The 110,202-nt window shown below is 70.7% G+C and carries 117 protein-coding genes and 3 tRNA genes (1 of these 120 only partly in view); 56 read left to right on the top strand and 64 right to left on the bottom strand.

What is annotated here, in order from left to right:
- From ACIPEP_RS08180 to ACIPEP_RS08170, 3 genes are all read right to left on the bottom strand, one after another.
- A protein-coding gene (locus tag ACIPEP_RS08180; RefSeq protein ID WP_402716963.1) for an SDR family oxidoreductase crosses the window boundary here: on the bottom strand, positions 1 to 716 show its 5' portion. Its footprint begins 103 nt before the window's first position; only the first 716 of its 819 coding nucleotides appear in the window; it begins with the start codon at positions 714 to 716; its stop codon lies beyond the left edge, outside the window.
- Positions 717 to 815: 99 nt separating this feature from the next.
- A complete protein-coding gene (locus ACIPEP_RS08175; protein WP_402716962.1) occupies positions 816 to 1,169 on the bottom strand; it encodes a hypothetical protein in 354 nt (117 codons plus the stop codon).
- A gap of 180 nt (positions 1,170 to 1,349) precedes the next feature.
- Entirely contained in the window at positions 1,350 to 1,790 is a 441-nt protein-coding gene (locus ACIPEP_RS08170) for a VOC family protein (RefSeq protein ID WP_402716961.1), read from the bottom strand.
- Between the two features lie 60 nt (positions 1,791 to 1,850).
- On the opposite strand from ACIPEP_RS08170, the gene ACIPEP_RS08165 reads away from it, so the two are divergent.
- Positions 1,851 to 2,885: a nitrilase-related carbon-nitrogen hydrolase gene (locus tag ACIPEP_RS08165; protein ID WP_402716960.1), complete on the top strand. Its 1,035-nt coding sequence runs from the start codon at positions 1,851 to 1,853 to the stop codon at positions 2,883 to 2,885.
- Positions 2,882 to 3,901 (top strand): agmatine/peptidylarginine deiminase, encoded by a 1,020-nt coding sequence (locus ACIPEP_RS08160; protein ID WP_402716959.1) that lies wholly within the window; start codon positions 2,882 to 2,884, stop codon positions 3,899 to 3,901. Before ACIPEP_RS08165 ends, ACIPEP_RS08160 begins: the two co-directional genes overlap by 4 nt.
- A gap of 3 nt (positions 3,902 to 3,904) precedes the next feature.
- Here the strand turns inward: ACIPEP_RS08160 and ACIPEP_RS08155 are convergent, their stop codons facing one another.
- A complete protein-coding gene (locus ACIPEP_RS08155; protein ID WP_402716958.1) occupies positions 3,905 to 5,032 on the bottom strand; it encodes an alpha/beta hydrolase in 1,128 nt (375 codons plus the stop codon).
- 303 nt (positions 5,033 to 5,335) lie between these two features.
- Between ACIPEP_RS08155 and ACIPEP_RS08150 the strand changes: the two genes are divergently transcribed.
- Both ACIPEP_RS08150 and ACIPEP_RS08145 read left to right on the top strand, forming a co-directional pair.
- On the top strand, positions 5,336 to 6,748 hold the full coding sequence (locus tag ACIPEP_RS08150) for an APC family permease (protein WP_229084682.1): 1,413 nt from the start codon (positions 5,336 to 5,338) through the stop codon (positions 6,746 to 6,748).
- A 17-nt stretch (positions 6,749 to 6,765) separates the two neighbouring features.
- On the top strand, positions 6,766 to 8,151 hold the full coding sequence (locus ACIPEP_RS08145) for an NAD-dependent succinate-semialdehyde dehydrogenase (protein ID WP_336696760.1): 1,386 nt from the start codon (positions 6,766 to 6,768) through the stop codon (positions 8,149 to 8,151).
- Positions 8,152 to 8,354: 203 nt separating this feature from the next.
- Here ACIPEP_RS08145 and glgX read toward each other — a convergent pair whose 3' ends face one another.
- Entirely contained in the window at positions 8,355 to 10,373 is a 2,019-nt protein-coding gene (gene glgX, locus ACIPEP_RS08140; protein ID WP_402716957.1) for a glycogen debranching protein GlgX, read from the bottom strand.
- A gap of 98 nt (positions 10,374 to 10,471) precedes the next feature.
- Here glgX and ACIPEP_RS08135 point away from each other — a divergent pair, with 98 nt between their 5' ends.
- On the top strand, positions 10,472 to 10,924 hold the full coding sequence (locus tag ACIPEP_RS08135; protein ID WP_402716956.1) for a hypothetical protein: 453 nt from the start codon (positions 10,472 to 10,474) through the stop codon (positions 10,922 to 10,924).
- Between the two features lie 22 nt (positions 10,925 to 10,946).
- Here ACIPEP_RS08135 and ACIPEP_RS08130 read toward each other — a convergent pair whose 3' ends face one another.
- Both ACIPEP_RS08130 and ACIPEP_RS08125 read right to left on the bottom strand, forming a co-directional pair.
- Positions 10,947 to 11,099 (bottom strand): hypothetical protein, encoded by a 153-nt coding sequence (locus ACIPEP_RS08130; RefSeq protein ID WP_175473650.1) that lies wholly within the window; start codon positions 11,097 to 11,099, stop codon positions 10,947 to 10,949.
- Positions 11,100 to 11,151: 52 nt separating this feature from the next.
- Positions 11,152 to 11,646: a GNAT family N-acetyltransferase gene (locus ACIPEP_RS08125; protein WP_070417443.1), complete on the bottom strand. Its 495-nt coding sequence runs from the start codon at positions 11,644 to 11,646 to the stop codon at positions 11,152 to 11,154.
- A 54-nt stretch (positions 11,647 to 11,700) separates the two neighbouring features.
- On the opposite strand from ACIPEP_RS08125, the gene ACIPEP_RS08120 reads away from it, so the two are divergent.
- Positions 11,701 to 12,231 carry a GNAT family N-acetyltransferase gene (locus tag ACIPEP_RS08120; RefSeq protein ID WP_336696755.1) on the top strand — a complete coding sequence of 177 codons (531 nt, stop codon included), beginning with the start codon at positions 11,701 to 11,703 and terminating at the stop codon, positions 12,229 to 12,231.
- 57 nt (positions 12,232 to 12,288) lie between these two features.
- Here the strand turns inward: ACIPEP_RS08120 and ACIPEP_RS08115 are convergent, their stop codons facing one another.
- The 3 genes from ACIPEP_RS08115 to gabT are packed head-to-tail and all read right to left on the bottom strand — an operon-like array spanning position 12,289 to position 16,558.
- Positions 12,289 to 13,659 (bottom strand): flavin monoamine oxidase family protein, encoded by a 1,371-nt coding sequence (locus ACIPEP_RS08115; protein ID WP_402716955.1) that lies wholly within the window; start codon positions 13,657 to 13,659, stop codon positions 12,289 to 12,291.
- Positions 13,656 to 15,197, bottom strand: coding sequence for an NAD-dependent succinate-semialdehyde dehydrogenase (locus tag ACIPEP_RS08110; RefSeq protein WP_402716954.1), 1,542 nt, complete (start codon positions 15,195 to 15,197; stop codon positions 13,656 to 13,658). Before ACIPEP_RS08110 ends, ACIPEP_RS08115 begins: the two co-directional genes overlap by 4 nt.
- Entirely contained in the window at positions 15,194 to 16,558 is a 1,365-nt protein-coding gene (gabT, locus tag ACIPEP_RS08105; RefSeq protein ID WP_402716953.1) for a 4-aminobutyrate--2-oxoglutarate transaminase, read from the bottom strand. The genes ACIPEP_RS08110 and gabT overlap by 4 nt, the downstream gene beginning before the upstream one ends.
- 92 nt (positions 16,559 to 16,650) lie before the next feature.
- On the opposite strand from gabT, the gene ACIPEP_RS08100 reads away from it, so the two are divergent.
- Together ACIPEP_RS08100 and ACIPEP_RS08095 are read left to right on the top strand one after the other, a co-directional pair.
- Positions 16,651 to 18,183 carry a PucR family transcriptional regulator gene (locus ACIPEP_RS08100; RefSeq protein ID WP_402716952.1) on the top strand — a complete coding sequence of 511 codons (1,533 nt, stop codon included), beginning with the start codon at positions 16,651 to 16,653 and terminating at the stop codon, positions 18,181 to 18,183.
- A 20-nt stretch (positions 18,184 to 18,203) separates the two neighbouring features.
- The gene (locus ACIPEP_RS08095) at positions 18,204 to 18,845 is read left to right on the top strand and encodes a TetR/AcrR family transcriptional regulator (protein ID WP_402716951.1); all 642 of its coding nucleotides are present in this window, start codon (positions 18,204 to 18,206) and stop codon (positions 18,843 to 18,845) included.
- Here the strand turns inward: ACIPEP_RS08095 and ACIPEP_RS08090 are convergent.
- Positions 18,811 to 19,479 carry an NUDIX domain-containing protein gene (locus ACIPEP_RS08090; protein WP_402716950.1) on the bottom strand — a complete coding sequence of 223 codons (669 nt, stop codon included), beginning with the start codon at positions 19,477 to 19,479 and terminating at the stop codon, positions 18,811 to 18,813. The two genes, ACIPEP_RS08095 and ACIPEP_RS08090, sit on opposite strands and share 35 nt — an antisense overlap.
- An 86-nt stretch (positions 19,480 to 19,565) precedes the next feature.
- Between ACIPEP_RS08090 and ACIPEP_RS08085 the strand changes: the two genes are divergently transcribed.
- Complete coding sequence (locus ACIPEP_RS08085) at positions 19,566 to 20,006, top strand: hypothetical protein (RefSeq protein WP_402716949.1); 441 nt, start codon at positions 19,566 to 19,568, stop codon at positions 20,004 to 20,006.
- 57 nt (positions 20,007 to 20,063) lie between these two features.
- Here the strand turns inward: ACIPEP_RS08085 and ACIPEP_RS08080 are convergent.
- A tRNA-Leu gene (locus tag ACIPEP_RS08080) sits at positions 20,064 to 20,150 on the bottom strand.
- An 86-nt stretch (positions 20,151 to 20,236) separates the two neighbouring features.
- On the opposite strand from ACIPEP_RS08080, the gene ACIPEP_RS08075 reads away from it, so the two are divergent.
- From ACIPEP_RS08075 to pknB, 7 genes are all read left to right on the top strand, one after another.
- Positions 20,237 to 20,917 (top strand): DUF3662 and FHA domain-containing protein, encoded by a 681-nt coding sequence (locus ACIPEP_RS08075; protein WP_070417451.1) that lies wholly within the window; start codon positions 20,237 to 20,239, stop codon positions 20,915 to 20,917.
- The gene (locus tag ACIPEP_RS08070) at positions 20,914 to 21,465 is read left to right on the top strand and encodes an FHA domain-containing protein (protein ID WP_070417452.1); all 552 of its coding nucleotides are present in this window, start codon (positions 20,914 to 20,916) and stop codon (positions 21,463 to 21,465) included. The genes ACIPEP_RS08075 and ACIPEP_RS08070 overlap by 4 nt, the downstream gene beginning before the upstream one ends.
- Before the next feature lie 6 nt (positions 21,466 to 21,471).
- On the top strand, positions 21,472 to 22,830 hold the full coding sequence (locus ACIPEP_RS08065) for a Stp1/IreP family PP2C-type Ser/Thr phosphatase (RefSeq protein ID WP_402716948.1): 1,359 nt from the start codon (positions 21,472 to 21,474) through the stop codon (positions 22,828 to 22,830).
- A complete protein-coding gene (locus ACIPEP_RS08060; RefSeq protein WP_402716947.1) occupies positions 22,827 to 24,263 on the top strand; it encodes an FtsW/RodA/SpoVE family cell cycle protein in 1,437 nt (478 codons plus the stop codon). Before ACIPEP_RS08065 ends, ACIPEP_RS08060 begins: the two co-directional genes overlap by 4 nt.
- Positions 24,260 to 25,717: a peptidoglycan D,D-transpeptidase FtsI family protein gene (locus ACIPEP_RS08055; protein ID WP_402716946.1), complete on the top strand. Its 1,458-nt coding sequence runs from the start codon at positions 24,260 to 24,262 to the stop codon at positions 25,715 to 25,717. The genes ACIPEP_RS08060 and ACIPEP_RS08055 overlap by 4 nt, the downstream gene beginning before the upstream one ends.
- On the top strand, positions 25,714 to 27,471 hold the full coding sequence (locus tag ACIPEP_RS08050; protein ID WP_402716945.1) for a protein kinase: 1,758 nt from the start codon (positions 25,714 to 25,716) through the stop codon (positions 27,469 to 27,471). Before ACIPEP_RS08055 ends, ACIPEP_RS08050 begins: the two co-directional genes overlap by 4 nt.
- Before the next feature lie 121 nt (positions 27,472 to 27,592).
- A complete protein-coding gene (gene pknB, locus ACIPEP_RS08045) occupies positions 27,593 to 29,389 on the top strand; it encodes a Stk1 family PASTA domain-containing Ser/Thr kinase (RefSeq protein WP_302847769.1) in 1,797 nt (598 codons plus the stop codon).
- Between the two features lie 148 nt (positions 29,390 to 29,537).
- Here the strand turns inward: pknB and ACIPEP_RS08040 are convergent, their stop codons facing one another.
- Positions 29,538 to 30,182 carry an aminodeoxychorismate/anthranilate synthase component II gene (locus tag ACIPEP_RS08040; protein ID WP_070417458.1) on the bottom strand — a complete coding sequence of 215 codons (645 nt, stop codon included), beginning with the start codon at positions 30,180 to 30,182 and terminating at the stop codon, positions 29,538 to 29,540.
- Between the two features lie 82 nt (positions 30,183 to 30,264).
- Here ACIPEP_RS08040 and ACIPEP_RS08035 point away from each other — a divergent pair, with 82 nt between their 5' ends.
- Entirely contained in the window at positions 30,265 to 30,519 is a 255-nt protein-coding gene (locus ACIPEP_RS08035) for a cell division protein CrgA (protein WP_070417459.1), read from the top strand.
- 340 nt (positions 30,520 to 30,859) lie between these two features.
- Here the strand turns inward: ACIPEP_RS08035 and ACIPEP_RS08030 are convergent, their stop codons facing one another.
- Together ACIPEP_RS08030 and ACIPEP_RS08025 are read right to left on the bottom strand one after the other, a co-directional pair.
- Positions 30,860 to 31,714 (bottom strand): rhomboid family intramembrane serine protease, encoded by an 855-nt coding sequence (locus ACIPEP_RS08030; RefSeq protein ID WP_402716944.1) that lies wholly within the window; start codon positions 31,712 to 31,714, stop codon positions 30,860 to 30,862.
- Positions 31,715 to 31,722: 8 nt separating this feature from the next.
- Positions 31,723 to 32,262 carry a peptidylprolyl isomerase gene (locus tag ACIPEP_RS08025; RefSeq protein WP_070417461.1) on the bottom strand — a complete coding sequence of 180 codons (540 nt, stop codon included), beginning with the start codon at positions 32,260 to 32,262 and terminating at the stop codon, positions 31,723 to 31,725.
- Positions 32,263 to 32,379: 117 nt separating this feature from the next.
- Here ACIPEP_RS08025 and ACIPEP_RS08020 point away from each other — a divergent pair, with 117 nt between their 5' ends.
- The gene (locus ACIPEP_RS08020; protein WP_083295136.1) at positions 32,380 to 32,952 is read left to right on the top strand and encodes a hypothetical protein; all 573 of its coding nucleotides are present in this window, start codon (positions 32,380 to 32,382) and stop codon (positions 32,950 to 32,952) included.
- Positions 32,953 to 33,446: 494 nt separating this feature from the next.
- Here ACIPEP_RS08020 and ACIPEP_RS08015 read toward each other — a convergent pair.
- The 10 genes from ACIPEP_RS08015 to dnaA form a co-directional block, all read right to left on the bottom strand.
- Positions 33,447 to 33,519, bottom strand: a tRNA-Ala gene (locus ACIPEP_RS08015).
- 32 nt (positions 33,520 to 33,551) lie between these two features.
- Positions 33,552 to 33,628: transfer RNA gene (locus ACIPEP_RS08010), tRNA-Ile, on the bottom strand.
- Positions 33,629 to 33,704: 76 nt separating this feature from the next.
- Positions 33,705 to 34,112 carry a DUF3566 domain-containing protein gene (locus ACIPEP_RS08005; RefSeq protein ID WP_070417462.1) on the bottom strand — a complete coding sequence of 136 codons (408 nt, stop codon included), beginning with the start codon at positions 34,110 to 34,112 and terminating at the stop codon, positions 33,705 to 33,707.
- Complete coding sequence (gyrA, locus tag ACIPEP_RS08000; protein WP_070417463.1) at positions 34,105 to 36,753, bottom strand: DNA gyrase subunit A; 2,649 nt, start codon at positions 36,751 to 36,753, stop codon at positions 34,105 to 34,107. The genes ACIPEP_RS08005 and gyrA overlap by 8 nt, the downstream gene beginning before the upstream one ends.
- Before the next feature lie 117 nt (positions 36,754 to 36,870).
- On the bottom strand, positions 36,871 to 38,874 hold the full coding sequence (gene gyrB, locus ACIPEP_RS07995; protein WP_070417464.1) for a DNA topoisomerase (ATP-hydrolyzing) subunit B: 2,004 nt from the start codon (positions 38,872 to 38,874) through the stop codon (positions 36,871 to 36,873).
- A gap of 132 nt (positions 38,875 to 39,006) precedes the next feature.
- Complete coding sequence (locus tag ACIPEP_RS07990; protein ID WP_071294231.1) at positions 39,007 to 39,507, bottom strand: DUF721 domain-containing protein; 501 nt, start codon at positions 39,505 to 39,507, stop codon at positions 39,007 to 39,009.
- A complete protein-coding gene (gene recF / locus ACIPEP_RS07985; RefSeq protein ID WP_402716943.1) occupies positions 39,507 to 40,757 on the bottom strand; it encodes a DNA replication/repair protein RecF in 1,251 nt (416 codons plus the stop codon). Before recF ends, ACIPEP_RS07990 begins: the two co-directional genes overlap by 1 nt.
- 30 nt (positions 40,758 to 40,787) lie before the next feature.
- Positions 40,788 to 41,675, bottom strand: coding sequence for a phosphogluconate dehydrogenase (NAD(+)-dependent, decarboxylating) (gene gnd / locus ACIPEP_RS07980; RefSeq protein ID WP_092385584.1), 888 nt, complete (start codon positions 41,673 to 41,675; stop codon positions 40,788 to 40,790).
- Between the two features lie 70 nt (positions 41,676 to 41,745).
- A complete protein-coding gene (gene dnaN, locus ACIPEP_RS07975; RefSeq protein ID WP_070417468.1) occupies positions 41,746 to 42,891 on the bottom strand; it encodes a DNA polymerase III subunit beta in 1,146 nt (381 codons plus the stop codon).
- 473 nt (positions 42,892 to 43,364) lie between these two features.
- On the bottom strand, positions 43,365 to 44,831 hold the full coding sequence (gene dnaA / locus ACIPEP_RS07970; RefSeq protein ID WP_070419317.1) for a chromosomal replication initiator protein DnaA: 1,467 nt from the start codon (positions 44,829 to 44,831) through the stop codon (positions 43,365 to 43,367).
- A gap of 504 nt (positions 44,832 to 45,335) precedes the next feature.
- Between dnaA and rpmH the strand changes: the two genes are divergently transcribed.
- The 8 genes from rpmH (at position 45,336) to ACIPEP_RS07930 (ending at position 50,347) form a co-directional block, all read left to right on the top strand.
- Complete coding sequence (gene rpmH, locus ACIPEP_RS07965; RefSeq protein WP_058724833.1) at positions 45,336 to 45,473, top strand: 50S ribosomal protein L34; 138 nt, start codon at positions 45,336 to 45,338, stop codon at positions 45,471 to 45,473.
- A 39-nt stretch (positions 45,474 to 45,512) separates the two neighbouring features.
- Positions 45,513 to 45,875 (top strand): ribonuclease P protein component, encoded by a 363-nt coding sequence (gene rnpA, locus ACIPEP_RS07960; RefSeq protein WP_229084721.1) that lies wholly within the window; start codon positions 45,513 to 45,515, stop codon positions 45,873 to 45,875.
- Positions 45,872 to 46,252, top strand: a complete 381-nt coding sequence (gene yidD / locus ACIPEP_RS07955; RefSeq protein ID WP_071294227.1) for a membrane protein insertion efficiency factor YidD — start codon at positions 45,872 to 45,874, stop codon at positions 46,250 to 46,252. The genes rnpA and yidD overlap by 4 nt, the downstream gene beginning before the upstream one ends.
- Before the next feature lie 8 nt (positions 46,253 to 46,260).
- Positions 46,261 to 47,235: a membrane protein insertase YidC gene (yidC, locus tag ACIPEP_RS07950; protein ID WP_070417471.1), complete on the top strand. Its 975-nt coding sequence runs from the start codon at positions 46,261 to 46,263 to the stop codon at positions 47,233 to 47,235.
- On the top strand, positions 47,236 to 47,751 hold the full coding sequence (locus tag ACIPEP_RS07945) for a R3H domain-containing nucleic acid-binding protein (RefSeq protein ID WP_175473651.1): 516 nt from the start codon (positions 47,236 to 47,238) through the stop codon (positions 47,749 to 47,751).
- Positions 47,748 to 48,392 carry a 16S rRNA (guanine(527)-N(7))-methyltransferase RsmG gene (gene rsmG / locus ACIPEP_RS07940; RefSeq protein WP_402716942.1) on the top strand — a complete coding sequence of 215 codons (645 nt, stop codon included), beginning with the start codon at positions 47,748 to 47,750 and terminating at the stop codon, positions 48,390 to 48,392. Before ACIPEP_RS07945 ends, rsmG begins: the two co-directional genes overlap by 4 nt.
- An 81-nt stretch (positions 48,393 to 48,473) precedes the next feature.
- Complete coding sequence (locus ACIPEP_RS07935; protein ID WP_071294225.1) at positions 48,474 to 49,367, top strand: ParA family protein; 894 nt, start codon at positions 48,474 to 48,476, stop codon at positions 49,365 to 49,367.
- Positions 49,367 to 50,347: a ParB/RepB/Spo0J family partition protein gene (locus ACIPEP_RS07930; RefSeq protein WP_092385578.1), complete on the top strand. Its 981-nt coding sequence runs from the start codon at positions 49,367 to 49,369 to the stop codon at positions 50,345 to 50,347. The genes ACIPEP_RS07935 and ACIPEP_RS07930 overlap by 1 nt, the downstream gene beginning before the upstream one ends.
- An 883-nt stretch (positions 50,348 to 51,230) precedes the next feature.
- Here the strand turns inward: ACIPEP_RS07930 and ACIPEP_RS07925 are convergent.
- The 6 genes from ACIPEP_RS07925 to ACIPEP_RS07900 all read right to left on the bottom strand — a co-directional run bounded on the left by ACIPEP_RS07925 (position 51,231) and on the right by ACIPEP_RS07900 (position 59,825).
- The gene (locus tag ACIPEP_RS07925) at positions 51,231 to 51,779 is read right to left on the bottom strand and encodes an ElyC/SanA/YdcF family protein (RefSeq protein WP_402717070.1); all 549 of its coding nucleotides are present in this window, start codon (positions 51,777 to 51,779) and stop codon (positions 51,231 to 51,233) included.
- 97 nt (positions 51,780 to 51,876) lie between these two features.
- Positions 51,877 to 52,839: a D-alanine--D-alanine ligase gene (locus tag ACIPEP_RS07920; protein WP_071294223.1), complete on the bottom strand. Its 963-nt coding sequence runs from the start codon at positions 52,837 to 52,839 to the stop codon at positions 51,877 to 51,879.
- A 46-nt stretch (positions 52,840 to 52,885) separates the two neighbouring features.
- Positions 52,886 to 54,190, bottom strand: a complete 1,305-nt coding sequence (locus ACIPEP_RS07915) for a PLP-dependent aminotransferase family protein (protein WP_071294222.1) — start codon at positions 54,188 to 54,190, stop codon at positions 52,886 to 52,888.
- Positions 54,191 to 54,358: 168 nt separating this feature from the next.
- Positions 54,359 to 54,685, bottom strand: coding sequence for a thioredoxin (trxA, locus tag ACIPEP_RS07910; RefSeq protein ID WP_017887828.1), 327 nt, complete (start codon positions 54,683 to 54,685; stop codon positions 54,359 to 54,361).
- 63 nt (positions 54,686 to 54,748) lie between these two features.
- Positions 54,749 to 55,747: a thioredoxin-disulfide reductase gene (gene trxB, locus ACIPEP_RS07905; RefSeq protein WP_070417477.1), complete on the bottom strand. Its 999-nt coding sequence runs from the start codon at positions 55,745 to 55,747 to the stop codon at positions 54,749 to 54,751.
- Between the two features lie 79 nt (positions 55,748 to 55,826).
- A complete protein-coding gene (locus ACIPEP_RS07900; protein WP_402716941.1) occupies positions 55,827 to 59,825 on the bottom strand; it encodes a DUF6049 family protein in 3,999 nt (1,332 codons plus the stop codon).
- Between the two features lie 124 nt (positions 59,826 to 59,949).
- Between ACIPEP_RS07900 and ACIPEP_RS07895 the strand changes: the two genes are divergently transcribed.
- The 7 genes from ACIPEP_RS07895 to ACIPEP_RS07865 all read left to right on the top strand — a co-directional run bounded on the left by ACIPEP_RS07895 (position 59,950) and on the right by ACIPEP_RS07865 (position 65,974).
- Positions 59,950 to 61,386, top strand: coding sequence for a CCA tRNA nucleotidyltransferase (locus ACIPEP_RS07895; protein WP_402716940.1), 1,437 nt, complete (start codon positions 59,950 to 59,952; stop codon positions 61,384 to 61,386).
- A gap of 159 nt (positions 61,387 to 61,545) precedes the next feature.
- Positions 61,546 to 61,923 carry a 30S ribosomal protein S6 gene (gene rpsF / locus ACIPEP_RS07890; protein ID WP_070417479.1) on the top strand — a complete coding sequence of 126 codons (378 nt, stop codon included), beginning with the start codon at positions 61,546 to 61,548 and terminating at the stop codon, positions 61,921 to 61,923.
- A gap of 3 nt (positions 61,924 to 61,926) precedes the next feature.
- Positions 61,927 to 62,496 carry a single-stranded DNA-binding protein gene (locus ACIPEP_RS07885; RefSeq protein ID WP_070417480.1) on the top strand — a complete coding sequence of 190 codons (570 nt, stop codon included), beginning with the start codon at positions 61,927 to 61,929 and terminating at the stop codon, positions 62,494 to 62,496.
- A gap of 47 nt (positions 62,497 to 62,543) precedes the next feature.
- A complete protein-coding gene (gene rpsR, locus ACIPEP_RS07880; protein WP_017887834.1) occupies positions 62,544 to 62,801 on the top strand; it encodes a 30S ribosomal protein S18 in 258 nt (85 codons plus the stop codon).
- A 14-nt stretch (positions 62,802 to 62,815) separates the two neighbouring features.
- Positions 62,816 to 63,268 (top strand): 50S ribosomal protein L9, encoded by a 453-nt coding sequence (gene rplI / locus ACIPEP_RS07875; protein WP_069712629.1) that lies wholly within the window; start codon positions 62,816 to 62,818, stop codon positions 63,266 to 63,268.
- Positions 63,269 to 63,826: 558 nt separating this feature from the next.
- Positions 63,827 to 65,194, top strand: coding sequence for a replicative DNA helicase (gene dnaB / locus ACIPEP_RS07870; protein WP_070417481.1), 1,368 nt, complete (start codon positions 63,827 to 63,829; stop codon positions 65,192 to 65,194).
- 336 nt (positions 65,195 to 65,530) lie between these two features.
- The gene (locus ACIPEP_RS07865; protein WP_261645874.1) at positions 65,531 to 65,974 is read left to right on the top strand and encodes a barstar family protein; all 444 of its coding nucleotides are present in this window, start codon (positions 65,531 to 65,533) and stop codon (positions 65,972 to 65,974) included.
- Positions 65,975 to 66,031: 57 nt separating this feature from the next.
- Here the strand turns inward: ACIPEP_RS07865 and ACIPEP_RS07860 are convergent, their stop codons facing one another.
- Positions 66,032 to 66,427, bottom strand: a complete 396-nt coding sequence (locus ACIPEP_RS07860; protein ID WP_402716939.1) for a hypothetical protein — start codon at positions 66,425 to 66,427, stop codon at positions 66,032 to 66,034.
- A 109-nt stretch (positions 66,428 to 66,536) separates the two neighbouring features.
- Here ACIPEP_RS07860 and ACIPEP_RS07855 point away from each other — a divergent pair, with 109 nt between their 5' ends.
- Both ACIPEP_RS07855 and ACIPEP_RS07850 read left to right on the top strand, forming a co-directional pair.
- On the top strand, positions 66,537 to 67,073 hold the full coding sequence (locus ACIPEP_RS07855) for a VOC family protein (protein WP_402716938.1): 537 nt from the start codon (positions 66,537 to 66,539) through the stop codon (positions 67,071 to 67,073).
- Complete coding sequence (locus tag ACIPEP_RS07850) at positions 67,066 to 67,869, top strand: MerR family transcriptional regulator (protein ID WP_336696739.1); 804 nt, start codon at positions 67,066 to 67,068, stop codon at positions 67,867 to 67,869. The genes ACIPEP_RS07855 and ACIPEP_RS07850 overlap by 8 nt, the downstream gene beginning before the upstream one ends.
- A gap of 272 nt (positions 67,870 to 68,141) precedes the next feature.
- Here ACIPEP_RS07850 and ACIPEP_RS07845 read toward each other — a convergent pair whose 3' ends face one another.
- On the bottom strand, positions 68,142 to 68,561 hold the full coding sequence (locus tag ACIPEP_RS07845; protein WP_092385542.1) for an NUDIX domain-containing protein: 420 nt from the start codon (positions 68,559 to 68,561) through the stop codon (positions 68,142 to 68,144).
- 82 nt (positions 68,562 to 68,643) lie between these two features.
- Between ACIPEP_RS07845 and ACIPEP_RS07840 the strand changes: the two genes are divergently transcribed.
- Positions 68,644 to 69,546 carry an alpha/beta hydrolase family protein gene (locus ACIPEP_RS07840; protein ID WP_402716937.1) on the top strand — a complete coding sequence of 301 codons (903 nt, stop codon included), beginning with the start codon at positions 68,644 to 68,646 and terminating at the stop codon, positions 69,544 to 69,546.
- Positions 69,547 to 69,585: 39 nt separating this feature from the next.
- Here ACIPEP_RS07840 and ACIPEP_RS07835 read toward each other — a convergent pair whose 3' ends face one another.
- Positions 69,586 to 70,041, bottom strand: a complete 456-nt coding sequence (locus ACIPEP_RS07835) for an anthrone oxygenase family protein (RefSeq protein WP_402716936.1) — start codon at positions 70,039 to 70,041, stop codon at positions 69,586 to 69,588.
- 166 nt (positions 70,042 to 70,207) lie between these two features.
- Entirely contained in the window at positions 70,208 to 70,588 is a 381-nt protein-coding gene (locus ACIPEP_RS07830; RefSeq protein WP_402716935.1) for a hypothetical protein, read from the bottom strand.
- Positions 70,589 to 70,763: 175 nt separating this feature from the next.
- Here ACIPEP_RS07830 and ACIPEP_RS07825 point away from each other — a divergent pair, with 175 nt between their 5' ends.
- Positions 70,764 to 70,898, top strand: a complete 135-nt coding sequence (locus ACIPEP_RS07825; protein ID WP_402716934.1) for a hypothetical protein — start codon at positions 70,764 to 70,766, stop codon at positions 70,896 to 70,898.
- Between the two features lie 15 nt (positions 70,899 to 70,913).
- Here the strand turns inward: ACIPEP_RS07825 and ACIPEP_RS07820 are convergent, their stop codons facing one another.
- The 4 genes from ACIPEP_RS07820 to ACIPEP_RS07805 form a co-directional block, all read right to left on the bottom strand.
- A complete protein-coding gene (locus ACIPEP_RS07820; protein WP_402716933.1) occupies positions 70,914 to 71,873 on the bottom strand; it encodes an NAD-dependent epimerase/dehydratase family protein in 960 nt (319 codons plus the stop codon).
- A gap of 8 nt (positions 71,874 to 71,881) precedes the next feature.
- The gene (locus tag ACIPEP_RS07815; RefSeq protein ID WP_402716932.1) at positions 71,882 to 72,859 is read right to left on the bottom strand and encodes an alpha/beta hydrolase fold domain-containing protein; all 978 of its coding nucleotides are present in this window, start codon (positions 72,857 to 72,859) and stop codon (positions 71,882 to 71,884) included.
- A gap of 133 nt (positions 72,860 to 72,992) precedes the next feature.
- A complete protein-coding gene (locus ACIPEP_RS07810) occupies positions 72,993 to 73,961 on the bottom strand; it encodes a hypothetical protein (RefSeq protein ID WP_402716931.1) in 969 nt (322 codons plus the stop codon).
- The gene (locus ACIPEP_RS07805) at positions 73,958 to 75,508 is read right to left on the bottom strand and encodes an MFS transporter (RefSeq protein ID WP_402716930.1); all 1,551 of its coding nucleotides are present in this window, start codon (positions 75,506 to 75,508) and stop codon (positions 73,958 to 73,960) included. Before ACIPEP_RS07805 ends, ACIPEP_RS07810 begins: the two co-directional genes overlap by 4 nt.
- Positions 75,509 to 75,620: 112 nt before the next feature.
- Here ACIPEP_RS07805 and ACIPEP_RS07800 point away from each other — a divergent pair, with 112 nt between their 5' ends.
- Positions 75,621 to 76,052, top strand: coding sequence for a bleomycin resistance protein (locus tag ACIPEP_RS07800; RefSeq protein ID WP_402716929.1), 432 nt, complete (start codon positions 75,621 to 75,623; stop codon positions 76,050 to 76,052).
- Between the two features lie 6 nt (positions 76,053 to 76,058).
- Here the strand turns inward: ACIPEP_RS07800 and ACIPEP_RS07795 are convergent, their stop codons facing one another.
- A complete protein-coding gene (locus ACIPEP_RS07795) occupies positions 76,059 to 76,508 on the bottom strand; it encodes a MarR family winged helix-turn-helix transcriptional regulator (protein ID WP_402716928.1) in 450 nt (149 codons plus the stop codon).
- 60 nt (positions 76,509 to 76,568) lie between these two features.
- On the opposite strand from ACIPEP_RS07795, the gene ACIPEP_RS07790 reads away from it, so the two are divergent.
- A complete protein-coding gene (locus tag ACIPEP_RS07790) occupies positions 76,569 to 76,937 on the top strand; it encodes a VOC family protein (protein WP_070417517.1) in 369 nt (122 codons plus the stop codon).
- Between the two features lie 40 nt (positions 76,938 to 76,977).
- Positions 76,978 to 77,217, top strand: coding sequence for a hypothetical protein (locus ACIPEP_RS07785; protein ID WP_092385528.1), 240 nt, complete (start codon positions 76,978 to 76,980; stop codon positions 77,215 to 77,217).
- Positions 77,218 to 77,236: 19 nt separating this feature from the next.
- Here the strand turns inward: ACIPEP_RS07785 and ACIPEP_RS07780 are convergent, their stop codons facing one another.
- A complete protein-coding gene (locus ACIPEP_RS07780; protein ID WP_402716927.1) occupies positions 77,237 to 77,857 on the bottom strand; it encodes a copper resistance protein CopC in 621 nt (206 codons plus the stop codon).
- Positions 77,858 to 77,923: 66 nt separating this feature from the next.
- Positions 77,924 to 78,445 carry a MarR family winged helix-turn-helix transcriptional regulator gene (locus ACIPEP_RS07775; RefSeq protein ID WP_402716926.1) on the bottom strand — a complete coding sequence of 174 codons (522 nt, stop codon included), beginning with the start codon at positions 78,443 to 78,445 and terminating at the stop codon, positions 77,924 to 77,926.
- 60 nt (positions 78,446 to 78,505) lie between these two features.
- Here ACIPEP_RS07775 and ACIPEP_RS07770 point away from each other — a divergent pair, with 60 nt between their 5' ends.
- From ACIPEP_RS07770 to ACIPEP_RS07760, 3 genes are all read left to right on the top strand, one after another.
- Complete coding sequence (locus ACIPEP_RS07770; protein WP_402716925.1) at positions 78,506 to 79,723, top strand: FAD-dependent monooxygenase; 1,218 nt, start codon at positions 78,506 to 78,508, stop codon at positions 79,721 to 79,723.
- A gap of 95 nt (positions 79,724 to 79,818) precedes the next feature.
- Complete coding sequence (locus tag ACIPEP_RS07765; RefSeq protein WP_402716924.1) at positions 79,819 to 80,349, top strand: AAA family ATPase; 531 nt, start codon at positions 79,819 to 79,821, stop codon at positions 80,347 to 80,349.
- Positions 80,346 to 81,293 carry a helix-turn-helix domain-containing protein gene (locus ACIPEP_RS07760; protein ID WP_071302324.1) on the top strand — a complete coding sequence of 316 codons (948 nt, stop codon included), beginning with the start codon at positions 80,346 to 80,348 and terminating at the stop codon, positions 81,291 to 81,293. The genes ACIPEP_RS07765 and ACIPEP_RS07760 overlap by 4 nt, the downstream gene beginning before the upstream one ends.
- Before the next feature lie 16 nt (positions 81,294 to 81,309).
- On the opposite strand, the gene ACIPEP_RS07755 is transcribed toward ACIPEP_RS07760, so the two are convergent.
- Complete coding sequence (locus ACIPEP_RS07755) at positions 81,310 to 81,696, bottom strand: MerR family transcriptional regulator (protein WP_070417522.1); 387 nt, start codon at positions 81,694 to 81,696, stop codon at positions 81,310 to 81,312.
- 86 nt (positions 81,697 to 81,782) lie between these two features.
- Between ACIPEP_RS07755 and ACIPEP_RS07750 the strand changes: the two genes are divergently transcribed.
- The 3 genes from ACIPEP_RS07750 (at position 81,783) to ACIPEP_RS07740 (ending at position 83,779) form a co-directional block, all read left to right on the top strand.
- Positions 81,783 to 82,484 (top strand): SDR family oxidoreductase, encoded by a 702-nt coding sequence (locus tag ACIPEP_RS07750; protein ID WP_071302325.1) that lies wholly within the window; start codon positions 81,783 to 81,785, stop codon positions 82,482 to 82,484.
- 204 nt (positions 82,485 to 82,688) lie between these two features.
- Positions 82,689 to 83,219, top strand: coding sequence for a hypothetical protein (locus ACIPEP_RS07745; protein ID WP_402716923.1), 531 nt, complete (start codon positions 82,689 to 82,691; stop codon positions 83,217 to 83,219).
- Entirely contained in the window at positions 83,216 to 83,779 is a 564-nt protein-coding gene (locus ACIPEP_RS07740) for a DUF6611 family protein (RefSeq protein ID WP_229084773.1), read from the top strand. The genes ACIPEP_RS07745 and ACIPEP_RS07740 overlap by 4 nt, the downstream gene beginning before the upstream one ends.
- Here ACIPEP_RS07740 and ACIPEP_RS07735 read toward each other — a convergent pair.
- The 7 genes from ACIPEP_RS07735 to ACIPEP_RS07705 form a co-directional block, all read right to left on the bottom strand.
- Positions 83,727 to 84,431, bottom strand: a complete 705-nt coding sequence (locus ACIPEP_RS07735; RefSeq protein ID WP_402716922.1) for an alpha/beta fold hydrolase — start codon at positions 84,429 to 84,431, stop codon at positions 83,727 to 83,729. The two genes, ACIPEP_RS07740 and ACIPEP_RS07735, sit on opposite strands and share 53 nt — an antisense overlap.
- Positions 84,428 to 85,213, bottom strand: coding sequence for an SDR family oxidoreductase (locus ACIPEP_RS07730; protein WP_175473654.1), 786 nt, complete (start codon positions 85,211 to 85,213; stop codon positions 84,428 to 84,430). The genes ACIPEP_RS07735 and ACIPEP_RS07730 overlap by 4 nt, the downstream gene beginning before the upstream one ends.
- A 3-nt stretch (positions 85,214 to 85,216) precedes the next feature.
- Complete coding sequence (locus tag ACIPEP_RS07725; RefSeq protein WP_070417526.1) at positions 85,217 to 85,864, bottom strand: SDR family oxidoreductase; 648 nt, start codon at positions 85,862 to 85,864, stop codon at positions 85,217 to 85,219.
- A gap of 158 nt (positions 85,865 to 86,022) precedes the next feature.
- The gene (locus tag ACIPEP_RS07720) at positions 86,023 to 86,784 is read right to left on the bottom strand and encodes an ABC transporter permease (protein WP_092385512.1); all 762 of its coding nucleotides are present in this window, start codon (positions 86,782 to 86,784) and stop codon (positions 86,023 to 86,025) included.
- Complete coding sequence (locus tag ACIPEP_RS07715; RefSeq protein ID WP_402716921.1) at positions 86,784 to 87,578, bottom strand: ABC transporter ATP-binding protein; 795 nt, start codon at positions 87,576 to 87,578, stop codon at positions 86,784 to 86,786. The genes ACIPEP_RS07720 and ACIPEP_RS07715 overlap by 1 nt, the downstream gene beginning before the upstream one ends.
- On the bottom strand, positions 87,575 to 87,943 hold the full coding sequence (locus tag ACIPEP_RS07710) for a DUF1048 domain-containing protein (protein WP_071294194.1): 369 nt from the start codon (positions 87,941 to 87,943) through the stop codon (positions 87,575 to 87,577). The genes ACIPEP_RS07715 and ACIPEP_RS07710 overlap by 4 nt, the downstream gene beginning before the upstream one ends.
- A gap of 2 nt (positions 87,944 to 87,945) precedes the next feature.
- Positions 87,946 to 88,293 (bottom strand): PadR family transcriptional regulator, encoded by a 348-nt coding sequence (locus ACIPEP_RS07705; protein WP_402716920.1) that lies wholly within the window; start codon positions 88,291 to 88,293, stop codon positions 87,946 to 87,948.
- 129 nt (positions 88,294 to 88,422) lie between these two features.
- Here ACIPEP_RS07705 and ACIPEP_RS07700 point away from each other — a divergent pair, with 129 nt between their 5' ends.
- From ACIPEP_RS07700 to ACIPEP_RS07675, 6 genes are all read left to right on the top strand, one after another.
- Positions 88,423 to 88,911 (top strand): DUF4126 family protein, encoded by a 489-nt coding sequence (locus tag ACIPEP_RS07700; protein WP_070417531.1) that lies wholly within the window; start codon positions 88,423 to 88,425, stop codon positions 88,909 to 88,911.
- Positions 88,908 to 90,080 carry an FAD-dependent monooxygenase gene (locus ACIPEP_RS07695; protein ID WP_402716919.1) on the top strand — a complete coding sequence of 391 codons (1,173 nt, stop codon included), beginning with the start codon at positions 88,908 to 88,910 and terminating at the stop codon, positions 90,078 to 90,080. The genes ACIPEP_RS07700 and ACIPEP_RS07695 overlap by 4 nt, the downstream gene beginning before the upstream one ends.
- A 102-nt stretch (positions 90,081 to 90,182) precedes the next feature.
- On the top strand, positions 90,183 to 90,950 hold the full coding sequence (locus ACIPEP_RS07690) for an NAD-dependent epimerase/dehydratase family protein (RefSeq protein WP_402716918.1): 768 nt from the start codon (positions 90,183 to 90,185) through the stop codon (positions 90,948 to 90,950).
- 69 nt (positions 90,951 to 91,019) lie between these two features.
- Positions 91,020 to 91,154, top strand: coding sequence for a hypothetical protein (locus ACIPEP_RS07685; RefSeq protein ID WP_402716917.1), 135 nt, complete (start codon positions 91,020 to 91,022; stop codon positions 91,152 to 91,154).
- Between the two features lie 60 nt (positions 91,155 to 91,214).
- Positions 91,215 to 91,598, top strand: coding sequence for a hypothetical protein (locus ACIPEP_RS07680; RefSeq protein WP_402716916.1), 384 nt, complete (start codon positions 91,215 to 91,217; stop codon positions 91,596 to 91,598).
- Positions 91,595 to 91,930 carry a sigma factor-like helix-turn-helix DNA-binding protein gene (locus ACIPEP_RS07675; protein WP_402716915.1) on the top strand — a complete coding sequence of 112 codons (336 nt, stop codon included), beginning with the start codon at positions 91,595 to 91,597 and terminating at the stop codon, positions 91,928 to 91,930. The genes ACIPEP_RS07680 and ACIPEP_RS07675 overlap by 4 nt, the downstream gene beginning before the upstream one ends.
- Before the next feature lie 2 nt (positions 91,931 to 91,932).
- Here ACIPEP_RS07675 and ACIPEP_RS07670 read toward each other — a convergent pair whose 3' ends face one another.
- Genes ACIPEP_RS07670 through ACIPEP_RS07660 form a run of 3 tightly spaced genes read right to left on the bottom strand, consistent with a single transcriptional unit; the run spans position 91,933 to position 94,195 of the window.
- Complete coding sequence (locus ACIPEP_RS07670; protein ID WP_402716914.1) at positions 91,933 to 93,105, bottom strand: MFS transporter; 1,173 nt, start codon at positions 93,103 to 93,105, stop codon at positions 91,933 to 91,935.
- Positions 93,106 to 93,119: 14 nt separating this feature from the next.
- Positions 93,120 to 93,326 carry a hypothetical protein gene (locus ACIPEP_RS07665; protein WP_071294192.1) on the bottom strand — a complete coding sequence of 69 codons (207 nt, stop codon included), beginning with the start codon at positions 93,324 to 93,326 and terminating at the stop codon, positions 93,120 to 93,122.
- Positions 93,323 to 94,195 carry a helix-turn-helix domain-containing protein gene (locus ACIPEP_RS07660; RefSeq protein WP_402716913.1) on the bottom strand — a complete coding sequence of 291 codons (873 nt, stop codon included), beginning with the start codon at positions 94,193 to 94,195 and terminating at the stop codon, positions 93,323 to 93,325. Before ACIPEP_RS07660 ends, ACIPEP_RS07665 begins: the two co-directional genes overlap by 4 nt.
- A gap of 87 nt (positions 94,196 to 94,282) precedes the next feature.
- Between ACIPEP_RS07660 and ACIPEP_RS07655 the strand changes: the two genes are divergently transcribed.
- The gene (locus ACIPEP_RS07655; RefSeq protein WP_070419328.1) at positions 94,283 to 95,167 is read left to right on the top strand and encodes an aldo/keto reductase; all 885 of its coding nucleotides are present in this window, start codon (positions 94,283 to 94,285) and stop codon (positions 95,165 to 95,167) included.
- 25 nt (positions 95,168 to 95,192) lie between these two features.
- On the opposite strand, the gene ACIPEP_RS07650 is transcribed toward ACIPEP_RS07655, so the two are convergent.
- Positions 95,193 to 96,344 carry a PQQ-dependent sugar dehydrogenase gene (locus ACIPEP_RS07650; RefSeq protein ID WP_402716912.1) on the bottom strand — a complete coding sequence of 384 codons (1,152 nt, stop codon included), beginning with the start codon at positions 96,342 to 96,344 and terminating at the stop codon, positions 95,193 to 95,195.
- Between the two features lie 132 nt (positions 96,345 to 96,476).
- On the opposite strand from ACIPEP_RS07650, the gene ACIPEP_RS07645 reads away from it, so the two are divergent.
- Positions 96,477 to 97,142, top strand: a complete 666-nt coding sequence (locus tag ACIPEP_RS07645) for an SDR family oxidoreductase (protein ID WP_070417539.1) — start codon at positions 96,477 to 96,479, stop codon at positions 97,140 to 97,142.
- Between the two features lie 126 nt (positions 97,143 to 97,268).
- Here ACIPEP_RS07645 and ACIPEP_RS07640 read toward each other — a convergent pair whose 3' ends face one another.
- The 5 genes from ACIPEP_RS07640 to ACIPEP_RS07620 all read right to left on the bottom strand — a co-directional run bounded on the left by ACIPEP_RS07640 (position 97,269) and on the right by ACIPEP_RS07620 (position 103,354).
- The gene (locus ACIPEP_RS07640; RefSeq protein WP_070417540.1) at positions 97,269 to 98,066 is read right to left on the bottom strand and encodes an SGNH/GDSL hydrolase family protein; all 798 of its coding nucleotides are present in this window, start codon (positions 98,064 to 98,066) and stop codon (positions 97,269 to 97,271) included.
- A 131-nt stretch (positions 98,067 to 98,197) separates the two neighbouring features.
- The gene (locus ACIPEP_RS07635; RefSeq protein WP_402716911.1) at positions 98,198 to 101,035 is read right to left on the bottom strand and encodes an ABC transporter permease; all 2,838 of its coding nucleotides are present in this window, start codon (positions 101,033 to 101,035) and stop codon (positions 98,198 to 98,200) included.
- Positions 101,032 to 101,763 carry an ABC transporter ATP-binding protein gene (locus ACIPEP_RS07630; protein ID WP_402716910.1) on the bottom strand — a complete coding sequence of 244 codons (732 nt, stop codon included), beginning with the start codon at positions 101,761 to 101,763 and terminating at the stop codon, positions 101,032 to 101,034. The genes ACIPEP_RS07635 and ACIPEP_RS07630 overlap by 4 nt, the downstream gene beginning before the upstream one ends.
- Positions 101,760 to 102,338, bottom strand: a complete 579-nt coding sequence (locus ACIPEP_RS07625; RefSeq protein WP_309777544.1) for a PadR family transcriptional regulator — start codon at positions 102,336 to 102,338, stop codon at positions 101,760 to 101,762. The genes ACIPEP_RS07630 and ACIPEP_RS07625 overlap by 4 nt, the downstream gene beginning before the upstream one ends.
- Before the next feature lie 134 nt (positions 102,339 to 102,472).
- Positions 102,473 to 103,354: an aldo/keto reductase gene (locus ACIPEP_RS07620; protein ID WP_402716909.1), complete on the bottom strand. Its 882-nt coding sequence runs from the start codon at positions 103,352 to 103,354 to the stop codon at positions 102,473 to 102,475.
- Between the two features lie 86 nt (positions 103,355 to 103,440).
- Between ACIPEP_RS07620 and ACIPEP_RS07615 the strand changes: the two genes are divergently transcribed.
- Positions 103,441 to 104,361, top strand: coding sequence for an endonuclease/exonuclease/phosphatase family protein (locus ACIPEP_RS07615; RefSeq protein ID WP_175475650.1), 921 nt, complete (start codon positions 103,441 to 103,443; stop codon positions 104,359 to 104,361).
- Positions 104,362 to 104,479: 118 nt separating this feature from the next.
- Here ACIPEP_RS07615 and ACIPEP_RS07610 read toward each other — a convergent pair whose 3' ends face one another.
- The 5 genes from ACIPEP_RS07610 to ACIPEP_RS07590 are packed head-to-tail and all read right to left on the bottom strand — an operon-like array spanning position 104,480 to position 108,943.
- Complete coding sequence (locus ACIPEP_RS07610) at positions 104,480 to 105,061, bottom strand: YdeI family protein (RefSeq protein ID WP_402716908.1); 582 nt, start codon at positions 105,059 to 105,061, stop codon at positions 104,480 to 104,482.
- 4 nt (positions 105,062 to 105,065) lie between these two features.
- Positions 105,066 to 106,523, bottom strand: a complete 1,458-nt coding sequence (locus tag ACIPEP_RS07605) for a hypothetical protein (RefSeq protein ID WP_402716907.1) — start codon at positions 106,521 to 106,523, stop codon at positions 105,066 to 105,068.
- A gap of 58 nt (positions 106,524 to 106,581) precedes the next feature.
- Positions 106,582 to 108,126: an FAD-binding oxidoreductase gene (locus tag ACIPEP_RS07600; RefSeq protein ID WP_402716906.1), complete on the bottom strand. Its 1,545-nt coding sequence runs from the start codon at positions 108,124 to 108,126 to the stop codon at positions 106,582 to 106,584.
- A complete protein-coding gene (locus ACIPEP_RS07595; protein WP_070417548.1) occupies positions 108,123 to 108,359 on the bottom strand; it encodes a hypothetical protein in 237 nt (78 codons plus the stop codon). Before ACIPEP_RS07595 ends, ACIPEP_RS07600 begins: the two co-directional genes overlap by 4 nt.
- Positions 108,356 to 108,943: an acyl-CoA thioesterase gene (locus ACIPEP_RS07590; RefSeq protein ID WP_402716905.1), complete on the bottom strand. Its 588-nt coding sequence runs from the start codon at positions 108,941 to 108,943 to the stop codon at positions 108,356 to 108,358. Before ACIPEP_RS07590 ends, ACIPEP_RS07595 begins: the two co-directional genes overlap by 4 nt.
- A gap of 130 nt (positions 108,944 to 109,073) precedes the next feature.
- Here ACIPEP_RS07590 and ACIPEP_RS07585 point away from each other — a divergent pair, with 130 nt between their 5' ends.
- Positions 109,074 to 110,060, top strand: a complete 987-nt coding sequence (locus tag ACIPEP_RS07585) for an aldo/keto reductase (RefSeq protein ID WP_071294180.1) — start codon at positions 109,074 to 109,076, stop codon at positions 110,058 to 110,060.
- Positions 110,061 to 110,202: the final 142 nt, after the last annotated feature.

Raw genomic sequence — 110,202 nt, 5'->3', positions numbered from 1 at the left:
AACACCCGCAGCGGCGGCTCGTCCGCGTCGACGACCTTCAGGATCGCGGACCGGGTCGCCTCTGGCTTGCCGGGATCGGCAGCGGACGGGCGCTTGGACGCGGCCTCGCGCACGTCGGCGTAGGCGGCGATCTCCTCGCTGTGCTTCGAGGACGGACCGGACCAGTCCGTCGAGAACCCGCCGGGCTCGACGAGGGTGACGTGGATGCCGAAGCCCGCGACCTCCTGGGCCAGCGACTGCGAGATCCCCTCGAGCGCCCACTTCGACGCGTGGTACGCCCCGACCGTCGGGAACGCGCTGATCCCGCCGATGCTCGACACCTGGATGATGTGTCCGGACCCCTGCTCGCGCATGATCGGCAGCGCCGCCTGGGTGACCCAGAGCGCACCGAACAGGTTCGTCTCGAGCTGCGCGCGCACCTCGTCCTCGGCGAGCTCCTCGACCATGCCGAAGTGGCCGTAGCCGGCGTTGTTGACGACGACGTCGAGGGAGCCGAAGTGCTCGGCGGCACGCTGGACCGCGGCGATGTCGGCTGCACGGTCGGTGACGTCGAGCTGCAGTGCGAGGAACGTGTCCGGGTACTGGTCGACGAGGTCGTGCACGTCGTCGGGGTTGCGGGCGGTCCCGGCGACGGAGTCCCCGCGCTCGAGTGCCGCTTCCGTCCACTCGCGGCCGAAGCCCTTGGACGCGCCGGTGATGAACCAGGTCTTGCTCATGTGTCCTCCTGTTGTCTGACCGGATCAGTCAACGCCCGGGGCACGGTTGTCACCTCGACGCCCGGGGGACGCGCGCGCCGACCGGACAGCCGCCGCCGGTCAGCCGATGGAGCGGTCGATCGCGAGGAGCCCGAGCAGGAAGACGGCGATGATCGACCCGAGACCGATCGTCGGCGTCCACACCCGCCGCCGCAGTGTCGGAGCCCCCGCGGCGCCGAGGGTCCACGTGGTGATCGAGATCGCGAGCGACACGAGGGGCACGACGATCAGCGCGGTCTCCCCGACCCCGTACGAGCACCGCATCGCGTCGACCGAGGCGCACGGCGCGTACAGCGTCTGGGCGACCAGCATCCCGAAGAACGTCGAGAAGGACGCGAACACCTCGACGAACACGAGGAAGACGAACGCGACCCCCAGTGCCCGTCCACCGCGGCGGCGGAGGCCCTGGGTCACGACCGGGTCCAGCTCCGCGTCGCGTACCAGGCGATGACGCCGAGGAACGGTGCGACGAGCAGGGCGACGAGGGAGAGGGAGGCTCCGGTCCCCATCAGGTTGTCGAGCATCCCGTGATGCTCCCAGGACGGCGACGGCGCGGACAGCCCCTCTTGGCGTGACACACCCGCCGAACGACCGTCAGGGTCTGGGCGCCGCGAACTCCAGGTTGACGTCGTCCGGGTCCTGCACGGACAGGATCACGAGCCCGAACGGCGGCAGGTCGGTCACCTCGCCGTGCTCGATCCCCACCGCGTCGAGCCGGCCCACCGCGGCGTGCAGCTCGTCGACCGAGGCGACCCGGAACGACACGTGGTCGAGGCCGACCCGGTCGGCGTCGAACCGGTCCCCCGCCGGCGCGACCGGCCGCAGGCCCAGCGTCTGCCCGCCGAACGTGAAGGAGCACCCGCCGTAGGTCCGCCACGGGTCGTCGTGGATCGTCGGGTCGTCGATCTGGTCGCTGAAGTCGCTCCCCGGAGGCATCCCGAACAACTGCTCGTAGAAGGCCTTGCTGCGTCGGATGTCGGTGACCGTCAACCGGACGTGCGAGAAGCCGAGCGGCGTGACGATGGGTTCGCTCATGCGTCCACACAACACCTCGAGGGGGTTGCGCTCGTTGATCGTGCGATCAACAATGGCGTCATGGACGTCATCACCGGCACACCGCAGCGGTCTCCCCTGCACGAGGACACCGGCCGACCCCGACGCCGCGTGCGCGCCGGCCTCGTGCAGTCCCGGTGGCTCGAGGATCCCGCTGCCCACCGTGCCCAGCTCGCGGACGGCATCGCGACGGCAGCGGCGAACGGCGCCACCGCGGTGTTCCTCCCCGAGCTGACGCTCTCGCGCTACCCGGGCGACACCCCCGCGACCGGCGCACCGAAGGAGTCGGCCGAGTCGCTCGAGGACGGCCCGACGGTCGCGTTCGCTCGCGCCCAGGCGGCGGAGCACGGGGTGTTCGTGCACGCCTCGCTGTACGAGCGTCCGGCCGCCGACGACCGGCCCGAGGACCCACGCGGCTACAACACGGCCGTCCTCGTCGCGCCGGACGGCACGCTGGTCGGTCGGACGCGCAAGACGCACATCCCGATCAGCGCCGGCTACTACGAGGACACCTACTTCCGCCCGGGCACCGACGCCGACGCCTTCCCGGTGTACGAGCCGGCCGGACTCGGCGCCCGTGTGGGCCTGCCGACCTGCTGGGACGAGTGGTTCCCCGAGGTCGCGCGGTCGTACGGTCTCGCCGGCAGCGAGGTCCTCGCGTACCCGACGGCGATCGGGTCCGAGCCGTCGTTCCCCGCGTTCGACACCGCCCCGATCTGGCGGCAGGTCATCGTGGCGAACGGCATCACCTCGGGGCAGTTCATGGTGGTCCCGAACCGCTGGGGCGACGAGGGCGACATCACCTTCTACGGCTCGTCGTTCATCTCCGACCCGTTCGGCCGCGTCCTCGTCGAGGCACCGCGGGACGCGAGTGTCGTGCTCGTCGCGGACCTCGACCTCGACGCCCGCACGGAGTGGCTCCGGCTCTTCCCCTTCTACGTCACGCGCCGTCCGGACCTGTACGGCACGCTCGTCGCCCCCGTCGACGAGGAACGCCACGCGTACGGCGCACGCGACGCGATCGACGCGGCCATCGCCGTGGCGGCGACCCCCACCGGACGCGAGGTGCGCGCATGACGTGGGCCATGCCTCCCGAGACCGCCCCGCAGGAACGCACCTGGATGGCGTTCCCGCGGCCCGGACTGACGCTCGGCGACGACCTGGCAAGCGCCGAGGCGGCGCGTACCGTCTGGGCGGCGACCGCGAACGCGATCAGCGAGTACCAGGCCGTCACCGTGGTCGTCGACCCGGTCGCGCGCGACGACGCCCGACGCCTCCTGTCCGGCGCCGTGGACGTGCTCGAGGCGCCCCTCGACGACTTCTGGATGCGCGACATCGGTCCGACGTTCGTGGTCGACGACGTGACCGGGGCCCGTGGCGCGGTGGACTGGGTCTTCAACGGCTGGGGCGCGAACCCGTGGTCGACGTGGACGCGCGACGCCGAGGTCGCCGCCACCGTCGCCGCGGCCGCCGGGGTGGAACGGATCCCGTCACTGCTCGTGAACGAGGGCGGGGCGATCCACGTCGACGGGACCGGACGCGTCCTCGTCACCGAGACGGTCCAGCTCGATCCCCGACGAAACCCCTACGCCGACCGCGCGCGGGTGGAGCAGGAGCTGGCGCGGACGATCGGCGCGACCGACGTGGTCTGGCTGCCCCGCGGTCTTACCCGCGACTACGACGGCTTCGGCACCCGGGGGCACGTCGACATGGTGGCGACCTTCGCCGGCGCCGCGATGGACACCGTGCTGCTGCACGCCCAGCCGGACCCGGGCCACCCGGACCACCTCGTGATGCCGATCGTCCGGCGGGCGATCGAGGACGCGACGGACGCCACCATCGTCGAGCTGCCCGCACCCGCAACGCTCGCCGACGCCGACGGACCCGTCGACTGGAACTACGTGAACCACGTGGTGGTGAACGGCGCGGTGATCGCGTGCGGGTTCGGGGAGCCGGTGGCGGACGAGCGGGCGCGGGGGATCCTCGCGGACGTGTACCCGGGGCGGGAGGTGCGGACGATCGACGCGCGCGAGGTGTTCGCGCGGGGCGGTGGGCTGCACTGCATCACGCAGCAGGAGCCCTCGGCGCAGTAGACGTCAGGCCGCCGGCGCCCCGAGCCCCACCCGCGGCTGCAACCAGTCGAGCCCCGCGGCGAGCGCCGCCCGCGCCGTCACCCAGCTGTGCCGCCCACCCGGCACCACCCACGTGGCGACGTGCATCCCCGCTGCCCGCGCCCGCTCGGCCATCACGGGCATCACCGGCCCGTAGGTGGTGTCGAGGGCCCCGGCTGCGAAGAACGCGTTCGAGTCCCGGAACGGCGCACCGGCACGCAGCAGCGCCGCCGGCTGCGCAGCCGCCCACGCCGCCCGGTTCCCGGCGAACCCCTCGTCGACGGTCTTCGTCTCGCTGCCGAGCGTGGGCCCGTCCTCGCCGGAGACGTCGATGAGGTTGCCGAACCGCGAGGGGTCCCCCGCCCCGAGCTGGATCGCGCACGTCCCGCCCTGCGAGAACCCGCCGATGGTCCACGCGGAGGCCGCGGTCTGCACCCGCAGGTGGCTCGTCACCCACGCCGGGACGTCCTCGGTGAGGTAGGTCCGGCTGTTGCCGAGCGCCCCGTCGACGCACATCGGGTTCGCCGACCGCGGGCCGAGCTGGTCGGGGACGACGACGATCGGTGCGAGGCCGCGGTCGACGGTCGCGAGCGCGTCCATCGTCTGCTCGATCGCCCCGCCGGTCTGCACGTCCTCGGGACCGGCTCCGCGGGACTGGCCGGACAGGAGCACGTCGACGGGCAGCGCCGGCGGGTCGGCGGTGAGCGCGGCCGGGGGCAGGTACAGCAGGGCCTGGCGTGCGACGAAGTGCGATCGCGTGGCCGGGATGGTCACCCGGAGCAGCCGCCCCTGCGTCGGCAGGTCGGCCGGTGCGGTCCACGTCCTCGCCAGGTCGACGCTCGCCGGAGCGGGAGTGGACCCGGGTGCCTCGGCAGCGGGGATCCCGCCGGCCGTGGTCGCGATCGGGGCGTGCGCGGAGGAGCGTGCGCTCGGCACGGTCGTCGCGCGGGCCGTGGAGGCGCGGCTCGGCTCCGCGACGACGACGGCCCGCCCGCCAGCGGCGGAGCCCGTCCCACCCGCACCGGTCGCGTGGGCGACGCCCCACCCACCGGCCGCGCCGAGCGCGAGGCCGACCACCAGCCCCGCGGCGACCAGTCCTCGTGTCCGTGTCATCGGTCGTCCTCGTCCGTCGGCGTCCGGCCCGGTGCCGGTCGTGCCGAGCCGATCGTAGGGAGCCGTGCCGGGAGTGCGCCCGCGGTTCCGGCACCGTGGCTGAGCATCTTCCCGGCCGGTCCCAGGCTCCGGTCGGCAAGCGACACCGCGTACATCCCTGCCTCGCATCGTGTACTCCGTGGCGGGTCCGACGCTGCCCACGGCGTCGGTATCGTCAGCGGATCGGTCCACCCGATCAGGTCCGCGCACCGCCGCGCGGACCCCGGCCCCCGCAGCTCCGGCTGCGAGCAGGAGGAACTCCCCATGGCGTCACCGACCATCGTCACCGCCCCGCCCGGCACCGCGCGCGGTGGGTCCCTGAAGCGGAGTCTCGGGCTGTGGGCGATCGTCGGACTCGGCCTCGGGTACATGACGCCGACCGTGGTGTTCGACACCTTCGGCATCGTCTCCGGTGAGACGAACGGCGCCGTGCCGAGTGCGTACCTCATCGCCCTCGTGATCATGCTCCTGACGGCGATCAGCTACGGGAAGATGGTCCGCGTCTACCCGGCGGCGGGTTCGGCCTACACCTACGTGCGGGAGTCGATCCACCCGAACGCCGGCTTCATGGTCGGCTGGGCGTCCCTGCTCGACTACCTGCTGCTGCCGATGGTGAACGCGCTCATCATCCGTCTGTACCTCGAGCAGGTCTTCCCGGCACTGCCCGCGTGGGTGACGGTGGTCGTCTACACGCTGTTCGTCACGACGGTGATCTGCCTGTCGATGCGCGGGACGTCGAACCTCAACATGGTCCTGCTCATCGGGGCGATCCTCGCGATGATCGCGTTCGTCGTCTTCGCCGTGATCGAGCTCGTCGAGGGTGCCGGTGCCGGCACGGTGGTCAGCGCCGAGCCCTTCGTGCACGACGGCGTGACGATGTCGGCGCTCCTCACCGGGGCGACCGTCGTGTGCTTCTCGTTCATCGGGTTCGACGCGGTGACGATGTACACGGAGGAGGCGAAGAGCATCCGCATCATGCCGAAGGCGATCCTGCTGACCGTCCTCATCGGCGGGCTCATCTTCCTCGTCTCGGCGTACTTCGCCCAGCTCCGCTTCCCGACCAACGCCCCGTTCGGCGAGTTCACCGACGACCCGCTGCCCCAGATCGGGCTGCTCGTCGGCGGCAGGGTGTTCCAGGCGATCCTCGTCGCCGCCGGGTTCGTCGCCGCGCTCGCCTCGGGCCTCGCCTCGCACGCCAGCGTCGCCCGCATGCTGCTCGTGATGGGCCGCAACAACGTCCTGCCGAAGAAGGTCTTCGGGTACGTGAGCCCGAGGACCCGCACACCCATCCCGAACGTCGTCATCGTCGGGGCGGTCACGCTCCTCGCGATGACGTTCTCGCTCGACACCATCTCGGCGTACATCAACTTCGGCGCCCTCATCGCGTTCACGTTCGTCAACCTGACGGTCATCGTGCACTTCGCCTGGCGCGAGGGCCGCCGGCACACCGCCCGTGACCGGTTCGCCTTCATCGTCCTCCCCGGGGTCGCGATGCTGCTGACCGGTGTTCTCTGGTCTCAGCTGCACGCCGACGCCCTCATCGCCGGCGGCGTCTGGGCCGCGATCGGCTTCGTGTACCTGCTGGTGATCACGAAGGGGTTCCGGATCCAGCCGAAGGGCTTCGACGAGAACCAGCCCGTCACCGGCGTCAACAAGCAGCTGACCGACCAGGTCTGAACCACACAGGAGACACGATGAACGACACGGCCACCGTCTACGCGGTCACCGACCCGGCCACCGGCCAGACCCTCGCCACGTTCCCGACGATCACCGACGACGAGCTCCGCGCGGCGATCGACACCGCCGACCGCACGCACGCCCAGTGGTCGCGCACGAGCACCGTCGCCGACCGCGCCGCGCTGCTGCACCGCGTCGCCGAGCTGTACCGGGAGCGTCGGGACGACCTCGCCGCCACGATCGTCCGCGAGATGGCGAAGCCGATCGACCAGGCCGTGGGCGAGGTCGACTTCTGCGCCGACATCTACGACTACTACGCGGACCACGCCGAGGAGTTCCTCGCCGACCAGCCGATCACCCTGGCGGACGGCAGCGAGGGCAGCGCGTTCATCCGGAAGTCCTCGATCGGCGTCCTGCTCGGCATCATGCCGTGGAACTTCCCCGCGTACCAGATCGCCCGGTTCGCCGGTCCGAACCTCGTCATCGGCAACACCGTCCTGCTCAAGCACGCCCCGCAGTGCCCGGAGTCCGCACTCGCGATCGAGCAGGTCTTCCACGACGCGGGCTTCCCCGAGGGCGCGTACACGAACGTCTTCGCCACGAACGACCAGGCGGCCGACGTCATCGCCGACCCGCGCGTCCAGGGCGTCTCCCTCACCGGCTCCGCACGCGCCGGTGCCGCCGTCGCCGAGATCGCCGGCCGCAACCTCACCAAGGTCGTCCTCGAGCTCGGCGGCTCGGACCCGTTCGTCCTGCTGTCGACCGACGACCTCGACGCCGTGGTCGAATCAGCCGTCGCCACCCGCCTCGAGGGCAACGGCCAGGTCTGCAACGCCGCGAAGCGCTTCCTCGTCGCCGACCACCTGTACGACGACTTCCTGGCGAAGTTCACCGACGCGATGGCCGCGGTCTCGCCGACCGACCCGACCACGCCCGGTGCCGAGCTCGGTCCGCTGTCCTCCCCCGCCGCTGCCGACCGGTTGCAGGAGCAGCTCGCGGCGGCCACCGCCCAGGGCGCCACCGTCGTCACCGGCGGCCAGCGTCAGGGCAACGCCTTCACGCCGACGATCCTGACCGGCGTCACGCCCGACAACGACGCCTACCGCGAGGAGTTCTTCGGCCCCGTCGCCGCCGTCTACCGGGTCGAGGACGAGGACGCCGCGATCACGATCGCGAACGACACCCCGTACGGCCTCGGCTCGTACCTCTTCACGACCGACGCCGAGCAGGCGCTGCGCGTCGCCGACCGCATCGAGGCCGGGATGGTCTACGTGAACATCGTCGGCGCGGACAGCCCGGAGCTCCCCTTCGGCGGCGTCAAGGCGAGCGGCTTCGGCCGCGAGCTCGGCCCGCTCGGGGCCGACGAGTTCGTCAACAAGAAGCTGATCCGCATCGGCGGCTGACGCCCTGGACCCGGCCCACGGGCGGACGGGAGGGGGGGGGGGCCCCCCCCCCCCCCCCCCCCCCCCCCCCCCGGGGGCCCCCCCCCCCCCGGGGGGGGCGGGGGGGGGGGGCGCGCCCCCCCCCCCCCCCGCGGCCCCCCCCCCGGGGGGGGGGGGGGGGGGGGGGCCCCCCCCCCCCCCCCCCCCCCCGCCCGCCCCCTGGTCTAGACCAAGGCCGTGAACGACGCGTCGCGCACCAGCACCGTCGCCGCGTCGTCGCCGACGGCCTGGTCCGGGTCGCTCGACAGCCCGAGGGACCAGCGCCCGCCACCCGGCTTCTCCGGCAGGGTGAACTCGACGGTGGTCTCCGACGCGTTGAGCAGCACCGCCACGGTGTCGTCGCCCTGCTGCAGGACGAGCATGACCGCCCGGTTGCCGCCGTCCGCCCAGTCGGCGTCGTCGAACCCCTTCGCGTCGGCACGGAGCACGTCCACCGTGGACGCCGAGTCGCCCGGGGCCGTGCGGTACCACTCGGGACGCAGGGACACGTGGTCGCGGCGGAATGCGATCGCCTCGGTCGTGAAGGCCAGCAGGTCCCGGTCGGCCGCGGCCCAGTCGAACCACGAGATCTCGTCGTCCTGGCAGTAGGCGTTGTTGTTGCCGCCCTGCGACCGGGCGATCTCGTCGCCGCCGAGGATCATCGGCACGCCCGCCGACAGCAGCAGCGTGCCGAGGAAGTTCCGGCGCTGCCGGTTCCGGTAGTCGTTCACCACGCCGTCCTCGGTCGGACCCTCGACACCGCCGTTGAACGAGGTGTTGTCGCTCTCGCCGTCGTTGTTGTCCTCGCCGTTCGCCTCGTTGTGCTTCTCGGCGTACATCGTCAGGTCCGCCAGGGTGAAACCGTCGTGGGCGGTGACGAAGTCGACCGAGCACAGCGGGGAGCGCCGGGAGCCCTCGTAGACGTCCGGGCTGCCGAGCACCCGCTGCACGGCGTCGCCGAGGGTGCCCGCATCGCCGCGCCAGAACGCGCGCAGGTCGTCGCGGTACTTGCCGTTCCACTCCGACCAGTCCGCCGGGAAGCCGCCGACCTGGTAGCCGGCGGTGTCCCACGGCTCGGCGATCATCTTCACCTCGCGGAGCACCGGGTCCTGGTGGATGATGTCGAGGAACGCTGAGTGCTTCTCCGCCTCGCCGCCCTGACGGGTCAGCGTCGTCGCGAGGTCGAAGCGGAAGCCGTCGACGTGCATCTCCTCGACCCAGTACCGGAGCGAGTCCATGACGAGGCCGAGCGCCGCGGGGTGCGACACGTTGAGGCTGTTGCCCGTGCCGGTCGTGTCGAAGTAGTTCGCCTCGTCGCCCTCGACCAGGCGGTAGTACGACTCGTTGTCGATGCCCTTGACCGAGAGCGTCGGGCCCATGTGGTTGCCCTCGGCCGTGTGGTTGTAGACGACGTCCATGATGACCTCGAGGCCGGCGGCGTGCAGGGCCTGCACCATCGCCTTGAACTCGGCGACCTGCTGGCCGGCGGTGCCGGACGACGAGTACTCGTCGTGCGGGGCGAAGAACCCGATGCTGTTGTAGCCCCAGTAGTTGCGGAGGCCCTTGTCGGCGAGGGTCGAGTCCTGCACGAACTGGTGCGTCGGCAGCAGCTCGACGGCCGTCACGCCGAGGTCGGTGAGGTGCTTGATCGCCGCCGGGTGCGCGAGTCCGGCGTACGTGCCGCGGATCTCCTCGGGCACGTCCGGGTGCTGCTTCGTGAAGCCCTTGACGTGGACCTCGTACACGACCGTGTCGGCGAGGACCGTGCGGGGTCGCGCGTCGTCGCCCCAGTCGAAGTCGCGGTCGGCGACGACGGACTTCGGCATCGCCGCGGCCGAGTCGGTCTCGTCGATCTGGTCGGGGTGCTGCATGTCGTGGCCGAACAGCGCCTGGCCCCACTCGTACGTGCCGTCGACGGCGGTGGCGTACGGGTCGAGCAGCAGCTTCGCCGGGTTGTGGCGGAGGCCCTTCGCCGGGTCCCATGCGCCGTGGACGCGGAAGCCGTAGCGGGTCCCCACGGTTACGTCCGGGACGACGTCGTGGAAGGTGTAGCCGGTGCGGTTCGTGAGCTCGGTGCGGTGTTCGGTGCCGTCCTCGTCGAACCGGCAGAACTCGACGCGCTCGGCGGTGCTGGAGAAGAGAGCGACGTTCGCGCCGCCGTCGACGAGTGTCACGCCGAGCGGGGTGCGGGAAGAAGTGGTCATGCCGTCGTTCTACCGGTCGGCGACTGTGTCCCCGGCTCGCCGACGTACCCCGTCGCCGAGCGTGGTGCGCAGCGCAACTCCGGTCCTAGGATCACCACGTGACCACCGGTGTCCCGCGCTCCCGCCCCGTCCTCGTGACCGCTGCCGTCGTGCTGTGGCTCGTGCTGTTCGCGTGCGACCTGGTCACACGGCTCGTGGACCTGCCCGGAACGGTGTCGTCCGGTGACCCCTGGGCCCTCGTGCCGGTCGCCATCGGCCTGGCGATCCTCGGCTGGTTCGTGTTCGGTGCACTGCGCGTCGGCCGCGGCTCCGGACGCGCGCGGTTCTGGATGGCGGTGCTCGGTGTGGTCGGAGCCATCGGCGCCCTCCTGCCGCCGTACGGACTCACCACCGCGAACGGCGTACTGGGTGCCGTCGCCGCGTTCCTGCCGTACCTGCCCGCTGCTCGCGGGTACTTCCCGCCACGCCAACGCCCTGCTGCCCGGGTCGCGCAGCCGCGGGTGGTCGGTTGGGACCCGGACACCGGCGAGCCCATCCGCGCCGCCGACTGACGAGGGCGCGGACCAGACCGCGCTACTGCGGGTCGACCGGCTCGCCGCCCGAGTCGTGGTCGCTGTCCTGCTCCGGGTCCTTCGTGGCGTCGCCCGAGGGCGAGCCGTCCGGCAGGTCCTCGGTGTACTGCCGCTCGGCGTCGGTGGGGTCGCTGGTTCCGCTGGTGTCGCTCATGTCCCGGACCGTACGCGCGCGGCGTCCGGTGTCCGTCCAGGACGGGCGTCGCTCAGCGGACGAGCCGCACGGTGGAGCCGATCGGGCCGAAGCTCGACGTCGCGCCGTCCGGAGCGAATCCGTTCCGTCGGTAGAAGGCGTGCGCACGCGGGTTGTCCTCGGCGACCCACAGCGATGCCGGACGGTCACCGAGGACCGCGTCGAGGAGCGCTTGACCGCTGCCGTCACCGTGGGCGCGCCCGAGCACGTACAGCATCGTGAGTTCCTCGGGTCGGACGGCGTCGGGCTCGGGCGTCGCCTCCACCGCGGCGAAGCCGACGATCCCGTCAGCGCCGTCGGCCACCACGGCCGCGAACGTCCCCTGGGCGAGGTTCGCGCGCCACATGTCGAGTCGCCGTCCCAGGTCGAACCACGGGTCGGTCTCCGGATCGTCCACGAACCGGCCGTAGGTCTCGCGCCACGACGTGGTGTGCACGCGCGCGATCCCCTCGGCGTCGGCGGTCGTCGCCGGGCGGATCACCACGGCCTCGTCGTGCGGGTCTCCCATGGGACGACCGTACCGGCCGCGCAGGGAGGCCGACCCGGACCGTAGGCTCGCCTCGTGCACCGACGCATCCGCTTCGCCCGGCCCGAGGACGCTCCCGCGGTCGAGCAGATCGAGAACGAGGCCGACCGGCTGTTCGACGACCGCTTCCGTCCGGAGACGTGGCCTCCGGCACCGACCGGCACCGAGCGGCTCGCCGAGCCGGGCTTCCTGCTGGTCGTCGAGGGCGACGACGGCGGGCCGGCGGGCTTCGTCCACGTGCTCGAGCGGGACGGCGTCTGCCACCTGGAGCAGCTCTCGGTGGCGCCCGGGCACGCGCGGCAGGGTCTCGGTCGAGCGCTGGTCGAGGCGGCGAAGGACGAGGCCCGAGCGCGCGGTCACGAGGCCATCACACTCCGGACCTACGCGGACGTGCCTTGGAACGCTCCCTTCTACGCGACCGCCGGGTTCGTCGAGCAAGCACCGTCGACGCCGTTCGACGACGGGCTGGTGGTGACCGAGGCACGGCTCGGGCTCGACCGGTACGGTCGCCGCGTCCAGATGGTCGCCTCCCTGACGGAGGCGGACGCCCTGGACCCACACCGATGACGGACGGGAGGCGCGGTGCCAGCCCGCACCGCGCCTCCCGTCCGTCTCGGCGTGGGTCTACTGCACCGCCGGCTGCGGCAACGAGGCGAGGATCTCCGCCGCCGCTTCGCGGCCCATCCGCACCGCCCCGTCCACGTGCTGGTACCCGTGCCCGGCGAGGTCGCTCGACGCGAACCGGATCGGGCCGACGGCAGCGCGCTGGTCGGCGCCGTACCGGACGAGGCCGCCCAGGTCGAAGCTCGCCGCGTAGGCGCCACGGGTCCACTCCTCGGTGCCCCAGTCGCTCTCGTAGTAGACGACCGGTCGGCGCGCCTCGTCGCCGTAGTAGTGCGCGAGCGAGTCGAGCACCCGGGCCTTGCGCTCCTCGGCCGAGAGGGCGAAGACGTCGTCGGCGTGCTGGTCGGACACGAACCCGACGAGCGTGCCCTGCTCCTGCCCGTACGAGGTGTTGTCGTACGCCTCGTGCACGAGTTCGTACGGGCTGAACGCGGTGCCGGACAGCCCGGCGCCGCGCCAGAACGGCCGGTCGTAGACGGCGTGCACCTTGATGACGAACCCCATCGACAGGTGCTGGTGCAGCTGGTGCTGGCGACGCGGCAGCGGCGGCTCGTACGAGATGCGGGAGTACAGGGGCGGCGGGACGGCCACGAGTGCCTGGCGGGCGCGGACCTCGATGCCGCCGTCGGCGAGCGCTGTGACGCCCTCGTCGTCCCAGCGCAGGGTGCGCACCGGGGCGTTCAGGTGGACGTCCGCACCGAGCCGGGCGGCGAGCCGCTCGGACACCTGCTGCATGCCGCCGACGACGCGCTTGTCGAGGATGAAGTCGGCGTCGACGAGGTTCGAGAAGCTCCCGGCCGAGGCGGCCATGAGCAGGGCCTGCAACGCCGAGAAGGCGTGTGCGGGTTTGGTCAGCATGGCGCCGGCGATGAAGAGCTCGACGTTGTCGGTCGCGACCCGGTCGTCGCTCAGCGTGTGCAGCCAGGCGCGGAACGAGGTTTCGTCGAGCGCGGCGGCGTGGGGCGCTTCCCAGGGGCGCGCCGGGTCGACCGTCGCCACGTACTCGTCGACGACGGCGACGAGCCGCTCGATCTCGGCGGCGGTGGCCTCCGGCAGCGGGAAGATGTCGCCGGTGTACTCGGTGCGGGTGCCGTGCTCGTCGATGTAGACGCTGGAGCCCTCGCGGTAGCGGTCGTACGTCCCGAGTCCGAGCTCGTCGAGGGTCTCGAGCAGGGCGGTCTGGTCCGGGGAGACCCACTGACCGCCGATCTCGAGGGTGACGCCTTCGATGTCGTTCGTCCACGTGCGGCCACCGACGCGGTCGCGGGCCTCGAGCACGGCCACGCGCTTCCCCTCGGCGACGAGGCGGTTCGCGGCGATGAGGCCGGTGACCCCGGCGCCGATGACGACGACGTCCTTCTCGATGGTCATCGCTGCGCTCCCTTCGTGCGCCCGAACGGGTCGGGCGTCAGCGTGTACATGGTCTCGAGGTACTCGGCGATGCCCTCGCCGCCGCCCTCGCGTCCGAGGCCGGACTGCTTGACCCCGCCGAACGGTGCCGAGGCGTTCGAGACGACACCGGTGTTGAGCCCCAGCATGCCCGTCTCGAGCCGTTCCGTGAGGCGCTGTCCGCGTGCGGGGTCCTCGGTGAACGCGTAGCCGACGAGCCCGTACTCGGTGTCGTTCGCCGCCGCGACGGCCTCGTCCTCGGTCGAGAACGTCCGGATGGCCAGGACCGGTCCGAAGATCTCGTCGCGGAGCAGGTCGCTGCCGGGCTGCACGTCGGTGATGACGGTGGGCGCGTAGAACGTGCCGGGGCCGTCGACGGGGTGGCCGCCGGTCCGGAGGGTCGCACCGCGGTCGAGGGCGTCGGTGACGAGCCGGTGCGCCTTGTCCACGGCGCGCTGGTCGATGAGCGGGCCGATGGCGACGCCGTCCTCGGTCCCGCGGCCGACGGACATGGCCGCGACGCGGTCGGTGAGCCGGCTGGCGAACTCCTCGGCGACGTCCTCGTGCACGAGGAACCGATTGGCCGCGGTGCACGCCTGCCCGGTGTTCCGGAACTTCGCGGCGAGCGCCCCCTCGACGGCGAGGTCGAGGTCCGCGTCGGCGAACACGAGGAACGGGGCGTTGCCGCCGAGCTCCATGCTCGTCCGCAGCACGTTCTGCGCCGCCTGGGCGAGGAGGGTCCGGCCCACCGGCGTCGATCCCGTGAACGAGAGCTTCCGGAGTCGCGGGTCGGCGATGATCGGCTCGGACAGCGCACCGGCGTGCGTGGTCGGCACGACGTTGACGACCCCGGCTGGCACGCCCGCCTCGACCAGCAGGTCGGCGAACAGCAGGGTGGTGAGCGGGGTGAGCTCGGCGGGCTTCACGACGACCGTGCACCCGGCGGCGAGCGCGGGGGCGACCTTGCGGGTGGCCATCGCGAGGGGGAAGTTCCACGGGGTGATGAGGAACGCCGGGCCGACGGGCTTGTGGCTGACGATCGCACGGCCGGTGCCCTCGGGGTTGGTGCCGTAGGAGCCGCCGATGCGGACGGCCTCCTCGGAGAACCAGCGGAGGAACTCACCGCCGTAGGTGACCTCGCCGTTCGCCTCGGCGAGCGGCTTCCCCATCTCCAGCGTCATGAGGAGGGCGAAGTCGGCGCGGCGCTCCTGGAGCAGGTCGAAGGCGCGGCGCAGGACCTCGGCTCGCTCGCGCGGCGGGGTCGTCGCCCAGCCGTGCTTCGCCGCTTCGGCGGCGTCGAGGGCCGCGACACCGTCTTCGGGGGTTGCGTCGGCGATCTCGAGGAGCGTCTCGCCGGTGGCGGGGTCGACGACGCCGAACGTGCCGCCGTCGGCCGCCGGTCGCCAGGTGCCGTCGACCAGGAGGCCCGTGGGGACCTTCGCGAGCAGCTCGCGCTCGGCGTCGGTGCGCTGGGTGGCCTGCTGGGTGGTCTGCTGGCTGGTCTGCTGGGTGTCGGTCATGCTGCTGCGAGTCCTTCCAGGACGATGTCGAGCCCCTCGTGGAGCAGGTCGTCGTCGATCGCGAGCGGGGGGAGGAAGCGGAGGACGTTGCCGTACGTCCCCGCGGTGAGGGCGATCACGCCGTGCTCGTACGCGTACCGTACGACCCGTCCGGTGAGCGCGGCGTCGGGTTCCCCGGTCGCCGGGTCGACGAGTTCGATCGCGATCATGGCGCCGCGGCCGCGGACGTCGCCGATGCGGGGGTCGGTCGCCTGTGCGGCGCGGAGTCGTCCGAGCAGCACGTCGCCGATCTCGGCAGCGCGTTCGACCAGGCCGTCGTGCTCGAAGGCGTGGATCGCGGCGAGTGCTGCGGCGCACGCGACGGGGTTGCCGCCGTACGTGCCGCCGAGGCCGCCGACGTGGGCGGAGTCCACGATCTCGGCGCGCCCGGTGACGGCGGAGAGCGGCATCCCGCCGGCCATGCCCTTGGCGGTGGTGACGATGTCGGGGACGATGCCCTCGTGCTCGCTCGCGAACATGGCGCCGGTGCGGGCGAACCCGGTCTGCACCTCGTCGGCGATGAACACGACGTCGTTCGCGGTGGTCCACTCCGAGAGCGCGGCGAGGAACCCGGGTGCCGGGACGACGAAGCCGCCCTCGCCCTGGATCGGCTCGACGAGCACCGCGGCGGTGTTCTCCGCGCCGACCTGCTTCTCGATCTGGCTGATCGCGCGCTTCGCCGCCTCGGCACCGGACAGTCCGCCGTCGCGGAACGGGTACGACATCGGGACGCGGTAGACCTCGGGCGCGAAGGGACCGAAGCCGTTCTTGTACGGCTGGTTCTTCGCGGTGAGCGCCATCGTGAGGTTCGTCCGCCCGTGGTAGGCGTGGTCGAACACCACGATCGCCTGCCGACCGGTGTGCTTGCGGGCGATCTTCACCGCGTTCTCGACCGCCTCGGCGCCGGAGTTGAAGAGCGCGCTCCGCTTCTCGTGGTCGCCGGGGGTGAGCCGGTTGAGCGCCTCGGCGACCTCGACGTACCCGTCGTAGGCGGCGATGGTGAAGCAGGTGTGCGTGAACGCCTGGACCTGCTGCTGCACGGCGTCGACCACTCCCGGGTGGGCGTTGCCGACGCTCGTCACGGCGATCCCGGAGCCGAGGTCGACGAACGAGTTGCCGTCCGCGTCGACGACCACGCCGCCACCGGCCGCGACGACGGCGATCGGCACCGCGACCCCGACGCCGGACGCGACGGCGGCGGCCTTGCGTTCGAAGAGCGCTCGGGAGCGGGGGCCCGGCACCTCCGTGACGAGCCGCCGTTCCTGGGGCAGCGAGGGGCCGCCCGCGGCGGCGCTGGTCGAGGGTGCGACGGTGGAGGACATGCCGCGATCGTAGGAGCCACTCCCCTGCGGCACCGCTGTCCACCGTGTACACCGGCGGCCACCTCGATCGACGCAGCGGATAGGGTGCACCCATGCCCGCGACCCTGCGCTCCCTGCTCCACCGCGCCGACCTGCGGCTCCGGCTCCTGACGGCCACCGACGCAGCCCTCGATGCGCCGCTGTCCTGGTTGCACAGCTCCGACCTCGAGGACCCGACGCCGTTCCTCGCCGACGGGCAGGGGCTGCTCACCACCGGCACGCAGTTCGGCGACGACACCGAGGTCACGGCGGCGGTCGCGGACGCCTACGTCGCCCGACTGCTGCGCCGGGGCGTCGTCGCGCTCGGCTTCGGGGACGAGGTCGTGCGCACCGGTACCCCGCCGCAGCTCGTCGACGCCTGCACGGAACAGGGACTCGCACTCTTCGAGGTCCCGTACGAGACCTCCTTCATCGCCGTCGCGCAGGCGAACGCGGACGCCGTCGCCCGTGACGCCAACGCCCGCAACGCGTGGGCCCTCGCCGCGCAGCGGGCCATCTCGCTCGCGGCCATGCGCCCCGACGGCCTCGGGGCGACCATCGCCGAGCTGTCCCGGCAGCTCGACGGGTGGGTCGGCCTCTTCGACGTCTCCGGACGGCTCGACCGCGGTCACCCGGCCGACGATGTCCCCGTCGAGGACCTCGAGGTGCTCCGGACCGAGGCGCTCCGGCTCCTCCGAGCCGGCCAGCGGGCGAGCCTGCCCGTGACGACCGAGCACCGCACCGGGTTCTCGCTGCAGACCCTCGGCAGCGGCGGCCACCTCAGCGGCGTGCTCGCCATCGCGAACGGCGGCGCGCTCGACCGGGCCGGCCGCGAGGTCGTCACCGCCGTGATCGCCCTGGCCGGACTCGCACTGCAGCAGAACCGCGAACTCGCCCGTGCGCGCGGGCTCCTCCGCACCGGGCTCCTCACCATGCTGTCGGTGGGTGACCCCGCCGTCGTGGACACGACCTCGCGCGAGGTGTGGGGACCGCTGCCGGCCGAACCCGTCCGGATCGCCGCCGTCGACGTCCCCGACCAGGACCTCGACACCGTGGTCGACTGGCTCGAGCTGTGGGTGCAGGACCGCCCCGGCCGGCTCTTCTTCGCGGCGGACGACGAGCTGTTCCTCTGCGTCGGCGCGGAGGACACCGCGATCGTCGAGGAACTCGTGGACCGCTTCGACCTGCACGCCGGGCTCTCCGACGGCGCCTCGTACCGGTACTTCGGCCGTGCGCGGACCGAGGCGGTGCAGGCACTGGATCGTCGGCGCGAGGGGCGACCCGGCACCACCGAGTTCGGCGACCTCGCCCGCGAGGGGGTGCTCGCCCACCTCGCCCACGTGGACGTCGACGCCGGTGCCGTCGCCCGCGCGTTCCTCGCACCCCTGCTCGACCACGACCGGACGGCCGGCACCGAGCTGACCCGCACCGTGCGGACCTGGCTCGAGCAGAACTGCGAGTACGACCGCACCGCCCAGGCACTCGGCATCCACCGGCACACCGCCCGCGCGCGGGTCGAGCACGCGGGACGGCTGCTCGAACGGGACCTGTCGGCGTTCCCCACCCGCGCCGACCTCTGGGCGGCGTTCGTCGTCGAGGGCGCGTGAGGCGCGCCTAGGCTGGCGTCGTGCCGACCACTCCGACCCGCCGGCGCCTGAGCCCGGCCGAGCGGGAGGCCCAGATCGCCGACGCGGCCGTCGCCGTCGCCCGCGCCGAGGGCCTCGCCGCCGTGACCCTGCGCGGTGTGGCCGCTGCGATCGGCGTGGCACCCTCGCTCGTGGCGCACTACCGCCCGGTGATGGAGGACCTCGTCGGCGACACCTTCCGCACCGTCGCGAGCGCCGAGGTGACCGAGGTCCGCCGGATCGTGCACGAACGGTCCGACCCGACCGCGCGCCTGGGGACCCTGCTGGCCTGCATCGCCGACCCCACCCGGGACGACGTCGCCGCGCTCTGGGCCGACGCGTGGAGCCTCGGCCGGACCAACGGTGCGCTCGCCACCGCTGCGCGTGACGTCATGGACGACTGGCAGGCGCTCGCGACCGGGGTGGTCCGCGACGGCGTCCGCGACGGGGTCATGCGCACCGACGACCCGGACGCGGTCGGCCGGCTGCTGTTCGCGCTCGTGGACGCCACGAACGGGTACGCCCTCGTGGACTACCTCGACCGGCCGACGCGCGAGGGCCTCGTCCGCACGACGATCGCGCACGCCGTCGGACTGGACGCCGCTGCCCTCAGCGCTGCAGGGCCACCCACTGCAGGAGCATGATCGTCTTGCCGTCGGCGATGCGCCCGTCCGCGACCATCGCCAGGGCCTCGTCCAACGGGAGCTCGAGCACCTCGATGTCCTCGCCCTCGTCCTCCAGCCCGCCGCCGGCGTGCACGAGGTCGGCGGGCGTGTAGGCACCGACGTACCCGTGCACGCGCTCGGTCACGGACCCGGGGCTCATGAACGCGTCGAACACCTTCGTGACGGTGCCGAGCCGGATGCCGAGCTCCTCCGCCGCCTCGCGCCGCACGGCCGTCTCCGGGTCGTCCTCGTCGAGGAGCCCCGCCGCCGCCTCGACGAGCATCCCGTCCGGGTGGCCGTTGACGTAGGCGGGCCAGCGGAACTGCCGGGTGAGCAGCACGGTGTCGCGCTCGGGGTCGTGGGGCAGCACGGCAGCGCCGTTGCCACGGTCGTAGGTCTCGCGCTGCTGCCGGTCCCAACGACCGTCACGGCGCCGCACGTCGAGCGTCGTCCGGCGGAGCACGTGCCAACCGTCCGAGACGACCTCGACGTCACGGACGACCACGTCCGGGTTGCGGTCGAGGTCGCGGCCGACGGCGTCGAGCCCGGTGCGACCACGGGCGTCCGGGACGGTGGTGCCGGGTCGAGGGTCGGTCGTGCGCGCGTCGTCCACGTCGTCACGCTAGCGTCCCGCCGGCGCGGGCAGGCCGCCGGTACGATCGTCACGCCGCACCAGGGAGCGGCGGGGACGGGGAGCACATGACGACGACGGACGACCTGCGACGTTCCCGACCGACCCCGCCTCCGGTCGTCCGGACGGCGGTCGTCCTCTGGGCCGTCTGGCTGGTCGTCGGCGTCGTCTCCACCGTCGTCGTCTCGGCGTCCGGGTCGGGACTGACCGGGGTCGGCGGCGTCCTCGCACTCGTGCTGTCGTTCGTCGTGTGGGCCGCCGTCGCCGCTGCGATGATCCTGGTGCTCCGCGGCTCCGCAGTGGCCCGGATCGTGCTCGTGGCGATCGCCGCGCTCCGTGCCGTCCTGAGCATCACCGACGGGGGCCTGTCCACCGCGCTGATCCTGGTGTCGGTCGTCGCCGCGGTGCTGCTCTTCCTGCCCAGCGCACGCCCGTTCTTCCGCCGCGCCGACGGTGCCGAGCCGAGCCGCGCCTCCAGGCCGACGGATCCCGACCGCCCTCGGAACTGACGCCGCTGCGGAACGCGAAGAGGCCCCCGGATCTCTCCGGGGGCCTCTTGCGTTGTCTGGTGCGCGAGGGGGGACTTGAACCCCCACGCCGTTTCCAGCACACGGACCTGAACCGTGCGCGTCTACCAATTCCGCCACTCGCGCCAGCCCGAGAATACTACCACGCACAGACGCTGCCAGACGCCAACCACTACCATGCAGAGGTCGACGACCGAGAACACTGGAGACCCATGGGCCTGTTGGACAGCTTCGAGCGAGGGCTGGAGCGCGCCGTGAACGGCGCGTTCGCGAAGACCTTCCGCTCCGGCGTGCAGCCCGTCGAGATCTCGAGCGCCCTCCGCCGCGAGCTCGACACCAAGGCAGCCGTCGTCTCCCGCGAACGCATCCTCGTGCCGAACGAGTTCACGGTGCGACTCGCGCCGCCGGACTACACGCGCATGAACGACATCGGTCGGCCGCTCGTCGACGAGCTCTCGCAGATGGTGCAGCAGCACGCGGTCGCGCAGAACTACTCCTTCTCCGGACCGGTCACGATCCGCCTGCAGCAGGACGGCACCCTCTCCACCGGGATCCTGCAGATCGACTCGACGACGGTGCAGCGCGACGTCGCCTGGGTCGCGGTGCTCGACATCGGTTCGCAGCGGCACAAGCTGCAGCGCGGTCGCACCGTGATCGGTCGCGGGACGGACGCCGACATCACCGTCGCCGACACCGGCACGAGCCGCAAGCACGTCGAGGTCATCTGGGACGGCAAGCACGCCCAGGCCAACGACCTCGGGTCGACGAACGGCTCGAAACTGAACGGTGAGCGCTTCCAGCAGGCCATCGTGGAGCCGGATTCCACGATCGAGATCGGTCGTACCCGTATGGTGTTCCGGGTGATACCCGAGAACGACGGAGGTACCAGGTGACCACAGGGCTGACCCTGCTCGTCCTGCGCTTCGCGTTCCTCGCGGTGCTCTGGCTGTTCGTGTTCGTGATCGTCTTCGCCCTGCGGAGCGATCTGTTCGGCCAACGCGTGCGCACGATCCCCACCGATCCGAAGGCCGGTGCGTCGGGTCCGACGACCCCCGCGGTGCCGGCAGCAGCGGCCCCGGCGGCCGCGTCAGCCGGTGCCTTCACGGACCTCATCGGTCAGGCGACGGGGGCGCAGCAGTCCGCCACGCCGGCTGCGACCCGCCTCGTGATCACCGAGGGCTCGCGCGAGGGCATGGAGATGCCGCTCGGTGGCGGCCCGATCACGATCGGCCGGTCGAGCGAGTCCAACGTCGTCATCCGCGACGACTACACGTCCACCAACCACGCCCGCCTCGACCTCCGGGCCGACGGCTGGCTCCTCACCGACCTCGAGTCCACGAACGGCACGTTCGTCAACGGTCAGAAGGTGACCGTTCCCGTGATCATCGCGGAGCGGACGCCGATCACGATCGGGACGACGACGTTCGAGCTGCGGCGGTAACCCGGGATGACCGCTCGCACGCTGAGCGCCGCTGTGTCCCACGTCGGACGCATCCGCGCGAACAACCAGGACTCCGGCTACGCCGGACAGCACCTGTTCGCGGTGGCCGACGGCATGGGCGGACACGCGGGCGGTGACGTCGCCTCGGCGATCGCGATCCGCCGCATCCGGGAGGTCGACCGCGAGTTCCCGTCGGCGCACGACGCCGAGTTCGCACTGCAGTCGGCGCTGATCGCGGCGAACCAGCTCATCACCGAGACGGTGTTCGAGCACCAGGAGCTCACCGGCATGGGCACCACGGTGTCCGCGATGATCCGGGTCGGCGAACAGATCGCCATCGCGCACATCGGCGACTCGCGCATCTACCGGCACCGCGACGGCGAGCTCCAGCAGATCACGTCCGACCACACCTTCGTGCAGCGCCTCGTGGACAGCGGCCGGATCACCCCGGAAGAGGCCGCGGTGCACCCGCGGCGCTCCGTCCTCATGCGGGTGCTCGGCGACGTCGACGCCGCGCCGGAGGTCGACACCGCCATCATGGACATCCAGCCGGGCGACCGCTGGCTGCTCTGCTCCGACGGACTCTCGTCGTACCTGGCCGAAGAGCGCATCCGGCACGCGCTCGCGTCGAACATGGACGCGAACCAGGTCACGCAGCGCCTCGTGAAGGAGACGCTCGACCACGGCGCGCCCGACAACGTGACGGTCGTCGTGATGGACGTCACCGACACCGAGCCCGACGACGACGACGATGCGGCCACCACGGTCGGCTCCGCGGCGGCACCGCTCACGTTCGAGGCGTCGACCGGCCGCAAGCCGATCCGCCTCCCCACGATCCTGCTCCACCCGCTCAAGGTCACGACCGCCCCCGAGGACTCGCACTTCGAGCCCGAGTCCGACCAGTTCTTCGCCGAGCTCATCGCCGAGGACCGCCGTCGCCGGATCCGCCGTCGTGTCTCGTGGACCATCGCGCTCGTCGTGGCCGTCGCCGCACTCGTCGGCGCCGTCTTCCTCGGCTGGCGGATCATCCAGGACCACTACTACGTGGGGACCGACCGCGGCACCGTCGCGATCTACAAGGGCGTGCAGCAGTCGATCGGGCCGATCGCGCTGTCCGACGTGTACGAGGACACCGACATCTCGGTGTCCGGGCTGCCGGAGTACACCCGCGAGAACGTCCGCTCGACGATCAACGCGCAGTCGCTCGACGACGCCCGTGACATCGTCGACCGGCTGCGGAAGGCCGCCGAGACCGGGCAGGACCAGGCGGGCACCGGCGGAGACGGCGGATCACCGTCCCCGACGCCCTCCTCGTCCCCGACGAAGTCGCCGTCGCCGTCGCCGTCACCAGGGGCGAAGCGATGAGCAGCGCCACCGCCCAGTCCTTCACGCAGGCGATCACGATCAAGCTGCGGGAGCCCGCCCGCGCCCGCAACCTCGAGCTCGTGCTGCTCGTCATCGCGTGCGGCATCTGCGCCGGCGCGATGGTCCTCGTGCAGCTCGGCACGAAGGGCAAGCTGTTCGACACCTCGGTGCTCTGGGTCGGCGCCGGCATCCTCGGGCTCGCGCTCGTGATGCACGTCGTGCTGCGCATCGTCGCGAAGAACGCCGACCCGTTCATCCTGCCGGTCGCACTCGTGCTGAACGGCATCGGGATCGCCGAGATCTACCGCATCGACGTCCACAACGGCCTGACCGGCTGGGGCGCGATCGGCGTGAAGCAGATCGTCTGGACGATGCTCGCGATGGTCCTGGCGATCATCACGGTCTCCGTCGTCCGGAACCACCGGTTCCTGCAGCGGTACCGCTACATCTTCATGTTCCTGACGATCCTGCTGCTGCTGCTGCCGATGCTGCCGGGCATCGGACTCAACGTGAACGGCGCGCGGGTCTGGATCAAGCTCGGCTCGTTCACCTTCCAGCCGGGCGAGCTCGCCAAGATCACGATGGCGCTGTTCTTCGCCGGCTACCTCGTCACCGCGCGGGACTCGCTGTCGATCGTCGGCCGGAAGTTCCTCGGCATGACGTTCCCGCGGGCGCGTGACCTCGGGCCGATCCTCGTGATGTGGGCCGCGGCCATGGGCGTCCTGGTCTTCCAGCGCGACCTCGGCACCGCACTGCTCTACTTCGGCCTGTTCCTCGTGATGATCTACGTCGCGACGGCACGGCTGAGCTGGGTCCTCATCGGGCTGGTGCTGTTCGTCGGCGGCGCGCTCGTCGCCCAGTCCGTGCTCGTCTACGTGCACGGCCGGTTCGAGCAGTGGCTCGACCCGTTCAACCAGGAGATCTTCACCAGGCAGACCCAGGGCAGCTACCAGCTCGTGCAGGGCCTGTTCGGCTTCGCGAACGGCGGGATCACGGGCACCGGTCTCGGCCAGGGGCGTCCGTACATCACCCCGGTCGCCAACGCGGACTACATCATCGCGTCCCTGGGTGAGGAACTCGGCCTGATCGGCGTCTTCGCGATCCTCGCCCTGTTCATCATCCTGGCGTCCCGCGGCCTGCGCGTCGGGTTCATGGCGCAGGACGACTTCGGCAAGCTGCTCGGCGTGGGCTTCGGCTTCATCATCGCGCTGCAGGTGTTCGTCGTCGTCGGCGGCATCACCCGGGTCATCCCGGTCACCGGCCTCACGACGCCGTTCATGGCGGCCGGTGGTTCGTCCCTCGTCGCCAACTGGATCATCGCCGCGATGCTGCTGCGCCTGACCGATGCAATCCCCGCCGAACAGCGCGTGCAGCAGGGTGCGATCCCGGCTGCTCGTGGTCGCGGGACGACCAGGAAGGAGCGCAGCCGGTGAACCGACAGCTCCGCGGTGTCTCGACCGTCATCGTGCTCATGTTCGTCGCACTCTTCGTGTCGACGACCTCCATCCAGTTCTTCTCGGCCGACTCCCTCCGCGCGGACTCGCGGAACTCCCGGACGATCCTCGCCAGCTACTCCACGAAGCGCGGCGCGATCCTCGTCAACGGCAGTCCCATCGCCGAGTCGACCCCGGTGGACGACCAGTACCAGTACCAGCGGAAGTACACGAACGGCGACCTGTACTCGGCCGTCACCGGGTACTTCACGATCGGCCAGGGCAACTCCGGCATCGAGGGCGCCGAGAACACCGTGCTCTCCGGCAACTCCGACGCTTCGTTCTTCCAGAACCTCAACGCGATCCTGACCGGCCAGGACGTCCAGGGCGACAACGTCAACCTGACGATCGACCCCGACGTCCAGAAGGCCGCCTACGACGCACTGGGCGACAACACCGGTGCCGTCGTCGCGATCCAGCCGAAGACCGGCAAGATCCTCGCGATGGTGTCGAAGCAGAGCTACGACCCGAACACGCTGACGTCGCACGACACGCAGAACGTCATCGACCAGTACAAGGCGCTCGAGTCGAACACCGCGAAGCCCCTGCAGAACCGGGCCATCGGCGGCGACCTGTACACGCCCGGGTCGGTCTTCAAGCTCGTCGTGGCGTCCGCGGCGCTCGAGGGCGGCAAGTACAACCTCGACTCCGAGTTCCCGAACCCGTCGCGGCTGCAGCTGCCCGGCACGAGCACGTACATCAACAACGCCGAGGGCGGCTCGTGCGGCGGCGGCGACAAGGTCAAGCTGCGCACGGCGATCCAGTACTCGTGCAACATCCCCTTCGCGGAGCTCGGCCAGAAGCTCGGCTACGACGCGATCAAGAGCATGGCCGACAAGTACGGCTTCGGCGACGCGATCGAGGTCCCGATGCGCGCCACCGCCAGCCAGTACCCCGACGTCAGCGACGACACCGCGCAGCTCATGCTGAGCTCGTTCGGCCAGGCCAGCGTCCGGGTGTCCCCGCTGCAGATGGCCATGGTCTCCGCCGGCATCGCGAACGGCGGCAAGGTCATGCAGCCCTCGCTCGTCGACTCGATCACGACGAGCGACCTGAAGACCGTCGAGTCCTTCTCCCCGAAGCAGTACAGCGACCCGCTCTCGGCCTCCGAATCGAGTGACCTCACCGAGGCCATGCAGAGCGTCGTCAGCTCGGGGACCGGCACCAATGCCAAGATCGACGGTGTCGACGTCGCAGGGAAGACGGGCACGGCCGAAGGCGGCACGGGCGATCCCTACACACTCTGGTTCACGGGCTTCGCCCCGGCGAAGGACCCGGAGGTGGCCGTCGCGGTCGTCGTCGGGAACGGCGGCGGACTCGGGCAGTCCGGAGTCGGCAACACGGTCGCGGCCCCGGTCGCGAAGAAAGTCATGGAGGCGGTGCTGAACAAATGAGACCCACCAGCGGACTCACCTTCGGTGGGCGGTACCAACTCTCGTCCCGCGTCGCCATCGGCGGCATGGGAGAGGTGTGGCAGGCCACCGACCTCGTCATCGGCCGGACCGTCGCACTCAAGATCCTCAAGGACGAGTACCTCGGCGACCCGGGCTTCCTCGAGCGCTTCCGCGCCGAGGCCCGTCACGCTGCGCTCGTCAACCACGAGGGCATCGCCAACGTGTTCGACTACGGCGAGGAGGACGGCAGCGCCTACCTCGTGATGGAGCTCGTCCCCGGCGAGGCGCTCTCGACCATGATCGAGCGGGAGCACACGCTGCCGGTCGACAAGGTCCTCGACATCGTCGCGCAGACCGCGAACGCCCTGCAGGCCGCGCACGCCGTCGGGCTCGTGCACCGCGACATCAAGCCGGGCAACCTGCTCATCACGCCGGACGGCCGCGTCAAGATCACCGACTTCGGCATCGCGCGCATCGCCGACCAGGTGCCGCTCACCGCGACCGGACAGGTCATGGGCACCGTCCAGTACCTCTCGCCGGAGCAGGCGAGCGGGCACCCGGCGTCGCCGTCGACCGACATCTACTCGCTCGGCATCGTCGCGTACGAGTGCCTGGCGGGCCGTCGTCCGTTCACGGGCGAGTCGCAGGTCGCGATCGCCATGGCGCACATCAACGAGCAGCCGCCGGCGCTCCCGGGGGACATCCCGGAGCCGGTCTCCGCCCTCGTGATGTCGTGCATCGCCAAGAAGCCCGCCGACCGTCCGGCGACGGCGGCGAACCTGGCCCGTGCGGCGCAGGCGCTCCGCCGTGGGGACGTCGCGGCCGCCACCGTCGCCGTCCCGGCCATCGCCGCCGGCGGAACCGTGGCGTTCAACCCGCCGCAGACGCCGGGGAACGACGCCGCGACGGCGCTCATCGGCACCCAGGCCGGTGCGGTCACGGGCGGTCCGGGCACCCCGGGCTCGCCGGTCGACGGCGAGGACGAGGAACCGAAGAAGAAGCGCGCCTGGATCTGGTGGGTCGTGGGCATCGTCGCGGTGCTCATCATCGCCGGTGTGGGGATCGCCTTCGCGGTGACGAGCAACGGGAACGGCGGCGCCGACCCCTCACCGTCGCAGTCGTCCGCGAAGCCGACACGCTCCCAGACGCCGACGCCGAGCGCGACCCCGACCGAGACCCGCGTGACCGTGAACTCGGCGGACTTCGTCGGGCTGTCGGTCGCCGACGCGCAGGCCAAGCTCGAGGCGCTGAACCTCACCTCCCGCGTCGAGGACGGCGACCCCGCCCCGAAGCCCGAGCAGGCGAACACCGTCCAGTCGATCAGCCCCACCGGCAGCCTGGCGCCCGGCTCGCTCGTCGTGCTGCAGCAGTACACGGCGCAGCCGACGGTCAACCAGCCGAACTCGGCGTCCCCGGGTGCGGTGTCCGCCGACGGCGTGGTGACCTTCAGCTGGGCGGCGGCGACGTGCCCGACCGGGTACACCGTGGAGTCCTACGCGTACACGATCACCGGCGGCAAGGACGGGTCCAAGCAGACCTCGGGCACGCTCGACCAGGATCACCGCTCGGTAGCCGTCCAGATCGACAAGATCGACACCTCGGCCTCGCTGAGCTACACCGTGACGTGCGGCAACCTCGCGGCCTCGGCGGCCTCCGAGGCCGCATCGAGCGACGTTTGGCAGGCCACGGACGAGCCGACCACGGACCCGACCGAGGGCAACAACCCGAGCCAAGGAACGCAAGACCCGCTGTGATCCACCCCCGGACGGGGGCTCGCGACACCGTTGCGTAACGGTTCGGTCGAGCCCCCCGTCACCAGCGTCTCACCAGCGAAGCCTGCCGTACACTTGCCCGGACGGACATTCGGAGGAGTACGTGCCAGAAGGTGTGACCGCGGGGATCACCCTCCTCGCCAACCGCTACGAGATCGGTGACGTCATCGGTCGGGGCGGCATGGCCACTGTGCATCTGGGCAACGACACCCGGCTCGGACGCAAGGTGGCGGTGAAGCTGCTGAAGCCCAGCCTCGCCAACGACCCGGCGTTCCGCACGCGCTTCCGGCAGGAAGCCCAGGCGGCCGCCCGCATGGCCCACCCCACCATCGTCCGCGTCTACGACGCCGGCGAAGAGACGGTCACCGAGACCTCCGGTGCCGAGGTGCAGGTGCCCTTCATCGTCATGGAGTACGTCGAGGGCCGTCCGCTCTCCGACATCATCGGCGAGGGCCCGGTCGCCCCGGACGAAGCCGTGCGCATCACCGAGGGCATCCTCACCGCGCTCGAGTACTCGCACCGTGCCGGCGTCGTGCACCGCGACATCAAGCCCGCGAACGTCATGGTGACGCACTCCGGCCAGGTCAAGGTCATGGACTTCGGCATCGCCCGCGCCATCACCGACACCTCCGCGACGGTCGCCCAGACGACCTCGATCCTCGGCACCGCGTCGTACTTCTCCCCGGAACAGGCCCGCGGCGAGACCGTCGACGCCCGTACCGACGTCTACTCCACCGGTGTCGTGTTCTTCGAGCTGCTCACCGGCCGCCCGCCGTTCCTCGGTGACACCCCCGTCGCCGTCGCATACCAGCACGTCAGCGAACAGCCCGTCGCGCCGTCGTCCCTCACGCCCGAGGTTTCGCCGGCGCTCGATGCGGTCACGCTGCACGCCCTGGTGAAGGACCGCACGCGCCGCTACCAGAACGCGGCGGAGTTCCGGACGGAACTGCAGCAGGCCGCGGCGGGCAAGGTCCCCGCGTCGACCCGCAAGCTGCAGCAGCAGGCCGCCCACGACGCCTCGACGGTGCTGTTCGGTGTGAACCCCCGGACGACCTCGAACCCCGCGGTGGCCTTCCGCGAGCTCGACGACGACACCGCCGAACACCGCCCGCAGCGCACCCAAAACCGCCCGCCCGTGGCCTGGATCTGGGTCGGCATCATCCTGACCGCGGCGGTCATCGTGGCGGTCGTGTTCTTCGTCGCGAACCTCGGTCCGGGCAAGCCTCCCGTCACGTCCTCGGTCAGCGTGCCGAACGTCGTCGGTGCGACCTACGACTCCGCGGCCTCCGCGCTCGGCAAGAAGGACCTCGTCCCCGTCAAGGTCGAGGAGAACTCCGACGACGTCGACCGGGGATCGGTCATCCGCACCGAGCCCGGCTCCGGCACGAACGTCGCGCGCAAGCAGAACGTCCGCGTGATCGTCTCGCTCGGCCCCGAACAGGTCGCCGTCCCGGACCTCGCGGGGCAGGCGCAGGACGCGGCGCAGAAGACCCTCGAGCAGGCGGGCTTCGCCGTCGGTGCGATCAACTCCGACTACTCGCCCGACGTGCCCGAGGGGACGGTCATGAGCACCGACCCCGCCGCCTCGTCGCAGCACACCAAGGGCACGGTGGTGAACCTGACGGTGTCGAACGGCAAGGTCGAGTTGCCGAACGTCACCCAGCAGCCGTTCTCCACGGCGAACGCGACCCTCGCCCAGCTGGGGCTGAAGGTCACGCCGGCGCCGTCGTACTCATGCATCGGTGGCACCGTGACGCAGCAGAGCGCCCCCGCCGGCGACATCGCGCAGGGCAGCACCGTGACGCTCACGTACTGCGCCGGCTCGGCGCAGCCCTCGCAGCCGCCGGCGACGGATGCACCCGCCGATGGTGGCAAGGACGGCGGCGACGACGGTCAGTGACCTGACCGCGTCCTGACGGATGCTCCGCGGCGGGGCTGCGCCGCGCCTCCTGTCCGGCGTCGTGTCGGCCTGCCTTCCCGGAGGCGCGGCTCGACCCCGCCACGTCCCGACCGTCCCGCAGCGCGGTCGCGTCAGTGGCGCGCCGCTGTCAGGCCCGGTGGGCCGCGATGAGCGGGTTCAGGCCCGCAGCGCGTTCCGCTGCACCGGCGAGGCCGGTCGTCTCGAGCCAGTTGCCGACCATCCGGTAGCCGCCCTCGGTGAGGACCGACTCCGGGTGGAACTGCACGCCGTACACGGGGTGCTCGCGGTGCTGCACGCCCATGATGACGCCGCCACCGGTCCGGGCGGTCACCGTAAGCTCGTCGGGGACCGTGCCGTCGACGATCGCGAGCGAGTGGTACCGCGTCGCCGTGAACGGGTGCGGGACGCCCGCGAAGAGGGGGCTGTCGTCGTGGTCGACCTGCGAGGTCTTGCCGTGCATGAGTTCCTCGGCGTGGGTGACCGTCGCACCGAGTGCCTCGGCGATGGCCTGGTGCCCGAGGCACACACCGAGCAGGGGCTTGTCCGCGGCGATGGCGGCGTGCACGGTCTCGACGGAGACGCCGGCGTCCGCGGGCGTCCCGGGGCCGGGAGACAGGAGCACACCGTCGTACTCGGCGATGCGGTCGGCGATCTCGGACGCGGGGAAGGCGTCGTTCCGGACCACGTCGGTCTCCGCCCCGAGCTGCTGCACGTAGCCGTTCAGCGTGTAGACGAAGCTGTCGTAGTTGTCGACGACGAGGATCTTGGTCATGGTCGGTTCACCGTACTCGTGGGGGATGTGTGCGGCGGGCTGAGAGGCTTCCCACACCCGCGGTCACGGTAGGATACCGGCCATGGCCAAGGACAAGGACCGCACCAAGCCCGCCCGGACGACCCGAGCCGACTCGGTCGACACCGCGGGGGACCAGCCGAACCCCGTGTGGTTCAAGCCGGTCATGTTCGGTTTCATGCTCATCGGCCTCGCCTGGGTGATCGTCTTCTACATCTCGAACACGACGCTGCCGGTGCCGTCCCTCGGTTCGTGGAACATCCTGATCGGCTTCGGCATCATGTTCGTCGGCTTCCTGATGACCACGCGCTGGCGGTAGCACCCCGGCCACACACCTCTCGACGCCCGTCGCACCTGCTGGTGCGGCGGGCGTCGTCGTTCGTGCCGTTGTCCACAGTGCACTCGCCCCGCCGTGGCCCTTGTCCCCACCTCCGCGTACGTTCTCCACAGTTCTCCACACTCTCCACACACCCATCCACACCCCCGTCCCGGAGTTATCCACAGCGGACTCCACAGTGGGGATAATCACATGCGTGTAACTCACCGCGTTCTCCACAGCTGTGGACAACTCAGTCGTGCACGTGTGGAAAAGCCCCCGTGGACGCACGAACGCCCCGCCGCTGAGCGACGGGGCGATCGGTGGAGCTGCTGTGCGGCTGTCAGCCGATCGTCACCGCGTACCCGACGGCGGTCAGGGCGATGCACACGACCGCGGCGGCAACGAGCAGCGCGATCTGCAGCGGACGCTGGCGGATGTTGCGGGTCCGTGCGAACACGAACCCGACCACGAAGCCGCCGATGATCCCGCCGACGTGCGCCTGCCACGAGATGTTCGTGCCGGGCAGGAACCCCACGACGAGGTTGAGTCCCATGATGACCAGCAGCTGCACGGCGTTGTTGCCGAGACTGCGCTGCAGGACGAAGAACGCCGCGAACAGCCCGAAGATCGCGCCGGACGCTCCGACCACCCACGTGCCGGGGGCCAGGAACGTCACGAGCATCGACCCGAAGATCCCGGTGATGAAGTAGAGCGCCAGGAACCGCCACGCCCCGAGCATGTTCTCGAGCATCCGGCCGAAGATCCACAGCGCCCACATGTTGAACAGGATGTGGAAGAGGCCCGAGTGCACGAAGAGCACCGTGACCGCTCGCCACGGCTGCGAGGGCAGGAGCAGCGAGTTGTAGGCGAACAGGTTCGTGAAGAACCCGCCCGAGACCTGGTCGAGCAACCAGATCGCGACCGAGACGGCGACGATCACGACCGTCGCCTTCTGGTCGAGCATGGCGAAGCGCCGCCGGGCGACCGTCAGCCCGCTGGGGCCTCCGGACGCCCGACGGTTCGCCTGGAACTGCGCACGCTGCTCACGCACGCACTCAGGGCAGTGCACCCCGACCGCCGCCGGCGTCTGGCACTCCGGGCAGATCGTCCGCCCGCAGCGCTGGCAGAGCACGAAGCTCTGCCGGCCCGGATGCCGGTAGCAGGTGTTGTTCGGGTTGTACGCCTGATCGGTCACGTGGTGGCTCAGACGTCCTCGACGTCGATGCTCTGGATGACGACGTCCTCGAGCGGCTTGTCACGGCCGTCGGTCGCCACACCCTCGATCGCGTCGACGACCGCGCGGGACTCGTCGTCCGCGACCTCGCCGAAGATGGTGTGCTTGCCCTGCAGCCACGGCGTCGCCACCGTGGTGATGAAGAACTGCGAGCCGTTGGTGCCGCGGCCGCCCTGGATGCCGGCGTTCGCCATGGCGAAGATGTACGGGTTCTGGAAGGTGAGCTCCGGGTGGATCTCGTCGTCGAAGCGGTAGCCCGGTCCGCCGATGCCCTGACCGAGCGGGTCGCCGCCCTGGATCATGAAGTCCTTGATGATGCGGTGGAAGACGACACCGTCGTACAGCTTGTCGGTCGAGACCTTGCCGGTGCCGGGGTGGGTCCACTCCTGCTTGCCCGTCGCGAGGTCGACGAAGTTCTTGACGGTCTTCGGAGCGTGGTTGCCGAACAGGTTGACGCGGATGTCGCCCTTGTTCGTGTGGATCGTTGCGACAGCGGTGTGCAGAGACATGTTCCGATTCTCGCATGTACTGCTGACGGTCAGACGGATCACACAGGTGAGGCTCCGTGACCTGTCAGGCACTGCGGTGGCAGGATGGGGGTCACGCCGTTCCGATGGAGGTACCAGATGACGACGATCGAGATCCCGCGCAAGCGCCGGAAGCAGATCAAGAAGCTCAAGGGCCAGACCGCCTCGCTCCTCGGCGAGCAGCGCAAGGTCCTCGAGCACGCGAACGCGATCCTTGCGGAGGCGCGGTCCCACGCCGTGGACACCGCTCGCAAGGACATCGCTCCGCGAGTGCAGAACGCGATCGACAACGGCATCCGTCCGGCTGTCGCCACGGGGGTGCACGCTGCCACGAGCGCAGCGCAGAGTGCTTCACACCGCTTCCAGTCCGAGGTCGTCCCCGGACTCGTCGCGACGGCGGGCTCGGTCCTCAGCGTGGGTGACCTCGCGAAGGACCCCCGCGTCAAGAAGATCGTGAAGAACGCCCAGAAGAAGGGCAAGAAGGCCAAGAAGGCTGCGGAGAAGTACGTGCCGCACCAGAAGAAGGGCATCGGCTTCGGCGGTGTCGCGCTGATCGTGGTCGGTGTCGTCGCCGTGGCGGGTGCCGCCTACGCCGCGTACCAGACGCTCCGCGCGGACGACGACCTGTGGGTCGCCGACGACGCTGACACGGCGGAGAAGCCTGCCGCCTGACCTCCCGGTTCGCACGAAGGGCCCCGGCACGCGCCGGGGCCCTTCGTCGTCCGTGGGCGGAGCGGCGAGCAGGCAGAATACGTCCCGTTCACCGCGCAGAAGCGGCCGTTCGTGCCCACTCGGCGCCCGACGCACGGCATGTCGTGCCCGCTCACCGGCCCGGCGACGGACTGGAGGCGCGGGTCGGCCCCGCCACGCGCCTCCCGTCCGTCGTCGCGTTCGGCCCACCCCGCCACGCGGCGAGGTCGCACGACCCAGCACGCACGTCCGCCGGGGTCCACCCGGAGCCGTGTCGCGGTCGCACGACGCACCGCTCACGTCCGCCGAGGTCTCAGGAACGGCCGTTCAGCCCGCGCGAGATGCCACAATCGGCAAACCTCGAGCCCCAGACCAACGGAACCGATCGCGGAGCGGCGCGCCGAAGGCGCCGACGAACACGACGACCGAGCGAGGCGAAGCGAGGAACGAGCGGAGCATCGCTCACGCCGAGAGAGTGGAGCCTGGGAGAATCGAACTCCCGACATCCTGCTTGCAAAGCAGGCGCTCTACCAACTGAGCTAAGGCCCCGTGACACCCATCGTACGGAGTGTCAGAGGAAGTGGTGGGGCTACAAGGACTTGAACCTTGGACCTCTTCGTTATCAGCGAAGCGCTCTAACCGCCTGAGCTATAGCCCCTCAGACCGGATGAAAGCCTACCGTACGGATCTCGCAGAACGAAATCGAGGCGGTCGGCCCATCCGGCCCGGGAGTGTCAGTTGTTCGTGAAGCCGACGAGCAAGCCGCCGGTGATCCGCACACTGAGGTTGTAGAGGACACTCACGATGGCGCCGAGCACGGTGCCGACGACCACGTTGAGGATGCCCACGACGATGGAGAACCCGAGCACCTGGCCCAGTGAGAACTGGTCCATGATCGAGTAGTTGTTCTGCCCGGTGACGTCCTTCAGCAGGGCGTCGATCTGGGTGAAGACACCGGTCTGGTTCAGGATGACCCACACCAGCGCGGTGGCGACGACGATCACGATCGAGCCGGCCAGGGCGATGAGGAAGCTGAGCTTCACCATCGACCAGAAGTCGACGTACACGAGCCGCAGTCGCACCTGACGGGTGCCGACGGGCCGCTTCGCCTTCTTCTGGAGCTTCTCGGCGACACTACTCATTGCTTGACTGGTCCTCTCCGGCCACGGTGTCCGTGGGCACTGTGTCGGCGGGGTCGGCGGCCGCTTCGTCCGGGCTGACCGTCTCCACCGGGCCCGCAGGCTCGATCTCGGCGTCGTCCTGGTCGTCCAGGTTCCGCTCTGTGTTCCGGGCCACCGCGATGATCCGGTCGTTCTCCGCGAACCTCGCGAAGACCACACCCATCGTGTCGCGACCCTTGGCGGGCACCTCGGCCACGGCAGACCTTACCACCTTGCCCGATTGCAGCACGACGAGCACCTCGTCGTCCTCGCCCACGATGAGAGCACCCACAAGGTCGCCTCGGTCAGCGGCCAGCTTGGCCACCTTGATGCCGAGACCACCACGGCCCTGTACGCGGTACTGGTCGACCGACGTGCGCTTGGCGTAGCCGCCCTCGGTCATGACCCAGACGTAGCCGTCGTCCGAGACGACCCGGGCTGCGAGCAGCGAGTCATCGTCGCGGAAGGACATGCCCTTCACGCCGGAGGTCGATCGACCCATCGGGCGCAGGGTGTCGTTCGTCGCGGTGAAGCGCAGCGACATGCCGTGCTTCGACACGAGCAGGAGGTCGTCGTGCTCGTCGACGAGGAGCGCCTGCACCAGGGTGTCGCCGTCGCGCAGGTTGATCGCGATGATGCCGCCGGTGCGGTTCGTGTCGTACTCGGTGAGCGGGGTCTTCTTCACGAGACCGTGCGCCGTCGCGAGCACGAGGTACTGCGCCGCCTCGTAGTCGCGGATGTCGAGCACCTGCTGGATCTGCTCGTCCGGCTGCATGGCGAGCAGGTTCGCCACGTGCTGACCCTTGGCGTCGCGGCTGGCCTCCTGCAGCTCGTAGGCCTTGGCACGGTAGACCCGCCCCTTGTCCGTGAGGAAGAGGAGCCAGTGGTGCGTCGTCGTCACGAAGAAGTGCTCGACGATGTCGTCGGCGCGCAGCTGCGCACCCTTGACCCCGCGGCCGCCGCGGTGCTGCGAGCGGTAGTTGTCGCTGCGCGTCCGCTTGACGTACCCGCCGCGGGTGATGGTGACGACCATCTCCTCTTCGGGGATGAGGTCCTCGATGGACATGTCGCCGTCGAAGCCGAGCAGGATCTCGCTGCGGCGGTCGTCGCCGAACCGCTCGACGATCTCCTCGAGCTCGTCGCCGATGATCGTGCGCTGACGGGTCTCCGACGCGAGGATGTCCTGGAAGTCGGCGATCTTGCGCTCGAGCTCCTCGGCCTCGTCGTGGATCTTCTGCCGCTCGAGGGCGGCGAGACGACGGAGCTGGAGCTCGAGGATCGCGCGCGCCTGGATCTCGTCGACGGACAGCAGGTCCATCAGACCGGTGCGGGCCTCTTCGACGTCGGGCGACCGGCGGATGAGCGCGATGACCTCGTCGAGGGCGTCGAGCGCGGCCAGGTAGCCACGGAGGATGTGGGCGCGCTTCTCGGCCTCGCGCAGCCGGAACTGGGTTCGGCGGACGATGACGTCGATCTGGTGGTCGACCCACGCCGAGATGAACCCGTCGAGCGCGAGGGTGCGGGGCACGCCGTCGACGATCGCGAGCATGTTCGCGCCGAAGTTCTCCTGCAGCTGCGTGTGCTTGTACAGGTTGTTGAGGACGACCTTGGCGACGGCGTCGCGCTTGAGCACGATGACGAGGCGCTGACCGGTACGACCCGAGGTCTCGTCGCGGATGTCCGCGATGCCGGCGAGCTTGCCGTCCTTCACACCCTCGGCGATGCGGATCGCGAGGTTGTCGGGGTTCACCTGGTACGGGAGTTCGGTGACGACGAGGCAGGTGCGACCCTGGATCTCCTCGACGTTGACGACCGCGCGCATCGTGATCGAGCCACGACCGGTGCGGTAGGCGTCCTGGATGCCCTTCGTGCCGAGGATCTGCGCCCCGGTCGGGAAGTCCGGGCCCTTGATCCGCTGCATGAGCGCGCCGAGGAGCTCTTCACGCGTGGCGTCGGGGTGCTCGAGCGCCCACTTGGCGCCCGCAGCGACCTCGCGCAGGTTGTGCGGCGGGATGTTCGTCGCCATGCCGACCGCGATGCCGACGGACCCGTTGACCAGCAGGTTCGGGAAGCGTGCCGGCAGGATCGCGGGCTCCTGCGTGCGACCGTCGTAGTTGTCCTGGAAGTCGACGGTGTCCTCGTCGATGTCCCGGACCATCTCCATGGCGAGCGGCGCCATCTTGGTCTCGGTGTACCGCGGGGCAGCGGCGCCGTCGTTGCCCGGGGAACCGAAGTTGCCCTGGCCGAGCGCGAGCGGGTACCGGAGCGACCACGGCTGCACCAGGCGGACGAGGGCGTCGTAGATCGCGCTGTCACCATGCGGGTGGAACTGCCCCATCACGTCGCCGACGACGCGCGAGCACTTCGAGAAGGCCCGGTCGGGACGGTAGCCGCCGTCGAACATCGCGTAGATCACGCGGCGGTGCACCGGCTTCAGTCCGTCACGGACCTCGGGCAGGGCACGACCGACGATGACGCTCATCGCGTAGTCGAGGTACGAGCGCTGCATCTCGAGCTGCAGGTCGACCTGCGAGATGCGGTCACCGGAGACGACGATGTCCCCGCTGTCGCCGTGGACGATCTCGGGCTGCTCGTCGGCGCCGTTCTCGTTGTCGTCAGCCATGTGGCTTCGTTCCCTTTCTGGACAGCCTGGAGGCTGTGGTTCCGTCAGTCGCGCCGGGCGCGACCACAGGTGGTCAGGACTGGTCCGCGCGACTCACGCCGCGCCTCCAGGCCAGGATCAGATGTCCAAGAACCGGACGTCCTTCGCGTTCTGCTGGATGAACTGACGACGGGACTCGACGTCCTCACCCATCAGCGTCGCGAAGACGCTGTCCACCGCGGCGGCGTCCTCGAGCGTGACCTGCAGGAGCGTCCGGGTGTCCGGGTTCATCGTGGTGTCCCACAGCTCCTTGTAGTCCATCTCGCCGAGACCCTTGTAGCGCTGGATCCCGTTGTCCTTCGGGATGCGCTTGCCGGCGGCGAGGCCGGCCTGCATCAGGGCGTCGCGCTCCCGGTCGCTGAACACGTACTCGTGCGCCGAGTTCGACCACTTCAGGCGGTAGAGCGGCGGCTGCGCGAGGTACACGTAGCCGCGCTCGATGAGCGGCCGCATGTAGCGGAACAGCAGGGTGAGGAGCAGGGTCGTGATGTGCTGACCGTCGACGTCGGCATCGGCCATCAGCACGATCTTGTGGTACCGGGCCTTGTCCGGGTCGAAGTCCTCGCCGATGCCGGCGCCGAACGCCGTGATCATCGACTGGATCTCCTGGTTGGCCAGGGCACGGTCGAGGCGGGCCTTCTCGACGTTGAGGATCTTGCCGCGCAGCGGCAGGATCGCCTGCGTCATCGGGTTGCGACCCTGCACGGCGGAACCACCGGCGGAGTCACCCTCGACCATGAAGATCTCGGAGACCGTCGGGTCCTTCGACTGGCAGTCCTTGAGCTTGCCGGGCATGCCGCCCGACTCGAGGAGGCCCTTGCGACGGGTGGTCTCGCGCGCCTTGCGTGCGGCGAGACGGGCCTGCGAGGCCTGGATCGCCTTGCGCACGACGTCGCGGGCCTGCGTCGGGTTGCTCTCGAACCAGTGGGTGAGCTCGGTGCCGACGACGCGCTGGACGAAGCCCTTCGCCTCGGTGTTGCCGAGCTTGGTCTTCGTCTGCCCCTCGAACTGCGGCTCGCCGAGCTTCACGGAGATGACGGCCGTCAGCCCTTCACGGATGTCGTCACCCGTGAGGTTGTCGTCCTTCTCCTTGATGATCTTCGCCTCGCGCGCGTACTTGTTGACCAGGTACGTCAGCGCTGCGCGGAAGCCCTCTTCGTGGGTGCCGCCCTCGTGCGTGTTGATCGTGTTCGCGAAGGTGTGGACGCTCTCCTGGTAGGAGGTGTTCCACTGCATCGCGACCTCGAGCGCGATCTTGCGCTCCGGGTCCTCGGCCTCGAAGCCGATGACGTCCGGGTGCACCAGGTCTGCCTTCTTCTGGGCGTTGAGGTACTCGACGTAGTCGGCGAGCCCGCGCTCGTAGAGGAAGGAGTCGTGCCGTGCCTCTTCACCCTCGGCCGGGGTGCGCTCGTCGGTCAGGGTGATCCGCAGGCCCTTGTTGAGGAAGGCCATCTGCTGGAAACGCGTGCGCAGGGTCTCGTAGTCGAAGACGACGGTCTCGAAGATGTCGGCGTTCGGCCAGAAGGTGATCGTGGTGCCGTGGCCGTCGTCTTCCTCGTCCTTCGACAGGGGCGCGACCGGGACGCCGTCGGTGTAGCTCTGGCGCCAGACGTGGCCCTGCTGGCGGACCTCGACGTCGAGCTCGGAGCTCAGCGCGTTGACGACCGACGAACCGACGCCGTGCAGGCCGCCGGACACCGCGTACGCGCCGCCGCCGAACTTGCCGCCGGCGTGCAGGACGGTGAGCACGACCTGGACGGTCGAGACGCCCTCGGCAGCGTGGATCCCGACGGGGATGCCACGGCCGTTGTCGACCACGCGGACGCCGCCGTCTTCGCGGATGGTGACGTTGATCGTGTCGCAGTAGCCCGCGAGTGCTTCGTCGACGGAGTTGTCGACGATCTCCTGCACGAGGTGGTGCAGACCGCGGGGACCGGTCGACCCGATGTACATGCCCGGACGCTTCCGGACGGCTTCGAGTCCCTCGAGCACCTGGATCTGGTCTGCGCCGTACGCTGGATCGCTCTGCGGGGTCGCCTCGCCGGACGAGTTCTGTCGGTCGTCGTCAGATCCGGATGTCATTCGAAGGTGCTCCTGCCTGCGCGCGGAACACCCGCGCACTGCACCTCTCAGTCTACCGCAGGACCCCCTCCTCCGAGGGCGGATTCCGGCCGTGGACGGCCTTTTTTCGTCCTCCCGGACGATTTCGTCGCCCTACCCGTAAGTGTCGCGGGGACCGCGCCCCTGAACCGTCCTGGGACCGCGTTTCCAGGTGGGGGCGTCGGGGCCCGAAACCCGGATCGACTGCACCCCCGCCTCGGGGTGCCGCTCGGCGATGGTCGTCGTGACGGTGCTGCGCATCAGTCGGAGCTGGGTCGCCCAGGCCGTCGAGTCGCACCGGATGACGAGTGCACCGTCGTCGATGGTCACGGGTCGGGAGTGCTTCGCGAGTTCCTCCCCCACCACGGCGGGCCAGTCCACGAACAGCTCGGACCGGGCGAGGGGCTCGGTCCAGCCCAGTTCCTGCGCGAGCGAACCGACGACGTCGCCGAGTCCGGCGGGCTCGCGACCGCGACCGTAGGGCACGGAATCGGGGTCGAGTCCCTTCATGCGGCGCCGGCGTGCGTCGACGCCGCGCTTCGAGGGGTCGCCGAAGACGGCGCGGAGGTGCCGGTAGACCCGCGAGGGTTCGGTCGGCTTCGACGGCTTCGGCATCAGACGCCCGCTCCGGTCGGGTCGGCTTCCGCCCGGTGGTCTTCCGGTTCTCCGGTCGGACTGGAGGCGCGGCTCGGCTCCGCCTCGTCGGTCACGATCGTGCCCGCTTCGATCCGGACCGTGTGCGCGGCCAGCTGCTCGGGCACGTCACCGAACACCGCCGCGGTGATGAGCACCTGCTCGTAGTCGGCGACCGCCCCGGCCAGGCGTTCCCGGCGGGACTCGTCGAGCTCGGCGAACACGTCGTCGAGGATGATGATCGGATCGCCCAGGCTCGACTCCGCGCGGAGGATCGACGCACTGGCCAGCTGCACGGCGAGCGCGAACGACCACGACTCCCCGTGACTGGCGTAGCCGCGCGCCGGTAACCCGTTCAGCTGGAAGAGGACGTCGTCGCGGTGCGGACCGACGAGCGTCAGGCCGCGGTCGAGCTCGTCGCGTCGACGCCGTTCGAGTGCTGCTCGGAAGGCATCGGCAGCTGCGGTGACGGTGACCGGCTCGTCGGGTGTCCCGAGGACGGGATCCGTCGCGGCCGCGTCCTCCGGGTCGCCGCCGCGGACGCTCAGGACGCCGGTGATCGACGCCTCGTGCCGTTCGCCGGCGACGGTCGCGTAGGCCTCGGCCACGACCGGGGCGAGCCGCCGGGTGAGGTGGTCACGAGCAGCGATGATCTCGGCGCCGAAGGCCACGAGACGCTCGTCCCAGACGTCGAGCGTCGCGAGCGAACCCGCCTTCGCACCGGTCGCCCGGGCCGACTTCAACAGGGTGTTCCGCTGCCGGAGCGTCCGGTCGTAGTCGGCGAGGACGCCCTGCATGCGCGGGGCGATCTGCCCGAGGAGCTCGTCGAGCATCCGGCGTCGGCCGGCCGGTTCGCCGCGGACCAGCGCGAGGTCCTCGGGAGCGAAGAGGACGCTCGTGCAGTAGCGCGGGAGCTCGCGGGGCTTGATGGCCGAGCGGTTCACCTGCGCCCGGTTCGAGCCGGTGCGGTTGATCTGGACCTCGGCGAGGATGCTGCGGTCCTCGTGGGCGAGCCGAGCGCGGACGATCGCCGCGTCGCAGCCCTGCCGCACGAGTGCCGCGTCCGTCGGGACCCGGTGCGATCCCAGGGTGGAGAGGTAGCCGATCGCCTCGACGAGGTTGGTCTTGCCCTGTCCGTTCCGGCCGACGAACAGGTTCGGCCCGCGTGCGAGGTCGACCTCGGCCTCCCGGTAGTTCCGGAAGTCCGTGAGTTGCAGGTGGTCGACGTGCACGCGGGCCGTGGCCGGGTTGCCCCGGTTGGACTACGCCTTCTTGACGGCGTGGCCGCCGAACTGGTTGCGGAGCGCCGCGACGGCCTTCATCGTCGGGGACTCGCTGCCCTGACGCGAGACGAAGCGGGCGAACATCGCCGCGGAGAGCGCGGGCATCGGCACCGCGAGCTCGATCGCCTCTTCGAGGGTCCAGCGACCCTCGCCCGAGTCGTCGACGTAGCCCTCGAGCTCGTCGAGCTTCGGGTCCTCGTTGATCGCGAGGACGAGGAGGTCGAGCAGCCAGGAGCGGACGACCGTGCCGCGCTGCCATCCGGCGAAGACCGCCGGGACGTCGTGGACGATGTCCTTCGCCTCGAGGAGCTCGTAGCCCTCGCCGTAGGCCTGCATGATCGCGTACTCGATGCCGTTGTGGACCATCTTCGCGTAGTGGCCCGCGCCGACGCCGCCGGCGTGCGAGAAGCCCTCTTCGCGCGGGCCCTCGGGACGGAGCGCGTCGAAGACGGGCATGGCGAACTCGACGTCCTCGGGGGCGCCGCCCACCATGAGGCCGTAGCCGTTCTCCTTGCCCCAGACGCCACCGGAGACGCCGGCGTCCATGTAGCGGATGCCCTTCGCGTCGAGCTGCTTGGCGTGCACCTCGTCGTCGAGCCACTTCGAGTTGCCGCCGTCGATCACGAGGTCGCCCTCGCTCAGGACGTTCGACAGGTCGGTGATCACGTCGTCGGTGATCTTGCCGTGCGGGACCATGACCCACACGAGCTTCTTGCCCTCGGGGAGCGCCGCGGCGAGTGCGCCGAGGTCGGCGACGTCCGAGACGGCGGGGTTCGCGTCGTAGCCGGTGACCTCGATGCCTGCGTTGCGGAGACGGGCACGCATGTTGTTGCCCATGCGACCGAGGCCGACAAGACCGATGTGCATGATTTCCTCTTCTGTTCGTCGTCGCGCTGATGCAGGGATGGCGCGTCAGCGCAGTGTTCGGCTGTTGCGCTTACCGCAGCAGGAGATTGGGCTGCAGCAGGTACCGGTATCCGTCCGCGGCCGGGGCCTCTTGCGAGGTCTGGCCGGTGATGAGCACCGGGCCCGGCTTGTTGGGGTTCTCCGTCTTGGTGAAGGAGATCCGGACGAACTCGGAGTGCACCGCGTTCAACCCGTCCAGGAGGAAGGCGGGCTTCAGCGAGACCACCGTTTCCTCACCGGTCAGCAACGCACTGATCGACTCTGACGCCTGCGCTTGTTCGGAACCGATCGCTTCGAGCGTGAGCCCGTCGACCGTGAAGGAGAACCGGAGGGCGGCTTCGCGCTCCAGGACGAGGGAGACCCGTCGGACCGCCTCGACCAGTTCCGCGGTGTTGATCACCGCGTGGTCCTGGACGGTCTCGGGGAAGAGCCGGCGGACCGGCGGGTAGTTGCCCTTGATGAGCAGCGACGTGACGGTCTTGTCGTCCGCGTGGAACGCGATGAGCTCGCGGTCGGACGAGCCGCTGATCGACACCGAGACGGTGGACGCCGAGCCGAACGTGCGGCCCACCTCTTGCAGGGTGCGGGCCGGGACGAGCGCGTGCAGCGGGTCCGACCCGACGCGGCCGGAGTCCCACGCGATGGTGCGGACGGCGACGCGGTAGCGGTCTGTCGCGATGAGCGAGAGGTCGTTGTCGCCGACCTCGAGCTGGACGCCGGTGATCACCGGGGTGACGTCGTCGCGGCTGGCGGCGACGGCGACCTGGGACACGGCTTCGGAGAAGGCGTCGCCGGGGATGACGCCGGTCTGCTCGCCGATCTCCGGGAGCGTCGGGTACTCCTCGACCGGCATGGACAGCAGCGTGAAGTGCGCCGAACCGCAGGTGACCGAGATCTTCGAGTCCTCGGTGGTGAAGGTGACCGGGGCGTTCGGCAGGCGGCTCGCGATGTCGTTGAGGAGCCTGCCGGAGACGAGCACCGTGCCGGGGTCGTCGATCTGCGCGGCGATGGACGTCTGCGCCGAGACCTCGTAGTCGAACGACGAGAGCGTGAGTCGATCGCCGTCGGCGTGGATGAGGACGCCCGAGAGGATCGGGAGGGTCGTGCGCTGTGGGAGGAGCTTCACCGCGAAGGAGACGGCTTCGGAGAAGACGTCCCGGTTGACCTCGAACTTCACAGCTGGAACCCCTGTCGATCGGTTGGACTGTCCGGCCGCCCCATTGTGGCACAGCCCGGCGAGGCCCGGATTTCTTGTCATCCCGCCGTCCACAAGGTTGGCCCGCTGAGATCAATCGTTAACCAGGAGTAATGGTGTTAACGCCTGTGCACACTGTGGATAACCCTGTTAACACCGCTTGTCCACAGGGAACTACACACGTGTGAGTTGTGAGCGGTGTGTGGGCGGCGTCTGGATGAATGAATCTCATCTATCCACTTCCATCCCCAGTCTCCACAGGTGGCCCCTCCGCTGTGAACAACCGACCGGCGTGTCCTCCACAGTTATCCACAGGCTTTCCACACTGTGTGAAGTCCGGCGCATGGAACCGTCTCAGATGGTGGATGCGCGCGGAAGCAGGCCGATCTGACAGTCGTCAGCCGCGCCTCCAGGGCCGTACCAGATGTGCGCAGCGCGACGCAACGCGACGTGCGTCAGCGGTAGCGGCGGTCCTGCTTGATGCGGCTGGTCAGCTCCGTGACCTGGTTGTAGATCGAGCGACGCTCCTTCATGAGCTCCGCGATCTTCTTGTTGGCGTACATCACCGTGGTGTGGTCCCGGTTGCCGAAGAGCTGTCCGATCTTCGGCAGCGACAGGCTCGTCATCTCACGGCAGAGGTACATCGCGATCTGCCGTGCCGTGGCGATCGCCTGCGAGCGGGAGGACCCGTAGAGGTCGTCGACGGAGAGCTTGAAGTACTCCGCGGTGTGGTTGATGATGTCCGTCGGCGCGATCACGTTGTCGTCGTCGAGCGTGATGAGGTCCTTGAGGACCGTCTGCACCAGGGCCATGTCGACGGCCGTCCGGTTCAGGCTCGCGAACGCCGTCACGCGGATCAGGGTGCCCTCGAGCTCGCGGATGTTGCTCGACACCTTCGACGCGATGAACTCGAGGATGTCGTCGGGCACCTGCAGGTGGTCGGACTGCGCCTTCTTGCGGAGGATCGCGATGCGGGTCTCGAGGTCCGGCGCCTGGACGTCGGTGATGAGGCCCCACTCGAAGCGGGAGCGCATCCGGTCCTCGAACCCGGTCAGGTGCTTCGGTGCGACGTCCGACGTGATGACGACCTGCTTGTTGTGGTCGTGCAGCGTGTTGAAGGTGTGGAAGAACGCCTCTTGCGTGGAGTCCTTGCCCTGCAGGAACTGGATGTCGTCGATCAGCAGGATGTCGATGTCGCGGTACCGCTGCTGGAACTGGTTCGACCGGTTGTTCGCGATCGAGTTGATGAAGTCGTTCGTGAACTCCTCGCTGGACACGTACCGCACCCGGATCCCCGGGTAGAGGCTCTCGGCGTAGTGGCCGATCGCGTGCAGGAGGTGGGTCTTGCCGAGACCCGAGTCGCCGTAGATGAAGAGCGGGTTGTAGGCCTTCGCCGGCGCCTCAGCCACCGCGACCGCCGCCGCGTGGGCGAAGCGGTTCGACGAGCCGATGACGAAGTTGTCGAAGTTGTACTTGGGGTTGAGCCGGGACTCGGGGCGACCGCTGGTCCCCGGGGAGTCGATCTGGCTCGGGACGAACGGTGCCTCGATGTACTGACGGGGGGCCGCACTCTGCTCGACGGCTTCCTGCACCGGCTCTGCGTACTCGGGGACGTTGCTCGTGACCTGCGTGTCGACCCGCGGCTCGGACGCCATGTCCGGGTTCACCGTGATGGCGAAGTTCGCGACCGTGTCGTCACCGATGCGGGAGACGGCCTCGGTGATCGGGATGCGGATCCGCTGCTCGAGCATGCCGCGGGTGAGGTCGTTCGGCACCTCGAGGTAGAGGGTGCCGGCGAGCACGCCCTTCGGCTCGACCAGGTTGAGGAAGCCGTGCAGCTGCGGGGTGATGCGGTCGTCCTCCGAGAGGAGTCCGAGGACGGATGACCAGAGGTCCTCGACGGGGTCGGCCGGCATCGTCATGTCGCGCTCGTCTCCTGATGTCGTGTCGTGCTCGTCGCTGGTGCTCGTCTGCACTGGGTGTCCACCGCCGCCGGACGGACCGGCGCAGCGTCGACCGCCGGATCGTTCCTGGCGGGTCGTCGTGAGTCCGGGTGGCATCGTCGACGTCCCGGACGCGTGTCGTCCCGCATGGTGGTCCACAGGGTTGTCCACAGTCTTGTCCACGACCGGCGCGAGCCGCACGACGAGGGGAATCCCCCGTCGTACCGGGCCGCTGGCCGGTCAATCACCCCACTGTAAAGGACTCGAGCGCGTCGTACCGAACGCACGTTTTCCCCAATGTGGATAATGAACGTGCGCACCGCTCTGGAGGCCGGGTCGACGACGGCGTTTGACCTGCTCGCCCCTGTCACGTACCGTTAACCAGTTGACTGCGGCCGTTCGGTCGCGCCCATCTGCGTCGTTCGGCACCGAGCGACTACACATACGTGACGGCTCGCCGCGAGCAGCCGTGTGGAGAACATCATGAGCAAGCGCACCTTCCAGCCGAACAACCGCCGCCGCGCCAAGAAGCACGGCTTCCGCGCCCGCATGCGCACCCGTGCCGGCCGCGCCATCCTGGCCGCACGTCGCGCCAAGGGCCGCACCGAGCTCAGCGCCTGATCAGGCTCCCCGCCTGATCTCGTCCTCCGGTACCGACTCGTGTTGGCCCGCGCCAACCGGATCGTCCGAGGTGACGACTACCGGTCCGTCGTGCGTCGTGGTCGCAGAAGCGCCACGGCGCACGCCGTCGTATCGGTGGTCCGTCGCACCTCGGGCGACCCGTCGAGCGGTACCGGTCCGACACGGTTCGGGTTCATCGTCGCGAAGACGGTGGGCAACGCCGTGACCCGGAACCTGGTCAGGCGTCGCCTCAAGGCGATCGCGCACGGGCTGCTCGCCGACATCCCCGTCGGCTACGACGTGGTGGTCCGCGCACTGCCAGCCGCTGCGCAGGCCGGATGGCCTACCCTGCTCGAAGACGTCTCGCGCTCCTGTGCGCGTGGTGTGGAGAAGGCAGCATGAACCGCAACCTGTGGACCCGGCTCGCCTGGGCCGTCGCGTTGCTCCCGCGCAACGTGTGCGTCATCGTGCTGCGCGCCTACCGTGCCGTGATCTCACCGCTCTACGGCAACGTCTGTCGGTACCACCCCTCGTGCTCCCGGTACGCGCTCGAGGCGATCCAGCAGTACGGCGTCGTCCGCGGGTCCGCAATGGGTGCATGGCGCATCGCACGGTGCAACCCCTGGGCAGCCGGGGGCATCGACGACGTCCGTGCACGGCGTCGCCCCTACGACGTCAACCGGTTCGGGTTCGTGCTCGCACCGACCCAGCCGCAGCCGCAGCCCACGGGTGGTTCCACCCTGCCGGTCCTGCTCCCCCAGCGCACTCGAAAGGCGTGACAGTCCCCATGGACCTCGGATTCATCGGAACGATCCTCTGGCCGCTCAAGTGGGTGGTCTCGGCCATCCTCGTGGGCTTCCACTGGATCTTCGAGAGCATCGGCATGGACCCCGGAGCCGGCATCACCTGGGTGCTCTCCATCATCTTCCTGACCTTCGTGGTGCGCGCCGCGCTCATCCCGATCTTCGTGCGCCAGATCAAGTCGCAGCGCCGCATGCTCGAGGTGGCGCCGCAGCTCAAGAAGATCCAAGAGAAGTACAAGGGCAAGAAGGACCAGTTCTCGCGTGAGGCCATGAGCCGCGAGACCATGGCGCTGTACAAGGAGACCGGGACGAACCCGCTGAGCTCCTGCCTGCCGCTGCTGATCCAGATGCCGATCTTCTTCTCGCTGTACTCGGTGCTGCACGAGGCGCAGATCAACAAGACGGGCATCGGCCTGCTCACGAACGACCTCGCCGCGTCGTTCGGCAACGCATCGCTCTTCGGCGCTCCCCTGCACGAGACGTTCACGAACGCCTCCGGCTGGGAGGTCCGGGTCATCGCCGGCGTCATGATCGTCGTGATGACCGCCTCGCAGTTCATCACCCAGCTGCAGCTCGTCGCGAAGAACATGTCGCCGGAGACCAAGGAGTCTCCGATGTACCGCCAGCAGAAGATGATGCTGTACATCCTCCCGCTGGTCTTCGTCATCTCCGGTCTGTCGTTCCCCCTCGGCGTCATGTTCTACTGGCTCGCCTCGAACGTCTGGACGATGGCGCAGCAGTACTTCGTCATCCGCAGCATGCCGACCCCCGGTTCCGAGGCCGCCCTCGCTCGTGAGGCACGTCTCGCGAAGAAGGCGCAGCGTCGCGGTGCCGCCACCCCGGTCCTCGCCGAGGCCGGCGCAGGGGCCGGTGCCGCCGAGATCGAGGCCGTCCGCGTGACGACCCAGCGGCAGCAGCCGGTCGGCAAGAACCGTGCCAAGAAGAACGGGAAGAAGTAAGTGACCGAGCAGGACACCGCGGACGCCGTGGACACCACCGTCGACACCTCGACCGCGACCGTCGACGACGACGCCCGCGACGAAGCCGACATCGCGGCGGACTACATCGAGGAACTCCTCGACATCTGCGACCTCGACGGCGACATCGAGATCGAGGAGCGTGCGGGCCGCGTGTACCTGTCCGTCACGGACGAGGGCGACGCGCTCCGCGTGCTGTCGAAGCCGGACACCGTCTCGGCCCTGCAGGAGCTCACGCGCATCGCCGTCCAGGCCGAGACCGGCGAGTTCAGCAGGCTGATCCTCGACGTCGGCGGCTCGCGCGATGCTCGTGCGTCCGAACTGCAGCGGCTCGTCGATACCGCCATCGAGCGCATCGAGGCAGGTTCGACCACGGCTGCACTCCCCGCGATGTCGTCGTACGAGCGCAAGCTGGTCCACGACCTGGTTGCCGAGAAGGGCTTCCACTCGGAGTCCGAGGGTGAGGGTCGGGACCGCCACACGGTCGTCACCCGATGACCGAGACCGCACCTCCCGTCCTCGAGACGGAGCCGGTGGCTGCTGCGACGCTCTTCGGCGATCGCCTCGACCTGGCGCGTTCCTTCACGAACGAGCTTGCTCGACGCGGCGAGGAGCTCGGCCTGATCGGCCCGCTCGAGCTGCCGCGCTTGTGGACGCGACACATCCTCAATTCTGCGGTGCTCGCTCCACTCCTGGAGGAACGGGGTCGGGTCGCGGACGTCGGTTCCGGTGCTGGACTCCCCGGCTTGGTGCTCGCGATCGCCCGGCCGGACGTGCACCTCACGCTCATCGAACCGATGGAACGGCGAGTGGATTGGCTGACGTCGGAGGCCTCGCGCCTCGGTCTCGACAACGTCGAGGTCGTCCGTGCCCGTGCTGAGGACGTCGCCGACGACATCGTGGTCGACCAGGTGACTGCGCGCGCCGTGAGCGCGTTGTCGAAGCTGATCCCCCTGACCGTGCCCTTGGTTCGGTCCGGTGGCCAGCTCATCCTCATGAAGGGCGCCCGCGTCGAGGACGAGATGGAGAAGGCCCGAAAGGTCATCCTCCGGAAGCGTCTCGCCGATGTCGAGGTGCTCGAGCTCGGAGTCGGTGTGGTCGAGGAGACCACGCGCGTCTTCCGGGCTACAGTTGACTGACGCTGCGGCTCGGGCCGGTTCGACCGGCCACCAGTGGCTCCGCGTTCCACGTGAAACACCGAACCGGGGAAGAGGCACTCGTTGAGTTCATCGACCGATTACGACGCGTCGACACCGCTCGCCCGTGAGATCGCTGATCTGAACCGTCGTCGCCGTGCGATCGCGACGCAGCAGTTCCCGCTGCCGCCGAAGACGCGCGTCTTCACGGTGTCGAACCAGAAGGGTGGCGTCGGCAAGACCACCACCACGGTCAACCTCGCCGCTGCGTTGGCGCACGGCGGAGCGCGCGTGCTGGTGATCGACCTCGACCCGCAGGGCAACGCCTCCACGGCGCTCGGTGTCAACCACCAGGCCGAGGTCCCGAGCATCTACGACGTGATCGTCGACGAGGCACCGATCGCGGACACGGTCCAGCGCTCCCCCGAGTCGGACACACTCTGGTGCGTACCGGCCACGATCCACCTCGCCGGCGCCGAGATCGAACTGGTGTCGCTCGTCGCCCGCGAACAGCGCCTGCGGACCGCGCTGGACCAGTACCTCGAGTCGCTGGACGAGCCGTACCACTACGTGTTCATCGACTGCCCGCCGTCGCTCGGGCTGCTCACGATCAATGCCTTCGTCGCAGCGCGCGAGGTCCTCATCCCGATCCAGTGCGAGTACTACGCGCTCGAAGGGTTGAGCCAGCTGCTCCGGAACATCGAGCTCATCGAGCGGCACCTGAACCCGAACCTCGCCGTGTCGACCATCCTCTTGACGATGTACGACAGCCGGACGAACCTCTCCAACCAGGTAGCAGCAGACGTGCGGGAGCACTTCGGCGAGCAGGTGCTCGAGGCCGTGATCCCCCGATCCGTCCGCGTCAGCGAAGCCCCGAGCTACGGGCAGAGCGTCGTTGCGTACGACGTCAACTCAACCGGCTCGCTTTCCTACCTGGAGGCGGCAGCCGAGATCGCAGCACGAGGAGCGCAGCACTGATGGCACCGAAGCGAACTGGACTCGGACGGGGCATCGGCGCCCTCATCCCGACGGCGTCGGAGCAGCAGGACCGTCCCGTCGACGTGTTCTTCCCGACCGGCGGATCGCCGGCGTCCGCGCCGCTCGTCGACGGTGCGACCGCGGAGGAGCTCGTCGCGGTTCCCGGCGCGCGTCTGGCGAACCTGAATCCCCTCGACGTCGTGCCGAACGCGCAGCAGCCGCGCAAGGAGTTCCGCGAAGAGGAACTGCAGGAACTCGTCCACTCGATCCGTGAGATCGGTGTCCTGCAGCCCATCGTCGTGCGCCCGATCGCCGGCGCCGCTGGGACGGAGCCGCAGTACGAGCTGATCATGGGTGAGCGCCGACTCCGCGCCACCAAGGAGCTCGGGCTGAGTACCATCCCCGCCATCGTCAAGGACACTCCCGACGATGCGATGCTCCGCGACGCGCTGCTCGAGAACCTCCACCGCGCGAACCTCAACCCGCTCGAAGAGGCTTCGGCGTACCAGCAACTCCTGGCGGACTTCGGGATCACGCAGGAGCAGCTCGCCCAGCGGATCGGCCGTTCGCGTCCGCAGATCACCAACACGATCCGACTGCTGCGCCTCCCCTCCCCCGTTCAGCGGCGTGTGGCAGCGGGCGTGCTCTCGGCTGGACACGCACGTGCGATCCTCGCTGCGCCCGACGCCGAGGCCATGGAGTACCTCGCAGAGAAGATCGTCAACGAGGACCTGTCCGTCCGGGCCGCCGAGTCGATCGCGCAGCAGCTCGCGGCGAAGACGCCGGTGAAGCCCAAGGCGGAGCCGTCCAAGCGGCAGGTGCACTTCAACGACCTGGCGGAGCGGCTCGGGGATCGGTTGAACACGCGGGTCAAGATCGCTGTCGGGGCGCGGAAGAGCTCGGTGACGATCGACTTCGCGAACGGGGATGACCTCAACCGGATCCTCGGGGAGCTCGGCATCGAGGACGTCGCGGGCTGACGTTCGGCCGCCTCCTGCCGCGGAGGTCTCTGTACGGCGCTGTGCGGCCGCCTGCCGGCTCGACGGCGTCGTCGGGTCCGTGGGTCTGACGGCGGGTCTACTGGGCCCTGAGTGAGCCTGCTGTGGCGTCTCGGGTACCCCGTTGTTCGGGCCCTGATCGTGCAGGCAGCGTTTTACGTGGAACATCGAGTCGAAGCGCCGAGGGTGGTTCGTGTCGTCCAGCAGACGCCATTCTGGCCGATCGCGGCGCCGTGCTTGCGCCCACCGGAGTCGTCAGACCGAGCGATCTCGCCCCTGCACGGAGCGGCCAGGCGTCGAAACCAGCGGCTCGCGTGTCCCCGCCGTGGCGGTCATCCGGGCCATGTACTCGCGGTGGGGCAGTCGAGCGGCTGCGGCGCGTCTCGAATCCGGTCTCGAGCCGAGCTGCACGTTCGCACGCGTATGGGTGGCGGAACATGGGGCGGGATGTCGGACGACCCGCACGATACGAGGAGGAGTTGGCCCCCGGGGTTCCTTCGCGGCAACGGCGCGATCCGTGATGGGCGGGGCGCTCGGGACGGGCCGCTCCCCCGTTCGTCGATGAGCTGCGAACGATCTCCTCGGCGCTTGGCATGGATCCCTCGGTCTGCGAGCCGCTGCGAAGAGCTCCTGCTCGAGTGCGATGAGATGGGCGCGGGCCAACTGATGGCTCCGTCGAGATCCTGCGTCACGGCCGCACGCAGGGATCCCGCACCCATCCCGGGATGCATGGAAGTGAGGGCTGTGGCTCCGGGCCGGCTCGCTCTGTGTGCGGCCCTCCGGCGGCGAGTGGGGGATCGCGGAGAGATCGAGGCCGATGTCTTGCGCGCGGGCTTGGGGGAATGTTCCACGTGGAACGGGTGGATCAGGCCGGAGGTTTCACGTGGAACACGGCACGAAGCTTCCACAGCCCCACGGCAGCGAACACGGGCTTCAGCAGGCTCATCTCTCCGAACCGGTAGTCATCGGCAGCAACGAGCCGCTCAACGAGCTCCGGTCGCTGACGCCTGAGGTAGATGCGCGCCTTCTCAGCGTGCAACCCGTTCGATGCGAAGGCGACCCATTCCGCCGACTCAATCCACGGGAATGCGTTCCGGACGTTCTCCCACGTCGAACGACTCTCCGACTCGATCGATACCGGGCCATCCCACCCGAGGGACTTCTCGATGTAGTCCCGCAGGAGCACTGCCTCCGCGACCGTCCCGCGCACAGCTCCCCCACTGCAGAGGATCTGAACGGAAGCGCCGGCCGCGCGAGCCGAGCGTGCTGTGCGGACAGCGATCCGAGCCCGCCACCGATTCACGACGTTGATGCGACGGCCCCGATTAGCGAACCCCGGGACGACGACGAGCCCAGTCGAGCCCCTGGTCGGTCGTGGAAGCCGTCCTGCCCGACGAGCGGCCCGCCAGTGCACGGCTTCGCCCACGGTCAGTGTCCCGAGGCCCACGGCCGCCAGGACGGCGGCGAGGGATGTTCCACGTGGAACGTGTCGGCATCCCACGATCGCAGCGTCAGGCCCGGTGGTCGCGGATCGCCTGCTCCGCGAGCTCGGCGTAGGTCCATCCCAGGTCGAAGCCCGACGCGGAGAGGGCCTGCGGCACGAGAGAGGTCTCGGTGAGCCCGGGGAGGACGTTCGCCTCGAGGAACCAGGGCGTCCCAGCGGCGTCCACGATGAGGTCAACGCGCGAGATGTGTCGCAGACCGAGGGCCTCGTGGGCTGCCACGGCGGCGGCGGACGCAGCAGCCGCGAACTCCTCGGACAGGCGGGCCGGCGTGTAGAAGGTGGTCTCGCCGGCGTTGTACCGAGCCTCGAACCCGTAGATGCCGTTGCGGGGGACGATCTCGACCGCGGAGAGCGCCACCGGACCGTCGCCGGTGTCGATGATGCCGACCGCGACCTCGGTCCCACGGATGAGCTGCTCGACCACGACGTCGTCGCAGTACGTGTACGCGGTGACCATCGCGCGCGGCAGGTCGTTCACGTCGTCGACGAGGGTGACGCCCTGGGCGCTGCCGCCTCGGGCCGGCTTGACGGCGAGTGGGACCGGGTGCTCGACAGCGATGCTCTCGAGGACGCCGACCGCGCCGAGCTCCCGGAAGACGTCGTGCGAGAGCGTGACCGAGCGCGGGGTCCGGACGCCCGCCCGCGCGACCAGCGCCGACGCGGTGGGCTTGTCCCATGCCAGCCGGGCCGACGTCGAACGTGAGCCGACGAACGGGATGTCCAGCGCCTCCAGGATGCCCCGCAGGGCGCCGTCCTCACCGGAGGCGCCGTGCAGAGCCGGCCACACGACGTCCGGGCGGCTCTCCCGCAGGGTCGGGAGCAACGATGCGTCTGCGTCGCGGAGGTCCACCTGCCAGCCGTACCCGGTCAGCGAGTCGGCCACCCGGCGTCCGGACCGCAGGGAGACGTCACGCTCGTGCGAGATCCCTCCGGCGACGACGACGACGTGACGGCGGGTGAGCTCGGCCATGCGGATGGACCTCCGGTACTGCGGGTGGAACGGTGAAAAGTGCTGATCAGGAGATGTTCGGCGGCGGAGCGCTCACCGACGATGCCGGTCGGACGACCGCGTTGGGCCGCGTCGCGGACCCGAAGGTCTCGACCAGCTCGAGCTCGTCGTTGACGACGTTCGCGAGCCGCTTCACGCCGACGCGGATCTGCTCCGGCGTCGGGTAGCAGAACGACAGGCGGATGTGCCCGCCGCCGCGTCCGTCGGCGTAGAAGGCCGTCCCCGGGGTGTAGGCGACGAGCTCCTTGACCGCCCGCGGCAGCATCCCCTTGGAGTCGAGCGACTCGGGCAGGGTCAGCCAGACGAAGAAGCCACCGTTCGGCTTCGTCCAGGACAGGTCCGGCAGGAACTCCCCCAGCGCGGACAGCATGGCGTCACGACGCTCGGCGTAGAGGCCCCGGAAGGTGTCGACCTGACCCTTCCAGTCCGCGGCGTCGAGGTAGGCGTTCACCACGTACTGGCCGAAGGAGTTCGGCGCGAGGACGGCCGACTCGTTGGCGAGGACGAGCTTCTCGCGGATGGCGTGGGGTGCGAGCGCCCAGCCGACGCGGAAGCCCGGCGCGAGCGTCTTGGAGAACGAGCCGAGGTAGACCACGCCCTCTTCGTCGATCGACCGGATCGCCTGCGGCGCCGGCTCGTCGAACCAGAGGAGGCCGTAGGGGTTGTCCTCGAGCACGAGGATGTTGTTCGACCGGCAGATGTCGAGGATCTCGATGCGACGCTCACGGCTGAGGGTCACACCGGCGGGGTTGTGGAAGTTCGGGATCGTGTAGAGGAACTTGATCCGCTTGCCCTGGGTCCGCAGGTTCGCGATCGCTTCGCGCAGCGCTTCGGGGACGAGACCGTTCTCGTCGGTGGTGACGTGCACGGTCTCGGCCTGGTACGACCGGAAGACCCCGATCGCGCCGACGTAGGACGGCGATTCGGCGAGCACGACGTCACCCGGGTCGATGAAGAGCCGGGTGACGAGGTCCAGCGCGTGCTGCGACCCGGTGGTAACGACGACGTCCTCGGCGCTGGCACGGATGCCCTCGAGGCTCATCACGTCGACGATGTGCTCGCGCAGGGACCGCAGGCCCTGTCCTCCGCCGTACTGGAGCGCCATGGCGGCGTCCTCGGCCATCACACGGTCGAGGGAGCCCGTGACGAGCTCACGCGGCAGCGCGGAGACGTACGGCATGCCGCCGGCGAGCGAGACCACCTCGGGCCGCGACGCGACGGCGAACAGGGCTCGGACCTCGGAGGCGCTCAGCCCGGCGGTGCGCTGGGCGTAGGAGTCGTACCAGGGGTCGAGGCTGTTGCCGTTCGTCATCTTGGCTCCGTTCCAGCGGGACCTGCCCGCCACTCACATTCCCGCCACACTACGACATCGACCCCGGAAACCCGGGCCCCGCGACGGGGCCGATCCTGAACCAGTGGCCCGGAAACGCGAGCGGCCCCGCACCCGGTGGGGTGCGGGGCCGCTCGGTGGGGCAGGTGCCTACGCGAGGAACTCTGCGAGGTCGGCCTCGAGCGCCGGCTTCGGCTTCGCGCCGATGACGGTCTTGACGACCTCGCCGCCCTTGAAGACCTTCATCGCCGGGATCGACGTGATCTGGTAGTTCATGGCCGACTGGGGGTTGTCGTCCACGTTGAGCTTCACGATCTCGATCTTGCCGGCGTGCTCTTCGGCGATCTGGTCGAGGATCGGCGAGACCGCGCGACACGGGCCGCACCACTCGGCCCAGAAGTCGACGAGGATCGTCTTGTCGGACTTGAGGACCTCGTCCGAGAAGGTGGCGTCGGTGACTGCCTTGGCGTTGGACATGTGTGCTCCTTCGAGAAGTCGATCAGTGGGTGCAACGCCCGGGGCACTGCGGTATTCCGTGGATCAGGCGTGGGCGGCTTCGACGTCGACCGTGACGGGCGACTCCGGGGTCACGCCCTCGGCGGGGCCGGTCAGCGCGTCGTCGAGTTCGGCGAGGTACTTCTCCGCGTCGAGCGCCGCGACGGTGCCGGAGCCGGCAGCCGTGATGGCCTGGCGGTAGGTCGGGTCGATGACGTCACCGGCGGCGAACACGCCGGGCAGGTTCGTCTTCGAGGAGCGACCCTGGACCGCGATCGTGCCCTCGGGGGCGATGTCGATCTGCCCGTGGATCAGGTGCGTGCGCGGGTCGTTGCCGATCGCGATGAAGAGGCCGTCGAGGGCCAGCTCGCTCTCGGTGCCGTCCACCGTGTCGCGCAGCGTGACGCCGGTCACCGCGGAGTCACCCGTGATGCCGGTGACCTCCTTGTTCCACGCGAACTCGATCTTCGGGTCGTTCATCGCCCGGTCCTGCATGATCTTCGACGCGCGCAGGGTGTCCTTGCGGTGGATGACTGTCACCTTGTCGGCGAAGCGGGTGAGGAATGTCGCCTCTTCCATCGCGGAGTCGCCACCGCCGACGACGGCGATGTTCTTCTGGCGGAAGAAGAAGCCGTCGCAGGTCGCGCACCAGCTGACGCCGTGGCCGGACAGCCGCTCTTCGTCGGCGAGGCCGAGGTGGCGGTACGCCGAACCGGTCGCGTAGATGACCGCGAGGGCCTCGTACGTCTCCCCGGAGCCGACCGTGACCTTCTTGACGTCACCGGTGAGGTCGACCGACACGGCGTCGTCGTACAGGACCTCGGCGCCGAACTTCTCGGCCTGTTCCTGCATCTTGATCATGAGGTCCGGGCCCTGGATCCCCTCGGGGAAGCCCGGGAAGTTCTCGACCTCGGTCGTCTTCGTGAGCTCGCCGCCGGTCTCGACGCTGGAGGCGACGATCAGGGGCTTGAGCTCCGCGCGTGCCGCGTAGATGCCGGCGGTGAACCCGGCCGGGCCGGAACCGATGATGATGAGCTGGCGCATGCCTCGCTGCCCTTCCGTAGATAGCTGACCGGGTCAACACATGTTACCGGCGTGGCATTCCGCATCACCCGGGAGCGCGTCAGCGACCGAGCCGCTTCCGCAGGATGTCGACGGCGCCCCTGATCTCGCCGTTCTTCGCGACGACGAGCGCCCCGAAGTAGACGAGCACCATCACGGCGCCGGTGAGGGCGATGGTGATCAGTGCGCCGGAGACGTCGGACATCGCGAACCCGTCGGCCGAGAAGCCGCCGAAGAAGTTGACGACGACGAGCCCCACGACGCCGGAGATGAGCGCGGCGATGACGAACTGCACGTGCGACCGGGTGACGATCGGCCCCTCGATGCCGTTCAGACGCTTGCGGACGAGGACGAGCGCGATGATCGTCTGTACGGTCCCCGCGACGGTCGTGCACACCGCGATCGAGACGCCGATCACGTTGCCGGGGAAGGTCGCGACGGCGAGGGCGCCGATGACGAAGAGCACCGACTGGACGCACTGCATCAGGAACGGCGTCCGGTGGTCGTGCAGGGCCCAGAACACTCGCTGGATGATGAAGAGCATGCTGAACAGCACGAGACCCGGCATGTAGGCCCACAGGACCTCGGCCATCGCCTGGGTGTGGTCGAACCGGTTCTCCCAGATCCGGGCGAACGGCATCGCGAGCACGATGAGCGCGACGCTCGCGAACACGGTGAACAGGCCGACGATCCGCAGCGAGAGCGAGAGGTTCCGGCGGACTGCTCCGAGGTCGCCGCGTTCGGCGTCGTGGCTCATCCGCGTGAAGTACGCCGTCGCGATGGAGACCGCGATGATCGAGTGCGGGAGCATGAACAGCAGCCACGTCGTGCCGAGGGTGGCGATGCCGGCGCCCCCGGCGAGCGATGCGACGCGGGACTGCACGATGCCGGCGAGCTGCGTCACGAGGATCATCGCGAAGAGCCACCCGGCGGCCGTCCCGGTGGAGCGCAGCCCGACCCCGCGCCAGCGGAAGTCCGGTCGGAAGGTCAGTCCGGCACGCCGCCAGAAGAACGGCAGGAAGGCGGCCTGCGCGAACACGCCCAGCGACGCGCTGCCGGCGAGGACGGCGATCTTGATCGCCGTCCACCCCTCGGTGGAGGAGTTGACGTCGCGACCGCCGAACAGCGCGATGAAGACGATCAGTCCAGCGATGGCGATGACGTTGTTGAGCAGCGGCGCCCAGGTGAAGGGCCCGAACACCTGCTTCGCGTTGAGGACCTCGCCGAGGAGCGAGTACATCGCGTAGAAGAGGATCTGCGGCAGGCACCAGAACGCGAAGGCGACGGCCAGGTCCGTCTGCGCGTCGGTGAAGCCCTTGCTGTCGCCGGACGCCTGCTGGCTGTACACGGAGACGAGGAACGGTGCGAGGAGCGTCGCGACGATCGCGATGACGATGAACACCGACGCGCCGAGCGTCACGATCTTGTTGACGTAGGCCACGCCGCCGTCGGTGTGCTGCTTCATCGAGCGGACGATCTGCGGGATGAGCACGGCGGACAGCAGGCCGCCGGCGATGAGCGCGTAGATGTTGTTCGGCAGCTGGTTCGAGATGCCGAAGGCGTTCGCGGCGTCGGAGCCGGTGTTGCCGATCGCGAAGGCGAGGACGAAGGTCTTCGCGAAGCCCAGGATGCGCGACAGCATCGTGCCGGCGGCGAGCATCGCGCTGGCACGGCCGAGACTGCGCTCGGCGGCCGGCTCCGCGTCGACGGACGGCTCGGGCTGGGTGGCGCTGATGGTCGGCTCCTCGGGGTCGGCTGTCGGTGCGTCGCGCACCGCGGTGTCGGACTGGAGGAACGGTGCCCGCCCGTCGTGCGGCGATGCGGCGGGCACGGGGTCCCCACCGACCACCGGCTGGACCTCGAGCAGCCGGTTCGGGTCCTCGTCGTCGTCCTCGTCCACGTCGCCGTTCCGGCGACGGCGACGCTTCCGGATGCTCCGGAAGATGCCGAACCCGAAGATCGCGACGAGCGCCACCGCCGCGGCCGCGGTGATCACGGTCTCCCACTGCGCCTGGACGTTCAGCTCCACGGTGGCCGGGGTCGCGATCTTCACCCCGGTCGGACTCGTGAGGGAGAGGGTCAGGTTGACCTTGCCGTTCGCGACCGACTGGACCGGCACCGTCGTGCGGGTGGAGGAGTCCGGCTGGATCTTCACCTCGATGTCGTTCCGCACCACCCGCAGCGCGGAGTTGGACGGCTGCACGGACAACAGCACCGTGACCGGGAAGTCGGAGCGGTTCCGGATGGAGATCGGCAGCGAGGACCGGTCGCCGAGCAGGGTGAGGCTGCTCGAGTCGGGGATGCTGATCTGCGAGGTCTTGCCCGCCCAGTTCGCGACCTGGGCGTCCACGGCGGTCGCGAGGCCGTCCGTGTCGGTGCGCCAGGCGTTCGAGGCCAGGGCGAGCAGCCGGAGTCGAGCGGGCGCGGTCAGGTCGGTCGGGGTGTCCAGCGCGGACGCGAACCCGGCGAGGTCCTGCTCGCCGTCCACCAGCCGCTGCAGCTGGTCGATGCGGGCGTCGCCGTTCGTCCCGGCGGACAGCGTGAGGGAGCCGGCCGTCGCGGAGGCCGCGGTGGAGAGGTCCGCCGGGGCGACCCAGGCGGTGTCCTCGAGCGCGTCGAGGGCCTGGCTCAGCCGCGCGGAGTTCGTCGGCCAGTCGCGACCGAGGGTCAGCAGGATCGGTGCCTCGGCCGTGCCCGCCCGGGCGGAGGTGGCGAGCGTCGCGGTGAGCTCGGACATGGCCGTCGACCACTCCTGCTGGCTCGACGCGGTCGCCGCGGTGCGGAGCAGGGCGGACATCGACTGGTCGGACACGAGGACGTGCTGCCCGGCGATCTGCTCGGACGCGGCGATCGTCGTGTCCGCGCCGGCCGACGTGTTGCCGCTCGACACGATCGTCGTCTTCGAGCCGGCCTTCGCGAGCGCCGGCAGGTCCGCCGCTGTGACGGTGCCGTCCGACGGCCAGGCGATCCCGTCCATCGAGTAGGGGAAGTCGAGCAGGGAATCGGTGGTGGGCAGCGTCGCGGGTGCCTCGTCGTCCGTCCCGGGGTCGGCGGTGGCGTCGTCGGTCGGTGACGTCGAGGCGGAGGGGTCGGCCGTCGGGCTCTGCGGATCCGACGTCGGGGTCGGGGTGGACGCGCCGGGGAAGTTCTGCTGCTTGATCTCCTGGTCGAGGGAGATCGGCGAGAGGACCCCGTCGGCTCCCGCTTGCCGGAGGCCGGTGACGTCGGCGTCGGCGTACGGGAGCGCGAAGGTCTCGTTCCGGAGCGACTCGAGCCGGTCCAGCCACGCGGTCGCCGACGACGGTGCGTTCTCACCGAGGATCCGGATGGACGCGATGATCCGCGGGTCGATCGCGACGGCGACGTTGTGGTCCTCGGCCGCGTCGAGCTGCTGCGTGAGCGTGCCGTCGACGGCGGTCGCTGAGGCCAGGACGCCGGCCGTCAGGACGCCCTGGTTCGTCGCCGGGACGGTGATGGGCATCGCGACCGAGACGCTCACCGGCGTCTGGTCCGTCTCGGGGTACCAGGTGATCGCGGACCGCGCCACGGCGTAGGTGTCACCGGCCGTGTACTCGGCGGCGATGCGTCGGGCACCGAACGACGAGTACCCGCCGAGGGCGACGTTGCCCGAGACGATCTTCACCGAGCCGAGCGTGACGGATCGGTGTGCCGGGACCGCCGGGACGTCCACGGAGTCCATCGGGGCGCCGAGGTAACCGGTCGTGCTGGTGTCGGCGAGCCAGTCGGAGAGGACGTCGCGCGTGCTCACGGAGCGGAAGATGTCGAGCTCCGCGGTGCCGGCGGGGACGTCCGCGTCGGTGTCGTTCGTGACCGTGACGGAGAGCTCGAGGTCCTCGTCGCGCTGGACGATCCCGCGGTTCGCCGGCGCGATCGTGATCGTCGTCCGGCCCTGCTCGGCCGCAGCGGGGTGTGCGGCGTGCGTCGTGGTCGTGGAGGCCGTCGTGGCGAGTGCACCGTCGGCCGCAGCGGGCGCGACGACGAGGCCGAGCGCGACGAGGGCCGACGCGGCGGCGGCGAGCGTGGTGCGGAAGATCTGCATGCGGGAGGGGCCACGGGGTCGGTTCGGGCCGTCCACGAGTGTATGAGGCCCGACCATGAACGCTCCCGTGCGCGCGCACGTTGTGGAGAACTCAGGCCTGCGATCTGGGAGGATGAGGACCGTCATGCAGTCCGTTGCCCAGGCCGTCGAGCGACTCGACGCACTCGCCGCCACCGAGCCCGTCGCCATCCTCGCTCGGGCCTTCGCCGACGCCGGACACGAACTGGCCCTCGTCGGTGGGCCCGTCCGCGACGCCTTCCTCGGGCGTGCGGTCACCGACCTCGACTTCACCACCGACGCCCGTCCGGACGACATCCTGCGGATCGTCGGACCGATCGCGAGCAACACCTGGGACGTCGGTCGGCAGTTCGGCACCATCGCCGCGCGGGTGGCCGGCGAGCAGGTCGAGATCACCACCTACCGCAGCGACGTCTACGACGGCGAGACCCGCAAGCCCGAGGTCGCGTTCGGCGACACCATCGAGGACGACCTGCTCCGCCGCGACTTCACCGTCAACGCGATGGCGCTCCGGTTGCCCGCACGGGAACTCGTCGACGTGCACGGCGGCGTCGAGGACCTCCTCGCCGAGCGCCTGCACACGCCCCAGGCCGCCCGGGTCTCCTTCCGCGACGACCCCCTGCGGATGATGCGCGCCGCCCGGTTCACCGCGCAGCTCGGCTTCACGGTCTCGGACGAGGTGCGCGAGGCCATGACGGACCTGGTCGACTCGATCGACATCGTCTCCGCCGAGCGGGTCCGCGACGAACTGGTCAAGCTCCTGAACACGGACGAACCGGTGGACGGCGTGCGTCTGCTCGTCGACACCGGGCTGGCCGAGCGGTTCCTCCCCGAACTGCCGGCGATGCGGCTCGAGATCGACGAGCACCACCACCACAAGGACGTCTACGAGCACTCCCTCACGGTCCTGACGCAGGCGATCGGCTACGAGGCCGAGCGGCACCCCGGCGAGGCCCCCGACACGGTGCTCCGGCTCGCCGCGCTCCTGCACGACATCGGGAAGCCCACGACCCGCAAGCTCGAGCCCGGCGGCGCCGTGAGCTTCCACCACCACGACCTCGTCGGCTCGAAGCTCGCGAAGAAGCGGCTCCGTGCCCTGCGCTTCGACAACGACACCATCGCCGCCGTCAGCCGCCTGATCGAGCTGCACCTCCGCTTCTTCGGCTACACGGACGGCGCGTGGACCGACTCCGCCGTCCGTCGCTACGTCCGGGACGCCGGCGACCAGCTCGAACGCCTGCACGAGCTCACCCGCTCCGACGTCACCACCCGGAACCGCCGCAAGGCCGACCGGCTCGCCTTCGCCTACGACGACCTCGAGGACCGGATCCGGGAACTCTCCGAGCAGGAGAAGCTCGACTCGATCCGGCCGGACCTCTCCGGCGACGACATCATGCGCATCCTCGACATCCCGCCGGGGCGTGCCGTGGGCGAGGCCTACCGCTTCCTCCTCGAGGTGCGGATGGACGAGGGCCCCCTCGGCCCCGACGATGCCGAAGCGCGCCTGCGCGACTGGTGGGCCGCCCGCGACGCGACCGCCTGACGGACGCGATCGGTTCTGCACAGCCGGTGGCGCGCCTCCAGGCCGTCCGCTAAGCTTGCCGGGTTGTCCGCACGCACTCTGCGTGGCGGGACACATGCATCAACCCTCCTGCCCCGAGAACTGCTCGGGGCCGCTGAGACCAGAGGAGGTGGGTTCCGCATGCACCAGTACGAACTGATGGCGATCCTCGACCCCGAGATCGACGAGCGCACCGTCGCTCCCAGCCTGGACAAGTTCCTCGCTGTGATCCGCAACGACGGTGGCACCGTCGACAACGTGGACGTCTGGGGCCGTCGTCGTCTCGCCTACGAGATCGCGAAGAAGTCCGAGGGCATCTACGCCGTCGTGGACTTCACGTCCACCCCCGAGGCCGCCAAGGAGCTGGACCGTCAGCTCGGCCTCTCCGAGGCCGTGCTCCGCACGAAGGTCCTCCGCGCCGAAGAGGGCATCGCGCAGGTCGCCGCCCAGAAGCAGCGCGACGAGGCCCGCGCGGCCCGCAAGGCCGCCAACGCAACCGCGACCGCGAGCGCCGAGTAACCCGTGGCCGGCGAAACCGTCATCACGGTGGTGGGCAACCTCACCGCGGACCCGGAGCTGCGGTACACGCAGAACGGGCTCGCCGTGGCGAACTTCACCATCGCGTCGACTCCTCGCACGTTCGACCGTCAGGCGAACGAGTGGAAGGACGGCGACGCGCTGTTCCTCCGTGCGAGCGTCTGGCGCGAGTTCGCCGAGCACGTGGCGGGCTCGCTGACGAAGGGCTCGCGCGTCATCGCGCAGGGTCGTCTCCGTCAGCGCTCGTACCAGGACCGTGAGGGCCAGCAGCGCACGAGCATCGAGCTCGAGGTCGACGAGATCGGCCCGTCGCTCCGCTACGCGACCGCGCAGATCACCCGTGCTGCGGGTGGCTCCGGCGGCGGTCGTGGCCAGGTCGGTGGCGGCAACGCCCCGGCGGGCAACGGCGGCAACGGCGGCGGCTGGAACAACAACGGCGGCGGTCAGTCGGACGCGCCCTGGTCCCCCCAGGGTGGCCAGCAGGGCGGCAACGCACAGTCGAACGACGTGTGGAGCACCCCGGGCGGCACGTACGACGACGAGACCCCGTTCTGATCCTCCGCGGTTCAACGGACACAACTTCCACTTCTTAAGGACAAACAATGGCTGGAAAGAGCACCGGCGATCGCCGGAAGCCTCGCGGTAAGGGCGGCAAGAACGCCGCTCCCGCGAAGTCGATCAAGGTCGGCGTCATCGACTACAAGGACGTCGCGACCCTTCGCAAGTTCATCTCGGAGCGTGGCAAGATCCGCGCCCGTCGCATCACCGGCGTCTCCGTCCAGGAGCAGCGCCTCATCGCCCGTGCCGTGAAGAACGCCCGTGAGATGGCGCTCCTCCCCTACGCCGGCTCCGGCCGCTGATCGGAGGTCGACACATGTCGAAGCTCATCCTCACCCACGAGGTCTCCGGCCTCGGTTCCGCCGGTGACGTCGTCGACGTCAAGAACGGCTACGCCCGCAACTACCTGATCCCGCAGGGCTTCGCTGTCGCGTGGTCCAAGGGCGGCGAGAAGCAGGTCGAGTCGATCCGTGCGGCACGTGCCGCTCGCGAGCTCGCCACCATCGAAGAGGCACAGGACCTCAAGATGAAGCTCGAGAACGCGACCATCAAGCTGACCGTCAAGGCCGGCAAGGACGGTCGTCTGTTCGGCTCCGTCCGTCCGGGCGACGTCGCTGACGCCGTCCAGGCGCAGGGCGTCGGCTCGCTCGACAAGCGCAAGGTCGAGGTCCCCGCGACCATCAAGACCGTCGGTGACCACGAGGCCACCGTGCGTCTGCGCGAGGACATCACTGCCGTGATCTCGCTCCAGGTCGTCGCCGCCAAGTAACACTGGCTGCGGTCTTCCGCTCACGACGGGCGGGTCTCCTCCGGGAGGCCCGCCCGTCGTCGCGTTCCGGGGTCGTCGGTGGCGGTTCCGACCCAGGAGGCGCGGCTCGTCCCGCGCTGACCGGTTACTTCTCAGACAGGGTCGCGCTTGCTGGGAACGGCTTGGGAAAGTTGTCTTCAGGTTTCCGTTTGTCAACTGTTTTTACACAGGCGAAACGGTCGGATCGGCAACCTTCAACGCATACTTGAACCCCACTTCTCCACACATGGTGTGGAACACGAAACCCCAGGTCAAGCGCTCGAAAGTGTGTTCCCCAGCATATTTGTCCACACCCCTGTCCACAGTTGTCCACACAGCATCCCGGCGTGTTCCGCAGGCTCTCCACAGAGTTATCCACAGGGCCGTTTGCTGGGGATAACTCTGTCCCCGTAGCTTGGCCCAGCGACTCGGCGATGTCGGTCGCCCGGGGTAGAACAGGGACGGTCGGTTCGTCACGGCCGCCGTCGGCGGACCCGTCGCAGCCACTGGACGAGCCGTCACTGAACAAGAGGAGCAAGTGTGTCGATCGCGCATCTCGAACCCGCGCCGCAGGACTACGCGGATCGTGGTGGCGCGGAACGCACTCCCCCGCACGACATGCTCGCCGAGCAGTCGACGATCGGCGGCATGCTCCTGTCGAAGGACGCCGTGGCCGACGTCATCGAGACCGCCCGTGGCGTGGACTTCTACATCCCCAAGCACGAGGTCATCTTCGACGCTATCCTGTCGCTCTACTCGCACGGTGAGCCGACCGACGTCATCGCCGTCACCGACGAGCTGACGAAGACGGGTCTGCTGTCCCGCGCCGGCGGCGCCGAGTACCTGCACAGCGTCACGAGCATGGTGCCCACCGCGGCGAACGCCGGGTACTACGCGGCGATCGTGGCGGAGAAGGCCGTCCTGCGCCGCCTGGTCGACGCGGGCACCCGCATCGTGCAGATGGGCTACGCGTCCGAGGGTGAGGTCACCGACCTCGTCAACAGCGCCCAGGCCGAGGTCTACAACGTCGCCGGTGGTGTCCAGACCGAGGACTACGTCCCCCTCACCGACGCCATCTCCGCCGCCCTCGACGAGATCGAGGCCGCGAAGGGGCGCGACGGGCAGATGACCGGTGTCCCGACCGGCTTCGCCCAGCTCGACGGCCTCACCAACGGCTTCCACCCCGGCCAGCTCATCATCATCGCCGCCCGCCCGGCCCTCGGGAAGTCGACGCTCGCGCTCGACCTCTGCCGCGCGGCCGCCATCAAGCACAACGAGACCGCCGCCTTCTTCTCGCTCGAGATGGGTCGCGCCGAGATCGCGATGCGTCTGCTCTCCGCCGAGTCCAGCGTGCCGCTGCAGAACATGCGCAAGGGCACCGTCGACTCCCGCGACTGGACGACCATCGCGCAGACCCGTGGGCGGATCAACGACGCCCCGTTCTTCATCGACGACTCCCCCAACATGACGCTCGTCGAGATCCGGGCGAAGTGCCGGCGCCTCAAGCAGCAGCACAACCTCCGCATGGTCGTCATCGACTACCTGCAGCTCATGACCTCCGGCAAGAAGGTCGAGTCCCGCCAGCAAGAGGTCTCCGAGTTCTCGCGTGCACTGAAGCTCATGGCGAAGGAGCTCCAGGTCCCCGTCGTCGCACTGTCGCAGCTGAACCGTGGTCCCGAGCAGCGTGCCGACAAGAAGCCCCAGATCTCCGACCTGCGTGAGTCTGGGTCGATCGAGCAGGACGCCGACATGGTCATCCTGCTGCACCGTGAGTCGGCGTACGAGAAGGACAACCCGCGGCAGGGTGAGGCGGACCTCATCGTGGCGAAGCACCGCAACGGGCCGACGGACACGATCACGGTGGCGTTCCACGGGATGTTCTCGAGGTTCGTGGACATGCCGCAGTAGGCGGTTGTTGTCGTTCGCCAGCTAACTTGTCCGGCTGCGAGTCAACGTGTCTGAAACACGGATATCGACCAGGAGTCGGCTCAGTGTTCGTGCGTCGTGAGGCGGCCGTATGGCGTGCGTGAACTGAGATAGTCCGCGGACCACCTATGTGCGACGGGTTCGCGCCGGAGTAGCGCCGTAGGAGTCCGAGGCCGTCCACAAGCACCCGGGGTCCACTGGAGGACCGACTATCGGACGGCCATCAGGATCCCTATCAGAGACGCTGATGGGTAGCGACGGCTCTTGCGAGATCGGTCGCGGCCGTACTCTGACCTCCTCGCGTACTACGGTTCGAACGTGCCCGCGTTCTCCACCGACGACATCCTCGGCAACAGGCTGGACTTTGAGATTGCCCGCGACGGATTCGTCCGCAGGCTGCGAGACGATGCTGCGTTGCGCAATGCCGAGACGTGGCTTCGGCGCGAGGGCTATCGGGTCATCGAGCTGGACGCCGGGGCTTGGCAAGAAGGCAAGCAGATGCACATCGCCTTCGCGACGGCCCTTCAGTTCCCCAGCCACTTCGGGAAGAACCTGGACGCGCTCAACGACTGCATGTCAGACGTAGCCGAGGCGGACTACGGGTGGGATGCGACCGAGACAGGCCTCGTCCTGATCCTCTCCGGCTTCGAGCGTTTCACTCAGCGACTCCCACGGATAGCCGACGATGTGCAGCACATTCTGAGGAGGCAGGGACGCTACGCAGCACTCTTCGGGAACCGGCTCCTCACGATCTTGTCCTGAAGAGGATCCGCTGCCGGGCTGGTCGGGCGATGCAATTCGATCCGAGTGACTGTTGTTCTAGTCGGTGGCTTTGCTGGCGGCGATGGCGGTGAAGACGCTGACGATCAAGAAGGCGATCGCGACCAGGATCGCAACGATGCCTTGTGCGTTGCCGTTGAGCAGGACTGCTCCGCCCAACCAACCGAGCCCTACAGCGACCACGGCGACGGCGGCTGCCCAGACAGCAACGGCGATGTTGCCGTGTGCCTGGTGACGGAGACGGGTCGCGTTTCGAATGTTCGCGATGGTCGAGATGACGGCGCTGATGGTGAGGATGAGGAACGCCACGATGACCACGTCGGAGGCGCGCGTGGCGAGCTCGAAGTACGCCAGGAACACGGCAATAACCGCCGCACCGATCAGCGGGCGGATCGGATGCGTCGGTGTTGTGGTCTGAGCGTCGGTGGCGGCCATCGGGGTTCCTTTGTCGGCGATAGGTGTGTGGAAATGCTACGGGCCAACAGGTTGGTCTCAGAGTTCCCCGATTTGACCCTCACGCCGCGTGAGGGCAGAACGTGGACCCATGAGCAGCTACTACAACGCCTTTGAGATGAGCCCGGTCCCCGCCCCCGGCCCTGACGTGGTCGTGCCTGAGCCATTCCACGGGATCTACGGGATGCCGTCGTTCGTGACGGTCCCGACAACCGACCTGGCCGCTTCCGTCGACTTCTGGACCCGCGGCCTGGGCTTCTTCGACCTGTTCAGCGTGCCGGGCAAGCTCGTGCACCTGCGCCGGTGGGCCTTTCAGGACGTCCTGCTGGTCCCAACCGCGTCCGCTCCGGATCAGGCGCCGGCGGTGAGCTTCAGCTTCGCGTGCGTCCTGAACCAGATCGACGCCCTCGTCGCCGCGTGCCGAGCCCACGAGGCGGGCGTGGTGAGCGAGCCGCGGGACACTCCCTGGGGCACCCGCGATGTCGAGGTGATCACGCCGGAGAGGGTGCGAGTGGTCTTCACTGCCGCGAAACCCTTCGAGCCGGCCAGCCAGACCGCCAAAAACCTCGAAGCGATCGGTATCACCGCACCTGGCGCCGACGGCGAGAAGAATGGAGCGCATGCCTGATGACAGCGACGCCGTGGACCTGACTGTTGGTCAGGCCGCGGCGCGCCTGCGCGTGACGGTCCGGACGTTGCATCACTGGGACGAGATCGCCCTTGCGAGGCCGTCGTCACGGTCAGCTGCCGGGTACCGGCTCTATGCCGAAGGCGACCTCGAGCGGCTGCGGCGCATCGTCGTCTACCGCGAGCTGGGGCTCGACCTGGAAGCCATTCGGAGCGTTCTCGACGATCCGAGTGCGGCTGTTGTCATTGCGCTGCGCGCCCAGCAGTCCCAGCTTGCGGCGCGGATCGAGCATCTCAGCGCGCTGGGCGATGACCTGGCCCGGATGGCCGACGCCCACGAGCACGGGCTGCTCATGACCGCTGAGGAGCAGACCGCGACGTTCGGGCCTGGATGGAATCCGCAGTGGCCGGCTGAGGCACGGCAACTCTACGGCGATACGCCGGAGTGGCGGCACTACGCCGAACGCTCCGCGTCACGAACCGTGGACGACTGGCAGGCCGTCGCCGATGCGTCGGCGGCGTTTGATCAGGCCCTTGCCGACGCAATGGATGCTGGTGTCGAACCCGGCAGCCCGACCGCGGACGCTCTCGTTGAACAGCACCGCGAGGTGTTCTCCGCCTACTTCCCGATTACCCGGCAGATGCAGGTCGTCCTCGGCCGCGTGTACGAAGCCGATCCCGCGTACGCCGCACACTACGACGGCGTCCGAACCGGCCTCGCCTCGTGGTTGCGTCGCATCATCGACGCCGGCGCACGCGCCCGCGGCATCGACCCCGACACCGCCACCTGGCATTAGGAGTCGCAGCTCACGGTGGCGCGCGTAGCAGCCGACGTCAACGTGGGAGCGAACGCTACCCTGAGCCACCGTCTCGATGATCGATCGCTCAGCGAGCGACTAGAGGCTGATGAACTCCGTCGCCCACGCGACGATCACGCCCACGCCGGCGAACACTGCCACAAGGGCTCCGACGATGACCGTGAGCTGCTGGTCCTTGTTCATCCCCATGCTCGGAGCATATGAGATCCGCCCGCTGCAGCGGTCAGTGGCCGTCTCGACGGCCGATCGGCTCACGAGACGGATCGGGGCGGCTGTTGCGCGCTCAAGACGAGGTGTACTGCCTGTCGCGCTTCGTCAGGAACAAGCCGTTCCTCGTCGAGTGACATTGCGGCGATCCAGCTCGGGTCGTACTCGTTACCTGCCGACGCACGGCGCAGCTCAGGTCCTCCGAGCGACACCTCCGTGGAGGTCACTCGCACCGCAAAGTAGGCGGCGGGCACGTCGCCGTCCACGGGAACGTCGAGCAGATCGCCCACGTCGCCTTCGAGCCCGGTCTCTTCGCGGAGTTCACGGAAGCAGGCCTCGCGCAGGTTCTCGCCCTCTTCGACGCCGCCTCCGGGGAGCACGCAGTAGCTCCGACCGTCCTTGCGTCTCTTGATCACCAGCACCTGCTCATCGAGCACGACGACTGCGGCTGATCGAATACGCATGATCTCAGTTCACCATCCACCACCTCGGTCCGGCAGGCGTCACGACGTCCGATCGGCCTCTGAGCGCTGGTAGCGTCCAGAGATGGCGCAAGCGATCGGCGGTCCGGCTCGATCGAAGATCCGCGAGCTGCTCGCGATCCCGGCGCCGGAGTCGATCCACCCGACGGCGGTCCGCCGTTCGCCGCTCTGCCACGAGGGCTCGGTGTGGAGCGAGCGCATCGAGCTCGACACCCTCGACGGCGACACGATCCCGTGCCTCCTCCTCACGCCGGATGATCCCGCCGGCGTGGACGTCATCGCCGTTCACCAACACGCGGGGGCGTTCACTGTCGGCAAGAGCGAGCCGGCGGGGCTGACGGGCGACCCGGCACTCGCCTACGGTGCAGCGCTCGCGAGTGCCGGAGCGCGAGTGATCCTGCCGGACCTCGTCGGATTCGAGGAGCGACGACGCGACTGGACCGACGACCCCGCCGCTGACGAACGGCTCGACGCATTGTTCCGGGTGTCGAACGGCAGCAGCCTGCAGGCGAAGCACACGCGCGACATCGCAACGGTGACGAGCTGGATGCAGGACACGGGTGCGGTCGGCACCGACCTCGGGATCATCGGGCACTCGCTCGGCGGTCAGGTCGCGCTGTTCTCCCTCGCTGTCGACCCCCGCCTGACGCGGGGCGTCGTGAGCTGCGGCATCGGGACGCTGGCCTCGTTCGAGTCGGAACGCATTCGCCACAATCCCGCGTGGTTCGTTCCGGGGCTCACCGCGGCCGGCGACGTTCCGCTGGTCGCCTCCGCCGTCGATCAGCCGGTCTTCGTCGCCGCCGGACATGACGACGGCCTCTTCCCGCTCCACGGCGTGCAGCAGGTCCTCGAAGCGTTCCGGCCAGGCATCCTGACCACCGAGGTGTTCAACGGCGGACACGCGATGCCGGCGTACGTCCTGGACGCAGCCGTCCGGCATCTGCTCCGAGAGCGGAACGCAGACTGACCTCCTCGCCCGTCCGGTCGTCGATCGACCGGCCCTCCGTCACGCCCCGATCTGCACGACCCCGATCGCGGACAGCACGAACGCCACGATCGCCGCGCTCGACCGGACCACGTCGATCCTTTCCCACCGCACCACGACCCGCTTCCAGTCCGCCGGCGGGTCGAGCGGATCCCAGTCGTTGACCCCGATGTTGATCGGGACCGTACCGAGGAACGACGCGAGGACGAACACCCCGAGCGCCACTGCGGCTGCCACTCGCCACCTGAGACCGTCGCCCGCGCCGGCGACGACCAGGACGGCGAGGGTGGCGAGCACTGCGGGCACCATCAGCATCGGCACGACGACCTTGAGCGACTTGACGAGCGCGATCCGCGTGCGGAGGTGGGCATCGTCCGGCTGGGAGGCCATCGCGGGTTGGACGCCCCACCGCACGATGAACTCCTCACCGGCGAGGAGACCGACGAGGACGAGCTGCACGACCAGGACCACGTTCACGGACCACAGCCTCGTCCGAGCCACTCACACCACGCTGACGTGGCGCTCACACAGGTTCGACAGAACCGTCACCGGTGCCTGGGAGCCGCGACGGCGCGCATTCGACCACGAAACGGAACAGGAGCGGCCCCGCTGCCTGCGGGGTCGCTCCTGTTGACCGTGGCTCTTACGACTGCGCGACGCAGACCTGCTTGACGCTCGTGACGTGGCCCGTCGAAGCGCCGATCTGGAACGTGTACGTGTGGTACCCGGAGTTGTAGCTGTACGAACCGCTCTTCGTGACCACGCGGATCAGGTTCGTTCCGGCCGAATTGCGGTCTGGTGAACCGAAGATGTGGACTTCACCCGTGCTCGTCCAGTTCAACTGGGCGGTCTTGTTCCCGCACCCGATGGTCAGGAGTGACCCGATCTTCTCGGCGTGTGCCGGACCTCCGGTGAACAGGGCGGCGGTGACGAAGGCCACGGCGACCAGCAGGAGAGCGCCGAATCGCTTTCGACCGGTAAAGGTCGACGTCGTTTCTCGGGAGATTTGGCTGGTGATGTTCATGTTGCCTCATTCACTTCCGCTCGGGGATTCCCCGAAATGCCTTCGGGATCCCGTTCGGACGCTAACACCGGCGAGATGCGGTCAACAGTCCGCTGTTCTGTGGACTGCAATTCCCGGAGCATTGCGTATAGGGTCTCCGCCACAGCCGCAGCAGTCGTGCAACAACGCTGTGACAGTGCCGACTACCCATCCAGGGCAAACCACGTTCCTCGGACTGGCGGCCGGCGCCGTGGCCGGCAACGGCGACGTCGGGCAGTCGATCGCGACGGCCGGCTGGTTCGAGCGACTGCGCCGACGCAAGCTGGACTGAGCACCGCGATCGAGGTCAGCGCACCGCTGCGAGCACCGCCGCCTCCTCGGCCGCCCCGAGCCCCGCCCGCCGCGGCCGCTCCAGCCCGCGATCCCGCTCGTCGTCGAGCACCCCAGCGAGGGTCTCCGCCAGTGGACGACTCCGACCCCCGGCATCGCGGAACGCCCGCGCAGACCGGTGCATCAGCGCCGCATCGGAGTGCGGAAGCCAGAGCGGCAGCGACCTCGGCCCCGCCCAGTACCGCACGTCGTGGGCGAGCAGCACGTCGTCCTCGACCTCGACGAGCTCGCCGTCGAACCCCGTGGCCTCGACGACCAGGCGGAAGAACTCATGCATCGGCGCGACCTCGCCGACGGCGTTCACGACCCCGGTGTGACCCGTCCGCCAAGCACGTCCGACCCACGCGGCCAGGTCCGCGACGTCGATGACCTGCACGGAACGCCCTTCCGACGTGGGGACCAGCACCGGCCCGGGTCGGCTGAGTCGGGCAGGCCAGTACCCGAACCGGTCGCTCGGGTCGCCCGGGCCGACGATGAGGCCGGGTCGGGCGACCAGGAGCCGCGGCCCGAGTCGGTCGGCGCTGCTCCGCTCGGCGGCGACCTTGGCGTCCGCGTACTGCGTCAGGTCGACGGGTTCGACGACCTCGGCGGTCTCGTCCGCGCCCGGTTCGTCGTTCCGGGCGTAGACCGAGGTGGTCGAGACGAGCGTCCAGTGCGCGGCGGAGTCTGCGAGCGCGTCGAGCGCGGGACGGACGAGCTCCGGGTCGGACGAGAGCTCGACCACCTCGTCCCATGCGCCACGCACGGGTTCGTAGGCGCCGTCCGCGCGACGATCGGTGCGGACGAGGCGGGCGCCGTCCGGGACGTCACCCGTCGCACCGCGTGCGAGGCAGGTGACCTCGACGCCGTCCTCGAGGAGGCTCCGGACGATCGCACGCCCGAGCCATCCGGTCCCGCCCAGCACCAGTGCCCGCATGGACCCATTCAACCGTGGTCGACCCCGAGCGTCCGGCTCGTCCACCCGGCCAGCGCGGCGGTCGCCGTCCTCGAGATCGTGGCGTCGGGGAGCATGCTCGTGAAGCCGTGGAAGGCTCCTGGCCACACGTGCAGCTCGGCGTCGACGCCCGCCGCCCAGAGTCCGCTCGCGAAGGCCACGGTCTCGTCGCGGAAGACCTCGGCGCTGCCGCAGTCGATGTAGGTGCGCGGGAGTCCGGCGAGGTCCGTCGCCCGCGCGGGAGCGGCGTACACGGACACGTCGTCGGTGGCGCGTCGGCTGCCGAGGTAGGCGTCCCAGCCGAACCTGGTCAGCTGGCGGTCGGCGACGCCGACACCGTCGATCTGCACGGTGGAGACGGTCTCGTCGCGGTCGTCGAGCATCGGCGACACGAGGATCTGGGCCAGTAGCGACGGCCCGCGTCGATCGCGGGCGAGCAGGGCCGTGCCCGCTGCGAGGCCGCCGCCGGCGCTCTGCCCGGCGATGACGATGCGGTCCGGGTCGATGCCGAGCTCCTCGGCGTGCTCGGACACCCACACGAGCCCGGCGTAGCAGTCCTCGACCGGGAACGGGTCCGGGTACTCGGGCGCGAGGCGGTAGTCCACGCTGATGAGCACGACGTCGTGGACCAGCAGCCAGTCGTCGTAGGAGTCGAGGTTGCCGAGGTGATGGCCGAACACCATGCCGCCCCCGTGGATCGTGTACACCCCCGTGGTCGCGCCGGTGCGACCGATGCGCTGGATCACCGCGAGGTCGATCGGGTCGCCGCGGTGACCGGGGACGGTGATGCGTCGACGCTCGTACCCGCGGGCGTGCAGCCGTGCATCGAGTTCGGCCTCGGTGACGTCGAGCTGCCGCATGTGCGGCAACACCTCCGGCGTGATGGTGACGGGACCGCGCGCTGCGAGGGCGTCGAGGAACGGCACGAGTTCGGGGTCGAACGGCGGGCGGGCGATGACTTCGGACACGGGTGCACTCCTTCGATGAAGAAGTGGCGACCCCCGTGAGCCGCGTGTGCGTGCCCGGCAGCCGATGGGGCGCGGGCCTTTTCCCTCTGCGCCCGACGATAGCGCATCCCCGACGGGTGCCCACCCACGCCGATCAGGTCGGTCGGTGCTGCTCCGCGTACCGACGCGCACGACCGATCCGCCGTACCGAGAGGGGGATCGCCCAGGCGAGCACGACGACCATCGCGACCAGGAAGACCACGGGCAGCAGCCCCAGGTCGCCGCGGACCGCGGACGACACGAACTGGAACGCGATGGCGACGTACAGCAGGCCCGTGAACACCAGCTGGAACTGCAGGGCGAGCGGGACGATCCGGGCGTACCGGACCGCTCCCGCGCGGTCGGCCTCGTCGAGGGGGAGCTCCTTGCCCCGCAGCACCACCTTCGCGTACCGCTGCAGGCGGCCGAGGTCCCGCCCACCGCTGTCGCGGAGCGCGCGGTTCAGCGGGAGCGCCACGACGATCGCGGCCATCGCCGTCGCGGTGAAGGTCAACTGGCCCCCGAGCAGGACGACCTGGAGGAGCGCGCCGCCCCGGTCCGAGAAGGCCGCAAGGAGCGTCACCCCGATCGTGCAGACCACCGCGGCGATGACGAAGGTCGTCACGATCGAGCGCACCCCGCGTCGGACCACCCCGACGCCGGGGACGTCCTCGCCGTGGTCGGTGATGGGCGCCTCGGTGCGCCGGAACAGCGCTCCGAGCGGGCGGGCGACGGCGAGGAGCACCCCGGCCCCGACGACGAGCAGCACCGGCACCCAGAGGGGCGCCTGCGCCGACAGCGCCGTCAGCACGAAGACCACGGCGGCCACGACGTCGACGGCGGCGACGACTGCCGAGACCCGGAACAGGGAGCGCTGGCTCTCGGGGGACGAGCGGTGGTCGTAGTAGCCGGCCAAGGCCCCGACGAGGACCGGTCCCATGACGACGAGCGGCGTGCAGACGGCCGCGGCGACGAGCCACCCGTGCGCCGCGCTCCCGAACTCGAGCGCCACGAGCAGCCCGCCACCGAGGGACAGCGCCGTCGCGACGACGATCGTGGCGATGTACAGCAGGACCCGGATCACACCGTCGCCTCGGTCCCCCGGATCCGCCCGACGACGACGTCGACGATCCCCGCGAGCAACGCCGCCGCGACGAACCCGAGCGCCACGCCCAGTCCGAGCGGCAACCCCTGCGCGTAGTCGCCCTTCGAGCTCGCGAGCGCCGAGTAGAAGACGCTGCCGACGGCGGCGATCCCGATCGCGGACCCGACGCGCGCACCGACCTGGATGAGCCCACCGGCCGAGCCGCCCTGCTCCACAGGCACCTCGGAAAGCGTGAGCGTCTGGTTCGGCGAGATCGTCAGTCCGGAGCCGACACCGGCGACGAGGAGCGGCACGACGAGCCACCACCCGAGGTCGGATCGGTAGTGGTTCGCGACGACCCAGATGACCCCACCGAGGCCGATCAGGACCAGTACGGTCCCGACGACGATGAGCTGTCGGCCGAACCGCGAGACGACGCGACCGCCGATGGTCGACGCGACCCCGGATCCGATCGCGAACGGCACGGACGACAGGCCGGCGAGCAGCGCGGAGTACCCGAGGCCGGACTGCAGGGCCAGCGTCAGGACGAAGAACAGCGGCGTGAACCCGGCGAAGTACAGCGTCGCGAGCCCGACACCGAGCGAGAACGACCGGCGGCGGAACAGCCCGAGGTCGATGACGGGCTCCTTCGACCGCGCGTACCGCCGCTCCCACAGGACGAACAGCGCGCCGAGCACGACGGCGGCGACCACGAGCCACCACTTCGCCGTGCCCTTCCACTCCTGCGACTGCACGAACGGCAGCAGCAGGGCGACCACCGCGGCGCCGAGCAGGACGATCCCGACCGGGTCGAAGTCGTGCTTCCGACCGCGTTCCGCCCGGCTCGCCGCCGGCAGGTACCGGAAGGCCAGGAGGATCGTGACGAGTCCCACGGGCAGGTTCACGAAGAAGACGAACCGCCAGCCGTTCTCGGTGCCGAAGGCCGTGATGAGCAGACCACCGACGAGGGGGCCGATCGCCGTGGCGATGCCGACCGTGGCGCCGAACAGCCCGAAGGCGGTGCCGCGCTCCTTCCCGCGGAACAGCTGCTGGATGAGCGCCGTCACCTGGGGTGTGAGCAGACCACCGGCGAGGCCCTGCACCAGCCGAGCGACGACCAGCACGATCCCGTTCGGGGCGAAGCCGCAGAGCGCGCTCGCGAGGGTGAACAGGCCGACCCCGATGACGAACATGCGCCGGCGGCCGGAGGCGTCGCCCAGTCGACCTCCGGGGACGAGCAGGAGTCCGAACGACAGTGCGTAGCCGGACAGGATCCACTGCACGGCCTCCGGGGTGGCCCCGGGGAGTCCGGACGAGATCGACTGCAGCGCGACGTTGACGATCGACACGTCGAGCAGGACGATGCCGCCGCCGAGCAGGCAGATGACGAGGGCCTTCCACCGGTTCGGGTCCGGCTGGTCGCCGGATCCGGCGTCGGAGTGCTCGGATCGCTCGGGGGGCGCGGCGGTGGCCGCGTGGTGCGCATGGTGGTGCGCGACGGTGGGAGCCGCGTCGGGCTCGGCGGGGAGTCGGTGTTCGGGTGCCATGACGCTCTCACGCTAGGCCGCAGCGGAGGCGCTGGTCCGGCGAGCACGGATCTTGTCCACACCTTCAGGAGGCGCGGTGCGGGTCCGGTACGCCGGCTGGCAGCATGGCCTGGTGACGACCGATCCGGACCCCGCCCTCGTCCCCGAGCTCCTCGTCACCGACGTGGACGCGAGCGTCGCCTTCTGGTCCGGCCTGTGCGGGTTCACCGTGGCCTACGCGCGTCCCGAGGAACGGTTCGCCTACCTGACGCTCGGGTCGGCGCACGTCATGCTCGAGCAGGCCGGGGTCGGTCGGAACTGGCTCACCGGGCCGCTCGATCGACCACTCGGCCGCGGGATCAACCTGCAGATCGGTGTCCCGGACGCGGACGTCGTCGCGGCGTCGCTCCGCGCCGGCGGTGTCGAGCTCTTCATGCCGGCGGAGACGCGCTGGTACCGCGTGGGCGACGAGGAAGCCGGGGTGCGGCAGTTCCTGGTCACCGATCCCGACGGCTACCTGCTGCGCTTCCAGTCGTCCGCGGGGCGTCGACCGGTCGCGCCGTAGCGCGACTCACGCGTCCTCGCGCAGCGACCGCACCATGCTCCGCAGTGCTCGGAGCGCCGCGCCCTGCTCGTCGGCCGACATCCCGCTGAGCATCCGGACCTCGACCCCGCGGACGGCTGCCGAGGCCTCGGCGAGCCGCTCCCGCCCGAGCGGGGTGAGCTGGACCGGCAGCGCCTTGCCCACCGGGGCCTCCGATGCGCGCGACACCGAGCCGTCCCGTTCGAGCGCCTGCAGCAGGACGTTCATCGACTGTCGTGTCACGAACGCCCCGCGCGCGAGGTCGGAGTTCGACGACCCCGGCCGCTGCGCGAGCAGCTCGAGGCACGAGTAGTGCGTGACGGTCATGCCGAGCGGGCGCAGGACCGACTCCATCGCGGTGCGGAGCGCGCTCGCGGCCTCCTTGAGCAGGTACCCGAGGGACGTGTCCAGGTCGATGCCGTGTCCGTCTTGACGCATGTCAGTAGTCTGACATATGTTCGTACGTGTCAGATAACTGACACCAACGAAGGAGACCCCATGCCCGTCACCGGCCCCGACTTCATCTCGCTGCAGACCCGCGACCTCGACGCGTCCCAGGCGTTCTACGAGCAGTACCTCGGCCTCGTCCGGTCGCAGGCGGGTCCGCCGCACGCGGTGGTCTTCGAGACCACGCCGATCGCGTTCGCCCTGCGCGACCTCGTGCCCGGCACCGACCTCGACGCCGTGGCGCAGCCGGGCATCGGCGCGGCGATCTGGCTGCACGCGACCGACGTCCAGGCGATCCACGACGCCTTGGTCGCCGACGGCCACCGGATCGTGTCCGCGCCGATCGACGGCCCGTTCGGTCGGACGTTCACCTTCGCCGACCCGGACGGGTACCAGGTGACGCTGCACGACCGCGCCTGACGCCCTGGCACGGGCGGACCGGACGGTCTACGGTGTCGCCATGAGCGATGGCGCCGGGGACGAGCAGCTGTGGCGGTCGATCGTCGGGCGCCCGGCGCTCTGGATGGCCGTGGCGTGGACCGCCCTGGGCGTGGTGTGGCTCGTGTTCGCCGCGGTCGAGGGCGGCGACGACGCGTGGCGGTGGATCATCGGTGCGGTCTGGATCGCACTCGGCGTCGGCCGGATCGCCGTCGCGGTCTGGGACCGGCGGCACCACCGTGGGCGGTACGCCGGGCGCTGACGCGGCGGCGCGCCTCGTGTCAGTCGTCGTCGGGGGTGGTCCGGCGACGGGCGACCAGCAGGACGGCGACGAGCGCGGCGGCGACCACGATCGCGATCCCGCCGAGGATCCACGGCGTCGCCCCGGGCCCGGACGATCCGGCCGTGGCGCTGGTCGCACCGGCACCGGCACCGGCACCGGCTGTGACGCTCGGCGTCGGGGTGCCCGCGCTCGGGGTCTGCGTCGGTCCCGTCGCCGTCGGGGTCGGGGTCGGGGTCGGCGCTCCGGTCGACGTGAACCGGTAGCTCCCCGAGATCGGGTGTCCGTCCACCGAGACGCTCCGCCAGGTCACCGTGTACGAGCCGGCAGCCGTGAGGTCGGCGGCCGTGCGCAGCGTGCTGCCGTCGACGTCGACACTCCCCGCGCCGACCTCGGCGCCGTCCGGGCCGGTCACGCTGACGACGATCCCGGACTCGAGCCCGGCCAGCGGCGGCTCGGAGAACGTGAGTGTGACCTGGTCGAGGTCACCCCCGACCGTCGTGTCCGCAGCGGGTGCGGTCGAGGCGAGGACGTCGTGGGCGGACGCGGGGGCCGCCGTGACGAGGACGAACGCCAGGGCGACGGCCGACGCGGCGGTGGCGAGCAGGGCACGGAAGGGCACGGTCCATTGTCGCCGATCCTGACCGGACGCACAGGCGTCGGCGTGGACGACGGACCCCGCGACGGCTCAGTCCATCGCGTCGTCGTAGACCCCGATCAGCCGGTCGAGGAAGGTCTGCACCGTCGCACGCTCCGCGGGGTCCAGGTCGTCGACGATGTCCTCGATGCCCTCGATGAGCGGCAGCACGAGGTCGTACGCACGGTCCGAAGACTGCTCCGCCGCCGTGACGACGAGCTTGCGTCCGTCGCTCGGGTGCCGTTCCCGTCGGACGTGCCCGGCGCCCTCGAGCCGGTTCAGGACGAGCGTCATCGCGGCGGTCGAGATCTCGAGCCGACGGGCGAGCTCGGTCGGGGTGGCCGGCCCGGTCGCGATGAGGTGGTCCATCGCCTCGAGTCCCGCCGCGTCGACCGACAGCGCCGCGGCGAGGTGCCGCTCGAAGCGCTGCTGTCGGACACTGACCTGCTGCACGCGGGACCGGATGTCGTCGTGGGGGAGTGATCGCCCGTCGCGTCGCGCCGTCGCCCGGTCGTGGCGGTCCTGCCGGTCGTCGGGGCGGTCGGTCGCTGGGTGCTGGTCGTCGTTCGGCACGTCCACCATGGTAGTCGTGTACATTGCCAATCTCATTGGTAATCAACGACGTGAGGGACCATGACCGATCACACCCGCGGACGCGTGCTCATCTCCGGCGCGAGCATCGCCGGCCCGGCGCTCGCCCACTGGCTCCACCGCTTCTCGTTCGAGACGGTCGTCGTCGAGCGGGCGCCGTCCCTCCGCACCGGCGGGCAGAACGTCGACGTGCGCGGAGCCGGGCGTGAGGTCGCGCGCCGGATGGGCATCGAGGACGACATCCGCGCTGCCACGACGGGCGAGGTCGGCACCCGGTTCATCGGTCCGAGCGGCCGGACGATCGCGGCGTTTCCGGCGGGGACCTCGGACTCCGGCGGGGCCACCGCCGAGCTCGAGGTCCTGCGCGGTGACCTCGCGCGGCTCCTCGTGGACGGGACCTCCGACGCCACCGAGTACCGCTACGGCGACCGGATCACCCGCATCGACCAGGACGACGACGGCGTGACCGTGGGGTTCGAGCACGGCCCGGACGACCGGCTCGACCTGGTGGTCGCGGCGGACGGCATCGGATCGAGCACCCGTCGGCTGGTGTTCGGCGACGAGCCGGAGATCCGGTCGCTCGGGCTCGAGACGACGTACGGCACGATCCCCCGGACCGCGGCGGACGACGACTGGTGGCGCTGGTACAACGCACCGGGTGGCCGGTCGATCACCCTCCGTCCCGACCCGCACGGGACCATCCGCGCGGCGATGTCGGTCGTGACGGACCGGAAGCGGGAGCGAGCCGGTTCCGAGCGCGGCGACCTCGATGCGGTGCGCCGCCGCCTGCACGCGGTGTTCGGCGACGCCGGGTGGGAGGCCGAGCGGGTCCTCGCGGGGTTCGACCACTCCGAGGACCTCTACTCCGAGGCGATCGGACAGGTCCACGCCCCGCGCTGGTCGGACGGCCGGGTGGTGCTCCTCGGGGACGCCGCGTACTGCGCCTCGCCGGTGAGCGGCATGGGTACGAGCCTCTCGCTCACCGGTGCCTACGTCCTCGCCGGGGAGCTCGCCGCCCATGTCCACCACCGTGACGCCCTGCGCGCGTACGAGCGCATCATGCGCCCGTACGTCGCGAAGGCGCAGCAGCTGCCGCCGGGCACACCGCGGATCGCGAACCCGAGGTCCCGGCTCGGGATCGCGGCCTTCGGCACCGCCGTCCGCGTGGCGTCGCTGCCCCTCGTCGGGCGCCTCGGCGCCCGCTTCGCCACCCCACCGGCCGAGGCGATCGACCTGCCGGACCACGCGCACCTCGAGTGAGCCGGTGGCGGACGGGAGGCGCGGTGCGGGCCCGCCACGCGCCTCCCGTCCGTCCCGTCCTCCCGTCCCGCAGCGATGTGCGCTACGGTCCGGTCATGATCGTCTGGATCAACGGGACGCACGGCGTCGGCAAGACGACCACCAGCAGGCTGGTGCAGCCGCTCCTGCCGGACGCTCGCGTGCTCGATCCGGAGAAGGTCGGCGAGACCCTCATGGACGTCCGGCCCCCGCTGCCCGAGTCCGGCGACTTCCAGCACTGGGACCCCTGGCGACCGCTCGTCGTCGAGACCGCCCGGCAGGTCCTGGCCTTCGCGGGCGGCACGCTCGTGATGCCGCAGACGGTCCTCGTCGAGCGGTACTGGCGGGAGATCGCGGACGGGTTCGCGGCGCACGGGATCCCGGTCCGGCACTTCGTGCTGCACGCGGAGGAGGACACCCTGCGGGACCGGATCCAGAACGACGCCGTGGTGGGGCCGTCCACGTTCCGGTCCAGCCGCGTCGAGCCGTACGCCGAGGCGGCACGCACCTGGCTGCACGCCGCGGCCGAGGTCGTCGACACGACGGACACCCCGCCCGAGCAGGTGGCACGGAACATCGCCGACGCGGTGCTGCAGGTCGCACGGTGAGCGCCTTCGTGCAGCGGTCGCAGTGGTCGGTCGTGACGTCAGAGCCGGCGGACGCGGCAGAGCTCGTCACGCGGATCCCCGACGTCCGACGGGCCACGGTCGAGGGCGCGCCCTCGGGGTTCTCGTTCGAGGAACGGCGACGTGGCTCCGAGCTGCTGTCGCTCGTGTCGATGGCGAGCACCGGCGTCGTCGAGGGAACGGTCGAGGCCGAGTCCGCGATGGTCCTGTTCTGGCTGAAGTCCGGCAGCGGTGCGGTCGACGGCGACGGGGTGCCCACCGGCCGTCCGGTCCTGTTCCGCCACGACCCGCAGCAGGTCCGGTGGGACGGGTTCCAGCTCGACCTCATCCGCATCGACCGGACCACGGTGGAGCAGGTCGCTGCCGAACGCGGCGCCTGGCAGCCGGGGCCGATCGAGTTCCAGCCGCACCACATCCCCGAGGGGCCGACGCTCGCCGCCTGGTGGTTGATGGTGCGCGCGGTGGCGGCCGACGTGCTGCGCGGTCCGGAGGAGGTCACCGAGGAGCACGAGCGCGAACTGACCCGCTTCGCGGCGGGCGGCCTGCTCACGGCGATCCCGCACTGGCCGGTCGGGCAGGACCAGCCCCGCACGGCGGCGGCGGCACGGTTCGCCCGGGCCGAGGCGTACCTGCTCGAGCACGCGACCGAGCAGATCACCGTCGAGGACGTCGCGGCGGCCGCGGGCCTGAGCATCCGCGGGCTGCAGGACGCGTTCCGGCGCCACCACGGCATCACGCCGACGACCTACCTCCGGCGCATCCGACTGCTGCTCGCGCGGGAGGGCCTGGAGTCCGGGGACGACCGGAGCGTCGGGGACGTGGCGCGGGACTCGGGCTTCGCGCACCTCGGACGGTTCGCCGGCAGCTACCGCGACGAGTTCGGGGTGCTGCCGCGGGAGACCTGGCAGGCCGCGCGCCGCCGCTGAACGGCGCGGCCGCTGATCACGCCGCCAGCGGCTGGTCCCGCAGCGCCGGGCAGTGCTCCGGCGTCGGGTGCTCGGTGATCGCGATGACCTCGTCGAGCCGGTCCCGAGCGGCCTCGAGCTCGGCGAGCTGCGCCGTGATCCGGTCCCGCTCGGCGACGAGGAGCGCGAACGACTCCGGCGTCGCCACCCCCGCGTCCACGCAGGGCAGCAGCTGCACGATGGTGCGGCTCGGCAGTCCGGCGGCGAAGAGCTGCTGGATGAGCTGGACCCGCTCGACGGCGGGCACGGCGTAGGAGCGCTGGCCGCTCGCCGTCCGTCCGGCCGGCAGCAGGCCCTGCTCCTCGTAGTACCGGAGCGACCGCACGCTCACGCCGGTCGCCGCAGCGAGGTCTCCGATGCGCACGATCTCCTCCTTGCACCTGACATCGATGTGAGGTCTTAGCGTAGCCGAGCCGCTGCGGGAGGTGCCCGCTCGGCAGGAGGAACACCATGGACATCGCTGGATCGGTCGCACTCGTCACGGGCTCGAACCGGGGCATCGGACGACGGTTCGTGCAGCAGCTGCTCGAGCGCGGCGCCGCCAAGGTCTACGCCACGGCCCGGCGCCCCGAACTGGTCGACATCGAGGGGGTCGAGGTGCTCCCGCTCGACATCACCGACCAGGCGTCCGTCGCGGCAGCAGCGGCTGCGGCGTCCGACGTGACCCTGCTCGTCAACAACGCCGGGATCACCACGCAGGGCTCGCTGCTCACGGACGACCTGACCGACGTGCGGCGGGAGATGGACACGCACTTCTGGGGCAACCTCGGGATGGTCCGGTCGTTCGCGCCGGTGATCGAACGCAACGGCGGGGGCGCGATCGTGAACGTCCTGTCGGCGCTGTCCTGGTTCGCGTACCCGGGCTCGGGCGGGTACGCCGCCGCCAAGGCCGCGGAGTGGAACATGACGAACGCCGTCCGCCTCGAGCTGACCGGCCGGGGCGTCACCGTCCAGGGGCTGCACCTCGGAGCCGCCGACACCGACATGATGGCCGGGTACGAGGGGCCGAAGGTCGATCCGGCCGAGGTCGCGCGGCTCTCCCTCGACGGTGTGGAGCGGGGCGCGGCGGAGGTCGTCGTGGACGACTGGAGCGCCGGGGTCAAGGCGTCGCTCGCCGAGGCGCCCGAGCGGTTCTACGCGCAGTTCGCGTGATGCGGCCAGCGTGACCCGGGGGGGGGGGGGGGGGGGGGGGGGGGGGCCCCCCCCCGCCCCCCCCGCCCGCCGCTCCGCACGGTCCGCGCGCTCGTCGCGTCCTCCGCGCTCGCCGCGTCAGGACCGCGCACGGGATCGGACCGACGGCGTCAGCGATCCGTCAGGACGCTGTCCGCACGGCCGCCCCCGCCGGATCGTGGAGTGGTGACCCTGACCGCGATCCTCCCGACGCTCCGCGCGTCCCTCCCCGACCCCGTGGACCCGACCCTCTGGCCCGCCCACACCGAACCCACGACCGGCGACGTCCTGGTCGCCGCCGTGTCGATGGTCCGGCTGGCCGAACTCGCCGGCACCCCGTGCGTGCACACCGCCGAACAGGCACCGCCCCGCTACCGACCCCGCACGTGGACGCCGGGCGAGGTGAGCGTCGCCGTGGCGTCGGTCTTGCGCGTGCGGCGCCCCCGGACCGGTGTCGTCCTGCTCGAACTCGACGCGGTGCTCCCCCGGTTCGCCGTCCTCGACCAGGTGCGGCTCATCGGCCGGGTGAGCACGGCGCCCCCGACCGGGACGTACGTCCTCACCCCGTGCGCCGGCGCGGAGGACGGTCCCTTCCACCGGCTCCCGGCCCCGTTGCCCGCGGACGTCCGCGAGGGCGACCTGCTCTGCTTCCCCTGCGTGACCGCGATCCGGCACCGCGACGTCGTGGTGCCGGTCCGTGCCGAGGTCGTCCGGTGAGCGCCGTCTCCGACCTGCGCGCACGCGTGGTCGACGGCCCGCACGTGTGGGGCCGGTACTCCGTGCGCCCCGTCGACCGGACGATGTGGAGCACGAGGACCCTCGTCGTCTACCCGCCTGGTACGACCCGCCGCGAGCGTGCGGTGCTCCGTGCGTGGTCGGCGTGGCCGGCCGTGGGGGCACTGCTGGCGATCGCCGTGATGGCCGCGCTCGCTCCCCGCGCCGCCCTCGGGACCGTCGCCGCCGTCGGGGTGTACGCGGGCGGCTTCCTGGTGCTCGGGCGGGCCGCTCGTCGACTCCGTCCCGGTGTCCGGACGTTGACGGTGACGACCTTCCACGGCACCGGGCGACCCGAGGTGCACGGGGACGTCCGGTTGCTCGGCGCCTCGCTCGACGCGTTGACCGTGCCGGAGCGGGCGCTCCGTGCCGGTGCGATCCGACCGGTGGACTTCGAGTCGATCTGGGCCGACGTCTGGGACGACCTGCCGAGCGGCCCGCGGTCCCGGGTCAGTCGTGCAGGAACGCCTCGAGCTGCCGGGCCACGAGGTCCGGTCGGGTGATGAACGGATGGTGCCCCGTCGGGAGTTCGACCGACCGGGTGGCCCGCGCCGCGTGCTCCCGCTGGAGTGCGACGGTCGTCGAGCGGTCCTCGGCGCACACCACCGCGGTGGAGTCCACTCCGGCCCACCCCTCGGCGCTCGTCGGCGTGCCGAACGCGCGGACGTCCTGCGAGGTGACCCGGTCCCACGCCGCCCGCTGCGTCGCGGCGTCGGCGTCCTGCAGGAACCGGGCGCCGAACGACCGCTCGTCGTACCCGTCGACGACGATCCGCCCGTCGGCGTCCGGACGCACCGCGACGGGGTCCGGCTCGCCGGACATGATCGACCCCTGCGACGCCCCGACGGGCGGCAGGTAGCTCGACACGAGCAGCAGGTGCCGGACCGCGGGGTGCGGGCCCGCCTCGGCGATCACGGTCCCGCCGTAGGAGTGTCCGACGACGATGGCGTCGGGGACCTCGTCGAGGGCGCGGCGCAGTGCGGCGGCGTCCTCCTGCAGGCCGCCGCCGGCGTCGGTCTCGCCGCACGACGGCAGGGCCACGGCGCGGCTGACGATCCCGGTCCGTTCGCGCAGCAGGTCGCCGGTCGGAGCCCACCACCAGTCGCCGTCACGGACGAGGGCGCCGTGCACGAAGAGGACCGTCGGGCTCGTCACTCCATCACCATCGCGGACATGCGCGTCATCAGGCCACGGGGGACGAAGCGGTGCGCACTCGCCAGCACGGCGTTGCGCGCGCCGGAGACGACCGTCGGTCCGCCGGCACGGGCGAACGCCCGCAGACCGACGCGTGCGACCTCCTCCGCCGACTGCCGACCGCCCTCGAGGAACGACCCGCCGCCCGCGGCGTCGAAGAAGCCCGTCGCGGTCGGTCCGGGGCACAGGGCGAGCACCCGCACGCCCTGCCCGCGCGTCTCCTGCCAGAGGGCCTCGGTGAAGGACAGGACGAACGCCTTCGTCGCGCCGTAGAGCGCCATGTGCGGGGTGGGCTGGAACGCCGCGGTCGAGGCCACGGTCATCACGCCGCCGACGCCGCGGGCGAGCATGCCGGGCAGGAACGCCCGCGTCAGCCGGACCAGCGCGGTCTCGTTGAGCGCGATCTGCTGCACGATGCCGTCCTCGGGCTGCTCGGCGAAGGTGCCGTGCCACCCGACCCCGGCGTTCGCGATCAGGACGTCGACGCGGGTGCCGTCGAGGGCCGTGATCACCTCGTCGACGCCGTCGGCCGTCGCCAGGTCGGCCGGGAGCACCCGCACGCGCACACCGTGGCGTGCGTGGATGCCCGAGGCGACGGCGTCGAGCTTGTCGGCGGACCGGGCGACCAGGACGAGGTCGGCGCCGCCCGCGGCGAGGCCCTCCGCCAGCGACTCGCCGATGCCGCCGCTCGCACCGGTCACGAGGGCCAGTCGGCCCCGGAACGGTTCGGGGTTCCGTGCCACGGCTCAGCCCGCCGTGCGGAGGAAGTCGGCGATCGGGGTGGAACCGGTGTTGAACCGGATCGTCCGGCCGATCGTCTCGTCGCCCTCGACCGCGTCGGCCACCACGTGCGCGACGTCGCCGCGCGGGACCTGCGTCGAGGAGCCGTCCCAGTCGACCGAACCCGTGGGCTCGTCGTCGGTGAGGGTGCTCGGCGCGACGACCGTCCAGCGGAGCCCCGAGTCGCGGAGCACGGCGTCGGCGATCATCTTCGACTGCGCGTACGCGAAGAAGTCGTCGTCCTGCGGCACCCCGTGGTCGAGGAGCGAGCCGGACCAGGAGACCATGACGTAGCGGTCGACACCGGCCTTCGCGGCACCCTGCACGGACAGGATCGCCGCGTCGCGGTCGATCGCCCAGGTGCGGTCCGCCGATCCGCCGCCGGCACCGGCCGACCAGACCACGGCGTCGTGTCCGTGGATGAGCTCGGCGAAGTCGGTGAGGGTCTGCTGCTGGATGTCGGCGACGTGCGGCTGCCCGCCGTGGGCGCGGATCTCGTCGGCCTGGTCGGGGTCGCGGATGACCGAGGTGACGGTGTGGCCGCGGTCGGTGAGGATGCGGGTGGCGAGGAGTGCGACCTTGCCGTGGCCGCCGAGGACGATGACGTTGCTCATGCGTCGGACGCTACTCGCGGCGGCTCAGCGCGCGAGGTGCGCACCAGGACGACAGGTGCTCACGGTGGAACGCGAGCACCTGTCGTCGAGGTGCGCACAAGCGGACGGGAGGCGCGGTGCGGGCCGGCACCGTCCCTCCCGTCCGGCAGCCGGTCGCGTCAGCCGACCCGCCGGCGCTGCACGAGGGTCGCGACGCCGAAGGCGGCCAGCAGGATGCCGACGCACCACGCGAGGGCCACCCACAGGTCCGCGTCGAGCGGCTGCCCGGCGAACAGCGCACGGATCGAGTCCACGATCGACGTCACCGGCTGGTGCTCCGCGAACCACCGGACCGGCCCGGGCATGGAGTCGGTCGGCACGAACGCCGAGCTGATGAAGGGCAGGAAGATCAGCGGGTAGGAGAACGCACTCGCGCCGTCCACCGACTTCGCCGAGAGCCCAGCGACGACCGCGATCCAGGTGAGCGCCAGCGTGAAGAGCACCAGGATCCCGAGCACCGCGAGCCACGCTCCGACGCCCGCGCTGCTGCGGAACCCCATGAGCAGGGCGACCCCGACCACCACGGTCACCGACACGGTGTTGGCGACGAGGGACGTGAGCACGTGCGCCCACAGCGACGCCGCGCGCACGATCGGCATCGACCGGAAGCGCTCGTCGATCCCCGCCTGCAGGTCGAGGAACAGCCGGTACGAGGTGTACGCCACCCCGGACGCCACCGTGATGAGGAGGATCCCCGGCAGCAGGTAGTCGATGTACGGCGTGCTCCCGGTGTCGATCGCGCCGCCGAAGACGTACACGAACAGCAGCAGGAAGGCGATCGGCATCACGGCGGTGGTGATGATCGTGTCCGGGCTCCGGAGCACGTGTCGCAGCGAGCGCCCGGTCAGGACGGCGGTGTCGTGGATCGGGTGGGCGGACATCAGGCCACCTCCTTCGTGGTGTCGGCCTTCGTGGTGTCGGCGTCGGGACGGTGTCCGATGACGGCGAGGAAGACGTCCTCGAGCGTGGGGCGCTTCTCGACGTACTCGACCGTCGCGGGCGGGAGCAGTCGCTGGAGTTCGGCGAGGGTGCCGTCGGCGATGATGCGGCCCTCGTGCAGGATGGCGATCCGGTCGGCGAGCTGCTCGGCCTCGTCCAGGTACTGCGTCGTGAGCAGGACCGTGGTGCCGCTCGCGGCGAGGGCGCGGACGGCGTCCCAGACCTCGATGCGGGCCTCGGGGTCGAGGCCGGTCGTCGGCTCGTCGAGGAAGACCACCGACGGGTCGCCGATCAGGCTCATCGCGATGTCGAGCCGGCGGCGCATCCCGCCCGAGTACGTCCCCGCGCGGCGGGACCCGGCATCCGTGAGCGAGAACCGGTCGAGCAGCTCGTCGGCGATGCGCGCGGCGTGCCGGAGGTGCCGGAGTCGTGCGACGAGGACGAGGTTCTCGCGGCCGGTCAGCACCTCGTCCACGGCGGCGAACTGCCCGGTGAGGCTGATCGCCTCGCGGACCGCGCCCGGGTCGGCGGCCACGTCGTGCCCCGCGACCGACGCGGTGCCGGCGGTGGACGTCGTCAGGGTCGCGAGGATGCGGATCGCGGTCGTCTTGCCCGCGCCGTTCGACCCGAGCAGGGCGACCACGGAGCCGGCCTCGACGTCGAGGTCGACCCCACGGAGGACGCGCAGGTCGCCGAAGGACTTCTCGAGCCCCCGGACCCGGATCGCCGCGGTCACGACGGCTCCCCGTCCGCATCGGCCGCCGCGATCGCGTCGACGAGGCGCTGCTGCTCCTTGCTGAGCCACGACCCGAGGCCGTAGTTCGCCTTGAAGTCCTCGGCGAAGGCGATCGGGTCGTCGCCGACCACCGCGCGGACGCTCGTGCCGTCGGCGGCGCTCTGCTCGAACAGGTCCGCGAGGTCGTCGAGCATGCGCATGAGCTGCTCGCCGTCGCTCGGGCCGGTGTACATGAGGTACCGCTCGATGCCGTCGACGGCGGTGCGGTGGCTCGTCGGCAGCGCTGCCGTGCGGGCCTTGTACTGCTTCCAGCGCTTCTTGTCGCCGATGAGCTTGGTCGTGATGTCCGAGATCGAGATCCCCATGATCAGTCCTGTCCGTTCGTGCTGCTGGTGGTGCGTCGGAGGTGGTCGAGCCGCTCGGCGAGGAAGGTCCACGCCCGCCAGAAGTCGTCGAGCTGCTCCTGCCCGCGGGCGTTCAGCGTGAACACCTTGCGGGGCGGCCCCTTCTCCGACGGGACCTTCTCGACGTCGACGAGGCCGCGCTGCTCGATGCGGACGAGCAGGGCGTAGACGGTGCCCTCGGCGATGTCGGTGAACCCCTGCTCCCGGAGCGAGGCGGTGATGTCGTACCCGTGGGCCGGGCGGCCGGCGAGCACGGCGAGGACGATCCCCTCGAGGATGCCCTTGAGCATCTCGGTCTCCTGCTTGGGCATGCGTGCCTCCTGCGGTCGGTGCCGTGTGTCGTGGTGCACTGTACTCAGTGACGCTGACTACTGGTACATAGTAACGCTGAGTACCAGGAGCGCAAGAGTAGTTTCCGAACCGACACGACAGGAGCACCGATGAGCACGAAGAACGAGCAGCACACCCTGGTCCGCACCCTGGTCCTGGGCATCCTCAGCGGCGGCCGGAGCGCCACCCCGCTCGCCGTCATGGCACTGAACCACGACCGCTCCTCGCTGAAGGGCTCGTGGCAGGACTGGAAGGTCTTCAGCACGCCCCTCGGCCGTGGCGTCCTCGTCGCATCGGCCGTCGGTGAGCTCATCGGCGACAAGCTGCCGGGGACGCCGAACCGGATCTCCCCCGCCGGCCTCGCCGGGCGCGTGGCGTCCGGAGCGCTCGTCGGGGCCGCGCTCGGCACGACGGGCAGGCGCGACCTGCGCATCGAGGGCGCGATCCTCGGCGGCGTCGGCGCGATCGTCGGCAGCTTCGTCGGCTGGGGTGCGCGCAAGCTCGTCGGCGCCACGACGCGCCTGCCCGACCCGGTCGTCGCGCTCGCCGAGGACGCCGCGACCATCGCCGGCTCCGTCAAGGTGATCACCACCTCGTGACGGCACCGCGTCGGGCCCTCGTCACCGGCGGCAGCATCGCCGGGCTCTCCGCCGCCTACTGGTTGGACCGGACGGGCTGGGACGTCACCGTCCTCGAGCGCTCGGCGGGCTTCCGCACCGGCGGCCAGAACGTCGACGTCCGGGGCGTCGCCCGCGAGGTCCTCGACCGCATGGGGCTGACCGAGGCGATCCGCTCGGCCAACACGGGCGAGACCGGCACGGTGATCGTCGACGAGCAGGGAGACACCATCGTCCGGCTGCCCGACGACGGCTCCGGCGAGGGGGCGACGGCGGAGCTCGAGGTCCTGCGCGGCGACTTCGCGGACGCGATCCGGCAGGCGCTGCCGGACCGCGTGCGCCTGGTCTTCGACGACGCCGTGGTCGCGGTGGACGAGGACGGCTCGGACGGACGACCCGTCACCGTCCGTACCCGGAGCGGCGCGACGCTCCAGGCCGAGCTCCTCGTCGTCGCCGAGGGTGTCCGCTCGAGCACACGCGACCTGCTCTTCACCGTCGAGCCCCGGCGGCTCGGCATCACGATGGAGTTCGGGACGATCCCACGGATCCCGTCCGACGACGACACCTGGCGCTGGTACAACGCCGTCGAGGGTCGACAGGTGCACCTGCGGCCCGACAACCACGGCACGACGAGGGCGATGCTCGCGTACACGAACGACGACGGCGAGGTCCCCGACCGGCGCGACCGCTACGCCGGCGCCGGTTGGCAGACCGACCGGGTGCTCGACGGGTTCGCGCATTCGGACGACGTCTACGTCGACGACCTCACGCAGATCCACGCCCCGACCTGGCACCGGGGTTCCGTCGTGCTGCTCGGCGACGCGGCCTGGTGCGTGACACCGATGGGCGGCGGCGGGAGTTCGCTGGCGCTCACCGGCGGGTACGTCCTCGCCGCGTCCCTCGCCGACGAGTCCGACACCGCCTCGGCACTCGGGGCCTTCGAGGCGTGGATGCGGCCGCTCGTCGACCGGATCCAGACCATGCCGTCCGGGATCAAGCACTTCGCGTACCCGCAGACGAAGCTCGGTCTCGCGGCGCAGCGCGCCGCGCACCACGTCCTGACCTCGCGCCCGGTGGCGCCCCTCATGGCGCGACTGACGCACACGGCGGACTCGGACCAGCCGCTCCCGGCCCTGGAGCCGACCCGCTGAAGGACGGGAGGCGCGGTGCCAGCCCGCACCGTCCCTCCCGTCCGTCACAGGGGTTCCGTCCGGGCCTGCCACGCCCAGTCGCGTGCGCCTAGCGTGACCGGCATGCGCATCGTCGTCATCGGAGCCACCGGCCACATCGGCACGTTCCTCGTCCCCCGTCTCGTCCGCGCCGGTCACGACGTCGTGACCGTCACCCGCGGCAGCAGCACCCCGTACGCCGACTCCCCCGAGTGGCAGCAGGTCGAACGGGTCACCGCCGACCGCGAGCAGGAGGACCGCGACGGCACGTTCGGCGACCGGATCGCCGCACTCCGTGCCGACGCCGTCGTCGACCTCGTCTGCTTCACGATGTCGTCGGCCGACGCCCTCGTCACGGCTCTCCGCGGGAGCGGCACCCACCTCGTGCACTGCGGGTCGATCTGGCGTGCCGGGGTCTCGCACGTGCTGCCCGTCACCGAGGAGAACGCGACCGAGCCGTTCGGCGACTACGGCGTGCAGAAGGACGCGATCGCCCGGATGCTCAAGCGTGAAACTGCCGAAGGGGGTTTGGTGACGACCTCGTTGCACCCCGGCCACATCAGCGGACCGGGCTGGATGCCCATCGGTCCGCTCGGCAACCTCGACCCGACGGTGTGGACGAAGCTGTCCGCCGGCGAGCCCGTCGAGGTCCCCGGCCTCGGTGCCGAGACGATGGCGCACGTGCACGCCGACGACGTCGCGCAGGCCTTCCAGCTCGCGGTCGAGCACCGGGACGCCGCGGCCGGCGAGGACTTCTTCGTCACGGCTCCGACGGCGCTCACGGCACGCGGGTACGCGCACCTGGTCGCGTCGTGGTTCGGCCAGGAGGCGCGGCTCGAGCCCGTCTCGTAGGACCGGTTCCGCGAGACCACGGTTCCGGAGCACGCCGGTGCGAGCTGGGAGCACCTGTCGCGCAGCCAGGTGTTCAGCACCGAGAAGCCGCGGCGGCTGCTCGGCTACGAGCCCGCCTGGACGGCCGAGGCGACGGTCCTCGACGCGTTCCGCTGGCTGGTGGAGCACGGCGAGGTGGACGTCGCGGGCCCCCTCGTCGTCTGAGGTTGTGCTTGCGCCTGTGATCAGTTGCGGCTAATATCAGCCTTGGCTAATGTGCGCTGCATGCAGATCGACTGGCCTCGAGAGTTCAACGCTCAGCTCGACCGTCTCGAAGCCGACACCACCGAACGGGGTCGGCGGCGGCTCGAGTTGCTCACGTTCATGCTCAAGCGGCTGCGGGACCTGGATGCAGCGCCGACGCACGACACCGCAGTGATCAAGCGGGTCCGGCAGTCGAAGGAGCACGTCGTCTGGCGGGTGTCGCACCCGTACGTCCAGGGGATCGCGCTCCGGTTGATCTGCTGGTTCCCGCCGGACACGGACCGTGTCGTCATCGCGCTGTTCTCCGGCGACAAGGCCGCGATGGGTGACGTGTTCTACGACACGGTCGGCGTCCGAGCCGACCGACTGATCGACCGGTGGGTCGACGAGACGAAGGAAGCATGATGGGCGAGAAGGACTTCGTGCACGGCAACGACCGACTCGAGCGGATGCTCGACCGCCCCGGCATGGCCGACGCCGTGGCGGCGCTCGAGACGGAGGCGGACGAGCTCGACCGGATCCACGCCATGAGCCTCGCGATGGTGCGGGAAGCCGGCAAGCGGACCCAGGTCGAGATCGCACACGAACTGGGGATCAGCCAGGGCGCGGTGTCCCAGATGGAGCGTCGGGAGGACATGCTCCTCTCGACACTCCGGAGCTACATCACCGCGGCGGGGGCACAGAACCCCCGGATCATCGTGACGGTCAACGGACACGACGTCGAGCTCGCGATCTGAGGTCAGGCGCGGGCGGTGACCACCAGCCCGCGGCGGCGGTGGACCGCCCAGACCGTCAGGGCGAACCCGACCAGGACCGCTCCGCCCACCGTGACCGCGGTCCACCCGCCGGCGTTCCACAGCACCGAGGCGAGTGCCGAGCCGATCGCCCCGCCGATGAAGTTCGCGGTGACGAACGCGGTGTTGAGTCGGCTGCGCGCCGCCGGGTCGATCGCGAAGAGCCGGGTCTGGTTGAGGACGTTCGTCGCCTGCACACCGACGTCCAGCAGGACGACCGCGACGAGGACGACCACGATCGACCGCGCTCCGAGGCCCGCGACCACGAGTGAGACGAGCACGACGGCGATCGCCGCACCGGTCACGGGCACGGACACCCCGCGGTCGTGCAGCCGACCGACCCGCTGCGCGGCGACCGCCCCGGCGAGCCCGGCCAGGCCGACGAGCCCGATCGCGCTCGTGGAGTACCCGAACGGCTCGGCGCTGAGCAGGAACGTCAGCGCGGTCCAGAACATCGTGAAGACGGCGAACATCGCGGAGCTGATGACGAGGGTCACACGCACGGCCCGGTGCGCGGCGACGGCACGGAACACCGAGGCGATGAGCGTGGGGTACCGCACCCGATCGCGCCGGTCGAGCTCGGGGATCGCCCGCCGGAGCAGCACGGCGAACAGCAGGGCCGCGACGGCGGCGACGACGTAGATCGCGCGCCAGCCGAACGCGTCCGCGACGAGCCCGCTGACCGTCCGAGACACGAGGATGCCGGTGAGGACCCCGGAGGCGATCGTCCCCACCACCCGACCGCGGGACGAGGGGTCGGCGAGGTCCCCGGCCAGCGGGACGAGCAGCTGCCCGGCGACGGTGGTGAGGCCGACGAGCGCGAGCGCCACGAGGAGCACGGCGAACGACGGGGCCACGGCGGCGAACAGCAGCGCGACCGCGGACGCGACGAGCACCCCGGGGATCAGGCGTCGTCGGTCGAGCACGTCGCCGAGCGGCACCACGAGCAGGATGCCCAGCGCGTACCCGACCTGGGTGAGCGTGACGAGCAGCCCGGCGACCGCGGCGGACGTCCCGAGCGAGGACGCGATGTCGTCGAGGAGCGGCTGCGCCCAGTAGAGGTTGCCGACGGCCGCGCCCCCGGCCACCGCGAACAGCAGCGTGCGCGCGGGCGTCATCCCCGCACCGGCGGTCACGGACGCCGCCGGAAGAGCTCCGCGAGGTGCCACGGCCCCGGTGCGAGTCGGACGGCCGCCTCGGCGCGGATGCGGTCCTCGCGCGCACGGTCGCGCGTGAGTTCTTCGATCTCGCGCTCGGCACGCAGGCGGAACCGGACCCGCTCGAGGAACGTCAGCGGCTCCGCGGGGCGGGTGGTCCGGATCGAGTCGGTCTCGCTCATGCGTCCTCCGTCTCCGGGACGGCGGCGACCGTGGTCGCCGCGAGGTTGGCGAGGAGCTGCAGGCGCTCCTCGGACGGCGAGCCGGGCTCCGCGCCGTAGACGATGAGCGTCAGCCCGGTGTCCGTGACGAGCTCCATCGTCTCGTACGTCAGGTCGAGGTCGCCGACCTCGGGGTGGTGCACGTGCTTCGTGCCGGACCGGTGCCGCATCACGTCGTGCGCGGCCCAGCGCTGGCGGAACTCCTCGCTGCGGGTGGAGAGCTCCCCGATGAGGTCCGTCAGCCCGCGGTCGTACGGGGACCGGGCCGCTTCGGCACGGAGCACGGCGACCATGTCCCCGGTCACGCTGTCCCAGTCGCGCCAGAACTCGCGACCACGGGGGTCGAGGAAGGCGAAGCGCGCGGTGTTCGGGGTACCGGACGGGTCGAGGAAGAGCGGTGCGTAGACCGCACGGGCGAGAGCGTTGCCGGCCAGGAAGTCCGACCGGCCGTTCCGCACCCACGCGGGAGCGGTCATCGAGTCGAGCACCCGCTGCACGTTCGGCCGGACCTTCGACGTCGGGGTCTTCCGACGCGTCGTCGCCGAGGCGTTCTGCGCACGGGCGAGGTCGAACAGGTGCGCGTTCTCGGCGTCGTCGAGCCGGAGCGCCCGGGACAGGGATCCGAGGACGCTCTCGGACACCCCGGTGAGGTTCCCGCGCTCGAGGCGGATGTAGTAGTCGACGCTCATGCCCGCGATGAGGGCGAGTTCCTCGCGGCGAAGGCCCTTCACCCGTCGCGCGCCGCCGAAGTCGGGCAGCCCGACCTGCTGCGGCGTGACGCGCTCGCGGCGGGTGCGGAGGAAGTCGCGGACTTCGTCTCTCGTGTCCATGTCCTCCACGGTAGGTCCGATCGACGGGTCGGAGCAGGGGCTGCTGGTACCCGTCAGGTCGGTCCGGGCGGTCGTAGCGTCGTGGACATGGACACACTCACCCTCAACAACGGACTCGAGATCCCCGCGATCGGGTTCGGCGTCTTCCAGAGCGCGCCGGCCGAGACGGTCGACGCCGTGCGCACCGCGCTCGAGACCGGGTACCGCCACATCGACACCGCCGCCGCGTACGGCAACGAGCGCGAGGTCGGCGAGGGCATCCGCGCCTCGGGTGTCGACCGCGACGAGATCGTCGTCGAGACGAAGATCTGGGTCTCCGACTACGGCCTCGACGAGACCCTGCACGCGTTCGACAAGGCGACCGGCAAGCTCGGCTTCGACCACGTCGACGTCCTGATCCTGCACCAGCCCGCACCCGACCGCTTCGAGCGGACCATCGCGGCGTACCGGGCGCTCGAGCGGCTGTACGCCGAGGGCCGTGTCGGCGCGATCGGCGTGAGCAACTTCATGCCGCACCACCTCCGGTCGCTCCTGGACGCCACGGACGTGATCCCGGCGCTCAACCAGGTCGAGCTGCACCCGTACTTCACGCAGCCGGACGTGCAGCGCGCCGACGCCGAGCACGGCATCCTCGACCAGGCGTGGTCGCCGATCGGTGGCATCACCTTCTACCCGGGTTGGGGCGACGAGCGGGTCAGCGTGCTCGACGACCCGACGATCCGGGCCATCGGCGAGGCGCACGGCAAGACCCCGGCGCAGGTGATGCTCCGGTGGCACGTGCAGCAGGGCCGCAACGCGATCCCGAAGTCCACGAACCCCGGGCGCATCGCCGAAAACTTCGACGTGTTCGACTTCGTGCTCTCCGACGACGAGCTCGCAGCGCTCGACGCCCTCGACACCGGTCGTCGCGGCGGGCCGGACCCGGACGGGACCGACACGAGCCGCTTCGAACGGGTGATCCCGGAGGCCTGACGCGACCCGGGTCCGTCGCTCGGGCTCAGCTCGTCGCGAGCGGCACCGACACGATCCGGTCGTCGCCGTCCGTCGGGTCGCCACGCCCGTCGGTGTTGTTCGTGACGAACCACAGGGCACCCTCGGGACCCTCGAGCACCGTGCGGATGCGGCCGAAGTCCCCCGCGAAGTACTCGGTCGACGTCGAGGGGGCGTCGGCCGGCACAGCCCTGACGACCTCGCCCTGGAGGTTCGCGATGAACACGGTGTCGTCGATCACCGCCAGGCCGCTCGGCGAGGCATCGTCGGTGGCCCACTGCTGCACGGGGTCGACGAAGCCCTTGCTCGTGCCGCCGGTGCCCTCGACCTCAGGCCAGCCGTAGTCCCTCCCCTTCTCGATGACGTTGAGCTCGTCCCAGGTGTCCTGCCCGAACTCCGACGCGAACATCGTGCCGTCGGCCGTCCACCCCATGCCCTGCACGTTCCGGTGCCCGAGGCTCCACACCGGGGACCCGGGGAACGGGTTGCCGCCGGGGACCTGGCCGTCCGGGGTCAGCCGCAGGATCTTCCCCGCGAGCGAGTCCCGGTCCTGCGCGTCCGAACCGGTACCGGCGTCGCCGACGCTCGCGTAGAGCATGCCGTCCGGGCCGAACGCGATCCGCCCGCCGTTGTGGAAGCTGTTCGACGGCAGCCCGTCGATCACGGTCGTGGCGTCCCCGAGCGCGTAGGACCCGGCGCTCCCGGACAGGTCGTAGCGCTGGATGCGGTTGCCGTCGTCGCCCGTCGAGTACACGAACAGGTCGCCCTCGTGCAGCGCGAGTCCGAGCAGACCGCCCTCACCGCCGTGCCGGACGCCCGCGATCGTGCCGACCTCGCGCGTCTTCCCGGCGCCGGTCAGTTCGAGCACCGTCGCCGAGTCCCGCTCGCTGATCAGGGCGTCGCCGCCGTCACCGGTGCGGACCACCGACCACGGGGCGTCCAGTCCGGTGGCGATGTCGGTCGTCTCGCCCCCGGGCTCGAGCTGTCCGGTGGCGCTCGCCGCGGGGGTCGTGGCGCTCGACGAGGGGCTGCTCGTGGCGGTCGCCCGACCCTCGAGCGTGCGGGCGTCGTCGTCGGTGCAGGCTGCGAGGACGAGGGCCGCGGCGGCGAAGGCGCCGAGGGCGGACAGGGTGCGGCGGGTGCGAGCGGTGGTGTGCACGGTGGTCCTCCCGGGTCGTGGGTCGATTGCACACGCGGCGGTCGGGAATCCCCTGGGTGGCCCTGGCATCCCCTCCCTCGGGTGCGCGGAGCGGCCTACGGTCGGGTCCACGCCCCACGGAAGGACCACCTCATGACCACCATCGCCATCGTCGGAGCCGGCAAGGGCCTCGGCCTCGCCGTCGCCGAGCGCTTCGCCCGCGAGGGCTTCTCGATCGCCCTGCTCTCCCGCAACCAGGACCGCCTGGACTCCCTCGCCGCCGGCCTCCGGGAGCACGGGTACACCGCCGCCGGCTTCGCCGCGAACGTCCGCGACGGGGACTCCCTCCGCGGCGCCCTCGAGCGTGCGACCGAGCAGCTCGGGCCGATCGAGGTGCTGCAGTACAGCCCGCTGCCCGCCAAGGAGTACATGCGCCCGGTGCTCGAGACCACGGCGGAGGACCTGGTCGGCCCGATCGAGTTCTCGGTCTACGGCTCGGTCAACGCCGTCCGCCAGGTGCTGCCCGGCATGCGCGCGATCGGGCACGGCACGATCCTGTTCGTGAACGGCGGCAGCGCGGTGCGCCCGGGTGCTCGGGTCACCGGCACGTCCGTGGCGTTCGCGGGCGAGAGCGCCTACGCGCAGCTGCTGCACGACGCGGTCCGTGACGAGGACGTCCACGTCGGCCAGCTCATCATCCCGTTCGGCATCGACGACGGGCAGCCCGAGCACTCCGGTGCGTCGATCGCGGACCGCCTGTGGGCGATCCACACCGAGCGCGGTGCGTTCCGGACGTACGCCGAGCCGCTGCCCGAGTGACCCACTGACGGACGGGAGCGCGCCCCGCTCAGCGGCAACGCGAAGCGTTGCGCGGGGCGCGCCGACCGAGCCTGCGAGGGAGGAGGGCCGCCCCGCCCCTCCTGTCCGACCCTGGTCGCGTCTCGATCAGCGCGCGGCTCGCGTGATCGCCGTCGCCATCACGCGCGCGACGACGACGTTCGTCGCCGCGTCGCCGTGGATGCCGTCCGCCGACGCGCCCCGGACCCAGGCCCCGTCCGCCTGCCGGAACCCGGCGAACGGGTCGACGTACGACCAGCCGTGCTCCGCCGCGTCGCGCTCCAGCGCCCGGCTGAGGACGAGCTGTCCCGCGCGGCGGTCGGCGCCCCACTGGCTCCAGGTCCAGTTCGACGGCGGGCCGGAGACGACGAGGACGTGCCGCGCACCGACCTTCCGGACGACGGCGTCCACGTTCGCGATCGTCGTCGCGGTCGGGATCGCCTGGTTCACGTCGTTCGTGCCGAGCTCGACGACGAGGACGTCCGCGTCCGGCACGGGGCCGATCTCGTGGAGGACCTCGTCGGACCGGTACCCGCTGTGCGCGTAGCCGCCGACGGCGTGGAACCGGGTGTCCGGCACGAGGTCGTGGAGCCAGGAGTCCGGCCGTGCCGTGATGGAGTCGCCCGCGTACGCGAAGGTGACCGCGCCGGACCGGTCGCCGGAGCCGAGCGCCCCGGTCACGGCGTCGTCCGGTGTGGCGGCACGGACAGCTGTTCCGCCGGCTGCGGCTCGGGTGTCCGCACGTTCGACCGGCGCGGCGGAGGCGCGACCCACGGACGGGGCGCGCTCGGCTGCGGCGGTGCTCGCCGACACGACGGCCGTGCCGACGACGAGGGATCCGCCGGCGACGAGGCAGGCGGCGGTGACGATGCTCGCGACGAGGGCGAGACGACGGGTGCGGGACACGACATCAGGTATCCCCCGGATCGGCCTGCCGTACCAGTCCCCAGACCTGGGGAACCGCGCCGCTGGCTGTGGGTCTTCGCGGCCGTTCCCAGCCGGCCTCCCCGGTCGGGTCCGGGACCCGCCACGTCCGGTCACGGTGTGCGTCGCAGTGCCACGCGGTGGCGGCGGCCCGCGAAGACCCACGTCCCCGCGGTGACGAGCAGCGGCAGCCCGAGCCCGAGGAGGGCGAGCACGGGCCAGTCCGCCACGAACGGCAGGTGCGTGGTGCCGGCTGGTCCCGCCGAGAAGCGGAGGGTGAGCGCCCGGATGGGCAGCAGCCCGAGCAGCGTGCCGATCACCGCGCCGACGGTCGTCAGGATCGCGGCCTGCCACGCGGACACCCGGCGACGGAGCACGGGTGCCGCACCGACCGCGTCGAGGACCTCGTCGTCGCGTCGGCCGTCCGAGCGGGCCAGCCCGATGGCGACGGCGGTCGCGCCGATCGTCACCGCCGCGGCGAGGGCGAGGACGATCGCCTTGACGATGCCCTGCGCGTCGACCGGGCCGGCCTCGTACTGGAAGTACGGGCCGCCCCACCGTTCGCGGTCCGCGCCGCCGAGGCTCTGCCACGCCGAGGTCAGCTCGTCGGACTGTGCGGGGGTCAGGTCCGCGGACTGCTCCGTGACGAGCATGCCGTCCACCGCCGGGACCCGGTACCGCTCGGCGGTCTCGCGGGTCATGAAGACGCCGACCTGGATGCGGGGGGTCTGCACGTCGAGCACCGCGGGGATCGTCGTCGTGGCGTCCGGACGGGTCTTGGTCGTGATCGCGGGGCTGTCCGACGTCTGGTCGCGGAACGCGTCGATCCGGACCTGGCCGTCGTGCGCGTACTCCGGCCACAGGGCGACGGCGCGGCCCGAGGTGAGCGCGTCGCGGACCTCGGCGGACGGACGGTGTCCGGTGAGGACGGCGTAGTCGTCCACCGTGCCGGTCCAGATCTTCGGCGCGGAGGTGTCCTGCGACTCCAGGTAGCGCGAGCACGACGTGGTGTCGTTCGCGCGGCAGTCCGTCCGCCCCCACGAGTGCAGGAGCGAGAGCGTCGACGGCTGGTCGCCGGCGACGTCGGGCGCGACGCCGAGCACACGCACCCGGTCGTGGTCGAGGACACCGGAGACGATCTTCGCCGCCTTCGCCGTGACGGAGGCGTCGTAGCCGCCGTCGCTGCCGTCCTCGTTCGAGAGCCAGACGTCGGCCGTCGCGACGCCCACGGCGGTGCGGTACTCGTAGTCGCGGACGAACTGCGCGTGCTCGGACGCACTCCACGTGATCGCCACCGAGGCCACGAACACGACGCTCATCACGCTCGCGAGCACCGGCACGGTCCGCACCGGGTTGCGCCGGGCGTCGCGGGCGGCGATGCGGGCGGAGAGCCCGAGCCGCGTCGCGGTCCTGGAGACGAGGGCGAGCAGCCACGGCGACGACATCGCGACCCCGAGCTGCATGAGGCACGGGCCGATCGCGACGCCGGCGCCGACGATCCAGGCGAGGTGGTCCTGCTGCACCGGGCGGTCGTTGAGGAGCAGCACGCCGGCACCGCACGCCAGGGTCATCACGGTGCCCGCGACGACGAGCACCGGTGCCCAGATCCGGCGACGGCGCTCGGCGCGCGGGTTCACCGCCGCGGGCCGCAGCGAGCCGCGCAGCGCGGCGAGGACGTTCATCCGCGTGGCCGCACGGGCCGCGACGAGCGCCGACACGAGCCCCGCGAGGACGGCGGCGGCACCGATCGACAGGACCAGGCCGACCGGGACGTGCAGCCCGGGCCACGAGCCCACGTTGCCGTCGTCGGCCAGGTGGAACGCGAGCACGCCGACCCCGGTGCCGAGCGCGACGCCGAGGACGGCGCCGGTGAGCCCGAGCACCAGCCCGGAGCCGGCGACGATCGACCGGACGAAGCGTCGGTCCCCGCCGACGCTCGTGACGATCGCGTACGAGCGGGTGTCCGCCCGGGTCCCGACGAGGAAGGCGGCACCAGCGAGCAGGGCGACCTCGAACATCGCGAAGACGCCGAGCAGCGCCATCGCCCCGAGGAACCAGCCGATCGGGCTGCTGAGCCCGGCGCCGTGCAACCGCTCGTCGGGCGGGTCGAGCACGACGGGACGCGACTGCACCGTGATCCCGTGGGCGTTGAGCGCGCGGATCTCGGACCACGTCGGGGCGTCCGAGGCCAGGTACACGGTGACGTCGAACGGCGCAGCGGCCGTGCCGGTCGTCGGCTGCGTGGTGCCCCACGGCACGAAGACGCCCTGGGCGTCCGGGTCGGACGCGGCGTCGCGCATGGTGCCCGTGATCGTGAAGCGCTTCGTCACCGGGTCGGTCAGGTCGACCGTGTCGCCGATCGACGCGCCGAGTCGCTCGAGCGTCGCCGGGGTGACCATGAGCTCGTCACGGCTGGTCGGTGCGGCGCCGTCGAGCACGTGCCAGTGCCCGTCGAGGACCCGCGACCAGACCGCTCCCTCGACGGCCTGGATCCCGATCGGCCCCTTCGGCCCGGTCAGCACGATCTGCGCCGAGGTGACCGGGATCGACACGGCACCGGCGGGCACGTGGTCGAGGACGTCAGCGAACCGGGCCTCGCCGTCGGACTTCGCGACCGGGCTGTCCTTCGCGGACTCGGTGTACTGCCACTGCACGGGGTCCTGCCGCATGCCCGGGAGGTCCGGGCCGACGACCTGCATCTGCGCTGCCGCGTGCCCGAGGTCGTACCGGAGGCCCTCCGCCTGGGTCGGCTGCGTCGACTGCACGACGACCGACACCGCGGCGAACCCGGCGGTCGGGATGCCGATGAGGGCGACGATCAGCGCCGCCCGCCCGGCCTTCGCGAACGCCAGCCGACGGCCCAGCCGGAGCGCCGGTCGCAGCGCGAAGGGCGTGCGGCGGTCACGCCCCGAGCGGGCTCCGGCGTCGGCGCGTCGCCGACGCGCGTTCACGAGGCGGTCCGGCCCGTGAGCGCCATCTCGACGCCCGAGTACACGGTCTCGTCCACGACGCGGCCGTCGCGGAGGAACACGATCCGGTCCGCCCAGGCCGCGTGCCGGGCGTCGTGGGTCACGAGCAGCGCGCCCGCCCCGGAGTCGACGTGCCGGCGCAGCATGCGGAGCACGACCTCGCCGGTCTGCGAGTCGAGGGCACCGGTCGGCTCGTCGGCGAGGACCAGCCGGCGCTCGCCGACGACCCCGCGCGCGATCGCGACCCGCTGCTGCTGGCCACCGGACAGGTCGTCCGGGAAGGCGTCGGCGCGGTGCCCCAGCTCGACGTTCTCGAGCGCGAGTTCGGCTGCGCGGCGGGCACGGCTCGCCTTCCAGCCGTCGAGCTCGAGCGGCAGCGCCACGTTCTCGACCGCGGTCAGCGAGGGGATGAGGTTGAAGTCCTGGAACACGAACCCGACGAGGCGCCGACGCAGGGCGGCGAGGTCCTTGGCCGGCCGGTCGGACACGAAGTCGCCGTCGATGACGACCTCGCCGCTGGTCGGCGGCAGGAGCGTGCCCGCGCAGGCGAGCAGCGTCGACTTGCCCGAGCCCGAGGTCCCCATCACGGCGACCATCTCACCGCGGGCGATCCGCAGGTCGATGCCGGCGAGGGCGGTGACGGCCTTCGCGCCGGAGCCGTACTGCACGCTCACGGCGTCGAGCTCGAGGAGCGGGGCGACGGCGTTCACCGGGCGCTCCGCACGGTGGCGTCGGACGACTCGGCAGCGACCGTCGAGTCCGGTGTCGGGGACGGTCGGTGGCGCGCGACGCTCGACTCCACGTGGTCGAGCCAGCGGACGTCGGCCTCGGCCTGGAAGAGCATCGACTCGAGCACGAGCGACCAGGCGAGGTCGTCTGCCGGGTCCGAGGAGCGCTTCAGCCGGGTCAGGTCCTGCAGGTTCCGCACGGCGGCGGCGCGCTGGACCTGCACGAGGCGCGGCACGTCGACGCCGGGCACCGTCACCGCGAGGGCGAACTTGATCGCGAGCTCGTCACGACCGCGCTTCGGCGGGACCGGCTCGCTGAACCAGCGTGCGACCTCCTCGTGACCCGCGTCGGTCGCCGTGTAGACGACGTGTCCGTCGTCGTCGGCGTCACCGCGGGCCACGAGGCCGTCGCGTTCCAGGCGGTCGAGCGTCGTGTAGACCTGGCCGATGTTCAGCGGCCAGCTGCCCCCGGTCCGGTGCTCGAACTCCCCCCGGAGCTGGTACCCGTAGCCGGGCCCGGCCACCAGCAGCGCGAGTACGCCCATCCGTACGCTCATGACGTCTTCCCCCTCGTTCCGTCCGCCTTGGACATACCGAGTATGCACATACCGCGTATGTGAACGCAACCCCATGACGGACTGGAGGCACGGTGCCAGCTGGCACCGCGCCTCCAGTCCGTCACCGTGTCGCGTCAGTGACCCAGCTTCGACAGCTCCTCGAACTCGTCGTCGGTCAGCTCGACGGTCGCGCCCGCGAGGTTGTCCTCGAGGTGGGCGACGCTCGACGTGCCGGGGATCGGCAGAACCACGGGCGAGCGCTTGAGCAGCCAGGCCAGGGCGAGCTGGGCCGGGGTGGCGCCCTTGCGCTCGGCGATCTCGGTCAGCGGGGAGTCGCTGCCGGTGAGACCGCCGGTCGCGAGCGGGAACCACGGGATGAAGCCGATGCCCTGCTCGGTCGACCAGTCGAGGAGTTCCTCGGCGTCGCGCTTCTGCAGGTTGTACAGGTTCTGGACGGAGACGATCGTGGCGATCTCCTGCGCAGCCTGCACCTCGTCGACCGACACCTCGGACAGGCCGATGTGGCGGATCTTGCCCTCGTCCTGCAGCTTCTTCAGCTCGCCGACCTGGTCCTCGAGCGGGACCTTCGGGTCGATGCGGTGGAGCTGGAACAGGTCGATGCGCTCGAGGCCGAGGCGGCGGAGGCTCATCTCGGCCTCCTGGCGCAGGTACTCCGGGCGGCCGACCGGCGGCCACTCGTTCGGCCCGGTGCGGGTGAGGCCGGCCTTCGTCGCGATGACGATGTCGTCGCCGTAGGGGTGCAGCGCCTCGCGGAGCAGGTCCTCGGCGACGTAGGGGCCGTAGGAGTCGGCGGTGTCGAAGAAGTCCACGCCGAGCTCGACGGCGCGCTTGAGGACGCGGATCGCCTCGTCGTGGTCCTTCGGGGGTCCCCAGACGCCGGGGCCGGTGAGCTGCATGGTGCCGTAGCCGAGGCGGTGGACCTCGAGGTCACCACCGATGCGGAAGGTGCCGGAGGCGGCGGCCGGACGGTTCGTGGTGTCGGTGCCAGTGGTCATGTCCCCGGTCTACGCCTGTTTCGTTGCAGGTCTGGTGAACCGGTGTCCCCCGGGATCTGTCAGAAGCGGTTCCTATGCTCCTCGGCGTGCCCCTCCGCTCCCGCAGACGGAGTCCCGGCCGCTCGTTCGTCATCGGTGTCGTCGGGATCGCGTTGCTCGCCGGGATCGTCGTCCTCCTCGTCCCCGCCGTCCTGGGCGTCCTCGGGAGCTCGGGGTCCGTGATCGGCTCGCTGCTGCCGTGGCTCGCGCTCCTGCTCGTCCCCGTCGCCGGTGCGGCACTCGGCACCCGGTCGAAGCGGCTCGCCGTGCTGTCCCTCGCCTTCGCCGCCGCGTGGGCCGTCGCGGTCCTGCCCGGCGTGCTCGCTCCCGGCACCTCGGGGTCGCCGCAGTTGACGGTCGTCACCGAGAACATCGAGGCCGCCAACCCCGACCCGGCCGCCACCGCGAGGTCGATCGCGGCGCGTGACCCGGACGTCATCGCGCTCGAGGAGCTCACCCAGACCTCGGGCACGGCGGTCGCGGGCGTCCTCGACGAGCGGTACCCGCACCACTACCGGGTCGGGTCGATCGGGGTGTGGAGCCGGACGACCCTGCGCGACGGCGAACCCCTCACGCTCGGTCTGGGCTGGGCCCGGGCGCTCCGGGTGACGGTGGACACCGGGGTCGGCGACGTTCGGCTGTACGTCGTGCACATGGACTCACTGCGACTGGGTGGCGAGGACGGTCGGCCGCGGATGCTGGCGTCGCTCACCGAGGCGGTCCGCGACGACGAATCGGAGCGGCTCGTCGTCGCCGGGGACTTCAACGGCGGTGCGGCCGACCCGGAGATGCTCCCGCTGACCCGGATGCTCGACGAGGGCGGCGGGTTCGGGGCGACCTGGCCGGCGCAGTTGCCCGTCGTGCGGATCGACCACGTGTTCACCCGGGGGCTCGGGACGACGTCGACCGAGGTCCTGCCCGCGAACGGCAGCGACCACCGGGGCGTGCTCGTCGGCCTGCGCCGCTGACGCTGCGCGCGGGCGCCGGCGCGGGTGCGTCGGCCGTCGGTGCGTCGAACCACGTCTCCGACATCGAACCAGCCCGCGCGCCTGGTTCGACGTCGTCTTCGTGGTTCGACAGGGGCCGTCAGGGCTTCCGCGGGTACGGGGTCTCGCCCCGCTCGAGCCCGCCGACGAGCTTCGCGAGCCGGTTCGCCCGCGCCGTCGCACTCGGCGCGGTCGTGATCCGGTGGAGCACGGCGTACCGGTTCGTGGCGTCGAGTTCGGCGAACAGCGCTGCGGCCGCGGGAGCGGCGTCGAGCGCTGCCCGCAGGTCGTCGGGCACGGTGGCCGTCGCGGCACCGGCGTAGGCGCGGTCCCACCGGCCGTCGCCCTTCGCGCGTTCGACCTCGGCCCGGCCCCGGTCGCGCATGCGCCGCGCGGACTCGAGGGTGGCCACGAGTCCGATGTTCCGCTGCGACCAGATCGACGCCTTGCGCCGCGGGGTGAACCGCTGGCGGAACGTCGTGGTGTCCCGCCCGCGCTTCTGGCCGTCGATCCAGCCGGAGCAGAGCGCTTCGTCGAGCGCCTGGTCGTAGGTCAGCGTCGTCGGCTCCGTGGTGCCCTTCTTCGCGAGGACGAGCCACACGCCGTCGGGGTCGTCCTCGTGCGCGTCGAGCCAGGCGCGCCAGGCAGCGGCGTCGGGGAGTACCAGGTCGTCCGCGTCCATGCGGTCATCGTAGGGCGGCCCACCGGCGTCCCGGGGGCCGCGCCGGACCGGTGCCGCGCCTCCGGGAGCGGCGCTCCGGATCCCGGTTCCCCGACGTCCCCGCGATCGCGACTCCGTGCGGGTCCGTCTCGACGGTCGCGGGCTCGCCCTCGATCGTCCGTCGCAGCGCCTCGAGGTACCCGAACCCGTCCCGCACGTTCGGGATGAGGCCGGGTCCGCCCTCGGCCCACTCCGACACGTTGTACACCGTCATCACCCGCGGCAGGTCGTGCTCGTCGACGTAGGCGCGGGCTCGGTCGAGCTGCTTCCGGAAGAGTTGCGGGGTCGACCCGGTGTAGTGGTACCCGGACGGGTGCGGGTGTGCGGTGTCGAGCGCCGTGAAGGTGCCGATCGCGGCGTTCTCCTGCAGGTCGGGGACGGCGTCGTACTCGACGTGTTCCGTGTAGTCGGCGTAGGTGTCGTGGTCGGTGCCGTCGTCGTAGTTGCCGTCGTAGGACGCGTTGACGATCCGGATGCCGTCGCCCACGTACCGCTCCCACCGTGCCCCGAGGACGCCGGGGTGGCGGCCGAGCACGGCGACGCCGTCGTACCCGAGGTCGCGGAACGACGATGCGAGGGACCGGAGGAACGCGAGCGTCTTCGGCATGTTCAGGTTCGCGTACCCGTCGAACGCGCCGCGCAGCGACTCGAGGTCCCACGCGTTCACGGTCGCGTAGCGCTTGCCGTCGTCCGCGAAGACGTACACGTTCGGGTGGTCACGCACGGTGGTGACGAGCTGTTCGGCCCGGCGCTGGATCTCGGCCGCCGAGCCGACGCTGCCGATCGGCAGGACGTAGTCGAGCGCCCGCGAGTTCGGCGTCTGCTCGAAGTACGCCTCGAGCCAGTCGCGGCCGTTCCCGCTCCAGCCGTCGGTCGTGAAGCCGCGCGACTGGGGGAAGCTCACCGCTCGGACGCCGGCGCTCCGCAGCCAGTACGCGATCCACCCGAGGACACGGGGATCGTCGCCCTCGTAGAACCCCAGCGTCGGGTGACGAGCCGGGTCGTAGCCGAGCTGCGGATCCGTCCCGCCCCCGTCGCGGTTCGTGGGGAAGTTCCACCGCCAGTCGTACCAGCCCTTCCACCCGGACCCGCCCACGAGGCCGAAGTCGTTGTACCAGTGCGCGATCACGTCGATGTCGTCCGGCCCGGACCCGGCCGCGTGTTCGACGGTCGGCGGCTCGGTGAGCTCGCCGAAGTCCAGCGGTGTGCCGGCGTACACCGCGCAGTCCTCGTGCTGTGGCGTCCCGACGTCGGTGCGGTACGGCGGGTCGAACTCCGCCCAGGCCGCCCGGTCGGCGGGGTCTGCCGCGCACGGCGCTGCCGACCGGAGTTCGACGGTGGTGGTCAGGACGAGCGGGAGCAGCGCCACGATCGACAGCACGCGGCGGGCGGTCGTCGCGACCGGGACGGAGGGGGTTCGCACGACGGAATACAAGCACACCAGATGTGCCGTTTCAGAACATTCCGCATGCGCGCGGTGCTCACACCCAGTTCGGCTGCGCCAGCACCCCGTCCGGGTCCACCTGCTCGGCGATCCGGTGCAGCCGCGAGGTGTTCACGTCGAAGTAGTCCGCCGGGTCCGTGATCGCCGCGTCGCAGTAGTTCGCGTACGCCGCGTCACCCCACGCCGGCCGCATCGCCTTCCGGAACCCCCGGACGTAGGCGTCGAAGGGTGCCGGGTCCGATCCGTCCGCGAACACGGCGGTGTACTGCACGGTCATGAGCGCCGACCGCCACGGGAACGCGGTGTCGGTCCGTCCGACGTCGGAGACGACGCCGCCGAGGGCGTCGAGCGCGACCCCGCCCTCGAGGTTCCCCGCCACGTCACCGGCCGCCTCGGCGTGGGCGACGAGCACGTCGATCTGGTCGTCGGACAGTTTCACCGATCCGATCGAGGACGTCGCCGCCTCGGACACCCGCTGTGGCTTCCCCGCCAACGCGGACATCGCGGCACCGTAGGTGAGCTGCCGCGCGGTGTGGGCGAGCGGCTTCGCTCCGGTGGCGGCGATGAAACCGTCGACGGTGGTGTCAGCGCCGGTCTTCGAACCCGTCCACACTCCCGTCACAGTGACCGTCGGGGCGGTGTGCCGGCTCCCGTTCAGCAGCTTGAGCGTCGACCACAGCTCCGGGTCGGCGGTGGGCGCCCAGTCCTGCCAGGCGCGCACGACCGCCGCGGCGGCCGACCACGCGAAGGTGATCGAGAAGAGCAGGACGCCGGGCGCGGCCTGGGTCCGGTACGTCAGTGCCGTCACGACGCCGACGGTCCCACCGCCCCCGCCGCGGCAGGCCCAGAACAGGTCGGGGTCGGCGGTCGCGGAGACCTCGTGCACGGTGCCGTCCGGCGTGACGACGGTCGCACCGGTGAGCTGGTCGCACGTCAGCCCGAAGGAGCGGACGAGCACACCGACCCCGCCGCCGAGCGTCAGGCCGCCGATCCCGACCGTGGGGCAGGACCCGGCGCCGATCGCCCGTCCGGCGGCGGCGAGCGTGGCGTAGACGTCGCCGAGCTGCGCGCCGGGACCGATCGTCACGGTGCCGTCGTCGTGCACGTCGATGCCGTCGAGGTCCTGCGTGCTGATCACCAGCGACCGCGGGACGTCGGTGCCGCTCGCGCCGCCCGCCGACCAGCCCGTGTACGAGTGGCCGCCGGAACGGAGCGCCACCGGTGTGTTCGTGTTCCGGGCGAAGGCCAGCCCGGCCTGGACGTCCGCGGTGCCGGCCGCGCGCAGGATGCCCTGCGGGTCGGCGTCGTCGTACCGGGGGTTCTCGACGAGCCGGGCGCTGTTCCACCCGTTCGATCCGGAGCGCAGCAGCCGTCCGGAGACCGCGGCGGCGAGGGCGTCCCACGAGTCGGGGCCGCCCGGCGTCGGTGACGCGGTCGGGGTCCCCGTGGGGCCGGGCGTCCTCGTGGCCGACGGGGACGGGGACGGGGACGGCGCCGGTCGGCTGCACGCGGCGAGCACCCCGGCGATCCCGAGTCCGACTCCCCCGGCGAGCACCGCTCGCCTGGTGGCGGGACGGGTCACGGTCCGGAGACCCCACCGCCGGCGCCGGTGACGCCCGGGTGCGCGGCCTTCGACAGCCCTTCGGTCACCGAGTGCGCGGCCTCGGCGTCCGCTCGCGCCTGTGCCCCGAGCCGCGGGTCGGCCGGTCCGAGGTGCGCGAGGCGCTTCGCTCGTCGGTGGTTCTGCACCTCGAGCACGGTGATGACGGCGGCGATCAGCACCGCGACGCCGATCACGATCCACACGATGGTCATGACGTCCCCTCTCGTCCCGGGGTCTCGGACCCCGTGCCCGCGAGCGTACCCGAGCTGCTGATCCGGATGGCCCCGGCCCACTCGTGCACCCACTCCGGCACCGACAGGTCCCGGTCGGTCGCGCCCGCGGCCTCGAGCAGCTCCGACGGGGACACCGTCCCGCCGGTGCGCAGCAGGAACCGCGCCTGCACCACGGCCCGTGCCACCACGGCCCCGCGGCGGACGAACGTCTGCTCCAGGTAGGCCGCGCGGTCGTCCATCCCGAGCACCCGGGTCACGAGCTCGAACCGCTGCCCGAGCGTCAACGACCGCTTGTACGTGATCGTCTGCGCCGACACGACCGGGTACCAGCCGCGCTCGGCGATCGCACCCCAGAACCCCGAGCGCAGCATGAGGTCGAGCCGCCCGAGGTCGAGCATCGACAGGTACTTCCCGTTGTTCACGTGCCGCAGCGGGTCGAGGTCGGTCAGGGTCACCCGGAACGGCGTGCGGACCTCGTCCCAGAGCGTCGGTCGCCGTCCGCCGATCGCGGGGCGGAGCCGGACGCGCAACTGGAGCAGGAACAGCCGGAAGTACAGGTTCACGCCCCGATCACACCAGGGTCGGGCCACGAACGCGCGGAACCTTGGAGGAACCGCACGAACCGGCATTCCCGGCTGACGGGTCCGGTCAGTGCCTCCCTCCAACCGAGGGACCCGGAGTAGACCTGCACCCATGCAGACACGCAAGCTCGCAGACCTCGAGGTCGGACCCGTCGGCCTCGGCACCATGGGCATGAGCGCCTTCTACACGGGCGCCGGCACCGACGACGACGAGTCGATCCGCACCATCCACCGCGCGATCGACCTCGGCGTCACCCTGTTCGACACCGCCGAGGCGTACGGCCCCTACACGAACGAGGACCTGCTCCGCCGGGCCCTCGGAGACCGCCGCGACGACGTCGTCATCGCGACGAAGTTCGGCCTCATCACGCACACCGCCGGCGAGGAGACGCCCGCCACGGGCCGTGGCATCAGCTCCGCACCGGAGTCCGTGCGCGAGGCGCTCGAGGGCTCGCTCCGCCGCCTCGGCACCGACCACATCGACCTGTACTACCAGCACCGCGTCGACCCGGCCGTCCCGATCGAGGACGTCATCGGGCAGCTCGCCGGCTTCGTGCAGGAGGGCAAGATCCGCCACATCGGGCTCTCCGAGGCGAGCGCCGCGACGATCCGGAAGGCCCACGCGGTCCACCCGATCACGGCCCTCCAGAGCGAGTACTCGCTGTGGACCCGGGACCCCGAGGGCGACGTGCTCGACACCCTCCGCGAGCTCGGCATCGGCCTCGTGCCGTACTCGCCGCTCGGCCGCGGGTTCCTGACGGGAGCGATCACGAAGCCGTCCGACCTGGACGCCGACGACTTCCGCCTGGCGAACCCGCGTTTCCAGGAGGAGGCCTTCGCCGAGAACATGCGCATCGTCGACGCCGTCAAGGAGATCGCGACCGAGGCCGGCGGGACCCCGGCGCAGGTGGCGCTGGCGTGGCTGCTCGCGCAGGGCGACGACGTCGTGCCGATCCCCGGCACGAAGCGGGTCTCGCGACTCGAGGAGAACGTCGGCGCAGCCGACCTCACCCTGACCGCGGACCAGATCGCGCGCCTGTCGGCGCTGCCGGTGCCGACGGGTGACCGCTACCCCGACATGTCGACCATCGGTCGGTAGACGCGACCGGATGACGGCCTGGAGGCGGGGGGGGCCCGGGGCCCCCCCCCCCCCGCCGGCGCGGGGGGGGGGGCGCCCCGCGCGCGGGGGGGGTGCGGGGGGGAAAGCCGGCAGCCCCGGCGGGCCCCGCCGCCGCCCCGGG

Source organism: Curtobacterium sp. NPDC087082, from assembly GCF_044745045.1.
In the GTDB taxonomy this organism is placed as follows: Bacteria; Actinomycetota; Actinomycetes; order Actinomycetales; family Microbacteriaceae; genus Curtobacterium.
The sequence above is the reverse complement of the archived record's forward strand: the minus strand, read 5'-3'. Positions and strand labels throughout refer to the sequence as shown.

Bases quoted from the DNA above. Each gene is read 5' to 3' on its own strand.
- ACIPEP_RS08170 (WP_402716961.1), bottom strand. From the start codon at position 1,790: ATGAGCGAACCCATCGTCACGCCGCTCGGCTTCTCGCACGTCCGGTTG.
- ACIPEP_RS08165 (WP_402716960.1), top strand. From the start codon at position 1,851: ATGGACGTCATCACCGGCACACCGCAGCGGTCTCCCCTGCACGAGGAC.
- ACIPEP_RS08160 (WP_402716959.1), top strand. From the start codon at position 2,882: ATGACGTGGGCCATGCCTCCCGAGACCGCCCCGCAGGAACGCACCTGG.
- ACIPEP_RS08155 (WP_402716958.1), bottom strand. From the start codon at position 5,032: ATGACACGGACACGAGGACTGGTCGCCGCGGGGCTGGTGGTCGGCCTC.
- ACIPEP_RS08150 (WP_229084682.1), top strand. From the start codon at position 5,336: ATGGCGTCACCGACCATCGTCACCGCCCCGCCCGGCACCGCGCGCGGT.
- ACIPEP_RS08145 (WP_336696760.1), top strand. From the start codon at position 6,766: ATGAACGACACGGCCACCGTCTACGCGGTCACCGACCCGGCCACCGGC.
- glgX (WP_402716957.1), bottom strand. From the start codon at position 10,373: ATGACCACTTCTTCCCGCACCCCGCTCGGCGTGACACTCGTCGACGGC.
- ACIPEP_RS08130 (WP_175473650.1), bottom strand. From the start codon at position 11,099: ATGAGCGACACCAGCGGAACCAGCGACCCCACCGACGCCGAGCGGCAG.
- ACIPEP_RS08125 (WP_070417443.1), bottom strand. From the start codon at position 11,646: ATGGGAGACCCGCACGACGAGGCCGTGGTGATCCGCCCGGCGACGACC.
- ACIPEP_RS08115 (WP_402716955.1), bottom strand. From the start codon at position 13,659: ATGACCATCGAGAAGGACGTCGTCGTCATCGGCGCCGGGGTCACCGGC.
- ACIPEP_RS08110 (WP_402716954.1), bottom strand. From the start codon at position 15,197: ATGACCGACACCCAGCAGACCAGCCAGCAGACCACCCAGCAGGCCACC.
- gabT (WP_402716953.1), bottom strand. From the start codon at position 16,558: ATGTCCTCCACCGTCGCACCCTCGACCAGCGCCGCCGCGGGCGGCCCC.
- ACIPEP_RS08100 (WP_402716952.1), top strand. From the start codon at position 16,651: ATGCCCGCGACCCTGCGCTCCCTGCTCCACCGCGCCGACCTGCGGCTC.
- ACIPEP_RS08085 (WP_402716949.1), top strand. From the start codon at position 19,566: ATGACGACGACGGACGACCTGCGACGTTCCCGACCGACCCCGCCTCCG.
- ACIPEP_RS08075 (WP_070417451.1), top strand. From the start codon at position 20,237: ATGGGCCTGTTGGACAGCTTCGAGCGAGGGCTGGAGCGCGCCGTGAAC.
- ACIPEP_RS08065 (WP_402716948.1), top strand. From the start codon at position 21,472: ATGACCGCTCGCACGCTGAGCGCCGCTGTGTCCCACGTCGGACGCATC.
- ACIPEP_RS08060 (WP_402716947.1), top strand. From the start codon at position 22,827: ATGAGCAGCGCCACCGCCCAGTCCTTCACGCAGGCGATCACGATCAAG.
- ACIPEP_RS08050 (WP_402716945.1), top strand. From the start codon at position 25,714: ATGAGACCCACCAGCGGACTCACCTTCGGTGGGCGGTACCAACTCTCG.
- ACIPEP_RS08040 (WP_070417458.1), bottom strand. From the start codon at position 30,182: ATGACCAAGATCCTCGTCGTCGACAACTACGACAGCTTCGTCTACACG.
- ACIPEP_RS08035 (WP_070417459.1), top strand. From the start codon at position 30,265: ATGGCCAAGGACAAGGACCGCACCAAGCCCGCCCGGACGACCCGAGCC.
- ACIPEP_RS08025 (WP_070417461.1), bottom strand. From the start codon at position 32,262: ATGTCTCTGCACACCGCTGTCGCAACGATCCACACGAACAAGGGCGAC.
- ACIPEP_RS08020 (WP_083295136.1), top strand. From the start codon at position 32,380: ATGACGACGATCGAGATCCCGCGCAAGCGCCGGAAGCAGATCAAGAAG.
- ACIPEP_RS08005 (WP_070417462.1), bottom strand. From the start codon at position 34,112: ATGAGTAGTGTCGCCGAGAAGCTCCAGAAGAAGGCGAAGCGGCCCGTC.
- gyrA (WP_070417463.1), bottom strand. From the start codon at position 36,753: ATGGCTGACGACAACGAGAACGGCGCCGACGAGCAGCCCGAGATCGTC.
- gyrB (WP_070417464.1), bottom strand. From the start codon at position 38,874: ATGACATCCGGATCTGACGACGACCGACAGAACTCGTCCGGCGAGGCG.
- ACIPEP_RS07990 (WP_071294231.1), bottom strand. From the start codon at position 39,507: ATGCCGAAGCCGTCGAAGCCGACCGAACCCTCGCGGGTCTACCGGCAC.
- gnd (WP_092385584.1), bottom strand. From the start codon at position 41,675: ATGCACATCGGTCTTGTCGGCCTCGGTCGCATGGGCAACAACATGCGT.
- dnaA (WP_070419317.1), bottom strand. From the start codon at position 44,831: ATGACGATGCCGGCCGACCCCGTCGAGGACCTCTGGTCATCCGTCCTC.
- rpmH (WP_058724833.1), top strand. From the start codon at position 45,336: ATGAGCAAGCGCACCTTCCAGCCGAACAACCGCCGCCGCGCCAAGAAG.
- yidD (WP_071294227.1), top strand. From the start codon at position 45,872: ATGAACCGCAACCTGTGGACCCGGCTCGCCTGGGCCGTCGCGTTGCTC.
- yidC (WP_070417471.1), top strand. From the start codon at position 46,261: ATGGACCTCGGATTCATCGGAACGATCCTCTGGCCGCTCAAGTGGGTG.
- rsmG (WP_402716942.1), top strand. From the start codon at position 47,748: ATGACCGAGACCGCACCTCCCGTCCTCGAGACGGAGCCGGTGGCTGCT.
- ACIPEP_RS07930 (WP_092385578.1), top strand. From the start codon at position 49,367: ATGGCACCGAAGCGAACTGGACTCGGACGGGGCATCGGCGCCCTCATC.
- ACIPEP_RS07920 (WP_071294223.1), bottom strand. From the start codon at position 52,839: ATGGCCGAGCTCACCCGCCGTCACGTCGTCGTCGTCGCCGGAGGGATC.
- ACIPEP_RS07915 (WP_071294222.1), bottom strand. From the start codon at position 54,190: ATGACGAACGGCAACAGCCTCGACCCCTGGTACGACTCCTACGCCCAG.
- trxA (WP_017887828.1), bottom strand. From the start codon at position 54,685: ATGTCCAACGCCAAGGCAGTCACCGACGCCACCTTCTCGGACGAGGTC.
- trxB (WP_070417477.1), bottom strand. From the start codon at position 55,747: ATGCGCCAGCTCATCATCATCGGTTCCGGCCCGGCCGGGTTCACCGCC.
- ACIPEP_RS07900 (WP_402716941.1), bottom strand. From the start codon at position 59,825: ATGCAGATCTTCCGCACCACGCTCGCCGCCGCCGCGTCGGCCCTCGTC.
- ACIPEP_RS07895 (WP_402716940.1), top strand. From the start codon at position 59,950: ATGCAGTCCGTTGCCCAGGCCGTCGAGCGACTCGACGCACTCGCCGCC.
- rpsF (WP_070417479.1), top strand. From the start codon at position 61,546: ATGCACCAGTACGAACTGATGGCGATCCTCGACCCCGAGATCGACGAG.
- rpsR (WP_017887834.1), top strand. From the start codon at position 62,544: ATGGCTGGAAAGAGCACCGGCGATCGCCGGAAGCCTCGCGGTAAGGGC.
- rplI (WP_069712629.1), top strand. From the start codon at position 62,816: ATGTCGAAGCTCATCCTCACCCACGAGGTCTCCGGCCTCGGTTCCGCC.
- ACIPEP_RS07860 (WP_402716939.1), bottom strand. From the start codon at position 66,427: ATGGCCGCCACCGACGCTCAGACCACAACACCGACGCATCCGATCCGC.
- ACIPEP_RS07855 (WP_402716938.1), top strand. From the start codon at position 66,537: ATGAGCAGCTACTACAACGCCTTTGAGATGAGCCCGGTCCCCGCCCCC.
- ACIPEP_RS07850 (WP_336696739.1), top strand. From the start codon at position 67,066: ATGCCTGATGACAGCGACGCCGTGGACCTGACTGTTGGTCAGGCCGCG.
- ACIPEP_RS07845 (WP_092385542.1), bottom strand. From the start codon at position 68,561: ATGCGTATTCGATCAGCCGCAGTCGTCGTGCTCGATGAGCAGGTGCTG.
- ACIPEP_RS07840 (WP_402716937.1), top strand. From the start codon at position 68,644: ATGGCGCAAGCGATCGGCGGTCCGGCTCGATCGAAGATCCGCGAGCTG.
- ACIPEP_RS07830 (WP_402716935.1), bottom strand. From the start codon at position 70,588: ATGAACATCACCAGCCAAATCTCCCGAGAAACGACGTCGACCTTTACC.
- ACIPEP_RS07820 (WP_402716933.1), bottom strand. From the start codon at position 71,873: ATGCGGGCACTGGTGCTGGGCGGGACCGGATGGCTCGGGCGTGCGATC.
- ACIPEP_RS07805 (WP_402716930.1), bottom strand. From the start codon at position 75,508: ATGGCACCCGAACACCGACTCCCCGCCGAGCCCGACGCGGCTCCCACC.
- ACIPEP_RS07795 (WP_402716928.1), bottom strand. From the start codon at position 76,508: ATGCGTCAAGACGGACACGGCATCGACCTGGACACGTCCCTCGGGTAC.
- ACIPEP_RS07790 (WP_070417517.1), top strand. From the start codon at position 76,569: ATGCCCGTCACCGGCCCCGACTTCATCTCGCTGCAGACCCGCGACCTC.
- ACIPEP_RS07785 (WP_092385528.1), top strand. From the start codon at position 76,978: ATGAGCGATGGCGCCGGGGACGAGCAGCTGTGGCGGTCGATCGTCGGG.
- ACIPEP_RS07770 (WP_402716925.1), top strand. From the start codon at position 78,506: ATGACCGATCACACCCGCGGACGCGTGCTCATCTCCGGCGCGAGCATC.
- ACIPEP_RS07765 (WP_402716924.1), top strand. From the start codon at position 79,819: ATGATCGTCTGGATCAACGGGACGCACGGCGTCGGCAAGACGACCACC.
- ACIPEP_RS07750 (WP_071302325.1), top strand. From the start codon at position 81,783: ATGGACATCGCTGGATCGGTCGCACTCGTCACGGGCTCGAACCGGGGC.
- ACIPEP_RS07725 (WP_070417526.1), bottom strand. From the start codon at position 85,864: ATGAGCAACGTCATCGTCCTCGGCGGCCACGGCAAGGTCGCACTCCTC.
- ACIPEP_RS07720 (WP_092385512.1), bottom strand. From the start codon at position 86,784: ATGTCCGCCCACCCGATCCACGACACCGCCGTCCTGACCGGGCGCTCG.
- ACIPEP_RS07710 (WP_071294194.1), bottom strand. From the start codon at position 87,943: ATGGGGATCTCGATCTCGGACATCACGACCAAGCTCATCGGCGACAAG.
- ACIPEP_RS07705 (WP_402716920.1), bottom strand. From the start codon at position 88,293: ATGCCCAAGCAGGAGACCGAGATGCTCAAGGGCATCCTCGAGGGGATC.
- ACIPEP_RS07700 (WP_070417531.1), top strand. From the start codon at position 88,423: ATGAGCACGAAGAACGAGCAGCACACCCTGGTCCGCACCCTGGTCCTG.
- ACIPEP_RS07690 (WP_402716918.1), top strand. From the start codon at position 90,183: ATGCGCATCGTCGTCATCGGAGCCACCGGCCACATCGGCACGTTCCTC.
- ACIPEP_RS07680 (WP_402716916.1), top strand. From the start codon at position 91,215: ATGCAGATCGACTGGCCTCGAGAGTTCAACGCTCAGCTCGACCGTCTC.
- ACIPEP_RS07675 (WP_402716915.1), top strand. From the start codon at position 91,595: ATGATGGGCGAGAAGGACTTCGTGCACGGCAACGACCGACTCGAGCGG.
- ACIPEP_RS07670 (WP_402716914.1), bottom strand. From the start codon at position 93,105: ATGACGCCCGCGCGCACGCTGCTGTTCGCGGTGGCCGGGGGCGCGGCC.
- ACIPEP_RS07665 (WP_071294192.1), bottom strand. From the start codon at position 93,326: ATGAGCGAGACCGACTCGATCCGGACCACCCGCCCCGCGGAGCCGCTG.
- ACIPEP_RS07660 (WP_402716913.1), bottom strand. From the start codon at position 94,195: ATGGACACGAGAGACGAAGTCCGCGACTTCCTCCGCACCCGCCGCGAG.
- ACIPEP_RS07655 (WP_070419328.1), top strand. From the start codon at position 94,283: ATGGACACACTCACCCTCAACAACGGACTCGAGATCCCCGCGATCGGG.
- ACIPEP_RS07645 (WP_070417539.1), top strand. From the start codon at position 96,477: ATGACCACCATCGCCATCGTCGGAGCCGGCAAGGGCCTCGGCCTCGCC.
- ACIPEP_RS07625 (WP_309777544.1), bottom strand. From the start codon at position 102,338: ATGAGCGTACGGATGGGCGTACTCGCGCTGCTGGTGGCCGGGCCCGGC.
- ACIPEP_RS07620 (WP_402716909.1), bottom strand. From the start codon at position 103,354: ATGACCACTGGCACCGACACCACGAACCGTCCGGCCGCCGCCTCCGGC.
- ACIPEP_RS07610 (WP_402716908.1), bottom strand. From the start codon at position 105,061: ATGGACGCGGACGACCTGGTACTCCCCGACGCCGCTGCCTGGCGCGCC.
- ACIPEP_RS07595 (WP_070417548.1), bottom strand. From the start codon at position 108,359: ATGACCATCGTGTGGATCGTGATCGGCGTCGCGGTGCTGATCGCCGCC.
- ACIPEP_RS07585 (WP_071294180.1), top strand. From the start codon at position 109,074: ATGCAGACACGCAAGCTCGCAGACCTCGAGGTCGGACCCGTCGGCCTC.